We start from the raw sequence: 112,385 nt of genomic DNA, 5'->3' as shown, positions 1-112,385 counted from the left end.
TCCCGATCGGCGGTACCGATCTCGGATTCTGGTTTGCTCAGCAGGGTTCCATCCTGACCTTCATCGGCTTGATCTTCTTCTACGCCTGGAAGATGAACAAGCTCGACCAGAAGTTCGGCCTCGGGGAGTAAGCCAGCATGAGTCAGTTTGCCATCAACCTTCTCTTCGTGGGCGGCTCGTTTGCCCTCTATATCGGCATCGCCATCTGGGCACGTGCCGGCTCGACCAAGGACTTCTATGTCGCCGGCGGCGGTGTCCATCCGGTCACCAACGGCATGGCCACGGCGGCCGACTGGATGTCCGCGGCATCCTTCATCTCCATGGCAGGCCTGCTGGCCTCCGGCGGCTATGCCAACTCGACCTTCCTGATGGGCTGGACCGGCGGCTACGTGATCCTGGCCATGCTGCTGGCCCCTTACCTGCGTAAGTTCGGCAAGTTCACCGTACCCGACTTCATCGGTGACCGCTTCTACAGCAAGACGGCTCGCATCGTTGCCGTCGTGTGTCTGATCGTGGCTTCGGTGACCTACGTCATCGGTCAGATGACCGGCGCCGGCGTGGCCTTCTCGCGCTTCCTCGAGGTGCCCAGCAGTGTGGGTATCTGGATCGCCGCGGCCATCGTCTTCCTGTATGCGGTATTCGGCGGCATGAAGGGCATCACCTACACCCAGGTGGCGCAGTACATCGTGCTGATCATCGCCTATACGATCCCCGCCGTATTCATCGCCATGCAGCTGACCGGCAACCCGATCCCGATGTTCGGCATGTTCAGCACCCACACCGAATCCGGCGTACCGCTGCTGGCCAAGCTCGATGAAGTGGTCAATGCGCTGGGCTTCCGCGACTACACCGCCGACGTCGACAACAAGCTCAACATGGTGCTGTTCACCCTGTCGCTGATGATCGGTACCGCTGGCCTGCCCCACGTCATCATTCGCTTCTTCACCGTGCCGAAAGTGGCCGATGCTCGCTGGTCCGCCGGCTGGGCGCTGGTGTTCATCGCCCTGCTCTACCTGACCGCTCCGGCCGTAGGCTCCATGGCCCGCCTCAACCTCGCAACCACCATCTTCCCGGAAATGGCCGGCCAGGTGGAGGATTACGAGGCGGCAGCGGAAGAAGCGCTGGTCTATGAAGATCGGCCGCAGTGGGTGCGCACCTGGGAGGAAACCGGGCTGATCACCTTCACCGATCGCAACAACGACGGCCGCATCCAGATGTACAACGACGCCAACCCGGCCTTCCAGCCGATTGCCGAGCAGCGCGGCTGGGAAGGCAACGAGCTGACCGTCAACAACGACATCCTGGTATTGGCCAACCCGGAAATCGCCAACCTGCCGGGCTGGGTCGTGGGTCTGATCGCGGCCGGTGGTATCGCGGCGGCACTCTCCACCGCGGCAGGCCTGCTGCTGGCAATCTCCTCGGCCATCAGTCATGACCTGATCAAGAACACCATCAACCCCAACATCACCGAGAAGGGTGAAATGCTGGCGGCGCGTATCTCCATGGCCGGCGCCATCCTGCTGGCGACCTATCTGGGGCTCAATCCGCCCGGATTCGCCGCCCAGACCGTGGCACTGGCCTTCGGTATCGCCGCCGCCTCGCTGTTCCCAGCACTGATGATGGGCATCTTCTCCACCCGGATGAACAGCAAGGGCGCCGTCTGCGGCATGCTCGCCGGCCTGATCGCCACCCTGCTGTACATCTTCACTTACCTGGGCTGGTTCTTCATCCCCGGCACCAACATGCTGCCGAATACTCAGGACAACTGGCTCCTGGGCATCTCGCCGCTCTCCTTCGGTGCCGTGGGTGCGATGATCAACTTCGCCGTGGCCTACGCGGTCTCCGCCGCCACTGAAGAGCCCCCGCAGGAGATCCAGGACCTGGTGCAGAGCGTGCGTTATCCGAAAGGCGCTGGCGCTGCGATCGATCACTAAGCCATAATGGCTGCCCGGTCCACTGCGGGCCGGGTATCGAACCAGATCGGGCTTCCCTCCGGGAAGCCCGATTGCTTTGAGAAGGTGGCGTTATGATTTGGCACTTGATTGCGGCGATTTTCGCCGGCCTGGGAGCAGCCGGCATCGGCCTGATGCTGCGCCTGGCCAGCGGCAAGCGCTTGCCGAAATGGATCATCCCGGTATTTGCCGGCCTGGGCATGCTGGGCTACCAGATCCACTACGAGTATTCGTGGTTCGACCACAAGCGTAGCCAACTGCCTGCCACCACCCAGGTGGTAGACACGCGCCAGGACAGCATGGTGTGGCGCCCCTGGACTTACTTCTTTCCGATGACGGTGTCCTTCAGCGTCGTCGATCAGAGCAGCATGGTACCAGCTCAGGGAGACGACGACGCTCAGCTGGTCGAATTCATCCTCTACCGCTTCGAGAAAGAGTACGTGGATCAGCTTCATCACCAGCCCTACTTGATGAACTGCGACTCCGCCGAAATGGTGCCGCTGACCAGTGGCAGCCGCCAGCCACGCCTCGAAGGTCTGCGCCCGGTGGAAGAGGATTCGCGTCTCTTCCAGGCAGTCTGCTCCCCCTGGTGAGTCGCGGCATGATCGGCGCCTCTCTCGGTTCGAGTGTTCTCGGGCCGATATCCCTTTAGAATGATCGGTACTTGCCGGGGGAGAAAGCATGTTTGCCGGTTGGCTGCTGATCGCCGTATCACTACTCTACATCGCCATACTGTTCGGTATCGCCTGGCTGGGCGACCGTAATGCGCGTCGCCGTGGTGCCAGTCGCAAACGCCCCGTCATCTACATCCTGGCGCTGGCCATCTACTGTACCTCCTGGAGTTTCTACGGTGCGGTCGGTCAGGCCGCCACCGCCGGCTGGTCTTTCGCCAGCATCTATGTCGGCCCGATTCTCACCTTCCTGCTGTTCTGGCCGATACTCGCCAAGATGATCCGCGTGGCCAAGCGGCAGAACATCACTTCGATCGCCGACTTCATCGCCTCGCGCTACGGCAAGGCGCAGTCCCTGGCGGCCTTCGCCAGCCTGGTCGCGCTGATCGGCACGCTGCCCTACATCGCCCTGCAGTTGAAGGCCGTGTCGACCTCGTTCGCGGTGTTGACGGATGCCGCCGACATCACCCATACCCCGCTGTTTGCCGATACGGCCTTCTTCGTTGCCATCGTGATGGCGGCATTCGCCATCCTGTTCGGTACGCGCCACACTGATGCCACCGAGCACCACGAGGGGCTGATTCACGCCGTCGCCTTCGAGTCGATGGTCAAGCTGCTGGCCTTCCTGCTGCTCGGGGCCTACGTCACCTGGGGCATGTTCGATGGCCTCGGCGAGCTGATGGCACTCGCCGACACCCAACTGGAGTTGCAGCGCCAGCTGGCCGACCAGGACTTCGGTCGCGGCTTCTGGGCCCAGACGCTGCTGGCGATGCTGGCGATCTTTTGTTTGCCGCGCCAATTCCATGTCGCTGTGGTGGAAAACACCCATCCCAACGACGCCGCCAAGGCACGCTGGCTGTTTCCGCTCTACCTGGTGGCCTTCGCCTTCTTCATCCTGCCGATCGCCGCCGCCGGCCTGACCTTGTTCCCCGACGGTACGGTGGAACCCGACACCTTCGTGCTGGCGCTGCCGATGGCCGCCGGCCAGCAGTGGCTGACCCTGCTCACCTATATCGGCGGCTTCTCGGCGGCGACCGGCATGGTCATCGTGGCCACGGTGGCAGTCTCGATCATGATCTCCAACGAGATCGTGATTCCCCTGCTGTTCCGGCTGCGCTGGCTGGACACCCGGCCGCGCGATTACGGTCGGCTGGTGCTGCAGGCCCGGCGCATCACCATCGGGGTGATCCTGGCGCTGGCCTACGGCTTCTACCAGCTGATCGGAGAGTTCACCTCGCTGGCCTCGATCGGCATGCTCTCCTTCGCCGCGGCAGCCCAGTTCGCCCCCGCCCTGCTCGGTGGGCTCTACTGGAAACGCGGTAACCGCCTCGGGGTGGTCGTCGGCATGAATGCCGGCTTTGCCATCTGGGCCTACAGCCTGCTGATGCCAGGGATGATCCAGGCCGGCGTGCTGCCGGACACCTGGCTCTCCGGAGGCCCCTTCGGTCACCCCTGGCTGACTCCCACTGCGCTGTTCGGGCTCAACTTCGGCGACAGCTTCACGCATGGCGTAATGCTGTCGCTCGGCGTCAACCTGTTCTGCTACATCTTCGTCTCCCAGATCACCTCGCAGCGGGTGGTTGAGCGCATCCAGGCTTCGCTGTTCGTCGACAGCGTCGAGACCCGCCAGACTTCCGTCAACCGCCCTTGGACCGGCGCCACCACGGTGGGCGACCTGAAGGTGCTGTGCGAACGCTTCCTCGGTGCCGGCCAGGTGGCGCGCGCCTTCGATGACTACGCGCGGCGCACCGGCAAGCCGCTGGAGGACGGCAACCGAGCCTCCATCGACGTGATCCAGTTCACCGAACGTTTCCTCGCTTCGGTGCTCGGGGCTTCCTCGGCGCGCATCGTGGTCAACTCGGCGCTACAGGGGCGCGGCATCGGCATCTCCGACGTGATCTCCATCGTCGATGAGGCCTCCCAGGTGCTGGAGTTCAACCGCGCCCTGCTGCAGGCCACCATCGAGAACATCAACCAGGGCATCAGCGTGGTCGACCAGAACATGCGCCTGGTGGTGTGGAACCAGCGCTACCTGGAACTGTTCCGCTTCCCCGATCACCTGATCCGGGTCGGCGCGCCGATCGACAAGATCTTCCGCTACAACGCCCACAACGGCGAGTACGGCCCCGGCGATCCGGAAGAGCACGTGCAGCTGCTGATAGACAATATTCGCGACGGCCAGCCCCACCGCTACGTGCGCTACCGCCAGGACGGCAGCGTACTCGAGGTGCAGGGCAATCCCATGCCGGGCGGCGGTTTCGTCTACACCTACCAGGACATTACCCAGCAGAAGCGTATCGAGGAGGCGCTGATACGCTCGGAGAACAACATCCGCATCTACACCGACAACGTGCCGGCGCTGATCGCCTATTTCGACAAGGAGTGCCGCTACCTCTTCACCAACCGCGCCTACGAGCAGGCCTTCGGCATCGATCGCAACGAGGTCATCGGCAAGCACGTCGATAGCGTCATCAACGAGGAGATGGCACGCGAACGCAAGCCGTGGATTCACCGTGCGCTGGCCGGCGAGCGGGTCAGCTTCGAGGTGTCGATGTGGATCGGCGACGCCCTGCGCTACATGCTGGTGACCTATACCCCGCATTTCGGCGACAGCGGCGCGATCCTGGGCTTCTTCTCGCTCTACCAGGACATCACCGAACGGCGCCTGGCCGAGATCGCCCTCAAGGAGACCAACGAGAATCTGGAGGAGCGGGTACGCGAACGTACACAGGCGCTGTCCGAGGCCAATACCGCGCTGCGCCAGGAGAACCGGGTGCGGGCCGAGGCCGAACAGGCCCTGCGCCAGGCCAAACAGGTCGCCGAGGATGCCAACGCCTCCAAGACCCGGTTCCTGGCCGCTGCCAGCCACGACCTGCTACAGCCGTTGAACGCCGCGCGCCTGTTCACTTCGGCACTGTCCCAGGAAATGGACGCCGACGACATGAAGCGTACCATCGGCCATATCGACAACTCGCTGCAAGCCGCCGAGGAGCTGCTCGGCACCCTGCTCGACATCTCCAAGCTCGACGCCGGCGCCCTCACCCCGCGCCGCAGCCACTTCGCCCTGGCCGACATCTTCCGCCCGCTGCGAGCCGAGTTCGAGGTCATGGCCGAGGAGCGCGGGCTGGACCTGGTAGTGGTACCGACCCGCGCCTGGGTCGACAGCGACCCGCAGATGCTGCGCCGGATCATCCAGAACTTCCTCTCCAACGCGCTGCGCTACACCCAGGAGGGCCGGGTGTTGCTGGGCTGTCGTCGCCGCGGCACACGACTGACCATCGAGGTATGGGACTCGGGGCCGGGCATTCCCGAATCCAAGCAGGCGGAGATCTTCCAGGAGTTCCGCCGCCTGGACCAGGCCTCGCGACACAAGGAGAGCGAAAAGGGGCTGGGGCTGGGCCTTTCCATTGCCGACCGCATGAGCCGGGTGCTGGACCATCCGATCAAGGTCCTCTCGCGGGAGGGCGTTGGCACCATGTTCTCGGTGAGCGTACCGGTGGTCGCACCGCGCAGCGCCGCCGAGCGTGCCGAAGAAGCGGCCTCCCCGCGGCGGGTAGGCAACAAGCTGGTCGGCACCCGGGTGCTGTGCATCGACAACGAGACGCTCATTCTTGAAGGCATGAAAGCGATGCTCTCGGGCTGGGGCTGCGAGGTCTATACCGCCACCAGTATCGGTGGCGCCAAGTCGATCCTGCGCAACCTGGACGGCGAGCCGGATGCCATACTCGCCGACTACCACCTCGATAACGAAGTGACCGGGCTGATGGCCCTGGAGGCCCTGAGCGAACGGTTGCAGGGCGCGGTACCAGGCATCGTGATCACCGCCGATCGCACCGAGGAGGTAGCGGAGGAGATCCGCCGCAGCGGCTACCACCTGCTGCAGAAACCGGTGCGCCCGCCGCCCTGCGCGCCCTGTTGACCCGCACGCTGCAGGCCAGCCGGGCGCCTAGTGCTTAGGAGGAAGAGGGAAGAGGGAAGAGGGAAGAGGGAAGACAGGCTATGCCTTTTTCCTTCTTCAAGGCGCTAAGCGCCGCACTTCCCTCTTCGAGCGGCGAAGCCGCGTCTTATGTCTCCTGACCGAAGGTCAGGATTCAACTTTGGGCGGCTCCACCTCGAGCTTCTGCGCCGCGATGACCGCCTGGGTACGCGAGTGCACGCCCAGCTTGCGCAAGATAGCGGTGACGTGGGCCTTGATGGTGGCCTCGGAGACGTTCAGCTCATAGGCGATCTGCTTGTTGAGCAGCCCCTCGGTGAGCATGTTGAGCACCCGGAACTGCTGCGGCGTCAGCGAGGCGATGGCCTCGGCGAAGCGGGTCTCCTCTTCGTTGGCGTCGCCCAGGGCATCGGCCAGCTCCTGAGGCAGCCACACCTCGCCATCGAGGATCTCGCTGACCGCCTCGGCGATCAGCTGCAAGGATGAGGATTTGGGAATGAAGCCCGAAGCACCGTAGTCGATCGCGCGCCGTACCACATGCGGCTCGTCGCTGCCGGATACCACCGCTACCGGAATGTCCGGGGTCTGGCCGCGCAGCTGAATCAGGCCGGAAAAGCCATGGGCTCCCGGCATGTGCAGGTCGAGCAGAATCAGGTCGGCATCGGGGTGGCGAGTCACCACCTCGCAGGTGGCCTCCATGGTATCGGATTCGACGATCTCGGCCTGGGGCGCCAGCTGGCGCAGCGCCTGCGTCAGCGCTGCACGGAACAGCGGATGGTCATCGGCAACGATGAATTTCTGGGCAAAGGCCATGGATTCTCCTCCGGTTCCTCGAGCACGGCCTAAGGCCGCCACTTCGGGCTCTTTGATTGTTCATCGCATGTTACCCCATGCTTGAGCGCTTCCCAAGCACATGGGGCCTGTTGTCGACAATATCGTTGCCATTGGATCGTTTGAAGGGAAACCGCCCGAGGACTTGCGACAACCTTTCTTTTCACATGGAAACAGCAACCGCCTTGATGAGAGGGAAACGCGGCTTCTATCTTCAAAGACGATGGCAAACGCCAGCAGTGCCGGATCCCCGGTAAATGGAAGTACACGGTGCACGCCGGAGTGCGTGCGGAAAGGAAAGTCAAGGAGACTACCATGGCACAGCGCAACCAGAACCCCGGCAATTTTGCCAACGACCCCAAGAAGGCCTCGGAAGCCGGCCAGAAAGGCGGTCAGCGCAGCAGCGGCAATTTCGCCAACGACCCGCAGAAGGCCTCAGAAGCCGGCCAGAAAGGCGGCCAGCACAGCGGCGGCAACTTTGCCAACGACCCGCAGAAGGCCTCTCAGGCCGGCCAGAAAGGCGGCCAGCACAGCGGCGGCAACTTCGCCAACGACCGCCAGAAGGCTTCCGAGGCGGGCCGCAAGGGCGGCAAGAACAGCTGAGCGCCGCGCTCCCTCATCAGTTTTGACCAACCCAAGCTGCCGGAGCCCTTCCTCCGGCAGCTTCTTCTCACACGCCGGACGGCTACTGACAGGTCATCCGCTTCGAATTTGTGCGGTCGGATGCGCGCTGTCTGAAGCCGATGCGGACCTCAGAGACGAAGGAGACGTCATGTTTCATCATTCGTCCAAGCTTCAATATCCGGTCAAGGTCGACAAGCCGGACCCAGAGTTCGCCATGCTGCTGCAACAAGCCATTGGCGGCATCGAAGGCGAGATTCGTGTCGCCATGCAGTACTTCTTTCAGGCCATGGGCGCCCGTGGCGACGATCGCATCCGCGACATGCTGATGTCGACGGCAACCGAGGAACTCTCGCACATCGAGATGCTGGGTCATGCCGTGGCGCTCAATCTGGAGGGTGCGCCAGTCTCCTATCAGGAGGAATCAGCCAAGGACCCGGTGGTCCGCGCCATTCTCGGCGGTGCCAATCCCAGGCACCTACTCTCGTCCGGCCTCTCCGCCATGCCGGTCAACGCCAACGGCGTGCCGTTCGACATGAGCCACGTTTACGCGACCGGCAACGTGGCGGCCGATATGCTGGCCAACGTCACCGCCGAGGCAGGTGGCCGTGTACTGGCGTCGCGTCTCTACAACTGGACCGACGATCATGGCATGAAGGACTTCCTGTCCTTCCTGATTGCTCGTGACACCTACCACCAGCAGCAGTGGTTGGCCGTGATCGAGGAGTTGGGCGGTATCGAAGCCCAGTTGCCGGTGCCCAACGCCACACCGGAAGCCCACGAGGCCATGCAACACTCTTACTACTATCTCAACACCCTGCTGGACAAAGAGGCGCCCAAGGGGCGCTGGGCCGAAGGCCCCTCTCTCGACGGCCGCAGCGAATACTCGGTCAGGAACCAGCCGGCTCCCGAAGGCCAGGAGCCCAAGCTGGGACCGGCCAAGCCCCATTCCGGCGCTCAGGAAGAGCAGATCAATCCGCCGAAGTGAGCGGCGGATTCCCATCGATCGCAACCGCAAGGAGATAGCACATGGGCACTGAACCGCAAACCCCCAAGCATCTGGAAGACTGGCTACGCGATGCCCACGCCATGGAGAAACAAGCGGAGAAGATGCTGGAAGCCCAGGCCAGCCGCCTGGAGCATTATCCGCAGCTCAAGGCACGCATCGAAGAACACCTGACCGAGACCCGCGGCCAGACGGAGAAGATCGAACAGTGCATCTCGCTGCTCGGTACCGACCTCTCGGCGATGAAGGACATGGGCGGCAAACTGGCAGCCTTCGGTCAAGCCATGGGCGGCATGATGTCAGGCGACGAGGTGGTCAAGGGCGGCCTCGCCAGCTATGCCTTCGAACACTTCGAGATCGCCAGCTACAAGGCCTTGATCCAGGCTGCGGAGAAAGTCGGAAAACCCGAGATTGCTCGCATCTGCGAAGAGATCCTGCGCGAAGAGGAAGCCATGGCCGCGTGGCTCGGTGAACATCTCGACGACACCACGCGCCAGTTCCTGGAGCGCTCGGAGAACAGCGACCTGCGCGCCAAGACCTGAAGGTTCTCCATGGCACGTGGCGAAATGGTTCGTTGCGAACGCCTTGCATAGGCCCCTCGCTTCCCCCGGCTCCCCGCCGGGGGCTTTTTCGCCAGACCACCTCACTCCCTGCTCACCATGGAAAAGCGCCACCCAATGCAGGGTGGCGCCACGTTGCGGATAGCAGCTAGATAGCAACTACCTGGCTACATGTGGTCGCGCGGTATGACCTTCTCCCAGTTCTTGGAAAAGACCCGGTAGTCGTCCTCATAGGCATCGAGCTGAGCGTGAATGAAGAAATTGCTCTCGTCGCAGCTCAGGATGCTGCGTGTGTAGATCTCCACGTTCCAGTCGTCGCGCTTGAAGGAGCGCTCGGTATAGGTTTCGCCGCGTGCCGAGGTGAAATCGTCATTGACGGTGCTGTACCACTCCCGGGTACTGCGGCGCACCTCGGTACCGATATCCTCGATGCGGAAGTGGCCCTGGTCGTTGATGACTTCCAGGGTCGACTCCTTGGTCGCCAGATCGCGATGCAGCAGCCAGTTGTGCTCGCTGGCCTCGAACGTATGCAGTTCCAGCGGCGGGGCTTCCTCGGGCTCGTCGAACTCGGGCAGGCGCACATCCTCCTCACCCGGCGTTCGCTCCGGCAGCACCAGTGCACTGCTCTCGGGGTAGATGTCGACCTGGGCCGGCTCCGGCGGCAACCAGGCCAGCGGCCAGTAGGAGGTCGAGACGGACAGGCGCAGTTGATGGCCCACCGGGAAGCGCTGGGCAATCCCGTTCATCGGGATACGCACCCGGTAGCGCCGGTGCGGCACCAGCGGTTCGGGGTCGGCGTCGCTGTCACGATGCGACAGGTTGAGCAGGCCATAAGTGACACGGGTCGACTTGCCGTCGGGGGCCACATCCGAGAGTCGCACCGCGAGCATGGCCTGGGGCTTGTTGCACGAGAGTTCGAATTCCACCACGGGCATGCCGAAGATATCGAGCGGCTCGGCCAGTTGACGGCTGCTGAAGATCAGCGAGCCGCCATCCTCCTCGCGCTGGTCGCCCGGTAGGTCCGGCGTGGCTGCATAGGAGCACCACTTGCCGGCCTCCAGCCCAACGCTGAGCGGGGACTGCAACGCCAAGGCGCTCTCCCACCCTTCGTGCTGATGGGGCCACCGTGTCCTTCCCCCATGTGGATGGTATAGGGGCCCAGTTCGTAGCGCCGCTCCTTGACGTTCTTCGACGGCCAGCCGACTTCTCCGATCCAGCGCCCCGGACGCTCCTTATAGGAAGTGTCGGGCGGCACGCTGTCCTGCTCCCAGGCACGCAGCATGGGCTCGTCCATGATGCCGGTATCCTTGCCCTTGAGCCAATAGTCCCACCAGCGCAGCGCTTCCTGGAGAAAGCCGATGGCTGGCCCAGGGATCCCCTGGTGCGGATACTTGTGGCCCCAAGGGCCAATCAGCCCCTTGCGCGGCACCTCCAGGTGTTCCATCAAGCGCAGCACGGTGTTGGTGAAACCGTCGGCCCAGCCACCAATGGCATATACCGGGCACTGGATCGCCGAATAGTTTTCGTTGATCGAACTGGTCGACCAGTAGGCGCTGCGACGCTGGTGCTCGACCCACTGTTCGAGCCATAGACCGCTGTTCTCCATGCGGTCGAACCACATGTCGCGCCAGCGGTTGCCGACGATCTGCGGGTCCGGCGGCAGGGTATTGAAGGCGAACATGACGGTGGCTTCGGAAAGATTGTCGCCGAGCAGGCAGCCGCCCATGTAATGCATGTTATCGGCGTAGAGGTCGTCGCTCGAGCAGATGCTGATGATCGCCTTCAGCGCCGGTGGCTGCTTGGCCGCCACCTGCAAGCTGTTGAAGCCGCCCCAGGAGATGCCCATCATGCCGACATTGCCGTCGCACCAGGGCTGTTCGGCAAGCCAGGCGATGGCATCCACGCCATCCTCCTGCTCCTGCTGGGTGTATTCGTCGGTGAGCACGCCATCCGAATCACCACTGCCGCGCATGTCGACCCGGACACAGACATAGCCGTGTCCGGCCAGGTAGGCATGGTTGGTGGCATCCCGTCCACGGGTGATATCGCGCTTGCGATAAGGGATGTATTCCATGATCGCTGGTAGCGGCGTGCGCTCGGCCTCTTCCGGCAGCCAGACCCTGGCTGCCAGCTGGGCTCCGTCGCGCATCGGGATGAAGACGTTCTCTATCTCACGAACCTTGTACGGAAACGAATCTGCGACACTCACGATTCCTCCTTTTCGGGTTCATTCGGTGGGTTCGATCTCGAACTGAAGTGCCTCCAGGCAAGCCTTGTAGCGTTCCTCTATCTGATCGTGATCCTCACCCGCAACATAGAGGGTTCCCAGGCGATAGCTAAAGCTGTCCTGGTGCATCAGGTCACCTAGCCGATCACCCGGCTGGACATCGAGGCGCACCTTGGTGCCGGGGAAGCGCTCGGCAAGCGCCGCGATCTCCTCTTCACTCGGCACACGCCTGACAATGCCGTCGCGATGCTCGTAAGGGATGTAGCACTTGGCCGCCACGGCCGCCTCACCCTGACGATTGGCCAGCGACGGTCGCTCACCGAAGGCGATATCGACGGCCACCTCGTGGTTGGACATGCCATCGACCATGATGAAGATCTCGCTGTGAGACTGGGAGATACGTGTGTTGAATTCGATCAGCCACAGCTTGTCGCTCTCCTCGTCCCACATGAACTCGGCGTTGAAACAGCCGTTGTCATAGCCGATGTGCTCGAGGAAGCGGTGCGACATATCGATCATTTCACGATGGATACGCTCGGGCAGGTTGCTGGGATACTCCAGGCGATCGAAGGGGATCTCCTTGTTGACCGAATTGGGCTGGGCGATGATGCCGTGAACATTGAACTCGCCACGGTAAACCGTGCCTTCGGGCGCCCCCTGCACACCGGAGACGATCTGCTCGGCAATACAGGAATTGCCGTCCATGCGCTGGATTTCCGACGGCAGCTCCACATGGTTCAGCGCCTCATTGAACGGATCGCCAAGCTGGCGAATACCCTGGCGGATCTCCTCGATCGCAGCGTGAAACTGCTCATCGTTCTCGATCTTGAAGCCCAGGTGCGAAGAAAACGCCTTGACCGGCTTAATCCAGAACGGGTACTTCAGCGTCACCTGCGAGAGCGGATCCTCCGCGAAGGGGTCGACGCCACAGAATTCCGGCACTACCTCGGGAATGACTTTCTGCTGCTCGAGCCGGCTCCAGTACTTGTGCTCGCACTTGAGCACGCTCTCCACCGAAGGCGAGGGGATGTCGTATTCCCGGCACAGAATGGGAACCATCACACTGGTCGGAAAGTCCCACTGCGCCACGATGGCATCGATGGAACCGTCGAAGGCTTCGAGTTTGCGGCGGGCCTCGTTGAGCAGGGCATCGAAGGAAAAGTTGGGTGACTCGACGGCTGTCTTGACGGACAGCAGGCTGTGCACGTTGAACTTATCGGAGTGGCGTAGGGTTTCCAGTTCCTGACGCTGCTGATCCTCGAGCGCCACGACAAAAATGTTCCGCTTCATCCGTCTATCTCCATGACAGTTTCGTGGAAAGCCAAGTTCGTGGAAAACCAAGCTTGGGTGGCGTTCCTGCCATCCATACACTCATCAAGATAAGTAGGCTTCGCCCAAGGTTCCATGGGGAAGACGATTCTTTACCCTTTCAAACCGCGGGAAACAATACGGCACGCAAAGACCAATGACTTACACCGATATGAGCTGACGAAACCGTTCAGACCATTGTGGTGCGCCATGGATTTGGCCCTTGCGCCAAGCAGGGCTAGGCTGAGAAGCGAAGGCCATTTGCCTGGGAGTCAGCGGCCAAGGATGGAGCCGATGGAACGACTCGAGGAGTACCGTCGCAAGCGCGACTTCACGCGAACGCGCGAGCCCGCCGGAGAAAAGCAGGGTAAGACCACACCGGGTCATCTCTACGTGATGCACAAGCATGCGGCGAGCCATGACCATTTCGACCTGCGCCTGGAGCAGGATGGCGTGCTCAGGAGCTGGGCGCTACCCAAAGGACCGAGCCTCGAGCCCGGCGAGAAGCGTCTGGCCGTAGAGGTGGAAGACCATCCGCTGGAGTATGGTGAGTTCGAGGGCGTGATTCCCGAGAAAGCCTATGGCGGCGGCACCGTCATGCTGTGGGATCGCGGCACCTGGAAACTCAAGGGTAAACCCAAGCCGGATCGAATCGACATCGAACTCGACGGCGAACGGCTAAAGGGCAGTTGGACCCTGACCCGCATGAGCGGCAAGCGCCAGGACAAGCACGGGCGCAACTGGCTGCTGATCAAGCGCCACGACGACAAGTCGCGCATGGAGGATTCGCTCACGGTCGAACTCGACGCGAGCATTGCCAGCGGCCGCAGCATGCAGGAGATCGCCGAGGATCGCGATGCCACCTGGACCTCCAGTGCCAATGGCGAGGCCCCTCCCTCCCCACCCGACCCCAGCGTTCTGACAGGCGCCCGACGTGCGAAGCTGCCGCGCGAAGCGACGCCGCAGCTTGCCACCCTGGCACGCGAGGTGCCGGCCCAAGGCAAATGGGTCCACGAGATCAAGCTCGACGGCTATCGCCTGTTGGCCCGCATCGAAAAGGGCGATGTGCGCCTGATCACCCGCAACGGCAAGGACTGGACCCACCGCTTTCCCGAGATCGTCCGGGCGCTCGAGCCGCTGCCGGTGGACTCGGCACTGCTCGACGGCGAGGTGGTGGCCATGGGCAGCGACGGCATCACTCGCTTCGGCCAGTTGCAAGAGGCGCTCTCCAGCGGCCGCACCGCCGCTCTCGTCTACCAGATCTTCGACCTGCCCTACCTGGCCGGGTATGCCCTGGCCAGCGTGCCGCTACTCCAGCGCAAGCGCACCCTCGAGGCACTGCTCGGCGCTGCCGACATGCGAACCGGCACGATTCGCTACTCCGACCATATCGAGACTCACGGCAGCGCCTTCCATGAGCGCGCCTGCCAGATGGGACTGGAAGGCATCATCAGCAAGCGTGCCGACAGTCGCTACCAGCAGAAGCGCAGCCGTGATTGGCTCAAGGTCAAGTGCGTCAGCCACGAGGAGTTCGTGATCGGCGGCTATACCGACCCCAGCGGCTCACGTAGCGGTTTCGGTTCGCTGCTGATGGGCGCCTACGGCAAGCAGGGGCTGGTCTATGCCGGGCGCGTAGGCACCGGCTTCAGCAACCGTCTACTGGAGCGACTCAGCGCTACCCTGCAGGAACTCGAGATTTCCCGCTCCCCCTTCCATGGCAGCGTGCCGGATAGCCGCTCGGTGCACTGGGTACGTCCCGAACTGGTGATCGAAGTGGAGTTCACCGAACGCACCCGCGACGGCCGCCTGCGCCACCCGGCCTTTCGCGGCCTGCGCGAGGATCGCAACCCGGAGGAGATCCGCATGACCCCGACCAAAGAGATGGCCGCCGAAGGCACGCCGGAACAGGAAGCCAAGCCGGGCAAGTCAGCCGCACGCAAGCGCAAGGACGAAACCTCGCTGCTTGGCGTGCGCCTCACCCACCCCGACCGCGTGCTATTTCCCGAGCAGGGCCTGACCAAGCTCGACCTGGCGCGCTTCTACGAGCAAATTCAGGAGTGGGTGCTGCCTCACCTGGCCCGCCGGCCACTGTCGCTGGTGCGCTGCCCCCAGGGACGCAACGACGAATGTTTCTTCCAGAAGCACCCGCGCAGCGCCATTCCCGACAGCGTGCCGCGCATCGACGTGCCGGAGAAGAAAGGCAGCGCCGAGTACGTCTACGTCGAAACGGCCGCCGACCTGATCGGCCTGGTGCAGGCAGGTGCGCTGGAGATCCACCCCTGGGGCAGCCGCATTGATCATCTCGAACAGCCTGACAGCCTGGTGTTCGACCTCGACCCCGACCAAGGCATCGCCTGGAAGGAGATTCTGCGTGTTGCCGGCACCTTGCGCGAGCGCCTCGAGTCACTGGGACTCACGCCGTTCCTGCGCACCACCGGCGGCAAGGGGTTGCACCTGGTGGTGCCGCTCGAGCCCAGCGCCGAGTGGGAGCAGGCCAAGGCCTTCGCCAAGGGAGTGGCCGAAGCGCATGCCAAGGACGACCCGAAGCGCCTGACCACCAACATGTCCAAGGCCAAGCGCGAAGGGCGAATCTTCCTCGACTACCTGCGTAACGGACGTGGCGCCACGGCGGTGGCCTCCTACACGGTACGCGCGCGCGAGAACGCCCCGGTGGCGGTGCCGATTCGCTGGGACGAGCTCAACGCCGCACTGCGCGCCGACCGCTACAACGTGCAGAACCTGCGCCGCCGTCTCTCCGCCCTGCGCGAGGATCCCTGGGCGGGTTTCGACGAGGCGGCACGCCCGCTGGATGCCCAGTTGCTCAAGATCATGGGCGTGAAATGACAGCGGCCTGAATCATGATCTCGGAGGGAATGACATGAGCGAAGCGCCCTGGTGGATGGAGTCCGGTCCCGAGACCTGTCAGTTCTGCCTGCGCACCTTTCACTACGAGGCGGGCTACCACTGCATCTACTGCGACCGGCCGATCTGTCCGATCTGCGTCGAGACACGCTTCGAGAACCGCGAGACGCTATGCCCGAATGTCATGAAGAAGGCGCAGGCCACGAGGAGGAACGCTGATGCCAGCACGAGCGATGTGGAAAGGCGTGATCCGCTTCGGCGAGGTGGAGGTACCGGTAAAGCTCTACTCCGCGGTGCAGGATCGCAGCGTGCACTTCCGCCTGCTGCACGAAAAGGATCGCTCGCCGGTCAAGCAGGCCATGGTCAACCCCGACACCGACGAGATCGTGCCTCACGCCGAGACCCGCCGCGCCTATCGCACCGACGAGGGCAGCCTGGTGGTGTTCGACAAGCAGGAACTCGAAGCGCTGGAGCCAGACTCGGGTCGCGACATCGAAGTGATCCGCTTCATGCCGCCACAGGTAGTCGATCATCGCTGGTACGACCGGCCCTACTACCTGGGCCCGGATGGCAGCGAGTCGCTCTACTTCGCCCTGGCCGAAGCCCTGGCAAATAGCGGCAAGGAGGGCCTGGCGCGCTGGGTCATGCGCAAGAAGAGCTACGTCGGCGCCCTGCGCTTGCATCGTGGCGTGCCCATGCTGATGTCGTTGCGTCACGAGGAGCAGGTGGTACCGGTAGATGCCCTGGAGCCGCCCAAGGGCAAGGCGCTTGACGCCAGGGAGCTCGACATGGCGCGCCAGCTGATCGGCATGCTGGAGGCGGATTTCGACCCCGAGGAATATCACGACGAATATCGCGAGCGGGTGCTGGAGCTGATCGAGGCCAAGCGGCGCGGCAAGAGCGTCAAGGTCACGCCTATTCGTCGCCGCGAGGCTTCCGATGACCTCTCCAAGGCACTCGAGGCCAGCCTGAAGAAGGAGCGCAAGCGTGCCTAGCCCAAGATCGAAAGCCATGCCCAAGCCCAAGCCGAAGGACAAGCGCAAGACGAAGGAGAAAAAGGCATCGGCCCAGGGCGAGGAGAAGAAGCGCTTCCACACCAGCGGCCCGCGCCCGCTATGGTCGGGCACCATCACCTTCGGCCTGGTCAGCCTGCCGGTCAACCTCTACCCGGCCAACCGCCCCAAGCCGGTGTCGCTGCGCATGGTCGACAACGACGGCACGCCGCTGGCACGGCGCTACTTCTGCGAGAAGGAGGAACGCGTGCTCGACTACGACGAGCTGATCCGCGGCTACGAGGTCGAGAAGAATGAGTTCGTCGTGGTGGAGGACCGTGAACTCGAGTCGCTGGCGCCGGAGAAGTCCCAGGAGATCGACCTCAAGCGCTTCGTCGGCCTCGACGAGATCGACCCGATGTACTTCGAGCGCGCCTACTTCATGACCCCCGACAAGGGCGTGACCAAGGCCTACCGCCTGCTGGCCGAGAGCATGGAGGCCACCGGGCGAGCCGGTATCGCTACCTTCGTCATGCGCGGCAAGGAGTACCTGGTGGCGATCATCGCCGAGAAAGGCATCCTGCGTGCCGAGACACTGCGCTTCGCCGAAGAGCTGCGTACTCCCGATGACATTCCCCTGCCCGAGCCTTCCAAGGCCGACAAGAACAGGGTGAAGGCGATGCAGCAGGCCATCGATGCACTGGTCGAGGAGGACCTCGAACGCGAGGCGCTGCAGGACCAGCAGAGTCAGCGCATCATCGCCCGCGCCCAGGAGAAACTGGCTCACGGCGAGGATGTGATCGCTCTGGGCGAGGAAGACGAACCCGAGGTCGAGCCGGAACAGGGCGGTGAAGTGATCGACCTGATGCAGGTACTCAAGCAGAGCTTGGCCGAAGGCCGCCCGCCCGGCCAGGAGGCGCGCGACGACGCCGGCAAGAGCCAACCGGATAAGCGCGGCAAGCCGGCGGCCAAGCGTAGCGAGACAAAGAAGCGCCCATCAGGCCAGCGCGGCACGGGCAAGAAGGCAGCCGGTCAGGGCGACGGCAAGGCCGCACCACGTGGCAAGCGCAGCGCTAAGCTGGCCGAATTGGAAAATCTCTCCCGCGACGAGCTCTACGAACGCGCCCAGCAGCTCGACCTACCCGGCCGCAGCCGCATGAGCAAGGCCGAGCTGGCCAAGGCCATCGCCAGCGTACGCTGAGACGAAAAAGCCGGCCCGAAGGCCGGCGAGGTTCGATCTTTCGGTTGGCTGTTCCTGCCAACCAGGAGGTGCTGGACAAATCAGCGGTTGGCGCGATTCTCGATGAGATCATCCACCACGCTCGGATCGGCCAGGGTGCTGGTGTCGCCCAGACCATCGGTCTCGTTGGCGGCGATCTTGCGCAGGATGCGGCGCATGATCTTGCCCGAGCGTGTCTTGGGCAGACCCGGCGCCCACTGGATGACGTCCGGCGAGGCGATCGGACCGATGTCCTTGCGCACCCACAGGGTCAGCTCCTTCTTGAGTTCGTCGCTGGGCTCGTACCCTTCGGTCAGGGTCACGTAGATGTAGATGCCTTGGCCCTTGATGTCATGCGGGAAGCCCACCACGGCGGCCTCGGCGACGGCCTCGTGGGCCACCAGCGAGGACTCGATCTCGGCGGTGCCCATACGGTGGCCGGAGACGTTGAGCACATCGTCGACGCGACCGGTGATCCAGTAGTAGCCGTCCTCGTCGCGGCGGCAGCCGTCGCCGGTGAAGTAATATCCCTTGTAGGTGGAGAAGTAGGTCTGCACGAAGCGGTCGTGATCGCCCCAGATCGAACGCGCCTGGCCGGGCCAGGAGTCGCTGATCACCAGGTTGCCTTCTACGGCACCCTTCAGCTCATTGCCCTCGCTGTCGAGCAGCGCCGGCTGTACACCGAAGAATGGCAGCGTGGCCGAGCCCGGCTTGAGGTCGATGGCGCCCGGCAGCGGCGCGATCATGATGCCGCCGGTTTCGGTCTGCCACCAGGTATCGACGATCGGACACTTGGAGTTGCCGATTACGCGGTAATACCACTCCCACGCCTCGGGGTTGATCGGCTCTCCGACCGAGCCCATCACGCGCAGCGTGTCGCGCTTGCTCGAATCCATCACGCCGTCGCCATGCGCCATCAGCGCACGAATGGCAGTCGGTGCGGTGTAGAGGATGTTGACCTTGTGCTTGTCGACGATCTCGCCCATGCGGCCGTGGGTTGGATAACTCGGCACGCCCTCGAACATCAGGGTAATGGCGCCGTTGGCCAGCGGGCCGTAGACGATGTAGCTATGGCCGGTGACCCAGCCCACATCGGCGGTACACCAATAGACCTCCCCATCCTGGTAGTCGAAGATGTACTGGTGGGTCAGGCTGGCATAGACCAGGTAGCCGCCGGTAGTGTGCTTGAGCCCCTTGGGAGCACCGGTAGAGCCGGAGGTGTAGAGGATGAACAGCGGATCCTCGGCGTTCATCTCCTCGGCCGGGCAGTCGGTCGCCTGCTTGTCGACCAGATCGTGGTACCAGAGGTCGCGGCCTTCCTTCCACTCGATCTCGCCACCGGTGCGCTTGACCACCAGCACGTTCTCGCAAACCTCGGTACCCTTGCGGGTCAGGGCGGCGTCGACGTTGTCCTTGAGCGGCACTTGCTTGCCACCGCGCACCGACTCGTCGGCGGTGATCACCAACTTCGAGTCGGCGCCGATGATGCGCTGGGCCAGAGCATCGGGAGAGAAGCCACCGAAGACCACCGAGTGCACGGCACCGATGCGGGCGCAGGCCAGCATGGCCACGGCCGCTTCGGGAATCATCGGCATGTAGAGAGTGACCACGTCGCCCTTGCGAACGCCAAGTTCCTTGAGCGCGTTGGCCAACTGGCAGGTCTTGGCATGCAGCTCGCGGTAGCTGACGTGCTTGGAGTCCTTGGGATCGTCGCCTTCCCAGATGATCGCTGTCTGGTCGCCACGTGTCTCCAGGTGCCTGTCGAGGCAGCTCACGCTGGCGTTCAGGGTGCCGTCCTCGAACCAGCGAATGTCGACGTCGTGCGGGTCGTAGGAGGTATGCTTGATCTTCGTCGGCGCCTTGAACCATTCGATGCGCTTGGCCTGTTCGGCCCAGAAGCCCTCAGGGTCGTCGACGGACTGCTTGTACAGGGCCTGATACTTCTCACGATCGATCCAGGCGTTGGCGGCGATGTCGTCGCGTACCGGATAGACTTTCTGATCGGTCATTGGCTAGCCTCTTCCAGGAGATGCACCCTCTCGGTGGATGTTACCGGCTGCCTTGTTATGGATTGCGCCGGCATCAGATTCGCCCTTCAGCATATACCGTCGAAGCGGGCCTAACTCTTAGACCTTGGTATCACGATTTTTTCTTTATGAATCATACATTTGTAGTAACTTTTCCATGCTCTACAAAGGGCTGATAGACCAAGGTCTGAGCACACGACAAACAGCGGTAGCGGCGTCCATTGCGCGCCAGCGAGTGACGACGTGAAGTGAAGAAGTGCTCCTGGCAGCCACAATGATAGCGATAAGGCGTGGGGCTCGCGCGTTCGACATCGAAGCGATGGGTCACTCGCGGCTCGAGCCCAAACAGCCGTTCCATCACGGTGCGCCACTCGCGCCCGTGGGGCCTAGCCCGGTGTCCGTCGCTCAAGTGCCGCACCAGCCAGTGGGCCATTTCGTGCGGTACCACCTCGGTGAGAAAGGCCTGGCGATTCTCGCGATACAGCACTCGGTTGAAGCGCAGCCCACCACGGCCGTAGTGGGCCTGGCCGGCGCATTTGCCGCGCAGGTCGCACCAGACCTTGGGCCGGGGTAGCTCGGGATGGTAATGGCGGCACAGCTGCCAGGCAGCCTCCACCCTGTCCAACAGGGCTTGGTGAAGCGCAGCCTCGTCGAGGCTTGCCAGCCACTCAGGGCAAGGTTCGGGGAGCACGGGTCGTTTCATGGGTGCTAAAATGACGTCCCGCCACGCCGCTGTCCAGCCCAGCGCGGCCACGATTCGCCTTCACGATGCCATGCGAGAGGCCCGATGTCCGATACGCCCCTGCCCCACCCTCTGCTCGAGGACGAAGAACTCGAGCGCCTCGACGATTTCCTCGACTCCGAACGCGTCGATCCCGATGCCCTGGACCTGATCTCGGCCCATGGCTTCCTCGTCGCCCTGGCCGTGGCGCCGCGTGAAGTGGAGCCCGCCGCCTGGGTGGCCGAACTGTTCCACGGCGAGCCGGCCTTTGCCGACGATAGCGAACGCAGCGAGATCCTCGGATTGCTGGAGAAGCTGCGCGGCAACGCCATCGACACCCTGGAACAGGGCGGCCTGCCCGAATTGCCCTTCGAACTCACCCTGGACGGCACGGCCCCGGAGGAGACGCCCATCGGCGACTGGTGCGCCGGCTTCATGGAAGGCGTCTTCCTCGATGAAGCCGCCTGGTTCGAGCAGGATGAAGAGACGGTCGCCACCCTACTGCTACCGTTCATGGCGCTTTCCGGCCTGTTCGACGACGAGCCGGACATGGCCGACATGACCGCGGACACTGCACGCCTGGAGTCGCTGGCCGGTCAGTTGCCCGACCTGGTACTGGATCTCTACCTGCACTACCGCGTACCGCCGGAGACGCCCAAGCCCATGCCGCGCAAGAAGAAGCCCGCCGGGCGCGGCAAGGGCAAGCGGTAAGCGCTTCGGGCTGCAGCTTAGCTTGTACTTGTGACTTGTGGCTCGTGGCTAGCGCAGCCGCGTCAACCAGGCGTCGAAGCTGCCGAATAACCATTCCTTGAAGCGCTGCCAGCGCGGCCGCTGCACCCAGGCCTGGTGGGTGATCTCGCGGCTGGCGGCGAAATTGCGCTCGAACAGAGCCGCTACCTCATTGGCGAAGCGGGCATCGTCCACTTCCTGGTTGGCCTCCAGGTTCCAATGCAGGCTCCAATGATCGAAATTGCACGACCCCAGGCTCGACCACTGGTCGACCAATGAGAACTTGGCGTGGATGAAGGCCGGCTGGAACTCGAAGATCCGCACGCCGGCACGCAGCAGGCGCCGGTAGAAGCGTTGACCGGCATAGCGTACCCAGGGGTGGTCATGGTCGTGGCCGGGCAGCAGCAGGCGCACGTCGACCCCACGGCGGGCGGCCCGCGCCAGCCGCATGCGCAGGCTGAAGGTGGGCACGAAATAAGGCGTGCACAGCCAGATGCGGCGCTGGGCTGACGACACCCGCCCATAAAGCGAGTGACGAATTGCCTGGTAGCGATAGCCTTGGCCCCATACCACCCGGCCACGCATGCCGCGGCCATTCTCCTGCGGGTTGAGTTCGAGCTGCAGGTGTCGAACCAGAGCCGCCGACCCCGAGCCACGCGTCAGCGTCGAATCCCACAATCGCGAGAACAGCCGTACCCAGTCGGCAACCACCGGCCCTTCGATGCGCACCGCGACCTCGTACCAGGCGTCGAGGAATTCGTCGACCACGCCGAAACCGCCAGTGAAGGCAATACGGCCGTCGATCACCATCAGTTTGCGGTGATCCCTGGTCAGGTTGCGGGTCAGTGAACGCCACCCCAGCGGATTGAACAGCCTCAGCGCCACGCCAGCCTCCTCCAGGCGTCGACGGTCCTCACTGCCAAGCCCCATGGCCCCGTAGGCATCCAGCATCAAGGCAACCGTGACGCCTCGCCCCGCCGCACGGCACAGCGCATCGATCAATGCCGTCGCCAGCCGGCCCGACTGCATCAGGTAGAGTTCGATAAGGATCGAGTGGCGTGCTTCCTTGATGGCAGCGGACATCACCGGCAGAAAGCACGAAGCCTCCGCCAGCAGTTCGAACCGATTGCCGTCTCGCCACACGCCATGCATGGCATGCTCCCGTTCGCTAATCCATGTGGTTGATGCACATTTTCTCAATCAGGAAAGCACCTGACCCAGCTAGACGCCATCGCTATACTGGCCCCTGGTTCGACCTCGAGGCAATCGGATGGCCCTGGCCCAGACACTGCTCACACTACTTCATGCCCCGCTAAAAGGGATAATCAAGGCTTGGGTCGAGACCCGGCTCATCGAGCCCGATCCCAGCGACCTGGGTATCGATCCTGGGTTGCCCACGCTCTACGTGCTACCTCACCCAGCACTCTCCGACGCCCTGCTGCTCGATGTGCTGTGCAAACGCCATGGGCTGCCCCCAGCGCGTGGAAGCATCGACCTCGATGGTATCGAACTGCCGGCCAGCGTCGCACTCCCTACCAGGCAGCGCCGGCTATGGCGGCGGACGCGTGCGCTCGAGGCTCCCTTTCGCCAGGCGCTGGAACACCTGGCCACCCATCCCCAGGCCGATATCCAACTCATCCCGGTAAGCGTGTTCTGGGGACGCGCTCCCGGCAAGCGCTTCGGCTTCTGGCGCCTGTTGGCCGCCGACAGTTGGCAATTGACCGGGCGGTTGCGCCGGGCGCTATCGGTGCTGGTCAACGGCAAGAGTGTCGAAGTCCACTTCGGCGCCCCGCTACGCCTGCGCGACCTGCTCGACAAGCGTGGCCCCGCCGTGGCCAACCGCAAGAGTGCCCGACTGCTGCGTATCCACTTCCGGCGTATGCGTACGCGCGTGCTCGGCCCCGATCTTTCCCACCGCCGCACCCTGATCGAGGGCGTGGCGGCCAGCCCCGAAGTGCGCCGGGTGATCGGCGAGCTGGCGCCAGCCGAAAAGCGCTCGCCAGAGCGTTTGCAGCGGCGTGCATTGCGCTACGGGCGCGAAATCGCCTCGAACATGACCTACCCGGTGCTGCGCTTCATGGACGGCCTGCTGCGCCGGCTGTGGAACCGGTTGTACGACGGCGTCGAGGTGCGTGGCCTCGAACGAGTCAAGGCACTGGCCGGCGACCATACGCTGGTCTACGTACCCTGCCATCGCAGCCATATCGACTACCTGCTGCTCTCCTACGTGCTTTATCGCGACGGCCTGATGCCGCCGCACATTGCCGCCGGACGCAACCTCGACATGCCGCTGATCGGTCCGTTGCTGCGCCGCGGCGGTGCGTTCTTCATGCGCCGTAGCTTCCGCGACAAGCCGCTCTATGCGGCAGTCTTCAACGAGTACCTGCACCGGCTACTGGAGCGCGGCCATCCGCTGGAGTATTTCATCGAAGGCGGACGCTCACGCAGCGGACGCATGCTCGCCCCCGCCCCGGCATGCTGTCGATGACGCTACGTTCGTTTTACCGCAGCGCCGGCAGCGGTAACCCGACCCGGCTGGCTTTCATCCCGGTCTACATCGGTTACGAACGTATCATCGAGAACGCCAGCTATCAGCGCGAAATGCGCGGCGGCAAGAAACGCAAGGAGACGCCTTGGGCGCTGCTGCGGGTCGTCGGTCAGTTGCGTCAGCCCTTCGGCAAGGTCGCCGTCAACGTTGGCGAGCCGCTGCTTCTGGGCCCTTATCTCGATGCCGGCACGCCAGGCTGGCGCGACGACATCTCCCAGGCGAAACCGGCCTGGCTTAGCCAGGCCGTGCCCCGAATCGGCGACGAGCTGTCCCGGCGAATCAATGCTGCCGCAGCGCTCAACCCGGTCAACCTGGTGGCACTGGTCCTGCTGGCCACGCCCCACCACGCGATCGAGGCCAGCCTGATGTCGCGCCAGTTGGCGCTGCTGGCGGCACTGCAACGCCACTGTCCGGGAGGCGAGCACACCAGCCTGCCCCAGGGCGAACCCGAGCAATGGATCGATCATGTCGTCGCCCTGGGCATGATCGAGCGCCGGCCGCATCCGCTCGGCGACATTCTCACGGCGACGGCGGAGCAAGCCAGCCTGCTGGTGTGGTATCGCAACAACGTACTGCACCTCTTCGCCCTGGCCGGCCTCGCCGCCTTCGCCTTTCGCCATGCTCCGCGTCACGATCTCGATACGTTGCTGGCCCGACTCGCCCCGCCCTGGCCAATCCTGGCGCGTGAACTGTTCCTCGAACCGAGCGCCCTGTCCCAAGCCCTGCCCAAGATGCTTGACGCGCTATGCGCGGAAGGGTTGCTCGAGCGCCGGGGGAGCGGCTGGCAGCGCGCCGAGGCGCTGGAAGCCGGCGAGCAGCTGCACCTGTTGGGACGCCTGATGCAACCTTCGCTGGAGCGCGGCTACCTGCTGCTGGCCATCCTGCTCGACCAGGCGCCCGGCAAGCTGGGACGCGAAGCCCTGGCCGAGCGCAGCCAGCAACTGGCCGAGCGCCTGGCGCTGCTCTCCGGACGCGACGCACCGGAGTTCTTCGATCGCAAGCTGTTCGCCAGCCTGATCGAGAGCCTGGAAACCGAAGGCTGGATCTGGGAGGAGGACGGGCTGCTGTGGTACGACGAACGGCTGCGCCGCGCCGCGCAGCAGACCGGCGAGTTGTTCGATCCGGCGCTGCGGCATCGATTGCAGCTCGTCAGCCACGGGTAGGTCACATACCCGAGGCTGACCCGGGGGCAAGGCCGATGCACAGATCGAACCAGCACCACGTCAAGTCTTGAGCGAGCGGTGAACGTAGAGGTCGTAGCGGCTGGTCTTGCCTTCGATGACGTGCTGCGGCGCCGGGCCGGCGATGGGCGGCGCCTTGCGCGGACGCTTGACCACCACGCGGTGGGTGGCCACGTCCAGCGCCGCCTCGAGCAGGCGCGGCGCGTCGGCATCGTCGCCAGCGAGTTCGCGGAACAGGCGCATCTCCTTCTTCACCAGCGCCGACTTCTCACGGTGAGGGAACATGGGGTCGAGGTGAATCACCTGGGGCGCCACCGTGCTGGCGGCAACCAGCGCGGCGAGATCGCGGGTGGCATCGCCATGCGCCAAGTGCATGCGGGCGACGATCTCGGCCGTATCGGCATCGCTGGCGGCGCGCGCCAGGCCATCCTCCAATAGGGCATGGATCGCCGCCACGCGTTCGATCAGCAGCACCTCGGCGCCGAGGCTCGCCAGCACGAAGGCATCGCGCCCCAGGCCAGCGGTGGCATCTATCACGCTGGGCGTGATGCCTGAAGCAAGGCCGCAGGCCCGGGCGATGAGCTGGCCGCGGCCACCGCCGAAGCGGCGCCGATGTGCCGCCCGCCCTTCGGCGAAGTCCACCCTTAGCGGTTTGCCGTAGAGGGCCGGATCACCGGCCAGCACCAGGGAGTCACCTTCGCGGCACAACGTCAGCTCGCCGCTTTCTGGCTCAGTGTCTCGCAGCCGGTCGCGACGGTTCATTTGCCCTTCTGCCACGCCACTTGATCGCGCAGATAGATCGGCTGGCTCTCATGGGCGGCAGGGCGAGCACCCTGTGCATAGTCTCGGGCGGCCAGCAAGACCATCTCCTCGGCCGCCGGTTCCGACTCGGCGTCGCGCTGGCCGATGCTCGCCTGCACCTCAGCCGGTATCGCCTCCCACAGCGACCAGCCGGAGCCGATGGCATACCAGCCATCGCCCTCGTCCAGCGGCGGCAGCCGCAGGTGCTCGGGCGGCATCACGGCCTCCGCGAGCAGCGCCTCTGTCGCACCGTCACGACAGCGCCAGGCGGCGACGTAGATCTCGCCCATGCGCGCATCCATGGCGGTGACCACATTCGCGACACCGTGACGACGATGGGCCGCGAGGGCCAGCGCCTCGAGCGTCGATACGCCGAGTAGCGGAAGACCCAAACCATAAGCCAACCCTTGAGCCGTACCGGCAGCGATACGCAACCCGGTGAAGGAGCCGGGGCCGCGCCCGTAGGCGATGCCATCCAGCTCGGCGGCAGTCACGCCAGCCTCGGCCAGGACCTCGTCGATCATCGGCAGCAGCCGGCGAGTATGCTCACGGGGCGTCAGGGCAAAGCGGGAAACGAGTCGCTCCCGGCATCGTCACGCTGGAGCAGGGCGGCGGAACAGGCGCTGGAGGAGGCATCGAGGGCCAGCAGGATCGGCATAGGGAATATCGCGTCAGAGCATGGGCGAACCATTATACGCCGCCGCGCAGCGTGGGACGATGGCCCGTAACGACGATGGCTCATAACGACAGTGGCCCGCCGAGGCGGGCCACTGCAGAAGAGAGCCGTTGGCAAACGTTAGCCGTCCAGCGCCTCGGTTACCTTGCGCGTGATCTCGTCGACGCTGCCGATGCCTTCCACACGATGATAGGCAGGCGCAGCGTCAGGCTCCTCTTGGGCCCACTGCTGGTAGTAGTCGACCAGCGGAGCGGTCTGCTCGTGGTAGACCGCCAGGCGGTTGCGCACGGTGGATTCGCGGTCGTCGTCACGCTGGATCAGCGCCTCGCCGGTGACGTCGTCCTTGCCTTCTTCCTTGGGCGGATTGTATTCGACGTGGTAGACACGACCGGAGCTTGGATGCACCCGGCGTCCCGCCAATCGCTTGACGATTTCCTCATCCGCCACGGCGATCTCGAGTACGTGGTCGATCTTGACCCCGGCCTCCTTCATGGCATCGGCCTGGGGGATGGTGCGCGGGAAACCATCGAACAGGAAGCCGTTCTCGCAGTCGGGTTGTGCGATGCGCTCCTTGACCAGTGAGATGATCAGATCGTCGGACACCAAACCACCGCTGGTCATGATCTCCTTGACCTTCAGGCCCAGCTCGCTGCCCTCCTTGACGGCAGCACGCAGCATGTCGCCGGTGGAAATCTGCGGGATGTTATAGCGTTCGCAGATGAACTGGGCCTGGGTGCCCTTGCCGGCACCCGGGGCGCCCAACAGGATCAAACGCATCTAGCTGCTCCTTGAGAGAGTGGAAATTCTTGTGAGTAAACGGAATGTCATGAACGATAACCGCGGCGGAGGCACCAGACAACCGCACGCTGCCGGACGAGCTCTGCTTGCCTGACCAAAGCCGCTGCATTATCAGCCAATTAAGGCGGGGTTGCACTTTGGTATCCCCACCCGAAAGTGGAGGCCCCAGACACCGACGGCGCCCCGCAGGGCGCCGTCGGTACAGCTTTCGACAATGATTACATCAGCAGGCGTCGGATGTCACTCAGCGCCGCCGCCAGGAAGGCGGTGAAGCGTGCCGCATCGGCACCATTGACGGCCCGGTGATCGTAGGAGAGCGACAGCGGCATCATCAGCCTCGGCTCGAAGTCGGCGCCGTTCCACACCGGTTTCATCTGCGCCTTGGAAACGCCGAGGATGGCGACCTCCGGGGCGTTGACGATCGGCGTGAAGGCGGTGCCGCCGATGGAGCCCAGGCTCGAGATGGTGAAGCAGCCGCCGGTCATCTCCTCGCGCTTGAGCTTCTTCGACTGCGCCTTGCCGGCCAGCTCCACGCTCTCCTTGGCCAAATCGATCAGCGACTTCTTGTCGGCGTCGCGGATCACCGGCACCATCAGCCCGTCGGGCGTATCGACCGCGATACCGATGTGGACGTACTTCTTCCACACGATGGTCTCGCCGTCGCTCTTCAAGCTGACGTTGAACTGCGGGAACTTGCGCAGGGCAAAGGCACACGCCTTGATCAGGAACGGCAGCGGCGTGAGCTTGGCACCCTGGGCTTCGGCTTCGGCCTTCATCGACTTGCGGAAGGCTTCCAGCTCGGTGATGTCGGCCTCGTCGAACTGGGTCACGTGGGGCACGTTGAGCCAGCTGCGGTGCAGGTTGGTGGCGCCCATCTTGAGCAGGCGGCCCATCGGCTTCTCTTCCACTTCACCGAACTGGCTGAAGTCCTGATCCGGCACCGGCGGAATGCCAGCGCCACCAGTCGCCGCCGCCGGTGCGGCGGCCGGCGCCTTGGCCTGCCCCGCCATCACCTGCTTGACGTAGGCGTGCACGTCCTCCTTGAGCACGCGCTCCTTGGGGCCACTCGGCTTGACCAGCCCCAGGTCGACGCCCAGCTCGCGGGCCAGCATGCGCACGGCGGGGCCGGCGTGGACCAGCTTGCCGTCGCGCGGCTTGTGGGCCGCCATCTGGGCCTCGGGGCTCGGCGTGCCGGATGGAGTCGGCTTGGCCTGGGTGGGCGATGCCGGCTTCTCGCTCGGCTCGCTCGGCGCCTTGCTGGCCTTGGGCGTCGCCGCCCGCGGCTTGGCGCCCGCCACCTCGATATAGCCGATCAGGTCGCCTTCGGAGACGGTGTCGCCCTCCTTGACGGTGAGTTCGATCAGCTTGCCCTTGTAGGGGCTCGGCACGTCCATGGAGGCCTTGTCGGACTCCAGGGTAATCAGCGGGTCTTCCTCGTCGACTTCGTCGCCGGCGCTAACGGCGATCTCGATGATCGGCACGTCACTCGAGCCGGAGAGATCGGGAACGCGAATCTCCTTGCGCTCGGGCTCGCCGCTGACCGCCTCTTCCTCGGCCGGGGCCTCGGCCTGTTCGGCGGGCTCGGCCGTGGTCTCGACGGCTTCCGGCTCGGCCACTTCGCCGCCTTCGCCGGCAATTTCCATGGTACCGATCACGTCGCCCTCGGAGACGGTGTCGCCCTCCTTGACGGTGAGGGAAACCAGCTTTCCGGAGTAGGGGCTGGGCACGTCCATGGAGGCCTTGTCCGACTCCAGGGTGATGAGCGTGTCTTCCTCACTGATCTCATCGCCCTCGGCGACCGCCACTTCGATGATCTCGACGTTCTCGGAGCCGCCCAGGTCGGGCACCTTGATCTCGACGGTACGCTTGCCGCCACCAGATGGCTTGGCTGCCGGCTTTTCTTCGGCGGCCTGTGCCTGCTGCCTGGGAGCCTCGGCCTCGGACTTCTCCTCCTTGCCCTGAGAGCCGGCATCGTCTGTGCCGCCGCCTTCCACCTCGAGTTCGACGATGTCGTCACCCTCGGAGACGGTGTCGCCCTCCTTCACCAGCACGCGCACCACCTTGCCGCCCTTGGGTGACGGCACGTCCATGCTGGCCTTGTCCGATTCCAGTGTGATCAGGGTGTCCTCGGGCTGGATGACATCCCCTTCGGATACCGCGATTTCGATGATCTCGACGTCTTCGCTGCCGCCGATATCGGGAACTTTTATGATTTCGCTACTCAAGGTCGCGCTCCTTCCAAATCGTGCCTGGAACAGGCGGGCCCGGGCCCGCCTGGCCACCGGATCAGCTCGTCAGCGGGTTGGGCTTGTTGGGATCGATGCCATACTTCTTGATCGCCTCGGCAACGACCTTGCGATCCAGCTCACCGCGGTCGGCCAACGCCTTGAGCGCCGCCACGGTCACGAAGTAGCGATCGACCTCGAAGAAGTGGCGCAGCTTCTCGCGGGTATCGGAGCGGCCGTAGCCGTCGGTTCCCAATACATGGTAGTCGGTCGGCACCCAGGCACGTACCTGGTCGGCGAACAGACGCATGTAATCGGTGGAGGCGATGACCGGCCCCTTGCGCCCTTCCAGGCAGCGGGTGACATGCGGCTTGACCGGCTCGTCGGCGGCATTGAGGAATGCTTCGCGCTCGAGCAGCAGCGCCTCGCGGCGCAGCTCGTTGAAGCTGGTCACGCTCCACACCTCGGAGCCCACACCCCATTCGTCGGCCAGCATCTTGGCGGCGGCTTCCACCTCACGCAGGATGGTGCCGGAGCCGAGCAGCTGCACGTGGCCCTTGTCGCCCTGTTGCTCGCGCAGCAGGTACATGCCCTTGATGATGTCATCGGCCGGGACGTTCTCGAGCTCGGGGTGCTCGTAGTTCTCGTTCATTACCGTCAGGTAGTAGAAGCAGTTCTCCTTGTCGGCGAACATGCGCTTCAGGCCATCCTGGACGATTACCGCGACCTCATGAGCGTAGGTGGGGTCGTAGCTGCGGCAGTTGGGGATCATCGCCGCCTGCAGGTGGCTGTGGCCATCCTGGTGCTGCAGGCCCTCGCCGTTGAGCGTGGTGCGCCCGGCGGTACCGCCGACCAGGAAGCCGCGTGCCTGCAGGTCGCCGGCGGCCCAGGCCAGGTCGCCGATACGCTGGAAGCCGAACATCGAGTAGTAGATGTAGAACGGCAGCAGCGGCAAGTTGTGGTTGCTGTAGGAGGTGGCCGCGGCGATCCACGCCGACATCGCCCCCGCCTCGGTGATGCCCTCCTCGAGGATCTGGCCCTTCTTGTCCTCGCGGTAGAACATGATCTGGCCCTTGTCGACGGGCTCGTACTTCTGGCCTTCGGAGGTATAGATACCGAGCTGGCGGAACATGCCCTCCATGCCGAAGGTACGCGCCTCGTCGGGCACGATCGGTACGACCTGCTGGCCGATCTTCTTGTCCTTCACCAGGCCGTTGAGGATGCGCACGAAGGCCATGGTAGTGGAGATCTCGCGCCCCTTGGAACCGGCCAGTTGGGTGGCGAAGGTCTTGTCCTCGAGGCTAGGGATCGTCAACGCCTGGAAGTCGCTGCGGCGCTGTGGCAGGTAGCCGCCCAGGCGCTCGCGCTGCAGGTGCATGTACTTGAGCTCGGGCGAGTCGTCGTCCGGCTTGTAGTACGGCACTTCCTTGAGCTGCTCGTCGGTCAGCGGAATGCCGAAGCGGTCACGGAATTTCTTCAGCGCCTCGTATTCCATGGTCTTGACCTGGTGGGCTTCCATGGAAGCCTCGCCCTCGCCGCTACCCATGCCGTAGCCCTTGACGGTGTGCGCCAGGATCACGGTGGGACGGCCGTTGGCGTTGTTCACCGCCTCGTGATAGGCCGCGTAGACCTTGAACGGGTCATGGCCGCCGCGGTTCAGACGCCAGATGTCCTCGTCGGACATGTCCTTGACCATCTCGGCGGTTTCCGGGTACTTGCCGAAGAAGTGCTCGCGGGTGTAGCCGCCGTCGATGGCCTTGTAGTTCTGGTATTCGCCGTCGACCGCCTCGTCCATGCGCTTCTGCAGGATGCCCTTCTTGTCCTTTTCGAACAGCGGATCCCACAGCCGGCCCCAGACCACCTTGAGCACGTTCCAGCCGGCACCGCGGAAGACGCCCTCGAGTTCGTCGATGATGCGGCCGTTGCCGCGCACCGGACCATCCAGGCGCTGCAGGTTGCAGTTGATGACGAAGATCAGGTTGTCGAGCTTCTCGCGGCTGGCCAGGTGAATGGCACCCAGCGATTCCGGCTCGTCGCACTCGCCGTCGCCCATGAAGCACCAGATCTTGCGATCGTGCATGTTCTTCAGCTCACGCGAATCGAGGTACTTCATCACGTGGGCCTGGTAGATCGCCTGGATCGGCCCCAACCCCATGGAAACGGTGGGGAACTGCCAGAAGTCCGGCATCAGCCAGGGGTGCGGATAAGACGAGAGGCCATCGCCGTCGACTTCCTGGCGATACTTGTCCATCTGCGCCTCGGTGAGGCGCCCTTCCAGGTAGGCGCGGGCATACACGCCAGGCGCCACGTGGCCCTGGATGTAGACCAGGTCGCCCTCGAAGTCGCCGTTGGGCGCGCGGAAGAAGTGGTTGAAGCCAACGTCGTAGAGCGTGGCGGCAGACATGAAACTGGCGATGTGTCCGCCCAGGCCCGGGTTGGCGCGGTTGTTGCGGATTACCTGGGCGATGGCGTTGTAGCGGATCAGCGAGCGGATGCGACGCTCCATGAACAGGTCGCCCGGCATCGGCGCTTCACGGTGCACCGGGATGGTGTTGCGATGCGGCGTCGTCACCGAGAAGGGTGCCTGCATGCCGTCGCGGCGCAGCCGATCGGCCAAGCGTGACAGCAGGAACCGGGCGCGTTCCTCGCCCTCACGATCCAGGACCGACTCCAGGGAATCCAGCCATTCCGTGGTTTCGACCGGATCGAAATCTTCTCTTGCCTCCAGACTCATAGACGTCTCTCCGAGTGACAATGTGATGTCAGGTGGCCCCATGCGGCCAGGCGCCGGGGCGGGGTTACACGACTGACGATCAGGGGAATGTCAGGCCGCGACGCGGCTGTTGTAGTCATTTTACAGAAGCGCATACAACGAATGGCGTAGAACATACCGTAAAGTGGCCTTCCTGCCAATCAAACAGGAGTGGAATTTTTTTCCACATTCACAGTATTGCATTGCAACACAAGCTGTTACGCAGCCCTGCCAATAGTTTCACTCGAAAATATCCCGAATGTAATAAAACTACCGTATGATCACTTTTAGCCCTACCCCGACCACCTCCGCATCGATCAACCCAACGTCTTGAGACACTGGCGAAAATAGGCCCAATCGAAGGCCGCGCCGGGATCGGTCTTGCGCAGCGGCGCCACACGCGCGTGGCTGGTGATGCGCGCGAAGTTCATGTCAGGGTAGTTTACCTTGAGAGCCTTGGTGACCATGGCAAGAGCGCGGTACTGGGCGTCGCGATAGGCATGAACCTCGTCACCTTCCAGTTCTATACCCACGGTGAAGTCGTTCAGCGCCCGCCGCGCCCGTCCCCCATCGATCCAACAGGAACGACCGGCATGCCAGGCACGCCGGTCGAAAGACACGAACTGCACGCATTCGCCGTCGCGCCGAATCAACAGGTGAGCGGAAACGCGCAGCTGCGCGATACCGGAAAAGAATGGGTGGGCATCGGCATCGAGTGTATTGGTGAACAGCCGCTCGATGTGCTCGCCGCCGAATTCGCCGGGTGGCAGGCTGATCGAATGCAGCACCACTGCCGAGACCTCACCTTGCGGACGCGCATCCTGATTGGGCGACGGCACGCGTCGGACGCCCTCAAGCCAGCCTTCCTCGATTCTCATCTCGCTCCCCTGACGTCACGGACCTGGATTCCCTATAATGACGGTCCCGACGCTCCATGAACATGAAAAGGCACGCCATGCATTATCAGGACGCCCTTGTCGAAGCGATCCGCGAAGCCGCCGCCCATCTGCTGTCCGAGGATGTCGGCCCAGGTGACATCACTGCGCAGCTGATTCCGGAAACGCAGTGGGCCACGGCCCGGGTCATCACTCGCGAGCCGGCGGTCCTGTGCGGCGTGGCCTGGGTCGAGGAGATCTATCGACGCCTCGACCCCAGCGTGCGTCTGCGCTGGAGCGCCGCCGACGGCGACCACCTGGAAGCCGACCAGTGCTTCCTTGAGCTCGAGGGGCCCGCCAGGATCCTGCTCACTGGCGAACGCGCCGCCCTCAACCTGCTGCAGACGCTCTCCGCCACCGCCACCCGCACTCGGCGCTACGTCGACCTGCTCGACGGTACCGGGGTGCGCCTGCTCGACACCCGCAAGACCCTGCCCGGCCTGCGCCTGGCGCAGAAGTACGCCGTCACCTGCGGCGGCGGTCACAACCACCGCATCGGGCTCTACGACGCTTTCCTGATCAAGGAAAACCACATCGCTGCTTGCGGCAGCATTGCAGCCGCCGTCAAGGAGGCGCGCAGCATCGCCCGCGACCTGCCGGTGGAGGTGGAAGTGGAGAGCTTCGAGGAACTCGATCAGGCGCTGACAGCGGGAGCCGACATCGTCATGCTGGACAACTTCAGCCTCGATGACATGCGTGAAGCGGTGAAGCGCAACGCCGGCCGGGCCACGCTGGAGGCCTCCGGCAACGTCGACGAGACCACCCTGCGCCAGATTGCCGAGACCGGCGTCGACTGCATCTCCAGCGGCGCCCTGACCAAGGACGTCAAGGCGATCGACCTGTCGATGCGTATCACTGAGCTACGCAACACCTGAACGAGCCCCACGCAGGTAGCGTTACGTCTCTATTGCCGAGAGGCGCTTTTCCAGGCGCCTTCGCTCGAGCTTCACTCCGCCACGTGTGACCCACTCGACGCCGAGATCCTGCCAGCCGTGGCGCAGCAGGCTCTCGGCCAGCATGCGGCTGGCATCGAGGGTGGCACGGCCATGACCGTGCTCGAGCAGCAGCCGCTCGGCATGCAGCAGTAGCGTACTGCCGATTCCGCGCCGCGCCAGCGAAGGCCAGACGTAGAGGGTATGGACGTGGGCGCCGGGCACGTCGAGTTCCAGGAAGCCGACGCAACGCCCATCGCAGGTGGCCACCAGCGTCGTGTAGAGCGTTTGGCGCGCCGCCCATACGCTGGCTTCCCGAGGCATCGTGGCGGCCCATGCTTCACGTTCCTCCACGCTGTAGTGAGCGGCCGCGCCCTGCATCACGGCGTGATGGAAGACCTCGGCCTGATCGGCGCCATCGCGGGCTCTGGCCTGGCGGTAGAGAATCCGTGGCGAGCGCGCCGCCGAGTTCGGCGAATCGTTCGTCGTCATCGTTTCCATCGTCTCTGCTCATCTCTCACGTGAACCGTCACGGCAAGCAGAGTACACAAGCTCGCCGCTGCGGCCAATGGCAGGCATAATCCCCGGCATGAGCAACCCGCCTCCCCCCATGGAACGCTATTCGGTGCAGCCCATCGGCTACATCGAGAGCGATTTCCCCGACAAGTTCGGCGTACCGCGCCAGCCCGGACTGGCAAACGCAGCATGCGCCAGCCTTGTCCTCGTCCCGCCCTATGACGACCCACTTGCCGTGCGCGGCCTCGAGGCCTTCAGCCATCTGTGGCTGACCTTCGTCTTTCATCAGAGCCCAGCACGGTGGACGCCCCTGGTGCGCCCACCGCGGCTCGGCGGCAATGCCAAGGTCGGCGTCTTCGCCAGCCGCAGCACCCATCGACCCAACCGCCTGGGACAGTCGCTGGTGCGACTAAGTGCGGTCGATAGCCGCGCGGGGGTACGCCTGGTACTGGCAGGCTGCGATCTGATCAGCGGCACTCCGGTGCTCGACATCAAACCCTACCTGCCCTGGGCAGAAGCGCACCCCGAGGCCCGCGCCGGTTATGCGCCCGAACCGCCTCCGCAGCTGGCGGTGCGCTTCAGCGACGAGGCCGAAGCGGCGCTGGCCGTACGCGAGGACGCCGCCTCGCTGCGCGAACTGATCCGCCAGGTGCTGGCCCAGGATCCGCGCCCGGCCTATCGCAAAGGAGCGGAAGAGAGAATATATGGCGTGCGCCTGCGCGACGTCGACGTGCGCTTTCGCAGCGCTGACGATGACGGCACGCCGGTGATGGAAGTGGTGGAAATCGTTACCGCCTGAAACGACGAAGGGCCCCGCAGGGCCCTCCAGAAGCGACAAGAGCGTTTGTCACGATCAGGCGAACTCGACGCCGATACGACGTCCCACCTCTTCGTAGGCCTCGATCACACCGCCGAGCCCCTGACGGAAGCGATCCTTGTCCATCTTGTTGCGGGTCTTGGCGTCCCACAGGCGACAGCCGTCCGGCGAGAACTCATCGCCCAGCACGATGCGGCCCTTGAACAGGCCGAATTCCAGCTTGTAGTCCACCAGCAGCAGGTCGCCGTCGGCGAACAGCTGCTTGAGCACCTCATTGACCTTGAAGGTCAGCGACTTCATTTCGGCGAGCTGTTCGGGCGTTGCCCAGCCGAAGGTTTCGGCCAGCGACTCGTTGATCATCGGGTCGTGCAGCGCATCGTTCTTGAGGAACAGCTCAAAGGTGGGCGGAGTGAGTTCGCGCCCCTCCTCCACGCCCAGACGCTTGACCAGGCCACCGGCGGCGATGTTGCGCACCACGCACTCCACCGGGATCATCTCGAGTTTCTTGACCAGGCTCTCGGTATCGGAGAGACGCTTCTCGAAGTGGGTGGGAATGCCCGCCGCAGCCAGCTTCTCCATGATGAAAGCATTGAAGCGGTTGTTGACCATGCCTTTGCGAGCCAGCGACTCCATGCGCTCGCCGTCGAAGGCACTGGTGTCGTCACGGAAATGCAGGACGAGCAGATCGGGATCGTCGGTGGCATACACCGATTTGGCCTTGCCGGCGTAGAGTTCTTGGCGCTTTTCCATGGGAGTCTCCAGAAATATGACGCGTGACGATAAGGATGGCCGTTCAGTGGATCGCCTGCCAATGCAGCCCGCTGTCTTGGGCGGCGATCGTCAGGCGAGACGCATCGCCGTCGAGCAGCGGCGTCAGAGCCTCGAGGGCGAGCTCGGGGCGGTTGTTGTGTTCCGAAAGATGGGAGCAGACGATGCGCTGCAGGCGATCAAGCCCCAGGCACTGAAGCAGTGCCGCCGCCTGTACGTTGGCCAGATGCCCCCAGTTGCCCCCCACCCGGCGCTTGAGTCGCGGCGGATAGGGCCCGACCTCGAGCATGTGACGATCGTGATTGCATTCGAGGATCAACGCATCGCAGCCACGAAAGGCAGCCGCGACATGATCGGTGGGGTGCCCCAGGTCGGTCAGTACCCCCAACCGACAGTCGCGAGATTCGAAGCGAAACTGCACCGGCTCGCGGGCATCGTGGGGCACCGTGATGGGGTCTATGGTGAGGCTCTTCACGGCAAAACGCGACTGCGGCGTGATCCAGTGGCGTTGGGGCACCTCGCCCAGCCGCCCGGATAGCCAGGTCCCCGGCGTGATGTAGACCGGCACGGCATGGCGCCGGGCCAGGGGGCCCACACCACGCAGATGATCGCCGTGCTCGTGGGTCACCAGCACGGCATCGAGCTGGCGAGGATGGACACCGAAGCGTGCCAGGCGACGTTCGGCATCGCGCAGGCCGAAGCCGCAGTCGACCAGCACCATGGTCTCGCCATCGCTGACCAGAGTGGCGTTGCCCTTGCTACCGCTACCGAGCGAGGCGAAGCAAAGCTTGCCCGCGACCGGCAGCGGCTCGATGCCCCCCTCGAGTGGCATCAGCGCAGCAGACCCGACACCCGGTCGAGCAGCTCGCGAGCGTCCCCTTCGGTAAAGCGCCGCTCGCTCTCGTTGACCGCCCTCAGCGTGGTGCGCTCGGGACCGCTGGATTCGAGAACCAGGCGGATCTCCTGGGGCATTTGGCGGACATCGGGACTGAGGATGATCTGCAGCATGCCACGCTCACGCTCGGAGGCGGTCATGTAGTTGACCAGGAAGTCGTGCTGCTGCGGATTCTGCTCGAGCAGCTCGCGCCGCCCCTCCACGCTGAAATCGGCTTCCAGCTGGTGGCTCAGCTCGGCCCAGACGCGGTCGATGTCGAGCGGGATGCGCACCACCCACTCGCCGCTGTCGAGCTGCTCGAATCTCAAGCGATCCTCGCGGGAGATCTGCTGGCCGGCCAGCGACGCGGCGCTGGCGGTGGCACTACGCGCACTGAAGTGTTGCTCCAGGGCATCGAGGCAGGCCGCCACCGGGCGACCGTTCTGGTCGCAACGCACCTCGCTGTCGCCGGCGCGCAGTCCCTGGCGCACGCTCAACCGTCCCTGGGCCGTTTCCAGCATGCCGCGCGCGTCGTCGCTGGCCTGTACCTGCAGGCCGCGAGCGCGAGCGAAATCCTGCAGCTGCGGCCACACCATGCCCGGGTCGGCACCCACCACCAGCCAGCGGTCATTGCCGACCTCGCGCCGTTCGACGAAATCACGCTCCACCTCGCGGCCCGCCGGCAGGCGCTCCGGCGTCGGTGCACGGAAGCGCTCGCCACCGGTGCGCAGGCTACCCTGAGCCTCCGGTACCGGCATGGCGTCCCGATAACGCTGCTCATTGCGTCCCTCCGGCAATACCAGGGGCGCACTGCGCTGAGCCTTCACATAATCGATGTTGCGATCGTCGTAGAAGCCTTCGCGGGCGCAGCCAGCGGTAGCCAGGGCAGCGAGGGCCACCAGCGGCATCCATTTCAGCGCAGAATTCATGCATTCACCTTGCAGTCAGAGTATCGGGGCGGCGGGAGCATTCCACGCCGCCTCAATCGTCGATTACGCCAGCCAGTTGCAGGGCCTCGTCCACCGTCGCATGGTACTTGCTGGACAGCCAGGTGAGCGGCAGGCGAATGCCCTGTTCGATCATGCCCATGCGATGCAGGGCCCATTTGACCGGAATCGGGTTGGACTCGATGCCCAGGTTGGTGTGCAGCGGCATCAGTCGGGTGTTGATCTGGTGGGCACGATCGGTGTCCCCCGCCACCGCAGCGACGCACAGCTCGTGCATGGCCTTGGGCGCAACGTTGGCGGTGACCGAGATATCGCCATTGCCGCCCATCAGCATGAACTCGCAGGCGGTGGAATCGTCACCGGAGTAGAGCATGAAACCGCTGCCCTTGAGCCGCGCGATGAGGTCTTCGGCGCGCTCCAGGTTGCCGGTGGCATCCTTGAGGCCAATGATGTTGTCGACCTCGGCGAGACGCATCACGGTCTCGTTGTAGAGATCGGAGCAGGTCCGGCCGGGCACGTTGTAGAGGATCACCGGCAGGCGGCTGCCCTCGGCCACCGCCTTGAAGTGACGATAGAGCCCTTCCTGGGTGGGCTTGTTGTAGTAGGGACACACCGACAGGCAGTAGTCGGCCCCCACTTCGCTGGCATAGCGTGCCAGTTCCACGGCCTCGGAGGTGGCGTTGGCTCCCGTGCCGGCGATGACCGGAATGCGGCCATCGACCTCCTCCACCACCGCACGAATCACATCGAAGTGCTCGGCGAAGGACATGGTGGTCGGCTCGCCGGTGGTGCCGGCCGCCACGATACCGTCGGTACCGTTGTCCAGGTGGAAGTTCACCAAGCGGCGCAACGCCTCCCAGTCGATATCGCCATTGGCCTTCATCGGCGTCGCCAGGGCGACGATACTGCCAGTGATCATCCTCTTGTCCTCTACGCCATATCCGCTCATGCCGCGCTCGGGCGTTGCACATCGACATCGTTCATCGAAAGAGCCACGAGCAAAGGGTAAATGGTACTCAGGCCACACAAGCCTGTACAGCACGGCCGACGCGCTCTTGCCACTCGCTTTGACAGCGTGCCCCGGCATGCGTGTAATGAAACGCCTTTCACTACAGCCAAGGAGCCTCGCATGACGCTTGCCATCGGCCAACCCATACCGGATTTCACCGCCGCCGCCACCGGCGATACCACCGTCTCGCTCTCCGCGCTCAAGGGACGCCAGGTAGTGGTCTACTTCTACCCCAAGGCCAGCACTCCCGGCTGCACCACCGAGGGTGGTGACTTCCGCGACCGCAAGGCCGATTTCGAGGCGGCCAACACGGTCATTCTCGGGGTCTCCCGGGACGGCATTCGCGCCCAGGAGAACTTCAAAGCCAAGCAGGCCTTCAACTTCGAACTGATTTCCGACAAGGACGAGGAAGTCTGCAAGCTGTTCGACGTCATCAAGCTGAAGAAGTTGTATGGCAAGGAGCATCTTGGCATCGAACGCAGCACTTTCCTGATCGATGCCGAAGGCAAGCTCGCCCGTGAATGGCGCGGCGTCAAGGTCAAGGGGCATGCCCAGGAGGTACTGGAAGCCGCCCAGGCGCTTCACGCCGCCGGTTGAGCCCCCAAGGCGCTTCGTCAGGCGCGCTGACGAAGCGCTCCCTCACTCCTCTACCTGGTGCTCCAGCTCATCGGGCTGTTGCTCGTCATGGTATTGCCGGATGCCTCGTGGCCAGGCATAGACCAGCGCCTTGAGCAGCGTTGCCAGGGGGATGGCGAAGAAGATGCCCCAGAACCCCCAGACGCCGCCGAAGAACAGCACGGCCACGATGATCGATACCGGGTGCAGGTTGACCGCCTCGGAGAACAGGATCGGCACCAGGACGTTGCCATCTAGCGCCTGGATCACACCATAGGCGATCAGTACGTAGAGGAACTGCTCGCTCATGCCGAAATGGAAACCGGCCACGGCGGCCACCGGCAGGGTCGCCACGGCGGCTCCGATGTAGGGGACCAGCACCGAGAACCCCACCAGCACGGCGAGAAGCGCCGAATAGGGCAGCCCGAAGAAGGCGAAGGTGAAGAAAGATACCGTGCCGACGATGATGATCTCGACGAACTTGCCGCGTACGTAATTGGCGATCTGGGTATCCATCTCCTGCCAGATCCGCGTCATCAGCGAACGCTGCTGGGGCAATAGCGACAGCGTGAAATTCACTAGTTGCTCGCGATCCTTGAGCAGGAAGAAGACCAGGATCGGCACCAGCACCAGGTAAATGATCAGCGCCAGGATGTTGCCCAGCGAGGCCAGAGAAAGGGTCAGGGCGCGCTGACCGAACTGGGTCAGCTCGCGTCCCGCCACGGCGATCCACTCCTGGACCTGGTCCGGTGTGACCAGGTTGGGGTAGCGCTCCTGCACGTCGTCCAGCCAGCGCTGGCCGCTGGCGACGATTCGCGGCGTCTCCTGCACCAGCCCCACGAGCTGATTCCATATCAGTGGCATCAGGATGAAAGCCAGCGCCAGGAACACGCCGATAAAGGCAAGAAAGACCAGTGTCACCGCCATCAGGTGCGGCACACCGCGCCGCGTCAGGGCGTTGACGCCGCCTTGCAGCAGGAAGGCGATGACCAGGGCGGTGAGGAACGGCGCCAGCATGCGGCCGAAGAGAATCACCACGGCGAAGCCGAGCACCAGCAGCACCAGCAGGATGACCGCTTCCTCGTCGGAGAAGTAGTGCTCGATCCAGCCCTTGAAAACCTCGCGCAAGGTCATGCGATGGGCTCCTCGCCCTTGCGCAGCCAGTAATGGTAGATCTCGCCGCGCTCCTCTCGCCCCACCAGAACATGAATGCTGTTCTCGGCGAAGGTTTCGAAGTCGCGCCAGGAGCCAGCATCGGTCGCCATGATCTCGAGTACCTGGCCAGCCTTGAGCCGGGCCAGCGCCTGCTTCGCCTTCAGCAATGGCAGCGGGCAGGGCAGGCCGCAGGCATCGAGTACATCATCTGGTTGCACAGCCATGTCGTCTCCCGGGAAAATACCGAACGTTCCTGCAAGTTAGGCAGCGGCCCTTGCAGGAAAGTGCAAAACCCTTGAGATTTAAAGGCACTTTGCGGGCCGAATCAATGTCGGATGGTTTACCGTCCGCCGCTTCGAACGAGATAGGCACATGCTGCGCAAGTCCCGACTCTGCCTGACCACCGCTACCACGGCCCTGACCCTGGCGCTGGCCGCCCCCGCCCCGACGGTCGCCACGGAGGACTATAGGCTACCCAGCCTGACCGGCAGCAGCCAGGCCATGCACGGCGAGGAGTTCCGCCTGGGCCGTGCCTGGCTGCGCCAGTTTCGCGCCCGGGCTCCGCTCTGGCAGGACCCTATCGCACAGGAGTACATGGAATCGCTGGTATCGCGCCTGATTCCTCACAGCGGACTCTCCGACACTCGCACCGTGGTCACGCTGGTGGACAACCGCGCCCTCAACGCCTTTGCCGTGCCGGGCGGGGTGATAGGTGTCAATGCCGGTCTGTTCGCCTTCGCCAACGAAGAGGATGCCGTCGCCTCGGTGCTGGCCCACGAACTGGGCCACCTTTCCCAGCGCCACTTTGCCCGGGGACAGGCGCGGGCCGAGCAGACCCAGCTACCCGCCATGGCCGCGATGCTGGCCGGCATGTTGATTGCTGCCAGCGGCGGAGGCGACGCCGGCATCGCCGCCGCCATGGGCTCCCAGGCGGCCTTCATCCAGGATCAGCTCTCCTACTCGCGGCGCTTCGAGCAGGAAGCCGACCGCCTGGGGATGCAGACCATGGCCCAGGCCGGCTTCGATCCCGACGCCATGGTCAGGATGTTCCGCGCCATGCAGCGCCAGGTGAGCCTACAGGGGGGCAACCCACCGGAGTTCCTGCTCACTCACCCGCTCACCGAGTCGCGTATCAGCGATGCCGAATCCCGTGCCTCTCAGCTCACTGCCGTGCGCCCCCGCGAGGGTGACCCGAGCTATCACCTGGTGCGCGCCCGGGCATTGCTGACGGTTCACCAGCGCGATCCGCAGCAGGCGGCAACGCGCCTGGCCCAAGACAACGCCCCGGAAGTTGCCAGGCGTTATCTGGACGCCCTGATCGCTGCCCATCAGGGTCAGACCGATACCGCGCTGAACCAGCTCGACACCCTGGCCCAGGAACTGCCCGACCTGGCCATCATGCCGGTGAGTGCCGCCGAAGTGGCTTTCGATGCTGGCCGCTACGACGACGCCATCGAACGCAGCCGACGCATCCTGCGGCTGATGCCTGGCCACATGCCGGCCACCCGCATCCTGGGCGAGGCCCTGCTGCAACGCGATCCCAACGAGGCTTACCGCATCCTGCGCGAGCTGTCCGACCGCCGCCCCGAGGACCCACAGGTCTTCACCCTGCTCGCCGAAGCCGCGGGCCGCAGCGGCCGCGAGGCTTGGGGCCACCTGGCCCGGGCCGAGCAGATGCAGCTCACCGGCGAGATCGATCGCGCCATCCGCCAGCTCGACGTGGCCCGCCGAGTGGCGGAACAGAGTGGCGACAGCAATGCCCTGGCGCGCATCGAGCAGCGGCGCGAGGACTTCGTCGGTTATCGCGAGACGATGGAGAAGTTCTAAAGAGGAAAGACAGAAGAACGAAGAAATAAGAACAGATAAGAAGAGGCAAGCTTGCATTGCCCTCATCTCGGCCAGTCATCAGTGTTTTTCTTCAATCTTCTATCTTTTACCTTCGAGCTGCGAAGCAGCGTTCTTTTTCACTCAGGAATTGAAGTTGAGCATCCGCTCCAGCGGCTTGAGCGCGGCCCGACGCAGCTCGGCGTCGACGAAGATCTCGCCGCTGCCCTCGCGCAGGGCGCCAGCCAGGTTGTCCAGTGCATTCATCGCCATCCACGGGCAGTGAGCGCAGCTCTTGCAGGTCGCGCCATTGCCGGCGGTGGGCGCCTCGAACAGAGTCTTCTCGGGCACCATCTGCTGCATCTTGAAGAAGATGCCGCGGTCGGTGGCGACGATCAGTTTGTCGTGGGGCAGCTCCTTGGCCGCCTTGATCAGCTGCGAGGTGGAGCCGGCCACATCGGCCAGCGCCACCACCGAGGCCGGCGACTCCGGGTGCACCAACACGGCTGCCTCGGGATAGAGCCCTTTCAGGTCCTCGATCCCCTTGGCCTTGAACTCCTCGTGGACGATACAGGCACCGTCCCACAGCAGCATGTCGGCACCGGTCTTTTGCTGGATGTAGCTGCCCAGATGCTTGTCTGGCGCCCACAGGATCTTCTCGCCGCGCGCTTGCAGGTGCTCGATGACGTCCACCGCGATGGAGGAGGTCACCACCCAGTCGGCGCGCGCCTTGACCGCCGCCGAGGTGTTGGCATAGACCACCACGGTGCGGTCGGGATGCTGGTCGCAGAAGGCGCTGAACTCGTCGGCCGGGCAGCCGATGTCGAGCGAGCAGGTCGCTTCCAGGGTGGGCATCAGCACACGCTTCTCTGGCGACAGGATCTTGGCCGTCTCGCCCATGAAGCGCACGCCGGCCACTACCAGGGTATCGGCATCGTGGCGTGCACCGAAGCGGGCCATTTCCAGCGAATCGGCCACGCAGCCACCGGTCTCCTCGGCCAACTGCTGGATGGCATCGTCGGTGTAGTAATGAGCGACGAGCACCGCATTGTGCTGAACGAGCAGACGCTTGATCTCCTCGATGCGAGCCTCGTCCTCGGCGGGAATGCGGGTGGGGCAGTAGGCGCGGGCGAGATGCTCACGCACCTCGACGCGGGAAGTCATGATCGTCATCGTGTCTACCACTGTGACTGGCAGGGGCTCCCCCTGCGTGTACCGGGTATATCGCTAGTCGTACGCTCCGTACGGGCGATACGCCTGGGCTGGCTGCGGCGTCTCTCGCCACGTCAACCCGTCACGCGAGTTTAACCCACTTCGCCGTTCGCGGCACCTGTCGGCCATCGGCGGGCGCAGATCACCTCACGCAAGGTACAAGATGCGGTCCGCGCCCTCGTTTTTCAAGCGACGAGAGTGGAAAACAGAACGCCCCCGTCTCTCTCGAGACGAGGGCGCGAAATCTGGTGGGTCGTGTAGGATTCGAACCTACGACCAATTGGTTAAAAGCCAACTGCTCTACCAACTGAGCTAACGACCCAGCACTTGCTAAACAAGCATCCAGGTCCGGAAGTGGTGGGTCGTGTAGGATTCGAACCTACGACCAATTGGTTAAAAGCCAACTGCTCTACCAACTGAGCTAACGACCCTTCCGAACGGGTGCAGATATTACTGATCACACCCTTGGCTGGCAAGGACTTTTTTGACTTTCGTCCTGCCTGCGTTCGCTATCTGCCCTTGGGGCTCCTGGGCTTACGCATCGCCTGCACCGGGCGACGCTTGTGCTTGTCGCGGCTCCAGCGGTTCTTCTCGTCCGGCGTCAGCTCGGGCACCTTGCGTGGCGCCAGGCCTGCCGCCAGGGCCAGATCGTCGATTTCGTCCTGGGAGAGTTCCACCCACTCCCCCGCCTTGGCCCGCTTGTCGAGGAAGATATTGCCGTAGCGCACCCGCTTGAGCCGGCTCACCGTCAGCCCCTGGGATTCCCACAGCCGGCGCACCTCGCGGTTGCGTCCCTCCATGATCACCACATGGAACCAGGTGTTGATGCCCTCGCCGCCAAATTCCTGGACGTCGGTAAAGCGCGCCGGGCCATCCTCGAGCATGACGCCCTCGACCATGGCCACCACGTGCTCCTTGCGCACTTCGCCCATCACCCGCACGGCGTACTCGCGCTCGATCTGGGTGGAAGGATGCATCAGCCGGTTGGCCAGCTCGCCGTCGGTAGTAAAGAGCAGCAGGCCGCTGGTATTGATGTCCAGGCGGCCAATGGCGATCCAACGCTCGCCCTTCAGGCGCGGCAGGCGTTCAAATACGGTGCGCCGGCCTTCCGGATCCTTGCGTGTGCACAGCTCGCCTTCCGGCTTGTTGTACATGATCACCCGGCGCGGCGTTTCCTCGGCCCCGCGCAGGGTCACCGGACGGTCGTCGAAGGCGACCCGGTCGCGCATCTCGATACGGTCGCCGAGGGAGGCAACCTTGCCGTTGACCTTGACGCGCCCGGCCTCGATGGCCGCTTCCATCTCGCGGCGCGAGCCCAGCCCGGCGCGGGCCAGGACCTTCTGCAGTTTTTCGGTGTTGCTGGTCATGTGTCGTCTGACTTCTCGTCTACGGTGGATTCCGCCCCCGCTCCGCCGTCATCGTCGACGCTGGTGCGGGCACGTTCGGCCAGGCGTGCCTCGAGATCGGCGAAACTCAGCCCTGGCCTGTCGGACGCCTTCCCGGCGTGTGCTACGTCGGCCGTCCCGGCCGTCGCTTCAGCAAGCGTATCCTCTGTGGCGATACGCTCGTCATCATCTTCACTATCTTTGCTATCTTCGCCGTCTTCGTCATCGAGGTCGTAACCGTCGTCGTCGCCGACGTCTTCCTCATCGCCACTCGCCGCCTCGTCGGCCTGCGCCAGCAGAGTGCTGGGCGGCGGCGGCGCCTCATCCTCGAAAATCGGCTCCGCCATCCCCTTCAGCTCATGCATGGGCGGCAGTTCGTCCAGCGTCTTGAGTCCGAAGTCGTCGAGGAACTGGCGGGTAGTGGCATAGACCGCCGGGCGGCCCGGCACGTCACGATGTCCGACCACCCGAATCCAGCCGCGTTCGGCCAATGTACGCATGATCGAACTGCTCACCGCCACCCCGCGCACTTCCTCGATGTCGCCGCGCGTCACCGGCTGGCGATAGGCGATCAACGCCAGGGTTTCCAGCAGGGCGCGGGAGTAGCGCTGCGGACGCTCGTCCCACAAGCGCGACACCCAGGGCGAAAGACGTGGACGAATACGCAGTTGGTAGCCCGAAGCCGTCTCGATCAGCTCCATGGCACCACGGTCGTGGCGCGCCGCAACGCGCTCCAGCGCCTCACGCAGACTGCGCCGTTGCGGCCTCTCGTGGTCGTCGAACAACCCTTCGAGGCGCTCCAGCGACAGCGGCTCGGCGGCTGCCAGCAGCGCCGCCTCGAGAATCTCGTCGAGGCTGTCGGGCAGCTCCATGGCCGTCATGCGGTATCGTCCTCCCCGGACATCCTCTCCTCTGCTTCGATCAAGGATTCTACGGCAAAAGGCTCTTTGACGAATGACTCTTCGGCAAAGGACTCATCGGCAAAGGGGCTCTCGACATCGGTGCCGTCGTCGTAGACCTCCTCCTCGACTTGCTCTCGCGGCGCCCGGGCACGCACATGGATCGGCGATAGCGGGGCGTTCTGCACGATTTCGATCATCGCTTCCTTGGCCAGTTCGAGAATGGCCATGAAGGTGACGATAACACCGGCGCGTCCCTCCTCCAGGGTGAACAGCGCCTCGAACGGCGTGTAGTGCTCGCGATTGAGCCGGTCCATGATCGCCAGCATGCGCTCGCGGGTCGAGAGTACCTCGCGCCCCACCTGGTGGGCCTGGTTGAGTTCGGCCCGGCGCAGGATGCCGGCCAGCGCCCCGAGCAGCTCGTCGAGTTCCACGTCGGGGTGGATCACCCTTGCCTGCAATGGTGGCAGCGCCGCCCGCGCCGGGAACCAGTCGCGGCCCACCCGCGGCAGCTCGGCCAGCGCCTCGGCAGCGCTCTTGAGCTGCTCGTACTCCTGCAGGCGGCGGATCAACTCGGCACGCGGATCCTCCTCCTCGTCATCGCCCGCCTCCTTGGGCGGACGCGGTAGCAGCGTACGCGACTTGATCTCGGCCAGCATCGCTGCCATCAGCAGATACTCGCCGGCCAGTTCGATCTCCATGGCCTTCATCAGCTCCACGTATTCGATGTACTGGCGAGTGATGGCGGCCACGTCGATGGCCAGGATATCCAGATTCTGGCGACGAATCAGATAGAGCAGCAGGTCGAGCGGCCCCTCGAAGGCTTCGAGAAAGATTCGCAGCGCTTCCGGCGGAATGTAGAGATCCTCGGGCAGCTCGGTGATCGGCTCGTCGAACAGACGCGCCAATGCCTCCGTCTGCACCGCGGCATCGGACGTCTCGTGCCGTTCCGGCGTGTCCGTCTGGGGCATCTCGCTCACGCGGGGCCTGGCCTCCCGGCAGGGCTCGTCTGAAGGTCAATCACGCAGTCTAGCAAGAGCGCAGGGGTCAGGGTAAGCCCGGTTCAGTCTTCGTACCAGCGACCATCGGGATCCCGCCGAGCGGCTCCACCGATGCCACCTTCCCGCGAATGCGGGCGCCAGCGATGCATTCCAGGCGCCTGGAATGCAGGCTACCCTCGACGCGCGCCCGCGACAGCAGCGTGATCTTGTCGCCGGCCTTGACCATGCCTGCCACTTGCCCATCGACACTGACCTTACGGCCTTCCAGATACGACGACACCCTACCGCTCATCGTCACCATGACAGAGTGATCCTGGGCGATGACGGCTCCCTCGATGCTGCCCTTGACTACAACCGGTTCACGCGCAACCAGATTGCCCGACACGTGCGTCGCCAAGCCGATACGGCTGCCTTCGGGGACATTGGGCAAACGGGCGGCGGGCGGCGTGTCGACACTTGCCGTCTCGACAATCGGCTCGACCGGAAGCGGATGCGCTCGGGCAGCCACCGCTTCCGGCGCTGCGCTCGGCGGCAGGCCCGTCGCCAGGCGTTGTCTCTTGCGCCGTCCGCCATCCCAGACGATCAGCGTCATGGCGGCCACGCCAAGAAAGATAAGCCATGTCTGAATGCCCACGTTCCTACTCCATGTCCACGTATCACTTCTTATAGGTGTCAGGCCTCGCGCGCGGTGTCGAGAAAAGACCGCTGGATGCTGCATAGCTCAACGCTTTGACATCACCACAAGCGAGCTAGGCTGCATGGCTACTCGTCGATCTTGGAGGGCTGCATGTTCCACAAGGCAAAGCATCGTCAAGCGGAGGCAGAGGCAACGACGACACGCGTCGTCACCACCGATGCCGACCGGACTCCGACCCACCAGGAGATGTCCGCGACACGGTCCAGCGTTTCGGTAATCGGCAGCCACACCAGCGTACACGGGGACATCGATGCCGGTGAGGACCTGACCGTCGAAGGGCACGTCGAGGGAACGATCACCTGCAAGCAGAATACCGTCACCCTGGGGAATGGTAGCCGTATTCTCGGTGACGTCTACGCCCATACCCTGCATGTCTCTGGCGAGGTCGAGGGCAATCTGGTGGCATCGCATCGAGCCACGATCCACAAGGACGCCAATGTCAGGGGAACGATCGTGACACCGTGCCTGATGCTAGAGGATGGCAGCACTTTCCATGGCACTATCGACATGGACCCCGAGAACGCCCTTCTCAAGGAGGCTTTCGGGGAGCTTGCCGCCAGCAGACAGGCCCCCTCCTTCTCGCCGTTCGAGGATAGCGACACCGGGGAGGACGACTCCGGCGAGCCCTTCACCGAACCTACGCAAGATAGCGAGCCCCGGCAGGCTGAAGGTTCGACCTGAGCCGACTCGCCTACTCCGCCGTCTCGGCCTTGCGATAGCGCCCGGTATAATCGAACAGCTTTTCGCGCACTTGCCAGTGGCGTCCCACCTTGCGCCCCACGACGAAGTCGGGGTGGCGCAGACGCCGACGCTCGGCGATGACTTCCTCCGCGCTCATCGGCTGCCAGCGCGCTCCCGGTGCGCGCAGATGGTCACGCAGGAACACGGCACCGAAGGCGGCACGCTGGGCGGGGGTTTCCAGGGCAAACCACTCGCTCAGGCTCACCCCGTCCTCGTCATGGTAGGTGACCTTGAGCCGCGGCAGCCCACGCCCATTGACGGTGGCTTCGAGCTGCATGCCGGCCACCCGCAGCACGCGGGCATCCCTGAGGCGTAGCGCCTCCTTGAGCTTGTCGTCGGCATCCACCAGCAGGGTTTGGCAGCCGTGGCAGCGCCGCGCGGCAATGTCGTTCTCGGCGCCGCACTCGCCGCACACCTTGAAGCGAAAGCGAAAGTCGCACTGGCCGCGCTTGACCGACTCGTCCTCGACCAGCCCCTGACAGCGGCGGCCGAAGTGTTCGATGACGATCTCGCCCTCCTTGCGGCCCCAGAACAGGTTGGCGTGACCGCAGGCGGGGCACTCGACCTGCACCGGCTCGGTGTCCGAGGCCGGGCGCGGGCTACCCACTTCCGGCGCGTAGAGATCCCAGGGGTTACCGGCGTAGTCGAGGATCAGGCAGTCGCTCTTGCCCGGCGCGAGACGCAGGCCGCGACCGACGATCTGCTGGTAGAGGCTCACCGACTCGGTGGGCCGCAGAATGGCGATCAGGTCGACGTGAGGCGCGTCGAAGCCGGTGGTGAGCACCGCCACGTTGACCAGGTACTTGAGTTCGCAGGCCTTGAAGGCGGCAATGATGTGCTCACGCTCGCGCGACGGCGTCTCGCCGGTGATCAGCGCCGCCTCGGCGGCCGGCAGGTAGCCGAGCACCTCCTCGGCATGAGCCACGGTGGCGGCGAACAGCATCACGCCACGACGCTTGGCGGCGCGCTCGACGATCTCGGCGACGATGCCCGGCGTGGCGCGGTTGCCCGCCGCCACCCGGTTGAGCTCCTCTTCCCGGAACAGGCCGTTCGCTCCCGGCACCAGCGCCGAGAAATCGTAGCGTTCGACCGCCGCATCGATACGTCTCGGCGGCGCAAGATAGCCCTGCTTGACCATCAGCCGCAGCGGCTGCTCGAACACGCAGTCGCGAAAGAAGCAGTCGTCGTCACCGCGCACCATGCCGTGGTGATGGCGGTGGTAGATGAAGCCCTGTCCCAGGCGATAGGGCGTGGCGGTAAGCCCCAGCACCTTCAGCCGGGGATTGGCCCGGCGCAGGCGTTCGATCACGCGACGGTAGCTGGCGTCCTTGTCCGGCGAGACCCGGTGGCATTCATCGATCACCAATAAGGTGAATTGGCCCTGTTGTTGAGCGGACGCGTCGAAGCGCTCTATGTTGCGCACCACCGATTGCACCGAGCCGAACACCACCTGGCGTGCACTCTCCTTGCGCCCCAGTCCGGCGCTGAAGATATCCGCCTCGAGCCCGTAGGCCAGGTACTTGGCATGGTTCTGCTCCACCAGCTCGCGCACATGAGCCAGCACCAGTACCCGTCCGCGAGCGAGTCGCGCCAGCTCGGCGATCACCAGCGACTTGCCGCTGCCGGTGGGCAACACCACCACCGCCGGCTCGTCGGAGTTGCGGAAGTGCGTTACGACGCGGCGCACGGCCTCGTGCTGGTAGGGCCGCAGCGATGGCGAGGTCACTACGAACCCTTGAAGCGCGGCTCGCGGCCGGCCATCCGGGCCGCCACCGCTTCCAGTTGTTCCTCGCCGCCGAGCAGGCCGCGCTGCAGGCTGGCCTCCAGCGCCAGGCGCTCGCGCTCGGACATGCCGGCCGAGCGGGAGAAAAGTTCACGCGCCGCGGCCACTGCCTTGGGCGAGCGGGCCGCCACCGACGTGGCGATATCGCGTGCGATACGACGGGGGTCGTCGGCCAGACGCGTGGCCAAGCCGAGCAAAACGGCTTCGCGACCGTCCACCTTGCGCCCGGTCCAGGCCAGCTCGCGCAGCACGTCGCTGCGAATACTCTCGCCTGTCACGCTGATGCCCATGTCGGGAATGATGCCCCAGACGATCTCCAGCAGCGCCAGCCGGGCCTCGGGATGTACGACACGCACATCGGCGCCCAGGGCGATCTGCAACCCACCGCCATAGACATGCCCATGCAAGGCGGCAATCACCGGTACGCCGGCATCGCGCCAGCCCAGTGCCAGGCGCTGCACCGGATTGATGCCCTGCTCGTCGGGAGCCAGCAGCGAGGGCAGCCGCTCCGGGCGGGACATGATCGCGGCCATGTCGAGTCCGGCACAGAAACTCTCTCCCTCACCTTCGAGCACCACGGCACGCAGCCCTTCGAGTTCGCGCAGGTGCTGCTGTGCCGCCAGCAGCGCGTCGATCATCGCCCAGTCGAGGCCATTGTGCTCGCGTGGACGTGCCAGGGTGACCTCGGCGACGTGGTCTTGAAACGCCAGTGTCACCCGCTCATGGAAAACTTGTCGTGTCATGCCTGCTGTCTCGTGTCGTCCACCCAGGCAGTCTGGCGCGACGGCTACAGTTGTCAAACATTCGTTTCAATTTCCTTCAATGGTTTTTCGCCGGTTCGTCTATAGTGAAGATTCAGTGCTGTGTCGGACGAGGCCACGAAAGGGCATAGGGGATGCGTGTGGCTTACGTCATACCAGTGGATGGAATCACTGCTTCATCAGACCTAAACGTCGCGAAACTTGATGAAGGTCATGCAAACCGGGGGTATTTCTAGAGCACCATGTCAACCGCAGGATTTGCGGGGGAAGTGACTGTTGCTCGGCCTTCGACAAGAGGACACCGCCATGCCAGAAAGACCAACAACGAACGCCAGGCTCGCCCTGGTGCTGGATGAACTCTTGACACTCGCAGAGGCACACGAGCGAGCCGAAGTGGCACGCTACCGACGCCTCGCCTTCAGCTTCCTGCCCTTCGATACCGCCGTGAGCCGCTTGATGGCCTCGCTCGGCATCCAGTGCGAAATGCGCGTAGAGGAACTGCGCCGTCTCTCGCGCCAATTGGGCCTATCGGAACCCCATGCGATTCAGCCTTCTCAGGCTACCGTGCCTCCTCCCTTCTTCATCAATACGCCTTTTCTGGCCTTCGAGACCCTGACCCAGGCGGTGAACGATGCCGAAACCTCGCTGCGCTTCTATAAGCATCTGCGTGAAGCCAGTACCGTTCCGGCTCTCTATCCCGCCCTGACCTCGGTGATCAAGCAGAAACAGGCGGAACAGGCCGTGCTGGAGGGGTTTCTCGCCTCCCGCGACGAGTTTGCCCAGATGGAGCAGCGCGCCTGAGGCTAGGCAGAGCGCCTGTCGGATTCGCAGCATCACGGCAGGGACGAGCCAGAACAGCGTGGAACGAAGAGGCGGCCCGGGGCCGCCTCTTTCATTTCGCCGGGAGCGAACTCAGCCCAGCCATACGCGAGCGTTGCGGAACAGACGCATCCAGGCCCCGTCGCGGGTCCATTCCGCGGGGCGCCAGGAGTTGGTGACCGCCCGCACCACGCGCTCGGGGTGCGGCATCATGATGGTGACACGACCGTCCGGGGTGGTCAGGCCGGTGATGCCAGAAGGCGAACCGTTGGGGTTGGCCGGGTAGTGGGTGGTCACCTGGCCGTAATTGTCGATATAGCGCAGGGCAACCTGCGCACTACCCTGCATGCTGCGCAGATGGGCGCTGTCGCGAAACTCGGCGCGTCCCTCACCGTGGGCCACGGCGATCGGCAGCCTCGAGCCCTCCATGCCAGCCAGCAGAATCGACGGACTCTGCTCTACCTGCACCATGGCCACCCGCGCCTCGAACTGCTCGGACTCGTTGCGCACGAAGCGCGGCCAGTTCTCGGCACCGGGGATCAACTCCTTGAGCTGGGCGAACATCTGGCAGCCGTTGCACACGCCGAGGCCGAAGCTGTCGTCGCGCTCGAAGAACGCCGCGAACTGCTCCCGGGCTCGCGGGTTGAACAACACCGACTTGGCCCAGCCGCCGCCGGCGCCAAGCACGTCGCCATAGGAGAAGCCGCCACAGGCCACCAGGCCCTTGAAGCTCTCGAGGTCGACCCGCCCGGCGAGAATGTCGCTCATGTGCACGTCCACCGATTCGAAGCCGGCGTGATCGAAGGCCCAGGCCATCTCCAGGTGGCCATTGACCCCTTGCTCGCGCAGGATCGCCACCGCCGGCCGCGCGGTGTTGACGAAAGGCGCGGCGACGTTTTCGTCCACATCGAAGGAGGGGGTTGCGGAGAGCCCCGGGTCACGGCCGTCGAGCAGACCGTCGAACTCGCTCTTGGCGCAGTCGGGGTTGTCGCGTAGCGCCTGCATGCGATAGCTGGTCTCGGCCCAGGTACGCTGGGCCAGCAGCCGGGTGGTCTCGAGCAGCGGTTCCTCGAACAGGGTCACGCGTACCTGGTCGTCGTAGCGCGGCCGGGCGATGACGCCGCAAGTCTCGATGCCGGCGGCGGCAAACTGGGCCAGCACTTCCTCGGTATACTGCCGATTGACCTGGATCACCGCGCCAAGCTCCTCGGCAAACAGCGCATCCACCGCCTGGGTCGGCTCATCGATCAGCCAGTCGAGCTTGATCTCGAGGCCGGCATGGGCAGCGAAGGCCATCTCCAGCAGCGTGACCAGCAGGCCGCCGTCGCTGCGGTCGTGATAGGCCAGTAGCTTGCCGTCGGCGTTGAGGCCCTGGATCACGGCGAAGAAGGCCTTGAGGTCATCGGGGTCGTCGAGGTCGGGGCACTCGTCGCCGAGCTGGCCGTAGACCTGCGCCAGCGCCGAGCCGCCCAGGCGGTTCTTGCCACCGCCCAGGTCGATCAGGATCAGGTCGGACTCGTCCTGGTCGAGGTTGATCTGCGGCGTGAGGGTCTTCAGCGCATCGGTGACCGGGGCGAAGCCGGTGACCACCAGCGACAGCGGCGCGGTGATGCTCTTTTCCTCGGCCTCGTCACCCTCCCCGGCCTGCCAGGCGGTGCGCATGGACATGGAGTCCTTGCCCACCGGAATGGCGATGCCGAGCTGCGGGCAGAGTTCCATGCCCACGGCGTGAACGGCATCGTACAGCGCCTGGTTCTCGCCAACATGATCCGCGGCGCTCATCCAGTTGGCGGAAAGCTTGATATCGCCGAGCTTGGCGATGGGGGCAGCCGCCAGGTTGGTGATGGTCTCGGCCACCGCCAGGCGGGCACTGGCCGCGGGGTCGATCAATGCCACCGGCGGGCGCTCGCCCATGGCCATCGCCTCGCCGGCATGGGTATCGTAGCTCGCCGTGGTCACGGCAACGTCGGCCACTGGCACCTGCCACGGACCGACCATCTGGTCGCGTGCCACCATGCCGGTGATGGAGCGGTCGCCGATGGTGATCAGGAAGCTCTTCGAGGCCACCGTGGGCAGGCGCAGCACACGTTCCATCGCCTCGCGCAGATCGAGGTTGTCGAGCATCACGCCGGGCAGCTCCAGCGACTCGCGCTGGAATTCACGCTGCATCTTGGGCGGCTTGCCGAACAGCACGCTCATCGGCAGGTCGACCGGTTTCGTCGTGAAATGACCGTCGCGCACCTCGAGATGATGCGCCTCGACGGCCTCGCCCACCACCGCGTAGGGGCAGCGTTCACGCTCGCACAGCGCATCGAAGGTATCGAGATCCTCCGGCGCCACCGCCAGCACGTAGCGCTCCTGGGCCTCGTTGCACCAGATCTCCAGCGGGCTCATGCCGGGCTCGGCGTTGGGCACCGCGCGCAGCTCGAAGCGGCCACCGCGCTCGCCGTCCTTGACCAGCTCAGGCAGGGCGTTGGAGAGACCGCCGGCGCCGACATCGTGAATGAAGCGGATGGGGTTGGCCTCGCCCAACGCCCAGCAGCGGTCGATGACTTCCTGGGCACGGCGCTCGATCTCGGCGTTCTCACGCTGCACCGAGGCGAAGTCGAGGTCGGCGCTGGAGGCTCCGGAGGCCATCGACGAGGCCGCGCCGCCGCCCAGGCCGATCAGCATGGCGGGCCCGCCCATCACGATCAGCTTGCCACCTACCGGGATCTCGCCCTTCTGGACGTGGCCCTCGCGGATGTTGCCGTAGCCGCCGGCGATCATGATCGGCTTGTGGTAGCCGCGACGCTCGATGCCGCCGGCCCCCAGGGTGTCCTGTTCGTAGGTACGGAAGTAGCCGGTCAGGTTGGGACGACCGAACTCATTGTTGAACGAGGCCCCGCCGATCGGTCCTTCGAGCATGATCGAAAGCGCCGACTGCATGCGCTCGGGCTTGCCGTAGTCGAACGCCTCCCAGGGCTGAACGAACTCGGGAATGCGCAGGTTGGAAACGGTAAAGCCGGTCAGGCCCGCCTTGGGCTTGCCACCGATACCCGTCGCTCCTTCGTCGCGGATCTCGCCGCCGGCGCCCGTGGCCGCGCCCGGGTAGGGGGCGATGGCGGTGGGATGGTTGTGGGTCTCCACCTTCATCAGGATATGGATCGGCTCGCGATGCGCGGCGTAGACGGCACGCTCCGCGGCCTTGCCGGTCAGTGGCGCGGCGAAGAAGCGCCCTGCCTCGGCGCCCTTGATCACGGCGGCGTTGTCGCTGTAGGCCGAGAGGATGTCCGCGGGCGAGGCCTGGTAGGTGTTCTTGATCATCTTGAACAGCGAGTGACTCTGCGCCTCGCCGTCGATCACCCAGTCGGCGTTGAAGATCTTGTGCCGGCAGTGCTCGGAGTTGGCCTGGGCGAACATCATCAGCTCGACGTCGGTGGGGTTGCGCTGAAGTTCGCGGAACGCCCCGACCAGGTAGTCGATCTCGTCCTCGGCCAGCGCCAGGCCCAGCGCGACGTTGGCTTCCTCCAGCGCTGCGCGGCCGCCTTCCAGGATATCCACCCGCCCCAGCGGGGCCGGCTCGTGATGGGCAAACAGCCGAGCAGCGTCGGAGGCGTCGGTCAGTACGCTCTCGGTCATGCGGTCGTGGAGGATCTCGACCATTGCGGTGAAAGCCGCCTCGGACATCGGCGCCTTGAGCGCCACCCGATAGGCGATGCCGCGCTCGAGGCGGCGTATCCGGGCCAGGCCACAGTTGTGGGCGATGTCAGTGGCCTTGGAGGACCATGGCGACTGGGTGCCGATTCGCGGCACCACCAGGAACAGCTGGCCTTCGGCATGGTCCGCCCCCTGGGAGTCGTCACTCTCGCTCCTGCTGCCGTAGTCGAGCAGTCGGCCGAGGAGAGCCCGTTCATCGTCGGACAGTTGATCGTCGTGATCCACGAAATGCACGTAGTTGGCGTGCAGGGACTCGACCTCGGGAACCCGTGCGCGCAGGGCAGCCAGCAGCTTGTCGTGACGGAAAGCGGAAAGGGCAGGCGCGCCTCGAAGTTCGAGCATGTCTTGAAGCCTCTGAAGCAAGCGGAGGAAGGGGCCGCAAGGCGGCGCAGAAAGGCGCTATGATACTGGAAAGCGGCGGGCATACGAAATGCAGCGGGTGACAGCCGCGGCTCGTGCCGTTATGGTGAAGCTCTCATCGCTGATCGTCACCTGAATGCCCGAGCTTGATAGCCGTATCCTGCTGAGCCGCTTGCGCCTGGCCGCCCTGTTGCTGCTGGGGGTCGTGCTGTGCCTGGCACCCTACCGCCACTACAAGCCCGCCAGCGGCTTGCTGGAAGCGGTACGCGAGCGCGACTTCATCAGCATCCACACGCGCAACACGCCGACTACCTATTACGAGGGACGTCACGGCCCGACGGGGTTCGAGTATGAGCTGATGCGCCGTTTCGCCGACTTCCTCGGCGTCAGCCTGACGCTGGATGCCCGCCACCACATCCAGAGCGCGCTGGACACGGTGCGCGAGGAAGGCGACCTGGCCGCTGCCTCCCTACCTCTCGATTTGACCCAGCAGGATCTCATCTATAGCCGTCCGATCCTCGACCTGCAACCGCTATTGGTCTATCGCCGCGGCCTGCCGCCGGTCAACTCCCCCGAAGGCCTCGCGGGCCTGACCATCGGCACCATTCGCGGCTCGGGTACCGACCGCGTACTGCGCGAGCTGCAGGCCGAGCATCCGGAGCTGGGCTGGCAGGAATCATCGGACCTGGAAGTGGCCGAACTGCTCGGCCGTGTGGAGAACGGCAGCCTGGATGCCGCCGTGCTTTTCGAGCATCAGTTCCGTATCAACCGCATCTTCTTTCCCGGGGTGGAGCGCGGTTTCCCGCTGGGCAAACCGCTGACCATGGCCTGGGCCTTTCCCGCCCAGGGCGGTCTAGGACTCCAGCAGGAGGCCAACCGTTTCCTCGCCGGGCTGCAGCGCGACGGGTGGCTCGACGAACTGGTCGCCCGCCACTTCGGCCATGACGATTATCTGGAGTACGTCGGCGCCCGGGTCTTCATCGACCACCTCAACGAGCGCCTGCCCACCTATGCCGAGCTATTCCGCGAGGCGGCCCGCAACACCGGCTTCGACTGGAAGCTGCTGGCGGCGCTGGGCTACCAGGAGTCGCACTGGAATCCCGAGGCCACCTCACCCACCGGCGTGCGGGGGCTGATGATGCTGACCCTGCCCACCGCCGGAGAGATGGGGGTGGAGGATCGTCTCGACCCGGCCCAGAGCGTCAATGGGGGCGCGCGCTACCTGCGCCAGCTCAAGGAGCGCCTGCCCGAGTCGATCCAGGGCGACGATCGCCTCTACATGGCCATGGCAGCCTACAACGTAGGGCTCGGCCATTTGTACGACGCTCGCACGATCACCGAGGAAATGGGGGGCAACCCCGACAGCTGGGAAGACGTCCGCGAGGCCCTGCCCTTGCTGCAGAAGCACGAATGGCACAGCAAGACCCGTCACGGCTATGCCCGTGGCGGCGAGCCGGTCATCTACGTGCGCAACATTCGGCGCTACTACGAGATCCTGACCTACGTCGATCGCAGCCAGCAGCAGTACCTGCAGCTCAACGAACTGGCGAACGGTGAGGACGATGGCGCTCCTCTGTTCGACATCATTTCCCCTCTGCTCTAGAAGAACGTGACCATGTATCGTCATGCCGTCTTCTTCACTTGCCTGGCCTTCGTGCCGCTCACCCTCGGGCTCGCTTCCGTGGAGGGCAAGCATACGCAGCACGAGCTCGTCACGCTCGGCCTGACGGCCATGCTGACACTGGCCCAGTTGACGATGCTGCTCGGCGGACGCACGTTGGCGAGAGCGTTAGTGAGCGTGGCCCTGCTGCCGCTGCTCCTGGCCCTGGCCAGCTATGCCCTGCCGGAATATTGGATACCCCTGTCGAGCTGGGATGCCATGAGCCGCAGCCTGATCGACGGGCTGACGCTGGAGGCATGGCGCCCGGCCCTGCTGGCGACCCTTGGCCTGACCCTGCTCGCCGTCCTGATCATGACGCGTACCCGGTCTTCACTGGGAGGTCCGTTGCTGTTGGCCATGGTCGTGTTGCTGCTGGGCGTACAGGTATCGTTGGCCCGCATCAGTCTCGGGGCTCAGCTGCTGCGTTCAGCGGGCGACATCTGGATCACGCTTGCCATGGCGGCATTACTGGCCGGGGTGAGCGTGACGGCCCTGCCGGGCTGGCGGGCCCATGCCGCGCCTCTCAGGCGAGCGCTGGTGCCATCGCTGGCACTCGTCTTCGTCGTGCTGTTGCTATGGCACCATCAAAAGTCCGTCACCGAGCGGGAGCTGCGTGCAGCAACCGAGGCGGAAGCCTACCAGCTCGGCGACCGCCTGACGCGCGAGATTCAGGACCACCTTGCCGCCGTGGAGCGCTTCGCCAATATCTGGACCCTGCTCGACACTCCGCCCAGCCAGGCGGAATGGGCCCGCCAGGCAGCGCTTTATCATCGCGACTTCCGCTATTTGCTCAACATCGCCTTCGTCGACCCCGACAGTCGCCTCACTCGGGTCTACCCGGCCAGTGATCTCAATCTTCAGGTCCTGGGTGCGCGCCTCTTCGACGCCCAGCCAGCCGGGCGCCAAGCGGTCAGCCGCGCGCTCTTCGAACAGCGCATCGGGCGCACCGACGTGATCATGTTGCTGCAGGGCGTTCCCGGCATCATCCACTATCTGCCGATTCCGCTGGACGAGCGCCGCACCCTGGGCGCCGTGGCCATGGTCATCAGCCTGCCGATGCTGGCCGAAACGCTGTTCAACGAGGTGGATCGCCAGCACACCGGCCTTGCCCTAGCCCAAGGCGACCAGGTCCTGGCCAGCCAGGAATCCCAGGCACTCCCCGGCCCTTGGCGGCACGTCGTGCAGCTCGATGTCACCGGCGCACCGCTGACCCTCAGTGTCCAACCCAGCCATGCCAGCCTGCTGCAACGTCTGCCGCGGCACCCCGTGGTGACGCTGGTCACGGGCCTTACCCTGGCTTACCTTCTCTACCTGGTGCTGCATGGCTACACGCGGCTGGCCCACCAGCATCGCCGGGTGCACTCGACCAATACGGAGCTTCGCCGCGAGATCCGTACCCGCAGCCAGCTACAGGAGGAAGTCGAATGGCTGGCCCGGCACGACGAGCTGACCCACCTGCCCAACCGGCGGCTGTTCATGGAAACACTCGAGGCCAACACCCAACGGCGCCCGCTGAGCGTATTGATCTGCGATGTCGACCATTTCAAGCGTATCAATGATCATCAGGGCCACCTGATCGGCGATCGCTATCTGAATCGGCTGGGGCGGATCGGGCGAGAGGTGATCGAGCCCCACGGTGGGCTGTTCGCCCGCTATGGCGGGGAGGAGTTCGTCGCCTGCCTGCCGCAGACCGACAGCACCCAAGCTCTGGCGATCGCCGAGGCGCTGCGCCAGCGCCTGGAGGATGCCCAACTGCAGCATCACGACGGCAAGGTACTCACGGCCAGCATCGGCGTGGTCACGCTGGTCGAAGGGCCATTGGACGTAGCGGCCATCATGCAGGCCGCCGACGATGCGCTCTACCGCGCCAAGGCCGAAGGACGCAATCGGGTCAGGGTCGCTCCGTCGTTAACCACCATCGAGCGGGCCTGATGCCGCTTCGCCACTCTCGCGCCTGGCCTCGAAGAAGGTCTTGAGCAGACGGGAAGCGCGTGCCGCCAGCACGCCCCCTTCCACCGCAACCCGGTGGTTATGCCAAGGCTGGGCAAAGAGGTTGGCCTTGGATTCCACCATGCCGGTACGCGGTTCGGCGGCGCCATACACCACACGGGCGATGCGTGCGTGAATGATCGCCCCGGTGCACATCAGGCAGGGCTCCAGGGTGACATATAGAGTGCAGCCGTCGAGACGGTAGTTGCCCAACCGCTCGGCCGCCGCGCGCAGCGCACGAATCTCGGCATGAGCACTGGGGTCGCGGCCCGAGATCGGCGCATTGTAGCCGGCACCGACGATCTCTCCCGCAGGATCCACCACCACGGCTCCCACCGGCACCTCGCCGACGGCCAACCCCTCGCGGGCCTGGTCCAGCGCCCGGTGCATGTAGAATTCGTCACTGCGCATCGGCGTCGACTCCGTTATGCTGATGCCTGAAACAACCGTATGAGTCGCCCTGAGGATGCCCCATGACCGACGCCCTGAATGAGCTCGTCGACCTGCTCGGCCTGGAAGAGATCGAGGAGAACCTGTTTCGCGGCCGCAGCCAGGACCTTGGCCTGCCGCAGCTGTTCGGCGGGCAGGTACTCGGCCAGGCGCTCTCGGCCGCCACCCGGACCGTAGATGCCTCACGCCAGGCGCACTCGCTGCATGGCTATTTTCTGCGCCCCGGCGACCCTCATCGCCCGGTAGTCTATCAGGTCGACGCCGTGCGCGACGGCGGCAGCTTCACCACCCGGCGCGTCACCGCCATCCAGAAGGGGCGCCCCATCTTCTTCTGCAGCGCTTCCTTTCACGGTCGCGAAGAGAGTATGACCCATCAGATGGCGCCCGGCGTCACACCACCCGATGCGCTGGAAGGGGAGTCGCCTGCGCGCCTGGAGCGCTTCCCCGGCCACCCCATCGAGTTCCTGCACCTGGGCGACGAAGCCGAACCGGGCCAGCCCTCGCGCAAGCGGCTGTGGTTCCGCCTCACCGGCGAGCTGCCTGACGACCCGGCCTTGCACCGCTACCTGCTCGCCTACAGCTCCGACTTCAACCTGCTGACCACCTCGTTGGTGCCGCATGGCATCACCTTCCGCGACCCCAGGTTGCAGATCGCCAGCCTCGATCATGCGCTGTGGTTCCACCACGATCCCAAGGTCAACGACTGGCTGCTCTACGACATGGACAGCCCCTGGGCCGGCGGTGCCCGCGGCTTCGCCCGCGGCAGCATTTACGACCGCAGCGGGCGGCTGGTGGCCTCGACGGCACAAGAGGGGCTGACGCGACTGCGCGAGGCTCGCCCCTAGTTCCCCTTCAGGCGTCACCGGAGCAAACCTGCATCAGGGGCCGGCCACCCGGCCCCTTCGCTCTCCAGAATGGAGCAAGAGCGAAACTTCCGCTCAAGTTCCAGCGCTAGTGGCCGACATTGGGTGCGCTACTCTCCTAACCCCAATGAGGTTTTGCCGATGAAAGCTCCCTCCGCTGGTGCGCTACGTGCCTCCAGCCTACAGGCTCGTCTACTGGCCTTGGTGTTGCTGCCGCTGCTGGTGACTGCTGCCGCCCTGGTGGCTATCGACGCACAAGGACGAATCCAGGATAGCCGTGAGGTCCTCGAACGGCAGCGTCAATTGCTCCTCGAGACCCGCCAGGCCGGCGTTCGCGATGTGGTGGAGAGTGCCCGGAGCGCCATCCAGCCCATTCTGCAGGATCGTAGCCTCAGCGAGGCCGAAAAGCGCGACAGGGCCGCCGAGATACTGCGCGCCATTCGCTTCGAGGACGACAATTACATCTTCGTCTACGAATACGATGGCACCAATGTCGTGCTGCCATACAGCCGCGAACGCGAGGGCACCGACATGAGCGGCGTGCAGACGCCCAGCGGTGCTTATCTGGTACGCGACATGATCGAGGTGGCCCGCCAAGGCGGCGGTTACTACGAGTATCCCTGGCCCTACCCCGGCACCGACGATATCGTGCCCAAATACTCCTTTGCGGACTCCGTTCCCGAGCTGGATTGGATGCTTGGCGCCGGGGTCTACGTGACCGACATCGACGCCGCCATGGCCGAGGCCAAAGAACAGGCGGCCGGTGCACTGCGCCGCGCCATCCTGAGTTCGGCGCTGACTGGCCTTGCGCTGTTCATAGTCGTAGCAGCCATCTCGGTGTGGCTCGTGCGCCGCACCGTACGCCCGATTCGCCGTACCGCGGAGGCCATGCGCGACATCGCCAAGGGCCAGGGCGACCTGACCCGCCGCCTGACGGTGGAGAGCCGCGACGAGATCGGCGAACTGGCCAGCCAGTTCAATGCCTTCGTCTCACGCATGCAGGAGACACTGCTCGACGTCCGGCGCAGTACCGCCAGCGTCAACCAGGCCGCCGAGGAAATCGCCCAAGGCAGCGACGAACTGGCCACCCGCACCGAGCAGGCCGCCGCCAACCTGCAAGAGACCTCGGCCTCGATGGAGGAGATCACCTCCACGGTGAATCACAGCGCCGAATCGGCAGAGCAGGCCAACCAGTTGGTCGTTGCCACCTCCCAGGTAGCGCGCGAGGGAGAAGCCGCGATGCAGCGGGTCGAGCGCACCATGGCCGACATCGATGCCTCCTCCAGCCGCATTGCCGAGATCGTCGGCCTGATCGATGGCATTGCCTTCCAGACCAATATCCTGGCGCTCAACGCCTCGGTCGAAGCAGCCAGGGCCGGCGAGCACGGTCGCGGCTTCGCCGTGGTGGCCCAGGAGGTTCGCACCCTGGCCAGCCGCTCCGGCGAAGCCGCCAAGGAGATCCGCGCCCTGATCGACACCTCCGTCGCCCATGCCCGCGACGGCAGCGAAATCGTTCAGCGTGCCGGCGCCACCATGCAGGAGATCGTCACCAGCGTGGCGCGGGTCAGCGACGTCATCGCCGAGATCAGCGCCGGGGCTCGCGAGCAGAATGCCGGCATCGGCCAGATCAATGTCGCCGTGGCGGAGATGGACACCATGACCCAACAGAATGCCGCCATGGTTCAGCAGACCAGTACCACAGCCGCCGAGATGCGACGTCACGCCCAGCATCTCAGCGAACTGGTGGGTACCTTCGTGCTTGGCCAGGAAGTCAACGCACCGCCGAGGGCACACCAGCGTGCCGCTCCCGCCGCCAGGCGCGCCTCGCTGCCGAGCCCCGCGGTGGATCCCAAGCCGCGCCAGGTTCGCGCCGCCGAGGAGGAGTGGGAAACCTTCTGAAGTGCAGCGCCCCGCTCGACGCCGTCGAGCGGGGCGCTCTGCTCAGGTGCGAATGCCGGGTACGTCCTGCCGTGGCCTCGGAACGGGCTGGCGCGGAGGCACGTCGGTGGTGACCTCCATCTCGTTCTCCTCGCCATCCTGCCAGTAGCGCAGCCGGGCATCCTCGTCCACGGCGGTATCGCGCACCAGCTCAAGATAGCGTAGGGGCGTGTCAGGCACCTCGCCATTCACCTCGAGCACCAGCGCACCGGGCTCGAGGCCGGCCTCGGCGGCCGGGCCATGCACATCGCTGACCAGCACGCCAGGCCGATCGGGCAGGCCCAATGCTTCACGCAGGTCATCGGTGACCGGCGCAACGGTAATGCCCAGTGCCACGACCACTTGGTCGTCCAGCCCTTCGTATTGGATGTTCCGGGCCGCCTCGAGCACCTGCGGTGCCACGTGGATACTCGCCCCGGCATGAATGGCCAGGGCAATGGCATCGCTGGGCCGGCTGTCGATGAGCAGCGTCTCCTCGCGCCCCTGCAGGCGCAACTCCAGCATACCGAAGAACGTGTGGTCGATGATGGCATCGACGAATACTCGCTCCAGAGTGGCCTCGAACTCGCCGAACACACTGCCCAGCAGATCGTGGGTCATGGGGCGCGGCGAGCGCTCACCGGACAGTCCGCGCAGGATGGCACCGGCCTCGTTGATGCCAATGAAGATCGGGATCACCTCACGTGCGCCCGGCTCGCGCAGCAGCACCACCGGCGGTCCACCAAAGCCGGCCAAGCCTACCGTGGCGACTTCCACCTCGACCATTTCGTCGATATCGGCGGCCAGCTCGCGCGCACCGACTCCCATCGAGCCTGTCAACAGCATGGCAGCGCACAACAGCGACAGCAGGCGATGCCAGCGAAACGGCAGTGACATGAGTCTCTCCCAGCATGCAGGCGGTATGCTTTCAGCATGGCACCCGTGGCGCCCCCCTGCCATGTCGAAACCGGCAAAGTGCTGACAATTCCCCGCCAGAAGCCACCGAGCTCCGAAGCGATCGCACCAGTTGAAGGAAATCGCAGCGCCTTCCACGCTAGGAAGACTGCTTTCCAGGGATAAGGAAATGACATGGACGACCTCGCCAGCGATTTTCTCGCCGACAACACCGTGCTCATACGCCTTGCCGTAGCGCTGCTACTGGGCGCACTGATCGGCATCGAGCGCGGCTGGGTCGCCCGCGAGCGGGAGTGGGGCGAGCGGGTGGCCGGGGTGCGTACCCATGCGCTGGTGGGACTGTTCGGCGGTGTTTCGGCCCTACTGGCGGATGCCTTCACACGCTGGGCCTTCCCGTTGATCTTCGTCGCCGTGGCGATCATCGCGCTGGTCGGTTATCGCGCCCGCATGGAGCAAAGCGGCGACTACAGCATCACCGGCCTGATCGGGCTATTGCTGACGTTCTGCTTCGGCGCCCTGGCCGTGGCGGTGGATATTGCCCTTGCCACGGCCTGCGCCGTGGTCACGGCGCTGATACTCGACAACAAGCGCGAGATCCACGGCCTGCTCAACAAGCTACAGGCCAACGAACTCGATGCCGGCCTCAAGCTGCTGTTGATTAGCGTGGTGATGCTGCCATTGCTGCCCAACGAGGACATGGGTCCCGGCGGCGTGCTCAACCCCTACGAGATTTGGTGGCTGGTGGTACTGATCGCCTCGATCTCGTTCGTCGGCTACTTTGCCGTACGCCTCGGCGGCACCGAGAAGGGCATTCTGTTCACCGGACTGTTCGCCGGTCTCACTTCCTCCACCGCGCTGACCCTGCAGTACGCCCGCCAGGCGCGTCGCGAACCGCAGCTGGCGCCGATGCTCGCCGCCGGCATCCTGCTGGCCTGCGGCACCATGTTGCCGCGCCTGCTGCTGTATGCCGCCCTGCTCGGCCCCGCGCTGCTGCCGCGCCTGGCGGCGCCGGTTGCGGCCATGGGCGTGACGCTCTACCTGCCGGCGCTGTGGCTATGGCGCCGGCATCGCCGTACCCTCCGGGCCGACCGCCCGATGACCCAGAACCCCCTGGAGCTGCGCGCCGCACTACTGCTCGGCGCCCTGCTGGCGGTGGTCATGGTGCTGGGCGAGTGGCTGCGAGCCTGGCTCGGCGATGCCGGGGTCTACCTATTGGCCGCCGTCTCGGGCATGGCCGACGTACATGCGGTTGCCCTGTCGCTGAGCCGCATGGCCACGACCACCATCGAACTCTCCACCGCCGTGCTGGGCATCGTGCTGGCGGCTTCGATGAACAACCTGTTCAAGGTGGTACTGACCCTGACCGCGGGCACCGGCCGCCTCACTCGCAGTCTCGTCGGCCCCATGCTGGCGTCGGCAGTGGTGGGGCTGGGCGTGGCGTGGCTGGCCTAGACCCTAGGGAAGCCTCAGCGCCTCGCGAAAACCGCCCCAGAACATGCGCTTGCTGTCGAAGGGGTGATTGGCCGGGTCCATCATGTTCGCCAGACGCGGGTCCTCCATTACCTTGGCGTTGATGCGGTCGCGCTCCTCCCGCGAGGCGTAGCGGATCCAGGCGAAGATCACCGTTTCCCCCGGCTCGAGCTTGACGCTCTGGGGGAAAGAGGTATGCTCTCCCGGCTGGACGTCATCGGCCACGCACTCCACGTACTCCAGCGCGCCGTGATCGCGCCAGACTTCCCCAGCCTTCCGGGCCATCTCCAGATAGGCGTCGAGATTGCCTTCGGGGACCGGCACAACGAATCCATCGACATAGCTCATGGTCTTGTCTCCTGTGAGTTGGGGCTGAGCCGAAGGGCTCATGCCTCCTTCGAACCGGCAGCGGCAAAATCGACAGCGTGCCGTCGTGCCGTCACTTCCTCCAGGCGACGTTCGAGAAAACGCCGCTCGGCCCCCTGGGTCACCAGCTCCAGCGCCTGACGATAATGCCCGGCCGCCTCTTCGTGCCGCCCCAGCCGGCGCAGCAGATCGGCGCGAGTGGCGGGCAGCAGGTGGTAACCGGGCAGATGGATCTTGTCGAGCAGCTCGAGGCCCATTTCCAGCCCATCGGCCATGGCCACCGCCACGGCCCGGTTGAGCGCTACCACCGGCGTGGGCTGGATGGCATACAGCAGGCTGTAGAGCGCGGCGATGCGGCGCCAGTCGGTCTCTTCCGGGATCGATGCCCGGACGTGCAGCGAGGCAATCGCGGCCTGCACCGCGTAGCCACCGGGCATGCCACCACGCAGCGCTATCTCGACGTGAGCGCTGCCCTCCTCGATTTCATCGGCATGCCAGAGCGAGCGATCCTGCGACTCCAGCAGCACGATGTCGCCGGCCGCGTCGGTACGCGCCTCGCGCCGGGCATGATGCAGCAACATCAGCGCCAGCAGGCCCCGCGCTTCACGCTCGGCCGGCAGCAGCCGTACCAGCATCCGCCCCAGTCGAATCGCCTCACGGCAAAGGTCGGCGCGTACCCAGTCATCGCCGAAGCTGGCCGCGTAGCCCTCGTTGAAGATCAGGTAGATCACCGCCAGTACCGCTTCCAGGCGCTCGCCCAGGGCCGTGTCATCGGGCACCTCGAACGGGATTCCGGCATCGCGAATCTTGGCCTTGGCCCGCACCAGGCGCTGGGCCAAGGTCGGCACCGGCACCATGAAGGCACGGGCGATCTCCTCGGTGCGCAGCCCGCCCAGGGTGTGCAGCGTCAGCGCCACCTGGGCGGGCCGGGCCAGGGCTGGGTGACAGCAAGCAAAGATCAGACGCAGGCTGTCGAGAGGCTCGGCCTCGAGGTCGTTGTCGAGCAGCAGCTCCAGGTGCTGGCGCAGCTCATCGCCCTTGCGCTCGCGCATCTGCTGGTGGCGCAACTGGTCGACCACCTTGTGGCGCGCGGTGGCAATCAGCCACGAGGTCGGGTTCGGCGGCCAGCCCTGGGCCGGCCACTGCACCATCGCCGCCTCGAAAGCCGCCTGCACGGCATCCTCGGCCAGCTCGAAGTGGCCGAAGCGGCGAATCAGACTGGCCAGCACGCGGCCATATTCGCGGCGGTAGATCTCGTCAAGCGACACGTCGCTCCCTCATAGGCGATAGGCAGGGTCCACTGGTCGAACCTCGACCGAGCCGCCGACCCGCAACGGCGGGATGCGCCGGGCCAGCCCCAAGGCTTCGTCCAGATCACGGCACTCCACTACGTGGAAACCACCCAGTTGCTCGCGGCTCTCGGCAAAGGGGCCGTCCAGCATCACCGTCTTGCCATTCTGCTCGCGCAGCGTGGTGGCGGACGCCACCGACTGCAGCCGAGCACCGCCACGGTAGTGTCCGCTGGTGACCATCTCCTGGATCAAGGCATGGTAGTCACTCATGACCGCATCGCGCTCGGCATCCGGCAGGCCGTTCCACAGCGCCTCGTCGATACAGCACATCAACATGTATTGCATGGTGGTCTCTCCTGGGTGATTCCTTAGATTAGCTCACTGGCCAGTACTCATGTTTCGTACGAGCGCCGTCGAAATCGACATCGCGTCACCTTGCGAATAACGGGCCCGAACTAGATGATCCCGGCTGCCACCAATTCATCGGCTACCGCCTGGAACGTTTCCTGGGGAATCGGTCCGCCTTTGGGCGTCCGCTTGGCAATGCGGGCCGCCAGGTCCGGCTGCCTGGCCAAGGGGATTCCCTCGGATGTCGCCGCCTCGAGCAATGCCGTGGACTGCTCGGGAGACGCCTTGCACACCACCACCGGCACCGGTGTCTCGCCCTTGACGTAGCGCAGCCCCACCAGCCAGCCACCGGCCGCACCCAACATCAGCGAGGCATGCTGCAATCCGATGCGGGACGTATGGGCATACATGTCGCGCCGCTCGCGCTGGCGGGCGCGGCGGATCTCGGGATCGCCCTCGAGATCCTTGCGTTCACGCTTCTGCTCGGTTTTCGTCATACGCTGGTCGCGGCGAAACAGCCAGCGCTGCACCTGCACGTCGATCAACCCGACGACGAGAAACGCGACCAGCGCGGTGATGGCCAGCGGCTTGAGCAGCGCCATGAAGACACCCTCCAGGCAGCCGAATCCGCAGCGCGGTGCATCCATCAAGGCCTGCAGCCCCAGCCGGAAGACAATCACGAACGCCGTGGTCAGAGCCGCCATCTTGATCAGCGCCTTGGCGAACTCCGTCATGCCACGAGCCGAAAAGATGCGCTTGAACCCTTCGGCGGGATTGATGCGCTCGAACCTCGGCTTGATGGGATCCACCGAGAACACCGGCCCGCGCATGATCAGGAGGTTGGTCAGTACGGCCGCCACGACGGCAATGACGATGATCGGCAGGACCGCCCGCACCACGATTTCCACCCCCAGCGCCAGCAGGCGTGGCCACAGGGTATCGAAGGGTTCGTGGTAGAGACGCGTCACGGTACTGAGCAGGTTGCGCACCCGCTGTTCGATGCCATTGGCGGCCATGACCAGATAGAGCGTGCCGCCCAGCATCACCATGGCGGTCACCATGTCGGAGCTCTTGCTCACCTGGCCTTTCTTGCGCGCATCGCGCAGTTTCTTCTCGGAAGGCGGTAGCGACTGCTCTTCACTTGGCTTCTCGCTCATGCGCCCTCCCGTGCCCCTGGCAGTTCGAATGTTCCTCCCAGCAACATTTCGAGACGCCGATACCCTTCCCCCAGCGACCCGAGTTCCTCCACCAACAGCGGTATCAGGTAGACGATGTAGAGCAACATCATGAAGGTGAACAGCAGGTTCTTGATCGGCAACGACAGCGAGAACACGTGCAGGCTGGGCGCCATGCGTGCCAGGTAGGCGAGCATCAGGTCGGCAATCAGAATGGCCACCACCAGCGGCGCGACCATCAGCACGCCCACCCGCATGACCTGGTCCAGCAGGTCCAGCATCAGCAGGGCGGCGCGAGTCTCCAGCACCGGAACGAAGCGCTCCACCGGCCACAGGTCGTAACTGGCATAGAAGCCCTCGAGCATGACCATGAAGCCGCCCGAGACGAAGAACAGCGCGACCAGTGTTACCACCAACAGCGTGCTGGTGACCCCGGACTCGGTGCTGGCCATCGGGTCGAGCAGTTGCCCCATGGTCGAGGCACGCTGCAGGTCGACCAGCTCCCCGGCCACTTCCGCCGCCCAGAAGGGGATGCCGAACACCACGCCGATGACCATGCCGATCAGCAGCTCCTTGACCAGCAGGGCGGCCAGACCGAAGGTCGACAAGGCCTCCAGGGCAGGCAGGGTCGTGAAGATGAACGGTATCATCGGCAGCGCGATGGTCACGGCCACGGCGGAGCGAATGAGGCCGGTCAGGCCGAGACGATTGAACACCGGGGTGATAACGATCACCCCCAGGGCCCGGGCCATGCCCACGGACGCGGCCATGAGCATTGGATAGACCAGCTCGGTGAGGAAGGGGATGAAGTCGTCGAACGTCATGGGATCTCAGCGCGACCAGACGGCGAAGTTGTCCAGCACCTGATCGGTCAGGTTGACCAGCTGGCCTACCAATAGCGGCCCTCCCACGATCAGCACCAGCATGATCACGATGACTTTCACCGCCTGGGGCAGCGATTGATCCTGGATCTGGGTCAGCGCTTGCAGCAGGCCGATGCCGAAGCCGATCACGATGGCGGCCAGCAGCGCCGGTGCCGACAGCAGCAACACGGTCCACAAGGCATTGCTCATCAGCGAGAGGAAGATGTCGCCGGTCATGTCGGTTAGCCCCCGTAGCTGAGGATCAGGCCGTGCATCAGGCGCGACCAGCCGTCCACGGCAACGAACAGGAAGATCTTCAGCGGTACCGAGATCAGCGGCGGCGCGACCATGACCATGCCCATGGCCATCAGTACGTTGGCCACCACCAGGTCGATGACCAGGAACGGGATGTAGATCAAAAAACCGATCTGGAAGGCGCGCACCAGCTCGGAGGTGACGAAGGCCGGAATCAGCACTACCAGATCGTCCTCCTGCAGGTTCTCGCGGGCCTGCTCCGACCAGATGTTACGAGTGGCATCGAGAAAGAAGGCGCGCTCTCTCTCGTTGGCATAGAGCGACAGGTACTCCTGCAGCGGCTCGCGCAGCAGCGCACCGCTCGCGCGAATTTCCTCGATGCTGTCGAACGAACCGCCCTGGGTCTCGAGCCGATAGGTGATTTCTCCGACCAGCGGCGTGGTGATGTAGACCGTCAGGACCAGGGCGATGCCGTAGAGCACCAGATTGGGCGGCGTCTGCTGGATGCCGAGGGCGTTGCGGATCAGGAATAGCACCACGGCGATCTTGAGAAACGAGGTCATGGTCACCACCGCCAGGGGCAGCAGCCCCAGGCCGGCGATGACGATGATCATGCCTACCAGGTTGGGCTGCACCTCATCCATCGATCTGCAGCCTCACGATCTGCACACCCAGGCTGTCGCCGATCTCCACCAGCCGCCCCCGTCCCATGCGCCGGCCGTTGACCAGGATGTCGACGGCCTCCTGTGCCGGTTTCTTCAACGGCAGCACGCTCCCTGCATCCAGGGTGCGCAGTTCGCCCAGGGTCAGCTCCAGGCGGCCGAACTCGCAGGCAAGTTGCACCGGCAGCTCGTCCAGGGCCGCCTCCGGGCGTGCGGCCTGTGGGTCTTGCGTATTCTCTGCCATGTCGTCATGCCTCCTTTGCTTCCAGCGGGAATCGTCATCGAGCGGGGCAGGCTCCGGAGCGCTGCGCGCCCCGGTCGGGGACACCGGGGCCAGCAGGTGCAGGCCATCGTCCTTCTCCTCTGCCTCGGCCAGCGGTTGACCCGCGATCATGAGCGTCTTGGCCGGCGGCTCTAGCAACACCACGTCTCCCGGCACCAGGCTGCGCAGTTCGCCCAATCGCAGCTGCTGGCGACCGGCGATCCATTGCACGGTCATCGGCAGCGCCGAGCAGGGTTTCGCCAGCGGGGGAGGCAGAGACTCCAGCAACGGCGCCAAGCTGCGCAGGGCAGCAGCACTCAACGACAGCGCCAAGTCGCCTGCCGGCGCTTCATCCTCCACACGCAGCACGATGCGCAGCGCTGTCGCATCGACAGGCTCGAGGGTCGCCGCGTGGAGCTGAATGGCACAGCCGAGGCGCGCCTCCAGCGGCTCGATCCACCCCAGCAGGGCGTATTCCAGCCACAGCGCCAGGAGGTCGCCCGCGCATTGCTCCAGCGGTATTCGCAGCGCCAGATGGCGCGTCAGGGCCGCCAGGCCCTGTTGCGAGAGATGCAGGGTCGCCGCCGCCTCACCCACGCTGATGCCTACCTCCATGGGTAGGGCGGGTTCGCTTCCCTGAACGACGCTCAGGCGTAGCGAACTCTTCCCCAACGCAAGGGTGAATGGCGGGCGTGACCGGTGCAGCGCATTGAGCACGACGACATGCTCGGGTTCGAGGCGCGGCAAGCGTGCGGGCTCGCTTCCCACGCCCGCCTCCATGGCCCGCCTGACACGTTCGGGTGCAGCACAGCGCTGCGGATCCAATTCAAGCTTCACCCGGCGGCCCTCCCTGCGCCGGACCATCCTCGAGATCGGCCTCGAGGCGGCCCTCCTCCTTGATCCGGTCCGCCTCCTGGCGACGCGCTAGCAGCTTTTCGAGCGCCTCCCTGGCATGGGCGCGCCGCTTCCAGATCTCGGCTTGCCGCTCGCACTCATCGAGCAAGCGGCTGCGCTCCCGCTCGACTGCCGAGCGCACCCTGGCCAGCTCGGCCTGACGGTGATAATGATCGTCGAGCGCTTGGCGGGCCTGCTCCAGCTCCGCTGGCGACAAGGTCTCCCCCTCCGCCGCCTCGAACCATGCCTGCTCGAGGCGATCGAATTCACTGCGCTCGCGCTCGAGCGTCTGGTCGAGTTCATCGAGACGGCCCGCCTCGTGCCGATAGCGCCTCCGCTGCTCCAACAGAGCGGACGCCGCCTGGCGTTCGCGTCGTTCGCGCAGCGTCATGAGACGTTCGAGGCGTTGCCGGTCGTTCATGCCAGCACCTCGCCCATGCGCCTCAAGGTGTCCTCGAAGCCGCTGTGCTCTGTCTCGCTCTGACGCAGGAAGGCCTCGATGGCGGCATGCCGGGCAACCGCCTCATCGGTAAGGGGATCGCTGCCCTCACGGTACTCGCCGACCTGCAGCAGCAGCTCGACGTCGTGGTAGCGCGCCAGCAGATCGCGCAGCCGGCTGGCGTTGCGGCGCTGCTCGCCCGAGGTGACGGCATCCATCAGGCGGCTGCGGCTGGCCAGGACATCGATCGCCGGGAAGTGGTCGCGTTTGGCCAGGTCGGCGCTGAGCACGATATGACCGTCGAGGATGGCCCGCGTCTCCTCGGCGACCGGATCGAGGCTGCTGTCGCCTTCGGTCAGCACGGTATAGAGCGCGGTGATGCTACCGCTGGCTCCCGGCCCCGCCCGCTCCAGCAGGCGCGGCAAGGCGGCAAAGAACGAGGGTGGATAGCCCCGCCGCGTAGGCGGCTCCCCGGCGGCCAGGCCGATCTCGCGCTGGGCCCGGGCGAAGCGGGTGATGCTGTCGATCAGCAGCAGGACGTCGCGGCCCTGGTCGCGAAAGTACTCCGCCACCGTGGTGGCCACCATGGCGGCACGTGCCCGCTCGATGGCCGGGCGATCGGAGGTGGCCACCACGCAGACGGTGCGTCGCCGCGCCTCGGCATTCAAGCGCATCTCGAGCAGCTCGCGCACCTCACGGCCGCGCTCGCCGATCAGCCCCAGCACGATGACCTCCGCCTCGCTGCCCCCGACAATGGCCGACAGCAGGGAGGACTTGCCCACGCCGGGCTCGCCGAAGATGCCAACGCGCTGGCCGCGTGCCACGGTCAACAGGCCATCGATGGCGCGGATGCCCAGCGCCAGCGGATGCTGGATCAATTGGCGCGTCAGCGGTGGTGGCGGCTCGGCGTGGACGGGATACAGCGACAGGCGCTCATCGCCATGCTCGGGCCTGCTATCGAGAAAGGTGCCCAGCGGGCTGATCACCCGCCCCAGCAACGCCTCTCCCACCGGTACCCCCTGCGGCCCCCCGGTCGTGATCACTTCGGCTCGGGTCGACATGCCCTGCAGATCGCCGATCGGCGAGAGAATGGCATGCTCCTCCTCGAAGCCGATCACCTCGGCGGCGACATGGCGACCGCTCAGCGGATCACGCAAGTAACACAGCTCACCGATTCCGGTACCATCGACGCTGGCATGCACCAGCAGGCCACGAATGCGGCGTACCCGCCCATGCACCGGGCGCAGCTCGGCTTCCTCCAGGCGTTCGCCCAGCCGTGGCAGCAGCGCTTCGAGTTCGGCTTGCGGCAGGTTCATCACCGCGTCTCCTTGTCGTTCGTCAGCGCACGCCGCAGGGCACTCAGTTGGGCATCGAGGCCGACATCGACAATGGCCACCGGACTGACCAGCAGGCATTGCCCCGCACCCAGTTGCTCATCGCCCTCGACACGCCATGCGGGGCCATCGGCCATGGACCCAGCGGACAGCAGCGCCTCGACATTCGCTACGTTCTCGGGAGCGACGCGCACGCTGACCCGCATGTCGTGACGAAATTCACGCAGGGCCTGACGCGCGCAGCGGCCCACCAGCTCACCGTCGTCGAACTCGCCCAGGATGCGCCGCAACATGCGCAGGCAAAGCTCCGTCAGCGACTGGTCGAGCCCTGACAGGTAACGCTCCACCCGCTGGGTAGTTTGCGCCAGGAGCTCGGCCGCCTGGGCTTCGCCTTCCCGACGCCCTTCCTCGAACCCGTCGGCATAGGCGCTGGCGGCGACATGACGCGTTCTGGCTTCCATCTCCCTGGCCCGCGCCTGGGCCCGTTCGAGAAAGGCGTAGCCGTCGATCCAGGCCTTGGCCTCGGCGCTACGCAGGATGATCTTGCCCGGTCCCGTCGGTAGTTCGTGCATGCTCTGCCTCCCTGATCTCGGCAGCGATGATGGCGGCGGCACGCCGCACGATGCCCGGCCCCTTTCGCTGTACTTCCGGAACGGCATCCGCTTCCGCCGCTTGCGGCAAGTCATCGGCCAGCCCCAACCTCAGCCAAGCGACCCACTCCGGTGTCAGCAGTGCCAGCCAGGCCAGCACGCAAGCCTCGCCATCGCGCCGAACCTCCCGCTCAAGGGCCTCGATGTCATCGCTGGACGCATTCGCCACGGCCAGCTCACGGTTGGCCACGGCAGCGGCATAGGCGGACTCACCGAAATGCTGCTGGAGTGCCACTACCCGAGGAGCACGAATCTCCCGCACGAAAGCCATGGCGTGGCAGATCGAGCCGCAGTACCGGACCAGCGTCGCGCCCGCATGAGGCGGCAGCGTCAGCAGCGGCGCATCCTCTTGCGTGGGAGGCGGCAGCGCTTCGGGTGGCACCAGGCCATGGCGGTCGATCAAGCGGTGGACCAGGCGACGCTGGAAGCGGGGATGGCTGATGAAATCCTCCAGAGTCGCTTCATCGGCCACGCCGCCCAGGCAGTCGTCCAGCCAGGAGCGGGCGATGTAATGCGTTGGTGCCTCGACGAAGGCACGCCATGCGGTGGCCTGCGACCCGCTCATGTCGGCGGCTCCAGATCATAGGGATCGCGCCGGCGCCGCTGCCAGGCCATCCAGCCCAGCACCCCGGCAAGGCTCAGCAGCAGGACGACGAAGCCACCGAACAGCCAACTGATGCGACCGACGCTACTCGCCGGCATGGCAATGCCGAGGAAGGCGCTCGTCGGGGGAGCTATGTCTCCCCTGGGCTCCAGCCTCACCGCCGCGACCGGCACCACCGACACCTTGTCGTAGGAGAGCCCTGCAATGCCGTTGGCCACCAGCGTCTTGATGCGCGGGATCAGCGGTCCCACGTCGAGGTCGGGCGCATGACGAATGAAGACCGAGGCCGACGAGGGTGTACTGTTCTGCCGCATCAGGTCGTTTTCCGGCAGCACCACATGCACCCGCGCCGTGAGCACGCCGTCGATCTGCGATACCGTGTGCGACAGTTCCTCGCTGAGCGCATAGAGCATCTGTGCGCGCTCCTGGAGTGGCGAAGAGACCAGGCTGTTGCTCTGGAACACCTCGCCGAGGTTGGAGTAGCGCTCCTGCGGCAACCCGAGGCGGTCCAGTATCTCGACCGCCTCGGCGAAACGATCCTTGTCGACGGTCACCGTCATGCGGCCATCATCCGCCGCGACCCGCTTGGCGGAGATGCCATGCCGTGCCAGCGTCGCCACCATGACGTTGGCCTCGCGCTCGCTGAGGTCGGTGTAAAGCTCGGCATCACAGGCCTGTAGGCCAAGCGCCACGATCAGGATCGCGAGCACCCGCAGCAGGCCCCGGCTTCGTTGGGCAACTCGCAAGCCGCTATCCTCGCAGTACTGTCGAGCACGTGCCCGACACTTGGCCCGCGCCAGTCGCCAGCAGCTTGGCATTGCACGCATGGTCGAACACCTCGCGCAGTCCCTCCAGCATGCGCTCGAACTGCACATCGCCCAGCGCCTCCGCTCCCTCGCCCTGCGCGCTGCTCTCGCCCTGAGCGGCCTCACGGCTCGCCACGGTGCGCGAGGCATCGCCCTCACCCGCCCCCTGCAGGGGGCGGAGCAACTGCTCGATGGAACCCGACATGCGGTCGAACAGACTCTCGCCCAGCTCGGCCGGTGTCACCGCGCCATGATTCGAGCCGGACGTGCGTGCCATATGCTCGAAGAGGTTCTGGTCAGCCAGGGCTGTGGAGCCGGAAGCCCCTTCCAGCCCGGGCATCTGTGTCGCTCCCGTGGTCGTCGCTATCATCACGTTCACCTCGCAACAGTACGTTCACCTCGCCACCGTACATTCACCTCACAACCGGGCCTGCGCGTTCGGCACCGGCCGTCCGCGCCCTGCCTTGGCCAGGATCAGCCTTCGTCCTTGAGCGTTTCACCGACGTAATCCATCACATGCATCGTCGCCAGGGAGCCCACGGCCTGGCCGACCATGGCGTTGACCTGGGCGGTTTCGACGGCTTCGTCGAAGGTTTGCTGATCCGTACCGGCTACGTCGTTGCCGCCCGTTGCACCTGTGGGTTCGATACCGTTCATCTGGTCATTCTCCTCTCGTGTCGCCGTCATTCATTGACGGTCGTTTCAGTCGTACCACCGCGAAACACCCTGACCCTGGAAGGGCCGTGACGAGTCGGCTCACGCATGCGCTCGACCTTCCTGGCCACGCTCTCTATCCAGGCCGGAGGTCCCCAGACCTGCAGCACTGACCCTCCATTTACCAGCCTCATTCTCAAGGGCGAGCCGATGCGAGTTCGCTCGATCTCGCCCAACAAGCGCTGCTGATCGAGGCCGTCGAGCTCGAAGCGACGCTGGGTCATTTCCCCACGCGTGACGACGTGCAGCACACCGCCATCGAAATACCAGGCCAAGCCATTGGCCATGCTGATCTTCTCCAGGAACTCCTCAGCGGTTTCGGCCCTCACGTCGCCCCTGATACGCCCTCTCACTTCGCGCGACACCTCCACAGGCAAGGAAAGGTTGTGTCCCATTTCACGCAGCACGTCGCGCACGTCCTGATCGATGATGACGTAGCGATACTCCCTCTCCTTCCAGGCATCCGCCGGCCATTCGGCCTCACCTTCCTGGGCCAGGGACGCAGAGCAAAGGATCGCCACAAGCCCACATATCGACGCATGATGCATGACTACAAAAACGTGTTTCCCATGGCGCCGGCTCGTCATTCTCAATACGCTTCCTCTTGCTGTCGGGATAAAACATGCCGCTTCTCCAACCGCTCATCCCGGATAAATTCCTGCACGAAACTTCTTTTCACTAACTGACGATTGCGTATACCAAGCGAGAAAACGGTGCAGTAACATCCTCAAGACGTCGCCATTCCGGGTCACACGAAAGGAGGCTTGATCCTTGATGACTGCCAGCCTGAGAACGACCGCCCTGTTGCTTGCCTGCATGGCACTCGGTGCCTGCACGACTACCGCCGTCGGTCCAAGCGGCGAGCAGGCCCGCCTGCTCAGCCTGGCGGACGACATCAACCAGCGCGGCGACCATGCCACCGCCGCGGCCATGTACGAGCGGGCAGCAGAGTTGACGCCCGATGATCCGCGCCTGCATGTCCGGCTCGGCAATGCGCGGCTCGCGGCCGGTAACACGGAAGCGGCCAAGGCCTCCTTCCGTACCGCCCTCCGACTCGATATCGAAAACGCCGAAGCGCTGTTGGGACTGGGTACGGCCCAATTGCAGCTCGGCGAGGCGGAAAGCGCGGTACGCAACCTGCACAAGGCGGCGCCGGAAATCGACACGCCCGTGGCCTGGAGCCGCCTGGGTGCCGCCCACGCGCTGGTCGGCCAGGGAGAATCGGCTACCCATGCGTTTTCGCGGGCGGCCGCCCTCAGGCCGCATGACCCGGACGCCCTCACCAACCTGGCCTTGGCATACTCGCTGGCCGGCGAGAGTGCCGAAGCGGTCGAACTGATGCACCAGGTGAGCGACTCGCCGCTGGCTGAAGCGCGCCACTTCCGTAACCTGATCCTGGTGCTGGTGCTGGCCCGGGAAACGGAACTCGCCCGCAGCATTGCCATTCCGGAAATGCCAGCCAACGAGCGCCAGTCGCTGATCGAACAGGCTGCGCGCATCGGCGAGATCGCCGACCCGGCCAGCCGAGCCCGCGCCATGGGGCTGGCCATGACACGGTAAGACCCGCCGCCTGGGCGCCATGCGCCCAGGCCAAGCAATGCTGGCAAGCGCACGCTCATAGGTCCCCCGTGGTGGCACTGCGGCTGGCGGAGCTGCGCGCTTCCGCCTCGAGCACGACGCGGCGGCTGTTGGCGCGCTCGCGGTCCTCCAAGCGCTCGCGAGCCGCCGCCGCCACGGGGGCTCCCCGCGCAGGCCCCATTTCGCGCCCGTGCAGCAGGTCGCCGGGACGCTCGACCATGGCCTGCAGGTTGAGATCGTTGGCGCAGCCAGGCGGCAGCGGCACGATGCCGGCCTGTCCCGGCGCCGCCCGGCAGGTGTTGGGCGCGATGGCGCGCCGCAGCGCCTCGGGATCCTGCCCCTCGGGATCGCCCACCTGCCGATAGCCGGTGTCCCACGAGATCGGCCCCATCGACGAGACACAGCCGCTCAGCAGCAGTGCCAAGGGGAGCAGGCGCCAGGGACAGCATGAGTGATGTCGCATACCCTTTTCTCCTTCACTGCAGGTGGAAGCCGAAGGGATCGTTGCTCGCGACCCGATAGGCGCTGCCCGTGTCGACCGTCCCGTCGTCGCCCACGACCCGGGCATGATCCATTGGCATGCGCACCGAGGCCGGAGAAGAGACGGGTTCGACGATGTAGGGAGTGATCAGGATCACCAACTCGGTTTCGTTGCGCTGGAAGCGCCGCGAGCGGAACAGGTTGCCGAGGATCGGAAGATCGCCGAGCACGGGAATGCGTTCGACGTTGTTGAAGGTGTCGCGCTGGAACAGCCCGGCGATGGCGAAGGTTTGCCCACTGCCGACCTCCACCAGGGTGTCGGCGCGGCGGACCTGCAGCCCCGGCACGCTGATGCCCCCGACTTGCACACTGCTGTCGGTCAGGCTGCTCACCTCCGGGCGCACCTGCAGCGAAATGCGATCGTTGGGCAGCAATACCGGGGTGAACAGCAGCGAGACGCCGAACTGCTTGTACTCGATGCCGACCAGGTCGCGATTGACCGGCACCGGGATCGGGATCTCGCCACCGGCCAGGAAGCTTGCCGTCTCTCCGGTCACCGCGGTGATGTTGGGTTCCGCCAGGATCTGCAGCAGCCCATTCTCCTGCAAAGCCTGCAACAGCCCGTCGACGCTGTCGCCACCGGCGCCCAGGGTGCCGAAGGTCATGCCGGCCTGGGAGCCGGGCAGTATACCCAGCGACAGGGAGCCGTTGTTGATCAGCGCGCTCCAACTGACGCCGTACTGCAGCAGTTCCTCGCGCGATACCTCGGCGAAACGGACGCGTAGATTGATCTGGGTGCCGCCTTGATAGGTGGTGGCATCCAGCGTTCGTCCCTCTTCCGGTGCGTGGCTCTGCAGCGTGGACTGGATGGCGATGGCCCCATCGACATCCACACTCTCGCCTTGCGCCACCAGCTGGTTGCCAGCCATGCGCAGCGTGATCGGCGCTCCGCCTCCCGCGCCCTGCAACGCCTGGTTGGCCGCCTGGGCGCCGTCGCGCACCTGGATGCGCATCGAGGCCTGAGTGCGCTCGTCCGAGCCCAGCACGATCAGGTTGGTGTCCCCCTGGGCCTTGCCGAAGAGGTAAAGCACGCCAGGTGAGACGACTTGCACGTCGGCAATCTCGGGATCGGCCACGAACACCGAAGCGGCCGGCTCACCGAAGCGCAGGATACGTCCCTGGCCGGTTTCCAGCGTGAGCCCCTGTCCCTCTCCGCCGTCGACGCTCTGGGCAAGTGAAGGTATCGCCAGCACGAGCCATGACAGCAAGAAGAACGCCAGGCCATGAATCGGCACCGCGCCAAGGACGAAGGAAAAGATCGAGGGTCTGGCTGCCATTGCGGTCATTGCTCCATGTCCAGGGGAAGAGAAGTTGTCGTTGGAGATGCTCATTCCGTTGCGCCCTTGGGCGTGCCGGTCGCAGCAGCGCCGTCGCCCCGCGAGTGCTCTTGCGACAGCCTGACCTGGGCCAGCGACTGGAGACTGAACTCCGGCGCGATCTCGGTCCAGGCGATGACAGGCAGATCCAGCTCATGCCGCCTCACCCACTGTTGCAGTACCGAACGCACGTCGGCGGAAACCACCACCACCGGTGATACGTCGCTGTCCAACGCCTCGAGACGCTGCTGGAACCAACGGTTCAGGGAGCGCGACAACGTAGCCGGCACGCTGCCGCTTCTGGGAGCGCCATCGCTGTTGCGCTGGGTCGCGCGGATGGCTTCCTCGACCTGGCGCGACACTACCCAAGCCGGCAGCACCCGGTCGGCTCGAGCGAAGCGATGACAGATCTGACGTGACAGCGCCGCCCGAATCCGCTCTGCCAGCCGTGTCACGCTCGCCTCCTGAGGTCCCCAGGTCACTGTCGCCTCGAGGATGGTGCGCAGGGCGCGAAGTGGAATGCCCTCGTCCACCAGGCGGCGCAGGATATCTGCGATCTTCTGCAGCGACACCACGCGCACCGCCTCGCCCACCAACTCGGCATAGTCCTGTTCCATGCGCGACAGCAGGGCACGGGTTTCCTGGATACCGACGAACTCACCGGCATAGCGCGTCAGGGTGCGCTCCAGGCAGCGGCACAGCACTTGGTCGGCCTTGAGGTAACCAATTCCGGCCTCATCCAGGCGCTCACACTCCCCCACGGCCACCCACTGCCCCGGTTGCCGACTCAGCGGCGACGGATGCTCTGTAGCCTCCACCTCCAGTAGCTCCAGATGCACGGGATCGTCGTCGAGCAGTACCCGCCCGGCGGAAATCTCTCCCTGCATGATCGGGACTTCGTCGAGTTCGATGGCAAAGTGCTGGGCCTCCAATGCCGCATCGACACGCAAACCGACGCCGGGCATATCGACCCCCAGGGTTTCGCCGGCCCGGCGGCGCGCCTCGTCGAGATCCCAGCGCAGGGCATCCACGGACAGCTCGTCGGCCAGAGGGGCCGCCAGGCTGAGCCTCACCCGGTGCACGCCATCCGCTCCCGATGCCGGCGCAGAGGCTTCAGGCTCGTGAGGAGCCGATGGCGGCGACACTTCGGGCGGTGGAGCGGTACTACCACTAGCCGGCGTGGCACCAGCCGACATGGCCAAGGCGGGCGACGCGTTGCCGGCCTGAGCCACGAGCTGGCGTTCCCGTCGCCGGATCACGAAGGCCGCAAAGCCCAAACCGGCGGCCAAGGCGAGAAACACGCCGGAGGCAAACCCCGGGATGAAGGCGACGAAGAACAAGATGACGGCTGTCAGCCCCAGTGCCCGGGAGTTCCTGCCGAGTTGAGCAACGATCTCGCTGCCCAGGTCACCGTTGTGTCCGGTATTCGAACTGACCCGCGTCACCACGGTGCCGGCTCCCACGGCGATCAGCAGCGCCGGGATCTGGGCCACGAGGCCATCACCGACCGTCAGCAGCGAATAGGTGTTCACCGCCTCACCGAACGACATGCCCCGCTTGACCATGCCCAACGACAGCCCACCGATCAGGTTCACGCACAGGATCACCAGGCCGGCGATGGCATCGCCCTTGACGAACTTCATCGCACCATCCATCGCCCCATAGAGCTGGCTCTCCTGCTCCAGGCGCCGGCGCCTGCCACGCGCCTCCTCCTGATCGATGTCGCCATTGCGCAGGTCGTTGTCGATGCTCATCTGCTTGCCCGGCATGGCATCGAGGATGAAACGGGCCGCAACCTCCGCGACCCGCTCGGCCCCCTTGGTGATCACCAGGAACTGCGCCACGGTGATGATCAAGAACACCACCAGGCCGATCACCACTTCACCGGCAATGACGAAGTGGCCGAATGCCGAGACGATCTGTCCGGCATCGCCCTCGAGCAGAATCAAGCGGGTGGTGGTGATCGACAGCGCCAGGCGAAACAGGGTGGCCAGCAGGATGATCGGCGGCAGCGACGAATACTCGACCGGGTGAGAGATATAGAACGCCACGACGAGGATCAGCAGGCTGAAACCGATGTTGATACCGATCAAGGCATCCACGAGGGTCGTCGGCAGCGGGATGATCATCATGATCACCGCCAGCACGGTGAACAGCGCAATGACGATGTCGCTGCGCTGGGCCGCCCGCTGGGCAACGAGATTGAGCTTCGCCAGGACCGCGCTCATGCACTCCCCCGCAGCTGCAGGTAATCGTGAAAGCGGCGCCGGGCCTCGTCCCTTTGACCGTCCGCCCACAGCGCACGGCTTTGCAGCAATACCAGCGCCGGAGAGGCTCCCTGCAGCTGCTCGATACGATCGAGCGCCTCGAGCGCACGCGGCGCATCGCCCACCGCAATGAAGGCCCGGGATAGGGAATGCAGGATCCCGACATGTGCCGGCGCCGCATGCGCTGCGATCAGCAGCAGCACCAGGCCACGCTTCTTTTCGCCACTCTTGAGGTAGAGGTGCCCCATCATGTGCAGCAGCTCCGCCGCTCCCTGGTCGCCATCCCTCATGGCTCGTACTCCTCGGCCTCGGTACGGCGCGCTGCCCACTCCAGGCGCTGCGTGACCTCTTCATTGATCATCTGCACGGCCAGATCGGCGATCTCGGGCGATACGTCCATCCCGGGCAGCACCACCTCGGCCACGTGCTGGAGCAGCTCGATGCTGCGCTCGTTGCCGTACAGCGATGGATCGCTCGGCGACGGCTGCGCCAAGCGTTCGACCCGCTCGCGCAACGTGCCTTCTTGTTGACGCCTGGCCTGGCTATCCTCCACCGCCCTGGCAAAATCGGCCTGGCGCTCCGGGTCGACGGGCTTGCCACTCTCTATCTCACCGACATGCCCACCACCGCGCTCGCCAGAGTGGCTCACCGTGCCCGTGCGAAGCCGGGTGTCGTCATGGGGGCGCTCGGAAATGACTCTCATGGGCAGCCCCCTCAGAGCGTCAGGGAGAATTCGGTGCCATCACGGCGTACCGTGACACGGCCCTCGGCGATCTCGGCCAGCACCCACCCCTCCTGCAAGGGAGCGCCGGGGTAGAGACGCTCGCCCCGGGCATCGACGACGTAGGGATTGTCCCCAAACCACACCGCCTGGAACTGGAGCGCCGGCGAGTCGACCGATAGCCGCGGCCGAGCCTCGCTGATCAACAGCTGACGACTACCGTAGTGCTGGTCGAACCAGTGCTGTACGTCGCGCCATTCCTCATATCGCTCGGGGGGAATTCACCGGCCACGATCAGATGATTGCCGGCATCGCGTACTTGCAGCCCCTCCAGTCCGGCCTCGGTGAGACGCTGCGCCAGAGCCTCCTCGGGTGGCGTCTCGCTATCCATCAGCGCACGAGCCGCCTCGGCCGCCTGTGGATGCAACATGCCCGTGGAGTAGAGTGCGCTGGCGGAAATGTCGGCTCCTGCCTTGCCGACGCCAATCATCTGATAAGCCCCCACGAGCGCGAGGGAGGAGCAGAAGGCCATCACGGCGGCACCGCGCCCGGCCAATACATGAGGCGCGGCCCGGCCCACCAGGGCCAGCCGTTGGCGCCAGGGCGCGGGTATCGGTGCCCGCTGCCACTGGCGGACCATGAAATCTCCCAGCGGCGCCAGCCAGCGACCCAGGCGTCGGTTCACCGGCGCCATGAACCGCTCAATGCGCAGCCAGAACCTCACCAGCCAGCCTTGCAGGACCGACCCGATGGGTAGCGCGACGCGACGCAAGCCCGCTTCCAGCGGAGCCAGGCGACGTCCCAAGGCCACCGATAGAGCCGGAATGCCGGCTTGCACACGTTCCTTGAGCGTACCAGCGGCCTGGCGGGCGCTCTGCAAGGCAGGCGGCAACGAAAGCTCAGGCCGGGAAAGGGTGAGTGTCGCCTCACCGATGGTGAGAGTAACCGGCAGAGGAGTTCGCCAACCGGTACCTTGCGCCAACGGTTTGCCATTGGCTTCGGCGGTACCGCCGACCGCCTCGATGGCTACCATACGTCCGTGGAAGCGCAAGATGACATGTTCAGCGGCAATGCCATCGTCGCTCAACATGACATCGCTGCTGGCGGCGGAGCCGAGGCGACAGACGGACCTCTCGAGGGGAACCGCCACGCCGCAGTGGAAACCGCTTCTGACCTCGAGCGTGGAGAACGTCTCGGTCGTCGGCAACAATAACGAAGACACGGAAGCCATGAACGCCACCCGTCATGAAAGGCCATCGCGCACGAGCCCCACCCCGTACGTGAAAGCGGCAATGCACAGCCAAAACTTCAAGCACGAACGGACGCTGGTGCCCCGCCAGCGTCCATCGTGACCGCGTCAATTGTTCGGGCGTGCCGCCCTGGCGGTATCGACGTCGGTGTTACCCTCGGTCTTGGTCTTGCTGACCTCCATCGACTTCTCGGCAGCCTCATCAAAGACTTTTTTCAGTTCCTGAACATTGATGCCGCCGCCAGAACCGCCGGCGCCTGAAACACCCTCATTCTCTTTCTTTTCCTTGAGCTTGAAGATCGCCATGCCATGTCTCCTTCTAGGTCTATGGACTGCAATAACCAGCCAGAAAAATCCGGGTACAACATTTCTATTTCTTTTCAGTCTGCATCATGCACGAGATTCAACGTTACCGGAGCGGAACCCCGCCCCATAAAATCATAGCCAAACAAACAGCCAGCGCAATGCAATGGCGGAGAAAAAACACTGAAAAAAGTTATTTATCATACTCACTTATAAAACCCATAACGAACCACCACACCCACCAAAAATGAGAAAAAATAAATACCCATCAAAATGGCTTCCCAAGACAAAATTATTACAACTCAATTACCTCAACGATACACAAACCAGGGTAGCCAAGCCCTCGCAGTCTCTTCAATCTCATCGCCCAAGGGACTTCCCACGAGGCGAAGCACTAAAAAACAACCCCGAAACAAGAAAAATCACCAACTTCTTTTGGACACGCCTGCCCCCTCGCGATTCGAACCGAATGTAAAGAAGATTGCACTGGGAAATTTTCCTTCATCGTCTATGCCAGTTCCCTCTTCGGTAGATAAATCCGGTCTCCGGGTCTCAGCGTGCCGGGGTCATCGATATGACTCAGGTTAAGCTCTACCAACTCCGTAATATCGTGACCTTGCTTAATGGCGATGCTGCCCAGAGACCTCGAAGAATCGGCCTCAACCCAATCATGCCCCTGTTCCTCAAGAGTGGGGTTAGCTCTCCCTTGACTTTGACTCCCTAAGGGTTGAAAGCCTGGCTTCCAGCGCCAGGAAGAGAATTGTCCCCGGCCTTCTTCAAAACCCCCTTCTCTCCCATCTGGTTGCGGTGTAGGCGCCGGGCTTGGCGGGGTATCTTCCTGTTCCGTCTGACCCGGCACACCTCCAGTTCCAGAAGGTTCAGAGATAGGGGGTTCATCGGACTCATCCTCGCTTTCCAGGTCAGCGATGAGCCACTCCCAATCCGGCAATAGCTCCTTATCTTCCAAGTAGTTACGTAAATCCAGCAAAGCACCCGGAATGAGCATTCCTCCAGCGAGTGTCAAGCCTACTCCGGCCCAGATACGGTTGCCATCCGAGGCGAGGCGGTCATCACCGGTCAAACGGCGGAATGGTCCATGTCGTACGTCTGCATCCATCCAGTTGAGCCGTCTGCTCGCAAGATCGATAAAGTACATCTGCATGAGAGTACCACCCGCCAGGGCCGTGCCAGCGAGATGATTGCCTTGAGCGAATTGGTTGTAGGCTTCGGTACCGGTCAATGCCGCCATGGGGATCGTTGTCGCGGGATAAAGCACCCGAATCGGCCAGGTCCTGCTGGGATCCTGGCCCTCTTTCCATGATTTCACCATGGAAATGGCATCATCACGCAGCCCCCTGATGCCGTAATAGGACAAGCCGACCTGGAAGGGCAGCGCAGCTAGATGGACCCCGGCGGTGTACCAGTGCCCATTGGCCATGGCTTCTCCCGCAGCATACATTGTGTATGCCGCCCATGGAGGCGTCATAATTCCATAAAAATAAGAACCAATGGCCGTGCCGGTGCCTGCTAACTTATTGACCCAAGGCAAGGATTTGAGATCGACGCGAGCCAGGCCCGTACCTACCTTGGTCGCCGCACTGCCGGCGAGCACTACGTTGGCAACAAGGAAGCCAGCCAACCCCAGGTTACTGGTGATATCCAGCAGATTAGTACTTGCAAGCTCGCCGTTACTCCATTGGTTTTGAAGATACTGCCACGACACCACATCATTGACCAAATGTGTCATTAATATACTGCTATTGAACAGCACTCCCTTCCAGGTACGAGGATCCAGTGGGTTGACCGTCAGGGCCTCTTCCCCGGCCACTTTTTTAAGTTGCGCTCGATAAAGATTGGTCGCCTGCTTGAGCGCCTGCGTCTTGGCATCCTCCGTCCAGCCTCGTTGCACGCTCTCTTGGGTGACAGGTAACTCTTTCAGAATTTGATAACGTGCCCAAAACTCCTCCGTTACGTTACCGATTCTCGCCACCTGCTCCTTGCTGAGGTTCAGTGCTCTGCGAGAAGTAATTATACGGCTCGCTTCCCAGTTGAGCCGTTCAGCCGTGACCTCGCCCCGTTCTAGCGCCTCGCGGTTTATTCTGATTTTTTCATCGAAACGAGACTTGAAGAAGATAAGCCCTCCCCTCATCCCGAACCCCAACCCATTAATAACCAGTGCAGGGGATTCTGGGGAAACCGCTCGATTGAGCACGTCGCCGGTCCAGCCATGCGCAGAGGCACTATGCACTCCAAATAGAGAACCTCCCACCAATGCAGCAGCCAGGCCCTTGGCCGTGCGACGGCGTGCTGGTGAGCTATCGTTACTCGTAGCGTGCACTGGTGTGGTATAGCCCTGCCCACCCCTCTGAGAACTGGCCACCAAAGAGACTCGCACATAAGGTTCATGCGGTAGCTTGGCTACTTCCTCCGGCGCCAATGCCTGCTCAAGAACGCTGCGACGTACCATAGTTGTCTCGGGAAGCGCTTCATTACCCGCCTTCCTGTCATAGGGTGAGCGCCAGACCTTACGGGATGATTGGCCTATGACAGACGACCAGCTCCCCCCAAGTCATGAATTCGCACGATCGGGCCACGGGCATCCGTGGTGACAGAGACCCTACCACCCGCTGTCGATGAGGGTGGCGCTACATTTTGCTGAGTTACGGGTGTCGCTTGGGGTGGTGTCGTACTTTGCTGCTGTGCTGTAGGCGCCGCTTTAGTTGTTGCCGTTGACGGCTGGCCCGTCGGCACGGTAGACGACACACTCCAGAGCCCATTGCCACTGTAGACGGCGAAAGGCAGACCGCCTCCCTGAATCTGCGCCCTGATCTCGGTGACACGGTCACTGCTTACGACGATGAAGATATCGCCACTCTTGGCGGTCACCTCACGAGAAGAGGCTCCACTACCCGTAGCATCCTCGATTCGTACCGTCTGCTGCCCATTCCCTTGGTCATGCAAGGAAAGAGTGACGGGGCGTCCCTTCTGACTGGAAGGCCAGCGGAGATGTCCATTCTCATCTATGCGACCACTCTTGGGCACGGTGCCGCCATCGATGAAGAAGGTGGCATTATCGAGCCCAGTATTGGATGAACGAACGATATGGACGTAGTGACCCGCAGGTAGAGTGCCATCCGTCGATGCCTGATTTAGCGCATCCAGATCGCCGAGTCGATAAAGCCTCGCGAGACCCTGCGGTGGCGTTGCGGTCTGCTGCGCACTCGGCACGTGGTTTTGGGACGCTCCCCGCATCCATGGCATGACAAAAGCTTCGCCAGTTTCCGGATCTCGGTAGAAGACATGGGTCTTGCCCGCAACTCCCGGCTCATCGCCACGCGGCTTGGGCCCGATGGCGGGCTGGACATACACATTGTCAGCACTGGCGGGAGCACGCGGGCCCAAGACACGCGCATCCACAATCTGCCCCTGGTCATCCTGCAATCGGAAAGTGATCACTTCACGAGCAGGCTGGGCAACAAACTGCGACATCGAACCTGGTTCGGAAGCCGCCTGCGAAGCGATGGAAGCGGCCGCCTCAGAGTTGAAGTTGGGGTTTCTTACGAACTCTCCCGTATAGAGTGGGGCCCAGGTCGGTTCGTTCTCCCCCTCATTCTTGCTACGAGGTCGCAATGCACGCTCTTCTCCCAATCTCCTCGCGCCTACGATTCGCTCACTTGGGACAAAGTCGAAAAGCACCTCGGAGGCTCCCTTCCATTCGTGGGAGCCAAGATAGCCATCGACATCGAGCCCTTTTCCAGGCTCCGCGATGACATATACCCACTCGTTACCTTCCCCCGCCCCTTTTGGCACACTCAAGTCACTGGAAGTAGAGACAAAAACAGAATCATCTGCCCATAGATGTGATTCCACGGCCTCTTTCAGATCCGTATATTTTTTATTCCAAGTACCAAACCTGGGAGAGAAACCCTCCGCAAATACAGTACTTGGATCTCTTGAGTCGAGGCGGTAAACGATTCGAGGAGTCGCCAGCCCTGCGCTTCCTTCCCCAAGCTGGCTTAACGTCACATCAAGCAGCGTCTCCCTTCGCCCCTCAGGGCGCGCTTCGGAAGTGTCGGTGCTGGTGTCGAATAAGGCCGCCTGCTCCGCTCGTCCTTTAATGGAAGCCACGACTGTTTGGGAGCCCTCATTCTCCCTTGCCCCATGTTCTGAAAAAGCTGGACTATCGTGGGTACTCTCCGTCGGAGAGATGCCATTGCCTGTCTCACCTGTCGCTGGGGTGTCCTGGCTACCTTGAGTCTCGTCAGTTACGGGCCGGTGGATCGTACCGCCTGGTACACCTGAAGCATCCGCCTCGGGCGTAGGTGGCAGCGTATCGCCTCCTCTTCCCGCAGGAGGTTGCCCGCCGGACTCTGAAGGAGAGTCTGCCCGGTTACCACGTGGAGGGCGCGTCGTACTGAGCCCATGGATGCCTAGCCCAGTTCCTGCGAAACCGGTGGTCAGACCTACGACGGCATCGATTTGCTGCAACCCGGTCATCTGGTCGCCATTTACCGCCAGTTGATAACCGGACATGCCCATGAGTGGAGTACCGGTACCGATGGCCCCCAATCCATTTTTCGAGCCCAGCGGTTGAAGCCATCGACACTACGCATATAGGTGTTGGCGCTATCCGCCAGTGCAGAACTCGGCTTGACGGCGCCAATGCTGGCGAGAAAGGCCTCCCCTTTCGTCACATTCATACTTCTTGTCATGCCGATCGTCCGCAAGCCACTGGCACCAGCCGGCAAGACAGTCGTGGCAATGGAGAGGTAATTCATAAACGACTCCAAGTCGTTCCAATCGCCGCCACGCTGCATATGATTGCGCTGGTGTTCGAAAGCTCGATAGCCGAGATAGGCTCCGCCCAAGTATGCTAATGGCGCTGCCACGGGAGCCGCTGGTGTAAAGGCCAGCACGGTGGCTACCCCTGTACCGATGCCGACCAGAGGATCAACTATCTTTTCCTGTACCGACACGTTGCGGGCAGTAACAACCTCAAGAGGAATAACACCATCCTCGCTGGGTCGCATTTCCATATTCTCGGGAACTACCAGCCGCCCATCTTCTCCGAATAAGCGATTATGATCCTGGAAGTCCGCCAAATCGGCATAATGCTTTCCCGTGCCATCGACATAGCGAACCTCACCATCATCTCCACGAACGGCAAGCAAAACCACCTCTGACATTCCGCCCTCACGGTCAAGGTGGAGGAGCGGAACAGCCCGCAACGTGGGCCACTCGCCCCCAACATCATGAATCGCACCGAGCACATCATCGTATCCTTCGCGACCTTCCGTCAGGCCAAGATTTTCTTCGATAAAATTGCCCACCCCATCCTCATCGAACGTACGGAATGTCGTATCGAATCCCTGGGCATGAAGCTCCTGGAAGCGCGACTGGTAAAGAATATCCAATGCTTCATCGCCCTGCTCCTCAATGGCATCGTATTGCATACGCGCTTGGTAATCGGCGTCCGATTCGCCCAACAATTTCATGGAGCTATCGGCAGCCAGCTCATAATGATCCGCCTTGTTGCTGACGTCATCGCGTGCAGCCTCTAATATTTCGCGCTGTGTCTCGTCACGAGCGACTTCTAGTGCTATATGGGTAATCGCAACTTCCGCGTGAACCCATTGTCTCTCCCCATCGATCATGATCCCCACTGGCTGATCGCTGGCTTTCAAGGCTTCCAACCCATGTTCCTCAAAGGCGGATGCCATGTCCGGTGTCACCAACAGCTCCTGACCACCGAGTTCGATCTCCTGCGGTTCGACATCATCCGGGAAGAGTTCCTCAGGTGCCTCCTGAGTTCCCTGCCCATGCGTCTTGAAGAGAGACTCGAGTTCTTCTTCGAGATCGGCGATCTGCTCGTCTAGGCTCTCAAGGGTAAAGTCGTAACTACTCTCGAGTGCATGGTGAAGATCGGCTCCCGCCTCGGCTTCCCGTTCATGTGCTGCCTGTCGGTTTTCTACGTGTTCGAGCCACGTCTCGGTGAGTTCAGGATCGCGATTCCTCTCCCACCATTCACTCATCTCTTCGGGAGCCAATCGCTCTTCGGTGGTACCTTTCTCGAAATGAGTGACGACCCACAGACCATCCTCCCGCTCTTCAATGACCTGCTGGCCAGTAAACTCACCAAGATACTTGCCATTAAGCCGCTTGAAGGTCTTACCTTCTTCAAGAAGCCCCTTGTCCTCATTGAAGGCCTCGAGCAATTGCTCTCTCATGTCGTAGGTTTCGGCGGTCAACTGAAGGTTGTCACGACGCGCCGAATGAAAATCGTGATAGGCCTGGGCCGTATCCACCTGGATGCCAGCTCCCTCCTGGCTGGCCCTGGCCTCCTCAAGTTTCTCCTCGATTTCCTCATAGGTATCGCTGTCGGGATCGACCTCCTCCAGCAGGCTCTCGAGCTGAGAAACTTGATAGTCCATCAAGTGCTCATCGCCCTTGGCATTGTGCAGACCGGCTTCGAAGAAAAGCACATCGACATCGGCTTGGGCAGCTTCATAAGCGCTCTGCTCCTGCTCGTACTGATCAGCGTTTTGCTGCAAGTCGGCAGGTGTGTCCTCACTGGTGCAAACGTAACCATTGGGCGGGTCGGGCATTTCCGCTTGAGCCGAGATAGCCTCATTCAGCAGACGCTCGACCTCCTGATATTCCTCCATGGCTTCACCAGCAGCTTCCTGCCGGGTCTCCGCTCCCTTCAGCCGTTCGCGGGCATCCTCCAACGCCCCCTCCGCCTTGGGCGGAACCCACACCAAGCCTTGCGGAGCCAAGGCCTCATCGAACATGTTGCCGGCTCGCCGAAGCGCTTCCTCATAGGCCGGATCGAGTGCAAAGACATCCAACTGCGCCTGGCTTCGCTCGAATTCAGCAAAGGCCCTGAGCTGCTCAGCTTCCAAGGCGTATAGCGCTGCCGTAGCCTTGGCTACCTCCGGATCCATCCACAGGCCGTACATGGGCACCCAGTCGCCTCCCGAGGGCGGCGGCTCTAGCGGTGGGTCTCCGTAGGGGTTCTCGTAGGTGACATTCCTGTCCGGCTGCTGGCCGGGACCATATTCATCGATTGCGTCGTCCAGGGCTCTCTGTTGCTCGCCCACGGCTCCATCGGTGCCATCGCTTCCGTAAAGCTCCTGGAAGGTTTCACCAGCCAGCGCGCGCTCCACCGCGGCGAGCACAACCTCTGCCGCCCGGGCCTCATCGGCATCTGAACTGTCAAGGTCAACGGCCATCAATGTCTCGACCATCGCCTCGAGAGGCGTCCCTCGCTCGACTTCTACCTTGGCACCATCCTCCTCACGACGCACTGTGATGTCCCCATCCGGCGGCGTGGTTACGGTATAGCCGTTGTGGGTCACCCGGACCGTCGTTTCTCCATCGGCACTCTCGCTGGTGACGGTCTTTCTGTCATTGGTCTCAATTCGAGTCTCAACGCTGCGGCCATCCTGGTATTCGGTGCGGCGCACCTCATTGCCTGCTGCATCGATATATAATGAGCTGCGGGTGAAGGCGTTCATCGAGAACCGATAGCTGGCAATTTCCTCACCGGTTTCCGCATCCACGATGCGCCGAGAGACGCTGTCGTCCGGCTCCGTATGTTCCGAGACCTCGAATCCTGCGGCCGCCAGTTGAGCCTCGACCTGTTCACGGGTCAGCCCCATTTCCTCGGCGATCGTATCGATGCTCTTGCCTTCGGAGACCGCTTCGGCGATCTCATCGATGCCTTCGCGGCTAGTATCCTGCTCGGGCGCTAGTTCCGTGCGATTACCGTCTTCATCGATGATCGTCGTCGTGGTCTCACCGTCATCGACCGTAACCTCTTCGACCGACACGCCATTTTGCTCGTACTTGACCGTCGTGGTCGTTGTGCCATCGGCATCCACGGCAGTCTCGGTCACGCGACCATTCGACTCGGTCACCTCTTCGGTGGTGCTGCCGTCGGTGTGCTCGGTCCGGCGAGTCTCGTTTCCATCGTCATCGATTATCAGGGTGGTCTGTGTGCCATCAGGCCCAGTCTCGTGACTGACGATGAGGTCACCACTTTCTGCATCGATGATTCTGGTCGTATTGGTGTAGCTCGGTCCCTCGCCTTCCCTTCCTGATTCGAACTCGAAACCAGCCGCTCGGAGCTGGGCAACCACCTGTTCGGGGGTCAGCCCCTGTGCTTCGGCAATTTCGTCGATACTCTGGCCATCGGCGACCCCATCGACGATCTCCTCGACACCTTCGCGAGTCGTCTCTTGCTTGGGATCCAGCGTCGTTTGCGACCCATCCTCCGCCACTACCACCGTCTCGCTGTTGCCATCACTGTCGGTGATAGCGAATATCACCACGTCACTATTCGGCAGCTCGGTGATCTCGACCTCGTAACCCGCCGCTTCGAGTTGATCGACCACCTCCTCGTTGCTGACAAGCCCTGGCTCGGTACTGTTATCGACAGGCTGGAACAGGTCGTCTCGCTGCAAGGGATCATGGCTCTGCGGATCGAATACTGGAGTCTCGAAATTGTCCGGCACAGAGGGGCCGTAAACGGGCGATTCGGCGTTGAGCTGCAACTGCTGTTGCAGATATTCCATCGAATAGACGCCATAGCCTGGGAAAGGCGCGCTGTTCGTGGCCTGTGCCGGATGGAAGGTCGTGCCAGCGTTCCATTGCGGTGTCGTAACACTCTGCTGTGGGGTGAACTGTGGCTGGCTGGCCGGGCGCGGCTTGGCCGCTGCCCTGACAAGAGCCTTGGCAAAGATCGAGTCGCTCCCGGTCGAGGCCCTGGCGGCCAATCGCATGACACTGCTCAGTCGCATTCTTGTTCTCCTCCCTGACGACGGCTTGGCCGTCCTTCATGCCAATGACATGTCCGGGCTCCTAGGCCGGCTCCGCTACCGGGGTGGGGCAAAGATGTTCGACGATCCGGTCGGCCAAGGCCGAGAGCACGGTCTGGTCTCCCGTCGGGCTGGTCATCAGCATGAACTCGGCCTCAGGCAGCAGAGGCAGGCCGTGCTCTTCCGACAGGGCAACCAGCCCGGGGCCGAGCTGACTCTCCGGCATCGGTGCCAGCGCAAATCCGCCCTCCACTGCCGCTCGCAGGCTGGCTCCGCTGGTGCACAGCATGGCCATGCGCTGCGGAATGCCGGCCAGCGCCAGTTGGGTCAAGGCGGCTTCGCGGTAGGGACAAGCCTCCGGAAACAGGGCCAGGGGTAGTGGAGAGGGCAAGCGTACAGGGCAGCGGTCGGTCCAGGCCCAAACCAGCGGTTCATGCCATAGCAGGCGCCCCGGCTCCTGCGAGCCGCACTGAGCCCCCAGTATCAGGTCCACATCGCCTCGCTTCATGGCCACGATCATGTCGCCGGGTATGCCCACCCGCACGCCGAGTTCGACTTGTGGGTTGTCTTCCACGAACTCCCTGAGCGCGCGCATCAGCGGGACGGTGACGCAATCCTCGGCAACTCCCAAGCGCACATTGCCTTGGTAGGAGGAGCGAGAAAGCTGGGTCATGGCATCGCGGTTGAGCGCCAAGATGGCCCTGGCATACGCTGCCAGGCACTCTCCGTCCGGTGTCACTTCGAAGGCCCGTGTCGTACGACGAAGCAAAGGCTTGCCAACCTGCGTCTCCAGACGACGCAGGTGTCCACTGATAGCCGGCTGGGTCAGGTGCAGGCGACTGGCAGCCCGAGTGAAGCTACCTTCATCGATGACGGCAACGAAACTCCTCAAGAGAAGCAGATCGAGCATATGCATATCTGTCCATGATAAATATGGCTTGCAGTTTTTATGTATCACTCGGCAGCTCGTCATAGCGACGCCGCCTGATGATTTCTCTGCCCTACCGTGCTGCCTTACCCCCTCAAACAGCGTAGCAGAGTTACGAAAAAAACATCATCTCGGTTCATTATAAATACCATCACATGATTTAATTTATATTTCCGATCCAAAAGTGCTGGCATATAAGAATGAACAATCACCGAGATTTGTGCCATGACAATTATCCTGCATGTCTCGTCTTCTCCCCGCCGGCAGCGCTCCGCGTCGTTGGAAGCCGCTCACAGCTTCACCACGAACTTCCGTGGACATATACCGGACACCCAAGTGAAGCATTTGGATCTATGGGACATCGAGCTCCCCGAGTTCGACGAGAGCGCCATGGCCGCGAAATACGCCGGGCTAGCCGGCACACCGCTGACGCCAGCTCAGCAACAGGCCTGGGATCGCCTGCGTCAGCTCGCTTCCCACCTGCACGAGGCCGACCTTCTGCTGTTTTCGATGCCGCTGTGGAATTTCAGCATTCCCTATAAACTCAAGCACTTCATCGACCTGGTCTCGCAGAAGGACATCCTGTTTTCCTTCGACCCTGAGTCTGGATTCAGCGGCCTGCTCACTGGCAAGAAAGCCATCGTGGTTTATGCCAGGGGACTGAGCTACGCCAACGATTCGTTTACGCCCTCGCAAGAATACGACTACCAAAAAGTATACTTCGAGATGTGGTTGAAGTTTGTCGGCATTATCGATATCGAATCGGTGATCGTGGAAAAGACTCTCTTTGGCAGCGAGATCGACGGCGAAGCGCGCCGACACGCCTGCTTGCAGGCGGAGCAACTCGCAGAACGTCTGGCACTCTCCCACCAGGCGGCCCGAATCCCATCCTGAACGCCGGCAGCGGCAAGGATGGCGCAACGACCGATTCGCCGAGCATAATGGCTTCGAGCGCAAACCTGGAGAGGCACTCAGGCTTGCGCTCGAAGCTTCGGGTGTTCACCCGGAAAACGTATCGTAGCGCGAAGGATACAGCCTCATGGAAATCACCCGCAGCCGGGACTTCACCGCCGAGCGCGCCTGGGGCGCCAAGGACATCGCCAACATGAACGGCATCACCACCCGCCTGCATTGGACCGACCAGCCCTACCGCTGGCACGTCAACGACGGTGAGGAAGTCTTCGTGGTGCTCGATGGCCAGGTGGAGATGCGCTATCGCAGCCCAGAAGGCGAGCGCTCGCAGCTGCTGGAAGTAGGCGATATCTTCTTCGCCTCGGTGGGTACCGAGCATATCGCTTGCCCGATCGGTGAAGCCCGGGTGCTGGTCGTCGAGAAGGAAGGCAGCGTCTAGGCCCCGCTCCACTCCACCACGAAGCGCTCCCTGGGCCAGCGCACCTTGGCCTGCCCGGCCAGGCGATCTTGTTGCGTATCGCGATAGCCAAGCGCGAGCAGCACCACACTGCGCAAGCCCTGCTCTTCGAGCCCCAGCAGAGCGTCCATTGCCGGCGGGTCGAACCCCTCCATCGGCGAGGCGTCGACCCGCTCCGCTGCCGCAGCGGTCAGGGCCGTGCCCAAGGCGATATAGGCCTGCCGAGCCGCCCACTGCTGCCGTGCCTCCGGCGTGGTGAAGCCGGCAACGGCAGCATGGAGCGACTGCCGATACCCTTCCAGTTCCTCTGGGTCGATACCGCGCGCTGCAGCAGTCAGTGCGATCAGCTCGTCCACATGCCGGCCATCCACTTCGGTCCAGATGGCAAAGATCAGCAGGTGGGAGCATTCGCTGACCTGAGGCTGGTTGCAGGCAGCGTGTCGGATTCGCTCACGCAGCGTTGGGTCTTGCACCACCAGCACACTGTAGGGTTGAAGGCCATAGGACGACGGCGCCAAACTCGCTGCCTCGAGGATGGTATCGAGCGTGGCCTGCGGCACTTCTGCTCCATTCATGCGCTTGGCGGCGTAACGCCAATGCAGGGCTTCCATGAGAGACATGGGCTTCTCCTGGGTCAGGGTTCCGCCGTGGCAAGCGGAGTCGTTTCGCGGCGCGAGGCGCCACGGTGGAAAAGGACCGCGCCGAGGACCACCAATGCCCCCGCCAGGCCCAGGTAGGGTGGTACCGCCTCACCCAGCAACGAGACGGCAATCAGCGTGCCCACCAGGGCAGCTACCATGCCGATCTGGCTGAGATAGACGGGACCGGCAATTTTCTGCAGCACGAAATAGAAGACATAGAGCACCGTGAAGACCATCACTTCGGCCAGCAACAGGCTAATCACTTCCGGGCCGAACAGCTGCGGCACTTGGCGCATTTCGAAGATCAGCACGAAGGGGGCAAGCGCCAGCGCGCCCCCAGCAGCATCAGCGCGGCGAGATAGACCGGCCCTGCCTCGCCCGGCCAACGCAGGGTGCGATAGACATTGCCCAACGCAATGATCAATGGAATCGCCAGCACCAGCGCGGCCCAGCCCTGGGCGCCTTGCATGCCACCCGCCTTGGCCGAGGCCAGCAGCACGCCGCCACCCAGCCCCAGCAGTACACCGAGCAGGCGCAGCGCATTCATGCGCTCCATTCCCAACCCCACCGCCATAACCCAGGTGACGAGTATCGGGAAGGCGAAGCTGAGCGAAACGAACCCGGCCCCCACATGACGTACCGCCAGGAAACCCAGCGCATTGGGCAGCGCGAACAGCGCGCCCGAGACCAGCGCGTACTCGACGATACGCCGGTCGAGTCGCATCGACTGACGTTGCCCAGCCGCAAGCACCAGCAGCAGTCCGCCGGCAACGGTCACCGCCACCATCAGGAAGCTCAGGCGCGGGGCGCCGGCTCCATCGGCGAGCTTGGCCACGACCAGAGATAGCGCCAGCAGGCTACCGACCAGCAGCAGGCAAGCCAGGGCATACCAGCCGGCACGGTTGCGCGCCTTGGTTGAGTTGGCCATGATCGCCTCCTAGTTATAAGCACGTCGGGAAGTACGCCGGGAAGATTCTCGATGAAAAGTATCTTGATGGAAAGATAAATGCACCTATGAACCGTGTCAAGCAAGCCATTGCCCAATGGCAACGAGAAATGCCCGAGCTCGACCTGCTGCCGATGGAGGTAGTGGGATATATGAAGACCACTCAGCTGCTTACCCAGGAGCGGCTACAGGCCTTCTTCAAGGAGTATGGCCTGCAATTGGGAGAGTTCGACGTGCTGGCCACGCTGCGGCGGTCGGGGGCGCCTTATCGCCTGGGACCGACACAGCTGTTCGAGACGCTGATGGTCTCGTCGGGCGGCATGACCAGTCGGCTGGATCGCCTGGAGAAGGCGGGCCTGATCGTGCGCTCGCCGAATCCCGAAGATCGGCGCGGAACGCTGGTCTCGCTGACCGAGGAGGGCCTGGCCCTGATGAACCGAATCGTACCTCGCCACGTGGAAAACGAAGCCAGGATGCTCGCCGCTCTCAGCCGTGAAGAGCAGCAGGCATTGGGCGAACTGTTGAGCAAATTGCTGGATGGATTGACCGATCAGGCCTGAGATGGCGATGCCTCTATGACTATGCCTCTATGACTATGCCTCTATGACTATGCCTCTATGACTATGCCTCGCCTCCTGACTGTTGCGCTGACGACGAGGTCGCTAAGCGAGGCTGAACAGCTCGCCCTGCACGTGCCCTCGTTCATGCTCCACTAACCAGCGCTTGCGCGCCAACCCGCCGCCATAACCGGTCAGGGTTCCGTTGGCACCGATCACCCGATGGCACGGCACCACGATCGACACCGGGTTGGCGCCATTGGCCAGGCCTACGGCGCGGCTGGCACCGGGCCGCCCTATTCTTGCGGCAAGCTCGCCGTAGCTGATCGTGGTGCCCGCCGGTATCCGCCGCAGCGCCTGCCACACCAGGCGCTGGAACTCGGTCCCTCCGGTCGCCACCGGCACCGCATCGAGATGGGACGGATCGCCGGCGAAGTAGGCCTCCAAGGCCTCGCGGACCAGCGCAGACGCTCGGCCCTTGGCAAGGCGGTACTCGCGGTAGTGGCGCCCCAGCAGGCGATGCAGGCGCTCGTCGTTGCTGTCGAACTCCAGGGCCCGCAACGCTCCCTGCTCGTCGCTGACCAGGCTCAGCTCGCCCACCGGGGATGGCAATAGATCAAGCCAGAGTTGCATCGCCTCTCTCCTGTTCCGGTTTTGCCGCCATTGTCGCCGCATCGGCATGCCACAGGTGCAGCACGGCATAGGCGCGCCAGGGCCGCCAGGCTTCGGCACGTGCGAGCAGCTCACGCGGCGTGGGGCGCCGGCCCTGCTCCGCCAGCGCGCGTTGCAGCGCCACGTCGCGGGGCAGGAAGGCATCGCTCTCGCGTAGCCCGCGCATGGCGATGTAGTGCGCCGTCCACTCGCCGATGCCGGGCAGAGCGCACAGATGGGCCACGCTCTCCTCGAGACTCGCACGGCGCTCGAACAAGCGGGGCTGCTCGAGATAGGCCGACGCCAGTCGCACCAGAGCGGTGGCGCGCGCTCCGGGCATGCCGAGCGCTCTGATCTCGTCGAAGGTAAAGCGCTCAGGGGCGGGAAACAACCGGTCCAGGCCGGCGTCCTCCTGGCCTGCCACGTGCTCGCCCAGCCGTTCGACCAGCCTGCCGGCCAGCCGCGTGGCCGCATCGACGCTGACCTGCTGGCCGAGGATGGCCCGCACGGCGACCTCGAACGGATCCCATCCTCCCGGTACGCGCAGCCCCGGGCGGTGCGCGACCAGCGGCGCCAGCGTGGTGTCGCGACTGAGCTTACGGCCTATCGCCACAGGATCGGCCTCGAGATCGAAAAGCCGCCGCAGTCGAGCGTCTACCTCCGGGAGGGCCTCACGCGAGGAGAGCCGGATCGACGCCCACAGCGCATTCTCGTCAGGTGCGTGGCGCACCGTGACGCGACCTAGCGCTCCGCCCAGACGGAAGATTCGGTGATACCCCTCGCCGTCGATGCGTTCGAGCCCCGGAATCGTCCGCCGGGACAGGAAGGCCAGTATCGCCTGCCAGTCATAGGGCGGGCGGTAGGGCAAGCGCAACATCGACTCGGGGTGGGGTCCGTTCACGTTCATGGCTCCATTCTAGCGCGTGCGCCGCTCCTGTCCGGCGTTTTTGGCATCGATCCTCAACGCCACGAAGTGGCTCTACGAAAAATCGCAAGAATGGCTCTTAGCAAGGGACCAGTCAGACATCAGACTGGACCAACCACCGTCAGGGAACAACGAGGAGAGCCACAATGCCCATTCGCCATGCCACTCTTGCCGATCTTGCTCCGCTCAGTGAGCTGCTCGATGGCTACCGCCGCTTCTACCGCCAGGCACCCGACCTCGAAGGCGCCCGGCGCTTCCTGCAGGCACGCCTGGAAAGCGGTGACTCGCACATTCTGGTTCATGCAGGCAGCGAAGGAGAGCTGCAGGGCTTCGTCCAGCTCTATCCGCTGCTCTCCACCGTGCGCCTGGCGCCGCTGTGGCTGCTCAACGATCTGTTCGTCGCCCCCCAAGCACGGCGCAAGGGTGTCGGACGCGAGCTGATGCTAGCCGCCAGGGAGCTGGCCGCAAGCCATGGCGTGGGGCACCTCAAGCTCGCCACCCAGATCGAGAACCACGCGGCCCAGGCGCTCTACGAGTCGCTCGGCTGGCAGCGCGACACCACCTTCTATCATTACGGGCTGCTGTTCGATACCACAACGGACCAGGGCTGACCGGAGGCGCCATGTACGTTCCCCCATCGATGCGGCTGTCACGCGAGCAGGCCTGGGAGCTGGTCGAACGACACGGCTTTGGTGTGCTGATCGGTCCCGACCTCGAGGCTACCCACCTGCCCCTCCTTCTGGAGCGCAGCGAAGGCGAGTGCGGCACCCTGTACGGTCACTTCGCCCGGGCCAATCCACAATGGCGCACGCTGAACGGCAACCGGGCGCTGGCCATATTCAGTGGTCCGCACGCCTACATCTCGCCAACCTGGTACGCCAGCCGACCCGCCGTGCCCACCTGGAACTATCTGGCCGTGCATGCCACGGGCCGCGTCGAACTATTGGATGACGAGGGTACGCGAAGACTGCTCGAGCGCAGCCTGGCCCACTTTGAGCCCGCTCTGCTCGATTCGCTGTCCCGCGAGCCTGGCTATCTGGAAAAGATGCAGGCCGGCGTGGTCGGATTTCGCCTGCACATCGAAGCGCTCGAGGGCAAGGCCAAGCTTGGCCGTCAGCGCTCCCTGGCCGATCAGGAAGGCGTCGAGGCAGCGCTGGCCGAGAGCCGCGACCCACAGGCGCGCCAGCTTTGGCACGAGATGCAGCAGTTGACCAACGAGGAGAGCGGCTCATGACCCTTGCCGACGACATGCACCGCAACGACTTCGGCCAGCCGGTCGGCGCTCCCCAGCCCGCCTGGCAGCCGGCACGCCGACCGCAGCGGACTCCCCTGCTGGGAGACCGGGTTCGCCTCGAACCACTCGCGGCCGAGCGCCATGCCGGTTCGCTGCATGCCGCCTTCATGAGGCCGGGCGAGGGCTTGCACGACGCCCCGGCGGCACGCTGGACCTACTCCGGCGGCATGCCGTTCACCGATGCCGGGCAGTGCCGTATATGGCTGGCCGACCGGGCGCGCAGCGAGGATCCTCTCTTCTACGCCATCGTCGAGGCGGCTTCCGGTCGTGCCCTGGGGCTGGCCAGCTATCTCAACATCGTGCCGGAACATGGCAGCATCGAGGTCGGCCACATCCATTTCACGCCCGCACTCCGCCGCACACCGGCCGCCACCGAAGCCATGCTGCTGATGATGCGCCACGCCTTCGCGCTGGGCTATCGGCGCTACGAGTGGAAGTGCAATGCGCTCAATGCCGCATCACGGCGTGCCGCCGAGCGCCTGGGCTTTCGCTTCGAGGGCATTTTCCGTCAGCACCGGGTGGAAGGCGGACATAACCGCGATACCGCCTGGTTTTCGCTGCTCGACGGTGAATGGCCAACCGTCGAGGCTCGCCTTGGGCGCTGGCTCGCGCCAGAGAACTTCGACGCGAAGGGAAAGCAGCTGAGTTCGCTATCGGCGCTGACGTACGAGGCCTGCCAGGCCGGTTAGCCCTTCACCAGATCACACCACGCCTGGGCCAGCCACTGCCCGGCGCGACCGATCTCGGCCTCCACGGTGCCGGCGTAGCCCAGTACCAGGCCAGGTTGGCCGGGGGAAGAGAGGTAATAGCTCGACAGCGGCGACAGCGAGATACCCTCGCTTCTGGCCCGCTCGACGAGAATTCGCTCATGCTCGGGCGCGTCGAGCCAGGCCACCAGGTGCATGCCGGCCTGACCTTCGGAGAGCCTCAGGCCCCGCGCGACGGCCGGCGCCAGCGCCTTGCGCAGCAATGCCTGACGCCGTGAATAGCAATCGCGCATGCGGCGAACATGGCGCGAGAAATGGCCACGGGCGATGAACTCGGCGAGTGCCGCCTGCACCGCGTATTGCCCTTCGCGATGAAGCCGGGCGTTGGCCCGGCGGAACGGCTCGACCAACACCTCTGGCAACACCAGGTAGCCCAGCCGCATGCCGGGATACATGACCTTGCTGAAAGTGCCGACGTAGATCACCCGGATTCCTCGACCAATCCCTGCAGGGCGGCGATAGGCCGTTGGGCATAGCGGAATTCGCTGTCGTAGTCGTCTTCCACGACCCAGGCGTCATGCCGCTCGGCGGCTTCCAGCAGCGCCAGGCGCCGGGCCAGACTCATGGTCACGCCACTGGGGTATTGGTGTGAAGGCGTTACGTAGATCAGCCGAGGGGAGCCCGGGCGCGCGAGCGCCCCGACGTTCATGCCCTCGCCGTCCACCGCAACCGATGTCATCTCGAGCCCGGCCGCCGCGAAGCAGGCCTGGGCACCATGATAGCCCGGCTCTTCGAGCCAGACTTCATCGCCATTGTCGGTCAACAGCCGCACGATCAGCTCGAAACCCTGCTGGGCGCCTTGCACGATGAGAATCTGCTCGGGGCGACAGCGCACCGAGCGCGAGAGTTGCAGGTAATCGGCCAGTGCCTCGCGCAGCATCGGCACACCGCCCTGGGCCTGATAGCTCAACCAGGCAGCCGGCATGCGCTGCTGATGTCGGCGCAACAGCCGCTGCCACTGGCCGTGGGGAAAGCGGTCCAGCGCGGGCACACCGGGAACGAAGGCGGAAAAGGGCTCCTGCCGGGCGTGGCAAAAAGCCAGCAGCGCGTTGCCACGCGAGGACAGCGGCGGTGCGGCGGCCTGCACTGACTGCAGCGCGGCGACGTCGCTTGAAGCGTTCACCTGGGCCTGCTGGAACGGCAGGTCGGCAACGAAGGTACCCGCACCATGGCGGGTCGTGAGAAAGCCTTCGGCCAACAGTTGGTCGAAGGCTGCGAGTACCGTATTGCGCCCCAGCCCCAACTCCTGGGCCAGTTGCCGGGTAGAGGGCAAGCGCTGGCCGCTAGCCAGCCGACCGGCCTGGATCCACTCACGCAGGGAGTGATAGAGGCGCGTGCTCAAGGGCTGGCTCGACGCCTCGTCCAGCGCCAGACTCAATGCATCGGCCAGCCCATCGGCGTGTTCCAGAAGGGCCGGGCCACGCGACGTCACGCCGCCTTCAATTCCGTTCATCCACCATGACCCGATTGCGGCCGGCTCGTTTGCCTTGGTAAAGATTCTGGTCGGCACGATGGAGAATGCCTTCGACCGTTTCCTCGATACCGTGGAACGCCGATACACCACAGGTAATCGAGACCTCGAAGCGATGCCCCTCCTCCGAGGTGAAGACCTGGTCGAGCACCAGTTGACGCACCTTTTCCGCCACCTCGCCCGCCTCTTCGAGTTCGGTTTCCGGCAGCAGCAGAGCGAATTCCTCACCGCCGAGCCGCGCCGGAATGTCGTTCGTGCGCAGCCGCTCACGCAGCAACTTGCTCACCTTCACCAGCACCTGGTCACCGGCCGGGTGACCATGAGTATCGTTGATTCGCTTGAAGTGATCGAAGTCGAACAGCACCACCGACGTCGGTCTGAGGTAACGGCGATAGCGCGCCAGCTCCTGGAGCAGACGCCGCATGAAGTAGCGCCGGTTGTAGAGCCCGGTGAGTTCATCGGTGCGCGAAAGCTGACGCAGCCGCAGTTCGAGTTTCTTCTGCTCGGTGATATCGCGTACCGTGCCAATCAGAATCTGCTCATCTCCCTCGGGAAAGTAGTCGGCCAATTCATGCACCCAGCGCACCTCGCCATTGGGGCGCACGATACGATGCTCCACATCATGGCTGCCGGTTTCCTGGGCACGCCGCATGCTGGCTTCGACGCTTTCCAGATCCTCGGGATGCACCATGGCCTTGAACGCGTGAATGCTGGGTGTAAAGGTGTTCGGCTTGACGCCGAAGATGTCGTAGATCGCCTCGGACCAGAACAGCTCGTTCGCCTTCAGGCTGGCTCGCCAGTAGCCCATTCGGCGACTTGCTGAATGCGATGCAGGGTGCGCTTGAGATGCGCGATCTCCTCGCGCGCCTCATCGAGTTCACGGCGGACATGATGGCAAGGATCACCGCAAGAGCCGCTGCCATGCGTCTCTTTGGTTGAGCTCCCGTCATCGCTACTGTTGTGCGAGCCCTTCATGGCATCTCTGCGGCGTTTTCGAAACAACTTAAGAAAAGAATACCGCTTGCCCCATGAGACTACCAACGTTACTTGAACGGTGGCGGCTCATACTCATTGCACGGCTCGCTCGGCGGGTTTCGGTACATGCTTCAGGTAGTGCGACAAGCCCGCCGCGCCTGCCCGCATCATAGCGTGATGATTCCAGGTCACCAGTGGCCGTGCCACCCGCGAGAACAGGTTCAGCCATGGCCGCATCGTACGCACATGCCAAGTATAGCGAACCCGGGTACCCTGGCGCTCCTCATCCAGCAACCAACGGCCAACCCCGGCCACGTCTCCTCTTGCCTCTCCTTCGATCAGGTGGGGCTCACGAACCTGGGTGATGCGGATGTCGAAGCACAAGCGGTAGCCCAATCGGCTCTTCCAGACGAAACGCTGGGTGCGTCCGATGCCCCGGTCGTTGCCGCTCACGAGTGGCTGCACGTCCACCAGTCCGGGCCACCAGTCGGGCCAGTGCAGCGAATCGGTCAAGGCATCGAAGACCGCCTCGACTGGCGCCTCGATGTGCCAGGTGGTATCGAAGTCGAAGCAAGCCATGGGCACTCTTCACCAAGAACGTCAGGGAGCGAAATGATCGGGCGGGAAATCGGGGTCGAGGTCGATGTTCTCGAGGCGCACGCTTTCGAGGCGTTCACCTCGCCGGTCGTAACTCACCACCCTGAGCGGGAACAGTGTCTCGTCATCGAGCCAGAGATCGTAGCGTACTACCTCGCGCACGGCCCGCCCGGGCTCGGCCTCCACCACAACGTGCTGTGCCGGGCGCCCATCGAGCTCGGTCGGTTCGAGCACACGCGCCGTGCCATGCCGTTGCACTTGCTGCACGTTGCGCAGCAATGTGCCCACATCCGACTGATCCACACGATGACCGCGCGAGCTGCGCACCAGGCGATTGGTAGGACGCAACGACAGACCCGCACGCCGGCCCGGCGCACCGAAAGGCCAGAGCTGGACCCTGCCCGTATCGGGGCGGTAGATCAGCACCGCGCCGCGATAGGGCGTCTCCATGTCCATGCGCACATAACCGGGCCGCTGGTAGCTGTAGCGAATGACTTCCTCACCACCATTGCCCTGGCTGCGCAGCGTCAGACGATACCCCTGCAACGCGTCGATACGTGCCAGCGACGCGGCAATCGGATCCTCTGCGAGGGGAGCGCTCATCGCAACCAGTACGAGCAGCAGCATACGGTTCTCCTTGGCCTCCTTCCTTGAGCCTAGCAGGGCAGCGGCGGGTGGCGAGATGCCGCGCGTGCTATCGTTGTGGCATTGCCAACCATGGAGAGGCCAGATGAAATACCTCGGAGCCCATGTCAGTGCCGCCGGCGGACCCGATCAGGCCGTACTGCGTGCCGTCGAGATCGGTGCCGACGCCTTCGCCCTGTTCACCAAGAACCAGCGCCAATGGCGGGCCAAGCCCCTCGACGATGCCACCATCGAGGCCTTCCACGCCGCCTGCGAAGAGCACGGCTTCGGCCCCGGGCAGATCCTTCCCCATGACAGCTACCTGATCAACCTGGGCCATCCGGACAAGGCGGGGCTCGAGAAGTCACGCGCTGCCTTTCTCGACGAGATGCAACGCTGCGAGCAGCTAGGCCTCACCCTGCTCAACTTCCATCCCGGCAGTCATCTCAAGAAGATCAGCGAGAGCGAATGCCTGACCCGCATCGCCGACTCGATCAACCATGCCTTGGCCGAGACCCGCGGCGTCGTCGCGGTGATCGAGAACACCGCTGGCCAGGGCACCAACCTGGGCTGGCGCTTCGAGCACCTGGCAGAGATCATCGAGCAGGTCGAAGACAAGTCGCGGGTCGGCGTCTGCATCGATACCTGCCACGCCTTCGCCGCCGGCTACGACCTGCGCACGCCCGAGGCCTGCACAGCCACCCTCGACGAGTTCGGCAAGGTGGTGGGCTTCGAGTACCTGCGCGGCATGCACCTCAACGACGCCAAGAGCGAATACGCCAGCCGTGTCGACCGCCACCACAGCCTGGGCCAGGGCAACATCGGCCTCGACGCCTTCACTACCATCATGCGCGACCCGCGCATCGACGAGATCCCGCTGGTGCTGGAAACCATCGAGCCCGAGATCTGGGCCGAGGAAATCGCCTGGCTACGCGCCCAGGTGGCAAACGGCTGAGGCACTGCTCCTGGCTAGGCGGGCTCCCGGCCGGCTGCCACGGCGCGCTCGAGAATGGCGCGCCAGCTCTCCTCGCGCCGCTCAATCCAGCATGACTGCCTGGGCATAGTCGCGTTCCGCCCGGCCCTGACGCAGGGTCTCGGCCCACCAGGCGAGCCGTGCCAGTACGGTCTGCATGCCGCGCTCATAGCGCTGGGCTTGCAACGGCTGCCCCTGTTCGTCGAACTGCTCCCAGGCGTTGGGAAACATCACGCCATCGCGAATGCCCACCGCATGCAGCTCGGCGAAGACATGGCGCAGGTGCTCCACCGCACGCAGCCCTCCCGAAGCACCGCCGTAGGAAACGAAGGCCACGGGCTTGGCCTGCCACTCCGCCTTGTAGGCGTCGATCAGCACCTTGAGCGCGGCGGGGTAGGAGTGGTTGTATTCAGGCGTGACCACGATGAAGGCATCCGCCTCGTCGAGACGCTTGGCGAAGGCCTCTGTCGGCTCGGCAGCGGGGTCGACCACCACCGGCGAGAAAGCCTCCCGGCGTTGGATCTGGTTCACGACCCACTGCCCCACGGTGTCGCCGAAGCGCCCTTCCCTCACGCTGCCATAGATCACGGCCACCTTGATCGCATCGTTCATTGCTGGTTCTCCTGGCTGGATGAAGATGCGATGAACGATACGACCTCAAGCAAAGTTGAGGTCAAAGACCAACGTATCAATGGTTTCGATAGGGTTTGGCTATTCCAATTCGATCAGCCCATGCCGCATCGCGTAGCGAAACAGGCCCGCCAACGAGTTGGTGTTGAGCTTGCGATAGATGTTGCTGCGATGCGACTCCACCGTGCGGGTACTGATGGCCAGCGCCTCGCCGATGTCGCGACTGCTCATGCCTTCGAACATCAGCTTGAGGATGTCGGTCTCGCGCTGGGTCAGCCTTCCCTCCTTCTCCTCGAGCAGCACCCGGGAAACGCTGGAACCGAAGTGACTGCGCCCGCTCGCCACCTCGCGCAGGGCAAACACCATCTGCTCGGCGGAAGCGTCCTTCAGCACATAGCCGGCGGCCCCGCAGGCCACCGCGCGCCGGATGTACTCTTCGTTGTCGTGCATGGTCAGCACCAGCACGCGGATGTCCGGGTAGGTCTCGTGCAGGATCTTGCACGCTTCGAGGCCGGACAGGCCGGGCATGGTGATGTCGGTGACCACCACGTCCGGCTGCAGCTCCTGGGCGAGTGCCAGCAGCTCCTGGCCTGAATTGGCCACCCCGACCAGATCAACGCCCTGCTGCGCCTCCAATCGGTAGCGCAGCCCCTCCAGTACCAGCGGATGGTCGTCCGCCAAAAGTACGCGTATAGACCTTCCCATCGATTCTCTCTCCGCTTGTCTTGCCGGCAACACGCTGGAACGGCACCTTGAGCCTGATACGCACGCCCTTGCCGGGTGCCGCCTCGATGGTCAGGCGTCCCCCAGCAGATCGACCCGATCCTGAATGTTGCGCAGCCCCATGCCGGTGCCATCCTGCTCGCGGCGTCGTTCCGGATGCCAGGCGAAACCTTCACCATCGTCCGCGATCTCCAGATATACCCAGCCGCGACGCCGCAAAACCTTCACCCTGACCAGGCGAACCTCGCCGGCGTGCTTCTCGATGTTGTGCAGGCTCTCCTGCGTGATGCGATACAGCGCCGTTGCCAGCACCGGCTGGCACTCGCGGCTGTCGATGTTCGACTCGAAATGAAGCTGGAGCGGCTTGCGTTCCACCAGGCCCGAACAGAGGCTCTCCAGCGCTGCGACCAATCCCAGGTCGTCGAGCACGCTCGGACGCAGGTCATAGGCCAGCCGGCGGAGGTCCTGGATGCCCGTTTCGAGGATGCGATCGGCCGCGGCCAGGGAAGAAGAGGCATCCAGGTGGTCGCCACGGCCCAGGGCGTCATCGATGCGCTCCAGCTTGAAACGTGCCGACACCAGCAACTGGTTGATCCCGTCGTGCAGCTCGCGGGAGATCCGCCGCCGCTCCTTCTCCAGGAAGCTGAAGGTCTTCTGGGCCATCCGGACCAGCTTGCGATTGGCCACCCGTGCTTCGCTCAGGTTGACCGCAAGCCCGATCACGGCGATGACCAGCAGGCAGGACACGGTGAAGAAGGCCATCAGCAGTATGGTCTGGCGGGCGTTCTCCAACATGTGCCGTTCCATCTGGCTGACGACCTGCTCGATGTCATCCAGGTAGAGACCGGTGCCGACCATCCAGCCCCACTCGTCCAGGCCGATGGAATAGCCCAGCTTGAGCACCGACTCGCCGCCGGAAGGCTTGTCCCAGCGGTATTCGGTATACCCCCCACCTTCCTGGGCGCGCTGGACGAGACTCTGGATCAGTAACTTGCCGTCCTCATCGTGAAAGTTCCACAGATTCTGCCCCACCAAGTGGCTCAACCGCGGATGGACGATGCTCAGGCCGTCGTAGTCATAGACGAAGAAGTAGCCATCGGAGCCATACTCCATCCGATGGAAAGCCTCCGCTACGCGGCGTTGCGCCACGTCTCGGGGTAAAGAAGGATCTTCGTAGATATCACGGATCGCCGTATAGGCGAGTTCCATGTAGTTCTTCAGTTCCGCCTTCTTGGCTTCTAGCAACCCCTCCTTGAGTATTTCCGACTGCACCCCACTCAATCGTGCACTCTGATGGATGGCAAAGACAGTCACACCGGCGATGAGAACCAACAGAGGGAGCAAGGTAAGCAGTGTCAACTTGGTTCTGAACGTGAACACTGGCGTCTACCTGTTTAATTATTATTTTTGAGCCGAAAGCCCCGCCAAACTCTAATACCGAGGTTTAGCAGGGCCTAATTCAAACTCGGATATCACTCTTGTTTCGATTTACCATCCTACCACCGCCGGTAACCACAGCACCACATCGGGGAAGACGATGATCAGCGCCAGGGTAAGAATCTGGATCAGCACGAAAGGCACGGCGCCCTTGTAGATATCACCCGTGGTAATCCCCGGCGGAGCCACGCCCTTCATGAACAGCAACGACCAGCCGAAGGGCGGCGTCAGGAACGACGTTTGCAGGTTCATGGCGATCAGGATCGCGACCCAGACCATGGACATGTCGCCCTGGCTCGCCAGGAAAGGCAGGAACAGCGGCACGGCAATGTAGGAGATCTGGATCCACTCGAGGAAGAAGCCCAGGAAGAAGATCAGCAGCAGCATGAAGATGAGCGTGCCATACATGCCGCCCGGCACCCATTCGAACATCGCCTCGATCAGGAACTCCCCGTCCAGCCCGCGGAACGCCAGGGCGAAGACCTGCGAAGCGATCAGCACGAAGAAGATCATGCAGCTGATGCGCAGGGAGGTCTTCACGGTCTCGGAGAGTATCGGCAGCGTCATGCGACCGGAAACGATCGTCAGCAGCAAGGCACCCACGGCCCCCACCGAGGCCGCTTCCGTGGGCGCGGCCACACCGCCGATGATCGAGCCCAGCACGGCGAAGATCAGCAGCAGCGGCGGTACCACGACCTTGACGAAATCCATGCCCAGCTCCCGCCGGCTGACCGCGGCACGCTCCTGCTCGTCGATGGCAGGCACGTCGGCGGAGAAGAAGAAGGCCAGCAGCAACAGGTAGGCCAGGTACATGCCGGCCAGCAGCAGGCCGGGCACCAGTGCCGCGGCGAACAGGCTGCCGACGGAAAGGTTCATGATGTCGGCCAGCACCAGCAGCACCAGGCTGGGCGGGATGATTTGCCCCAGGGTGCCGGCGGCGCAGATGGTGCCGCACGCCACCGTCTTCTTGTAGCCGCGGCGCACCAGGGTGGGCAGCGCCATCAGCGTCAGGGTGACGATGGCCGCGCCGACGATCCCCGTCGCCGCGCCCAGCAGCACACCCACAATGATTACTGCCAGGGCCATGCCGCCCGGCAGGCCGCCGCATAAGTGACCGATCACGTCGAGCATGCGCTCGGCGATCTTCGAGCGCTCCAGCATCACGCCCATGAACACGAACAGCGGTATGGCCAACAGGGTGTAGTTGGAAACGACACCATAGATCCGCGAAGGCAGCAGCTCGAACAGCCAGCCGTCGAAGCCGATGAAGCCGAATACGAAGCCTACGAACGCGACCACGAAGCCCACCGGGATGCCGGTCATCACCAGCACGAAGAAGGCCACGATCATGGCCAGCGCGTAATATTCCAAGGGCATGGGTCAGGCTCTCCCGGTGTAGTGTTGGACGAGGCGCCTGCCGTTCTCCAGCGCCTGGCGAACCGACTCGGTCGCCACGAAGACGAAGCCGACGATCACTAGCGCCTTGGGTATCCAGCGCCAGGGAAGACCGGACGAATTGGGCGAGCGCTCACCGCGGATGAACGAGGTCTCGGCGAAGGGAAAGCTGTAATGGATGATCAGCAGCGCGCACGGCAGCGCCACCAGGAGTGCGGTGATGACATTCAGCCACATCATGCCGACGGGGCTGAAGCGGCTCGACAAGATGTCCACGCGCACGTGATCGTCGAATTTCATGGCGTAGGCGATGCCCATCATCGCCATGACCGACAGCAGGTACCATTCCAGTTCCTGGGCCCACACCGCGCCCAGGCCCAGGGCATAACGACTCAGCATGTTGCCGAAGATCAGGGCAACCATGACGACCATGGCCGCACAGCCGATGAAACCGGCAAGAGCAGTGAGACGCTCGAGCAGCCGCTCGAGCGAAATACAGAAACGCAGCATGTCTACTCCCCCTCCGGGCTGGCCCCCGGTGGACGTCTGAAGCGAGGTAGAGGTCGCCTTTGAAAGGCAGGTCAGGAAAGCCCCTCGGCTACGAGAACCGGAGCCGAGGGTCTGGCCGGGTCAGATCATGCCCTGACCGTAACGACTGATGGTGTTGGCGAACACGGCCTCGCTGTTGATCTGCCAGCCGTCGTGCTTCTTCTTGAATTCCCAGAAGCTGTCGTTGATCCGCTTGACCAGCGGGTCCTTGTCGGCCTCGGTCGCCAGAATGTCTCGGGTGGCCTCGAACAGGGCCCGGATGACGTCGTCGGGAAGCGTCTCGAACGTGACCCCGTGGTTGTTTACCAGGTCGTCCAGGGCCTCGCCGTTCTGTGCCTCTAGCCAAGTGTGGGAGGTGATGTTGCAGGCCGCTGCCGCGTTGTGAAGCACGGCCTGCAGGTCGCTGGGCAAGGACTCGTAGGCATCCTTGTTGACGATGACCTCGGTGGTGGTGGAGGGCTCGTGCCAACCCGAGGAATAGTAGTGCTTGGCCGCGTTGTGCAGCCCCAACGCACGGTCCAGGTAGGGGCCCACCCATTCCGCGGCATCAATGGCGCCACGCTCGAGCGCCGAGAAGATTTCTCCACCGGGCAGCAGGCGGGCATTGGCGCCGATAGCGTTGTAGACGTCCCCGGCCAACCCCGGCATGCGGATGTTCAGGCCACGGAAATCCGCTACGCTGGTGACCGGCTCGCGGAACCAGCCCACCGGCTGTGCCCCGGTACAACCCACGGCCAGCGGGATCAGGTTGTAGGGCTCGTAGGTTTCCTTCCACAGCTCATAGCCGCCGCCATGCGCCAGCCAGGCATTGAAGCCCTGGAAGGTCATGCCGAAGGGCACGGTGGTGAAGTACTGGGCGGCAAACGACTCTCCGGCCCAGTAGTAGGAGCAGGCATGGTTCAGCTGCACCTGCTGCCCGCGCGATACCGCATCGAAACCGTCGAAGGCAGGGATGAGTTCACCGGCGCCGTAGACCCGGATGCGGATACGCCCGCCGGACATCTCTTCGACCCGCTTGGCGAAATCCGTGGCGGAACCCGGTCCCGATTGAAAGAACGGAAAACCGGAGGGCCAACTGGTGGTCATGCGCCAGTTGAAGGTTTCCTGGGACTTGACGATGCTCGGCGCCATCACGGTACCCACCGCGGCAGCACCTCCGTACTTGAGGAAATTACGCCTGTTGACGCTCATGGAAATACGTTCTCCCGGCGGGCTCGATGACGTTCAAGGAGCGATCGATCCACGCCCTTGTTTATTTTAATGAGTGAAACTTGAGCTGGTCAGCGAACTGACCTGGGGAGAATAAAACGGAGGGAAATAAAATAAATCCGGAGGCTTGCGTAAATTTTCCTGCAGTTATCCCTTAGTTGTCCATACGGATATCGCATCCGTAGAATTACGTAAAGCCGCCCAGGATATTAGCCAGAAGTATATACTTGGAAATATATTTCACTAAAGCCGCCAAAAAAGCAATAGCGATACGGCTCCAGGCCAGGGGCCGAACGAAGCGCCGAGCGAGCGGAGGCGCACGGAGCGCCAGAATGCAAGGGTTCGGCGACCAGCCAGCGAAGCGTTAAAACTTAGTCCACTCCTTCGGGTCAAAGCATTTGTCGGCCGGCGAGAAAACTGCCACCCTCAATTCAAGGCACGCCTCTCGTAGGGACAGTGAGGTCCCGAGGGTCGCCCCATTCACCCGCAGGAGGACATGCACATGGGTATCATCGAAATGCTGACCGTGAGCGTGGCCGCAGTGGCGCTTTCGGCTCTGGCCTACACCATGAGCGAGAAGCAGAGGCAACCCATCCGCAAGGAAGTGCGTATC

General features: G+C 63.9%; 103 protein-coding genes, 2 tRNA genes and 4 pseudogenes (2 of these 109 cut by a window edge). 33 read left to right on the top strand and 76 right to left on the bottom strand.

The annotated features are described in order from the left end of the window. The 4 genes and pseudogenes from EKK97_RS05320 to EKK97_RS05305 form a co-directional block, all read left to right on the top strand. On the top strand, positions 1-131 hold the 3' portion of the coding sequence (locus EKK97_RS05320; RefSeq protein WP_159549967.1) for a DUF4212 domain-containing protein. 130 nt of this gene lie to the left of the window's left edge; the window shows 131 of its 261 coding nt (coding positions 131-261); its start codon lies off the left edge, out of view; it ends in the stop codon at positions 129-131. 6 nt (positions 132-137) lie between these two features. Beyond that, positions 138-1,934, top strand: a complete 1,797-nt coding sequence (locus tag EKK97_RS05315; RefSeq protein WP_159549964.1) for a sodium:solute symporter family protein — start codon at positions 138-140, stop codon at positions 1,932-1,934. Between the two features lie 92 nt (positions 1,935-2,026). Continuing rightward, entirely contained in the window at positions 2,027-2,545 is a 519-nt protein-coding gene (locus tag EKK97_RS05310; protein WP_159549961.1) for a hypothetical protein, read from the top strand. Between the two features lie 88 nt (positions 2,546-2,633). Beyond that, positions 2,634-6,580 (top strand): annotated as a pseudogene (locus tag EKK97_RS05305) (hybrid sensor histidine kinase/response regulator). 127 nt (positions 6,581-6,707) lie between these two features. Here EKK97_RS05305 and EKK97_RS05300 read toward each other — a convergent pair. Next, a complete protein-coding gene (locus EKK97_RS05300) occupies positions 6,708-7,370 on the bottom strand; it encodes a LuxR C-terminal-related transcriptional regulator (protein WP_159549958.1) in 663 nt (220 codons plus the stop codon). Between the two features lie 333 nt (positions 7,371-7,703). On the opposite strand from EKK97_RS05300, the gene EKK97_RS24295 reads away from it, so the two are divergent. The 3 genes from EKK97_RS24295 (at position 7,704) to EKK97_RS05285 (ending at position 9,557) form a co-directional block, all read left to right on the top strand. Then, on the top strand, positions 7,704-7,991 hold the full coding sequence (locus tag EKK97_RS24295; protein WP_159549955.1) for a con-10 family general stress protein: 288 nt from the start codon (positions 7,704-7,706) through the stop codon (positions 7,989-7,991). A gap of 169 nt (positions 7,992-8,160) precedes the next feature. Then, positions 8,161-8,997 (top strand): manganese catalase family protein, encoded by an 837-nt coding sequence (locus tag EKK97_RS05290; protein WP_159549952.1) that lies wholly within the window; start codon positions 8,161-8,163, stop codon positions 8,995-8,997. Positions 8,998-9,038: 41 nt separating this feature from the next. Next, positions 9,039-9,557 (top strand): ferritin-like domain-containing protein, encoded by a 519-nt coding sequence (locus EKK97_RS05285; RefSeq protein WP_159549949.1) that lies wholly within the window; start codon positions 9,039-9,041, stop codon positions 9,555-9,557. A gap of 185 nt (positions 9,558-9,742) precedes the next feature. Here the strand turns inward: EKK97_RS05285 and EKK97_RS24290 are convergent, their stop codons facing one another. From EKK97_RS24290 to EKK97_RS05275, 3 genes are read right to left on the bottom strand one after another with little or no spacing between them, the layout of a single operon-like run. After that, a complete protein-coding gene (locus EKK97_RS24290) occupies positions 9,743-10,666 on the bottom strand; it encodes a CocE/NonD family hydrolase C-terminal non-catalytic domain-containing protein (RefSeq protein ID WP_236551381.1) in 924 nt (307 codons plus the stop codon). Next, the gene (locus tag EKK97_RS24285) at positions 10,555-11,784 is read right to left on the bottom strand and encodes a CocE/NonD family hydrolase (protein ID WP_236551380.1); all 1,230 of its coding nucleotides are present in this window, start codon (positions 11,782-11,784) and stop codon (positions 10,555-10,557) included. Before EKK97_RS24285 ends, EKK97_RS24290 begins: the two co-directional genes overlap by 112 nt. Before the next feature lie 18 nt (positions 11,785-11,802). Then, entirely contained in the window at positions 11,803-13,092 is a 1,290-nt protein-coding gene (locus tag EKK97_RS05275) for an ATP-grasp domain-containing protein (RefSeq protein WP_159549946.1), read from the bottom strand. A gap of 312 nt (positions 13,093-13,404) precedes the next feature. Between EKK97_RS05275 and ligD the strand changes: the two genes are divergently transcribed. The 3 genes from ligD (at position 13,405) to ku (EKK97_RS05260) (ending at position 18,165) form a co-directional block, all read left to right on the top strand. After that, positions 13,405-15,954, top strand: a complete 2,550-nt coding sequence (ligD, locus tag EKK97_RS05270) for a DNA ligase D (RefSeq protein ID WP_159549943.1) — start codon at positions 13,405-13,407, stop codon at positions 15,952-15,954. Positions 15,955-16,190: 236 nt separating this feature from the next. Then, a complete protein-coding gene (gene ku / locus EKK97_RS05265) occupies positions 16,191-16,967 on the top strand; it encodes a non-homologous end joining protein Ku (protein ID WP_159549940.1) in 777 nt (258 codons plus the stop codon). A 16-nt stretch (positions 16,968-16,983) separates the two neighbouring features. Then, a complete protein-coding gene (ku, locus tag EKK97_RS05260; RefSeq protein WP_234286626.1) occupies positions 16,984-18,165 on the top strand; it encodes a non-homologous end joining protein Ku in 1,182 nt (393 codons plus the stop codon). A gap of 80 nt (positions 18,166-18,245) precedes the next feature. Here the strand turns inward: ku (EKK97_RS05260) and acs are convergent, their stop codons facing one another. Both acs and EKK97_RS05250 read right to left on the bottom strand, forming a co-directional pair. Beyond that, on the bottom strand, positions 18,246-20,192 hold the full coding sequence (gene acs / locus EKK97_RS05255) for an acetate--CoA ligase (protein WP_159549934.1): 1,947 nt from the start codon (positions 20,190-20,192) through the stop codon (positions 18,246-18,248). A 151-nt stretch (positions 20,193-20,343) separates the two neighbouring features. Continuing rightward, entirely contained in the window at positions 20,344-20,913 is a 570-nt protein-coding gene (locus EKK97_RS05250) for a SprT family zinc-dependent metalloprotease (RefSeq protein ID WP_159549931.1), read from the bottom strand. An 84-nt stretch (positions 20,914-20,997) separates the two neighbouring features. Between EKK97_RS05250 and EKK97_RS05245 the strand changes: the two genes are divergently transcribed. After that, on the top strand, positions 20,998-21,642 hold the full coding sequence (locus tag EKK97_RS05245; RefSeq protein WP_159549928.1) for a YecA/YgfB family protein: 645 nt from the start codon (positions 20,998-21,000) through the stop codon (positions 21,640-21,642). Positions 21,643-21,690: 48 nt separating this feature from the next. On the opposite strand, the gene EKK97_RS05240 is transcribed toward EKK97_RS05245, so the two are convergent. Further along, positions 21,691-22,812: a phospholipase D-like domain-containing protein gene (locus EKK97_RS05240; protein ID WP_159549925.1), complete on the bottom strand. Its 1,122-nt coding sequence runs from the start codon at positions 22,810-22,812 to the stop codon at positions 21,691-21,693. A 118-nt stretch (positions 22,813-22,930) separates the two neighbouring features. Between EKK97_RS05240 and EKK97_RS24280 the strand changes: the two genes are divergently transcribed. Next, the gene (locus EKK97_RS24280; protein WP_236551379.1) at positions 22,931-24,148 is read left to right on the top strand and encodes a 1-acyl-sn-glycerol-3-phosphate acyltransferase; all 1,218 of its coding nucleotides are present in this window, start codon (positions 22,931-22,933) and stop codon (positions 24,146-24,148) included. Further along, positions 24,145-25,371, top strand: a complete 1,227-nt coding sequence (locus EKK97_RS24275; protein ID WP_236551378.1) for a lysophospholipid acyltransferase family protein — start codon at positions 24,145-24,147, stop codon at positions 25,369-25,371. The genes EKK97_RS24280 and EKK97_RS24275 overlap by 4 nt, the downstream gene beginning before the upstream one ends. A 60-nt stretch (positions 25,372-25,431) precedes the next feature. Here the strand turns inward: EKK97_RS24275 and EKK97_RS05230 are convergent, their stop codons facing one another. The 6 genes and pseudogenes from EKK97_RS05230 to ampD all read right to left on the bottom strand — a co-directional run bounded on the left by EKK97_RS05230 (position 25,432) and on the right by ampD (position 33,519). Beyond that, complete coding sequence (locus tag EKK97_RS05230; protein ID WP_159549922.1) at positions 25,432-26,151, bottom strand: class I SAM-dependent methyltransferase; 720 nt, start codon at positions 26,149-26,151, stop codon at positions 25,432-25,434. Further along, positions 26,148-26,848 (bottom strand): annotated as a pseudogene (gene tsaB, locus EKK97_RS05225) (tRNA (adenosine(37)-N6)-threonylcarbamoyltransferase complex dimerization subunit type 1 TsaB). The gene EKK97_RS05230 and the pseudogene tsaB overlap by 4 nt, the downstream one beginning before the upstream one ends. Before the next feature lie 138 nt (positions 26,849-26,986). After that, complete coding sequence (gene adk / locus EKK97_RS05220) at positions 26,987-27,643, bottom strand: adenylate kinase (protein ID WP_159549919.1); 657 nt, start codon at positions 27,641-27,643, stop codon at positions 26,987-26,989. Positions 27,644-27,882: 239 nt separating this feature from the next. After that, positions 27,883-29,889, bottom strand: coding sequence for a pyruvate dehydrogenase complex dihydrolipoyllysine-residue acetyltransferase (aceF, locus tag EKK97_RS05215; protein ID WP_159549916.1), 2,007 nt, complete (start codon positions 29,887-29,889; stop codon positions 27,883-27,885). Positions 29,890-29,950: 61 nt separating this feature from the next. Then, complete coding sequence (aceE, locus tag EKK97_RS05210; protein WP_159549913.1) at positions 29,951-32,623, bottom strand: pyruvate dehydrogenase (acetyl-transferring), homodimeric type; 2,673 nt, start codon at positions 32,621-32,623, stop codon at positions 29,951-29,953. A 335-nt stretch (positions 32,624-32,958) separates the two neighbouring features. After that, positions 32,959-33,519, bottom strand: a complete 561-nt coding sequence (gene ampD, locus EKK97_RS05205; RefSeq protein WP_159549910.1) for a 1,6-anhydro-N-acetylmuramyl-L-alanine amidase AmpD — start codon at positions 33,517-33,519, stop codon at positions 32,959-32,961. Positions 33,520-33,596: 77 nt separating this feature from the next. Between ampD and nadC the strand changes: the two genes are divergently transcribed. Continuing rightward, on the top strand, positions 33,597-34,451 hold the full coding sequence (gene nadC / locus EKK97_RS05200; protein WP_234286659.1) for a carboxylating nicotinate-nucleotide diphosphorylase: 855 nt from the start codon (positions 33,597-33,599) through the stop codon (positions 34,449-34,451). A 21-nt stretch (positions 34,452-34,472) separates the two neighbouring features. Here nadC and EKK97_RS05195 read toward each other — a convergent pair whose 3' ends face one another. Then, the gene (locus EKK97_RS05195) at positions 34,473-35,009 is read right to left on the bottom strand and encodes a GNAT family N-acetyltransferase (RefSeq protein ID WP_159549907.1); all 537 of its coding nucleotides are present in this window, start codon (positions 35,007-35,009) and stop codon (positions 34,473-34,475) included. Positions 35,010-35,097: 88 nt separating this feature from the next. Here EKK97_RS05195 and tsaA point away from each other — a divergent pair, with 88 nt between their 5' ends. Further along, on the top strand, positions 35,098-35,823 hold the full coding sequence (gene tsaA / locus EKK97_RS05190; RefSeq protein ID WP_159549904.1) for a tRNA (N6-threonylcarbamoyladenosine(37)-N6)-methyltransferase TrmO: 726 nt from the start codon (positions 35,098-35,100) through the stop codon (positions 35,821-35,823). A 54-nt stretch (positions 35,824-35,877) separates the two neighbouring features. Here the strand turns inward: tsaA and purC are convergent, their stop codons facing one another. Genes purC through dapA form a run of 4 tightly spaced genes read right to left on the bottom strand, consistent with a single transcriptional unit; the run spans position 35,878 to position 39,349 of the window. After that, on the bottom strand, positions 35,878-36,591 hold the full coding sequence (purC, locus tag EKK97_RS05185) for a phosphoribosylaminoimidazolesuccinocarboxamide synthase (RefSeq protein ID WP_159549901.1): 714 nt from the start codon (positions 36,589-36,591) through the stop codon (positions 35,878-35,880). Positions 36,592-36,634: 43 nt separating this feature from the next. After that, positions 36,635-37,441: an MBL fold metallo-hydrolase gene (locus EKK97_RS05180; RefSeq protein ID WP_159549898.1), complete on the bottom strand. Its 807-nt coding sequence runs from the start codon at positions 37,439-37,441 to the stop codon at positions 36,635-36,637. Further along, on the bottom strand, positions 37,441-38,412 hold the full coding sequence (locus EKK97_RS05175; protein ID WP_234286623.1) for a lipoprotein, NlpB: 972 nt from the start codon (positions 38,410-38,412) through the stop codon (positions 37,441-37,443). The genes EKK97_RS05180 and EKK97_RS05175 overlap by 1 nt, the downstream gene beginning before the upstream one ends. Positions 38,413-38,464: 52 nt before the next feature. Beyond that, positions 38,465-39,349: a 4-hydroxy-tetrahydrodipicolinate synthase gene (gene dapA, locus EKK97_RS05170; protein WP_159549896.1), complete on the bottom strand. Its 885-nt coding sequence runs from the start codon at positions 39,347-39,349 to the stop codon at positions 38,465-38,467. 210 nt (positions 39,350-39,559) lie between these two features. Between dapA and EKK97_RS05165 the strand changes: the two genes are divergently transcribed. Continuing rightward, positions 39,560-40,036 carry a peroxiredoxin gene (locus EKK97_RS05165; RefSeq protein ID WP_159549893.1) on the top strand — a complete coding sequence of 159 codons (477 nt, stop codon included), beginning with the start codon at positions 39,560-39,562 and terminating at the stop codon, positions 40,034-40,036. A 42-nt stretch (positions 40,037-40,078) separates the two neighbouring features. On the opposite strand, the gene EKK97_RS05160 is transcribed toward EKK97_RS05165, so the two are convergent. Both EKK97_RS05160 and EKK97_RS05155 read right to left on the bottom strand, forming a co-directional pair. Next, positions 40,079-41,188 carry an AI-2E family transporter gene (locus EKK97_RS05160; RefSeq protein ID WP_159549890.1) on the bottom strand — a complete coding sequence of 370 codons (1,110 nt, stop codon included), beginning with the start codon at positions 41,186-41,188 and terminating at the stop codon, positions 40,079-40,081. Then, entirely contained in the window at positions 41,185-41,433 is a 249-nt protein-coding gene (locus EKK97_RS05155; protein ID WP_159549887.1) for a sulfurtransferase TusA family protein, read from the bottom strand. The genes EKK97_RS05160 and EKK97_RS05155 overlap by 4 nt, the downstream gene beginning before the upstream one ends. A 148-nt stretch (positions 41,434-41,581) precedes the next feature. Here EKK97_RS05155 and EKK97_RS05150 point away from each other — a divergent pair, with 148 nt between their 5' ends. Further along, positions 41,582-43,036, top strand: coding sequence for a M48 family metalloprotease (locus EKK97_RS05150; protein ID WP_159549884.1), 1,455 nt, complete (start codon positions 41,582-41,584; stop codon positions 43,034-43,036). Between the two features lie 141 nt (positions 43,037-43,177). Here EKK97_RS05150 and nadA read toward each other — a convergent pair whose 3' ends face one another. The 7 genes from nadA to EKK97_RS05115 form a co-directional block, all read right to left on the bottom strand. Continuing rightward, positions 43,178-44,206: a quinolinate synthase NadA gene (gene nadA / locus EKK97_RS05145; RefSeq protein ID WP_159549881.1), complete on the bottom strand. Its 1,029-nt coding sequence runs from the start codon at positions 44,204-44,206 to the stop codon at positions 43,178-43,180. Positions 44,207-44,491: 285 nt separating this feature from the next. Further along, positions 44,492-44,567, bottom strand: a tRNA-Lys gene (locus tag EKK97_RS05140). Between the two features lie 33 nt (positions 44,568-44,600). Continuing rightward, positions 44,601-44,676: transfer RNA gene (locus tag EKK97_RS05135), tRNA-Lys, on the bottom strand. Between the two features lie 78 nt (positions 44,677-44,754). Further along, positions 44,755-45,612, bottom strand: coding sequence for a 23S rRNA pseudouridine(2605) synthase RluB (gene rluB, locus EKK97_RS05130; RefSeq protein WP_159549878.1), 858 nt, complete (start codon positions 45,610-45,612; stop codon positions 44,755-44,757). Continuing rightward, a complete protein-coding gene (scpB, locus tag EKK97_RS05125) occupies positions 45,609-46,511 on the bottom strand; it encodes an SMC-Scp complex subunit ScpB (protein WP_159549875.1) in 903 nt (300 codons plus the stop codon). The genes rluB and scpB overlap by 4 nt, the downstream gene beginning before the upstream one ends. Beyond that, complete coding sequence (locus tag EKK97_RS05120) at positions 46,508-47,500, bottom strand: segregation and condensation protein A (RefSeq protein WP_159555693.1); 993 nt, start codon at positions 47,498-47,500, stop codon at positions 46,508-46,510. The genes scpB and EKK97_RS05120 overlap by 4 nt, the downstream gene beginning before the upstream one ends. A gap of 76 nt (positions 47,501-47,576) precedes the next feature. Next, positions 47,577-48,164 (bottom strand): bactofilin family protein, encoded by a 588-nt coding sequence (locus EKK97_RS05115; RefSeq protein ID WP_159549872.1) that lies wholly within the window; start codon positions 48,162-48,164, stop codon positions 47,577-47,579. A 153-nt stretch (positions 48,165-48,317) separates the two neighbouring features. On the opposite strand from EKK97_RS05115, the gene EKK97_RS05110 reads away from it, so the two are divergent. Continuing rightward, entirely contained in the window at positions 48,318-48,908 is a 591-nt protein-coding gene (locus EKK97_RS05110; protein ID WP_159549869.1) for a bactofilin family protein, read from the top strand. A gap of 10 nt (positions 48,909-48,918) precedes the next feature. Here EKK97_RS05110 and radD read toward each other — a convergent pair whose 3' ends face one another. After that, positions 48,919-50,694: a DNA repair helicase RadD gene (gene radD, locus EKK97_RS05105; RefSeq protein ID WP_159549866.1), complete on the bottom strand. Its 1,776-nt coding sequence runs from the start codon at positions 50,692-50,694 to the stop codon at positions 48,919-48,921. Beyond that, a complete protein-coding gene (locus EKK97_RS05100) occupies positions 50,694-51,494 on the bottom strand; it encodes a crotonase/enoyl-CoA hydratase family protein (RefSeq protein WP_159549863.1) in 801 nt (266 codons plus the stop codon). Before EKK97_RS05100 ends, radD begins: the two co-directional genes overlap by 1 nt. Positions 51,495-51,818: 324 nt before the next feature. On the opposite strand from EKK97_RS05100, the gene EKK97_RS05095 reads away from it, so the two are divergent. After that, entirely contained in the window at positions 51,819-52,313 is a 495-nt protein-coding gene (locus tag EKK97_RS05095; RefSeq protein WP_159549860.1) for a hypothetical protein, read from the top strand. Positions 52,314-52,424: 111 nt separating this feature from the next. Here the strand turns inward: EKK97_RS05095 and purL are convergent, their stop codons facing one another. Further along, the gene (gene purL / locus EKK97_RS05090) at positions 52,425-56,372 is read right to left on the bottom strand and encodes a phosphoribosylformylglycinamidine synthase (protein WP_159549857.1); all 3,948 of its coding nucleotides are present in this window, start codon (positions 56,370-56,372) and stop codon (positions 52,425-52,427) included. A gap of 154 nt (positions 56,373-56,526) precedes the next feature. Here purL and mltF point away from each other — a divergent pair, with 154 nt between their 5' ends. Together mltF and EKK97_RS05080 are read left to right on the top strand one after the other, a co-directional pair. Continuing rightward, positions 56,527-57,993, top strand: coding sequence for a membrane-bound lytic murein transglycosylase MltF (mltF, locus tag EKK97_RS05085; protein ID WP_159549854.1), 1,467 nt, complete (start codon positions 56,527-56,529; stop codon positions 57,991-57,993). 12 nt (positions 57,994-58,005) lie between these two features. After that, a complete protein-coding gene (locus EKK97_RS05080) occupies positions 58,006-59,982 on the top strand; it encodes a GGDEF domain-containing protein (RefSeq protein WP_159549851.1) in 1,977 nt (658 codons plus the stop codon). Here the strand turns inward: EKK97_RS05080 and tadA are convergent. Then, positions 59,959-60,450: a tRNA adenosine(34) deaminase TadA gene (tadA, locus tag EKK97_RS05075; protein WP_159549848.1), complete on the bottom strand. Its 492-nt coding sequence runs from the start codon at positions 60,448-60,450 to the stop codon at positions 59,959-59,961. The two genes, EKK97_RS05080 and tadA, sit on opposite strands and share 24 nt — an antisense overlap. A 62-nt stretch (positions 60,451-60,512) precedes the next feature. Here tadA and EKK97_RS05070 point away from each other — a divergent pair, with 62 nt between their 5' ends. Together EKK97_RS05070 and EKK97_RS05065 are read left to right on the top strand one after the other, a co-directional pair. Further along, positions 60,513-61,334 carry an acyl-CoA thioesterase gene (locus tag EKK97_RS05070; RefSeq protein ID WP_159549845.1) on the top strand — a complete coding sequence of 274 codons (822 nt, stop codon included), beginning with the start codon at positions 60,513-60,515 and terminating at the stop codon, positions 61,332-61,334. A 159-nt stretch (positions 61,335-61,493) separates the two neighbouring features. Further along, positions 61,494-63,251 (top strand): methyl-accepting chemotaxis protein, encoded by a 1,758-nt coding sequence (locus EKK97_RS05065; protein WP_159549842.1) that lies wholly within the window; start codon positions 61,494-61,496, stop codon positions 63,249-63,251. A gap of 42 nt (positions 63,252-63,293) precedes the next feature. Here the strand turns inward: EKK97_RS05065 and EKK97_RS05060 are convergent, their stop codons facing one another. Beyond that, the gene (locus tag EKK97_RS05060; RefSeq protein WP_234286622.1) at positions 63,294-64,166 is read right to left on the bottom strand and encodes a bifunctional nuclease family protein; all 873 of its coding nucleotides are present in this window, start codon (positions 64,164-64,166) and stop codon (positions 63,294-63,296) included. A gap of 192 nt (positions 64,167-64,358) precedes the next feature. Here EKK97_RS05060 and EKK97_RS05055 point away from each other — a divergent pair, with 192 nt between their 5' ends. Continuing rightward, positions 64,359-65,636, top strand: a complete 1,278-nt coding sequence (locus tag EKK97_RS05055; RefSeq protein ID WP_159549839.1) for an MgtC/SapB family protein — start codon at positions 64,359-64,361, stop codon at positions 65,634-65,636. Between the two features lie 3 nt (positions 65,637-65,639). On the opposite strand, the gene EKK97_RS05050 is transcribed toward EKK97_RS05055, so the two are convergent. The 16 genes from EKK97_RS05050 to EKK97_RS04975 all read right to left on the bottom strand — a co-directional run bounded on the left by EKK97_RS05050 (position 65,640) and on the right by EKK97_RS04975 (position 76,839). Next, positions 65,640-66,002, bottom strand: a complete 363-nt coding sequence (locus tag EKK97_RS05050; protein ID WP_159549836.1) for a DUF1428 domain-containing protein — start codon at positions 66,000-66,002, stop codon at positions 65,640-65,642. A 38-nt stretch (positions 66,003-66,040) separates the two neighbouring features. Then, positions 66,041-67,288, bottom strand: coding sequence for an RNA polymerase sigma factor (locus tag EKK97_RS05045; RefSeq protein WP_159549834.1), 1,248 nt, complete (start codon positions 67,286-67,288; stop codon positions 66,041-66,043). A gap of 9 nt (positions 67,289-67,297) precedes the next feature. Further along, positions 67,298-67,657 carry a YciI family protein gene (locus EKK97_RS05040; RefSeq protein WP_159549832.1) on the bottom strand — a complete coding sequence of 120 codons (360 nt, stop codon included), beginning with the start codon at positions 67,655-67,657 and terminating at the stop codon, positions 67,298-67,300. A 110-nt stretch (positions 67,658-67,767) separates the two neighbouring features. Continuing rightward, a complete protein-coding gene (locus tag EKK97_RS05035; RefSeq protein WP_159549830.1) occupies positions 67,768-68,817 on the bottom strand; it encodes an EscU/YscU/HrcU family type III secretion system export apparatus switch protein in 1,050 nt (349 codons plus the stop codon). Continuing rightward, entirely contained in the window at positions 68,814-69,659 is an 846-nt protein-coding gene (gene sctT, locus EKK97_RS05030; protein WP_159549828.1) for a type III secretion system export apparatus subunit SctT, read from the bottom strand. Before sctT ends, EKK97_RS05035 begins: the two co-directional genes overlap by 4 nt. A 6-nt stretch (positions 69,660-69,665) precedes the next feature. Continuing rightward, positions 69,666-69,935 carry an EscS/YscS/HrcS family type III secretion system export apparatus protein gene (locus tag EKK97_RS05025; protein WP_159549826.1) on the bottom strand — a complete coding sequence of 90 codons (270 nt, stop codon included), beginning with the start codon at positions 69,933-69,935 and terminating at the stop codon, positions 69,666-69,668. Between the two features lie 5 nt (positions 69,936-69,940). Then, a complete protein-coding gene (gene sctR / locus EKK97_RS05020; protein ID WP_159549824.1) occupies positions 69,941-70,597 on the bottom strand; it encodes a type III secretion system export apparatus subunit SctR in 657 nt (218 codons plus the stop codon). Then, positions 70,590-71,714 carry a type III secretion system cytoplasmic ring protein SctQ gene (gene sctQ, locus EKK97_RS05015; RefSeq protein ID WP_159549822.1) on the bottom strand — a complete coding sequence of 375 codons (1,125 nt, stop codon included), beginning with the start codon at positions 71,712-71,714 and terminating at the stop codon, positions 70,590-70,592. The genes sctR and sctQ overlap by 8 nt, the downstream gene beginning before the upstream one ends. Further along, entirely contained in the window at positions 71,704-72,192 is a 489-nt protein-coding gene (locus tag EKK97_RS05010) for a hypothetical protein (protein WP_159549820.1), read from the bottom strand. Before EKK97_RS05010 ends, sctQ begins: the two co-directional genes overlap by 11 nt. Next, positions 72,189-73,526 carry a FliI/YscN family ATPase gene (locus EKK97_RS05005; RefSeq protein ID WP_159549818.1) on the bottom strand — a complete coding sequence of 446 codons (1,338 nt, stop codon included), beginning with the start codon at positions 73,524-73,526 and terminating at the stop codon, positions 72,189-72,191. Before EKK97_RS05005 ends, EKK97_RS05010 begins: the two co-directional genes overlap by 4 nt. After that, the gene (gene sctL / locus EKK97_RS05000; RefSeq protein WP_159549816.1) at positions 73,526-74,116 is read right to left on the bottom strand and encodes a type III secretion system stator protein SctL; all 591 of its coding nucleotides are present in this window, start codon (positions 74,114-74,116) and stop codon (positions 73,526-73,528) included. The genes EKK97_RS05005 and sctL overlap by 1 nt, the downstream gene beginning before the upstream one ends. Then, positions 74,073-74,759: a hypothetical protein gene (locus EKK97_RS04995; protein ID WP_159549814.1), complete on the bottom strand. Its 687-nt coding sequence runs from the start codon at positions 74,757-74,759 to the stop codon at positions 74,073-74,075. The genes sctL and EKK97_RS04995 overlap by 44 nt, the downstream gene beginning before the upstream one ends. After that, complete coding sequence (gene sctJ, locus EKK97_RS04990; protein WP_234286621.1) at positions 74,756-75,544, bottom strand: type III secretion system inner membrane ring lipoprotein SctJ; 789 nt, start codon at positions 75,542-75,544, stop codon at positions 74,756-74,758. The genes EKK97_RS04995 and sctJ overlap by 4 nt, the downstream gene beginning before the upstream one ends. Positions 75,545-75,548: 4 nt before the next feature. Next, positions 75,549-75,974, bottom strand: a complete 426-nt coding sequence (locus EKK97_RS04985) for a hypothetical protein (RefSeq protein ID WP_159549812.1) — start codon at positions 75,972-75,974, stop codon at positions 75,549-75,551. A gap of 104 nt (positions 75,975-76,078) precedes the next feature. Next, positions 76,079-76,261, bottom strand: coding sequence for a hypothetical protein (locus EKK97_RS04980; RefSeq protein WP_159549809.1), 183 nt, complete (start codon positions 76,259-76,261; stop codon positions 76,079-76,081). Between the two features lie 26 nt (positions 76,262-76,287). After that, positions 76,288-76,839 carry a type III secretion protein gene (locus tag EKK97_RS04975; protein ID WP_159549806.1) on the bottom strand — a complete coding sequence of 184 codons (552 nt, stop codon included), beginning with the start codon at positions 76,837-76,839 and terminating at the stop codon, positions 76,288-76,290. Positions 76,840-77,092: 253 nt separating this feature from the next. Here EKK97_RS04975 and EKK97_RS04970 point away from each other — a divergent pair, with 253 nt between their 5' ends. Continuing rightward, positions 77,093-77,878 (top strand): tetratricopeptide repeat protein, encoded by a 786-nt coding sequence (locus EKK97_RS04970; RefSeq protein ID WP_159549803.1) that lies wholly within the window; start codon positions 77,093-77,095, stop codon positions 77,876-77,878. A 55-nt stretch (positions 77,879-77,933) separates the two neighbouring features. Here the strand turns inward: EKK97_RS04970 and EKK97_RS04965 are convergent, their stop codons facing one another. The 12 genes and pseudogenes from EKK97_RS04965 to EKK97_RS04910 all read right to left on the bottom strand — a co-directional run bounded on the left by EKK97_RS04965 (position 77,934) and on the right by EKK97_RS04910 (position 94,021). Further along, a complete protein-coding gene (locus EKK97_RS04965; RefSeq protein WP_159549800.1) occupies positions 77,934-78,359 on the bottom strand; it encodes a hypothetical protein in 426 nt (141 codons plus the stop codon). A gap of 13 nt (positions 78,360-78,372) precedes the next feature. Beyond that, positions 78,373-79,713 carry a type II and III secretion system protein family protein gene (locus EKK97_RS04960; RefSeq protein ID WP_159549797.1) on the bottom strand — a complete coding sequence of 447 codons (1,341 nt, stop codon included), beginning with the start codon at positions 79,711-79,713 and terminating at the stop codon, positions 78,373-78,375. A gap of 50 nt (positions 79,714-79,763) precedes the next feature. Continuing rightward, entirely contained in the window at positions 79,764-81,980 is a 2,217-nt protein-coding gene (gene sctV / locus EKK97_RS04955) for a type III secretion system export apparatus subunit SctV (protein ID WP_159549794.1), read from the bottom strand. Further along, the gene (locus EKK97_RS04950) at positions 81,977-82,309 is read right to left on the bottom strand and encodes a tetratricopeptide repeat protein (protein WP_159549791.1); all 333 of its coding nucleotides are present in this window, start codon (positions 82,307-82,309) and stop codon (positions 81,977-81,979) included. The genes sctV and EKK97_RS04950 overlap by 4 nt, the downstream gene beginning before the upstream one ends. Continuing rightward, positions 82,306-82,722, bottom strand: coding sequence for a hypothetical protein (locus tag EKK97_RS04945; RefSeq protein ID WP_159549788.1), 417 nt, complete (start codon positions 82,720-82,722; stop codon positions 82,306-82,308). Before EKK97_RS04945 ends, EKK97_RS04950 begins: the two co-directional genes overlap by 4 nt. 11 nt (positions 82,723-82,733) lie before the next feature. Further along, positions 82,734-82,946, bottom strand: coding sequence for a SctD/MshK family protein (locus tag EKK97_RS04940; protein WP_236551377.1), 213 nt, complete (start codon positions 82,944-82,946; stop codon positions 82,734-82,736). A 45-nt stretch (positions 82,947-82,991) separates the two neighbouring features. After that, positions 82,992-83,971: pseudogene (locus EKK97_RS04935) on the bottom strand (FHA domain-containing protein); the annotation flags it as partial. A 126-nt stretch (positions 83,972-84,097) separates the two neighbouring features. Further along, complete coding sequence (locus EKK97_RS04930) at positions 84,098-84,295, bottom strand: hypothetical protein (protein WP_159549782.1); 198 nt, start codon at positions 84,293-84,295, stop codon at positions 84,098-84,100. Between the two features lie 505 nt (positions 84,296-84,800). Then, complete coding sequence (locus EKK97_RS04925; protein WP_159549779.1) at positions 84,801-86,759, bottom strand: LysM peptidoglycan-binding domain-containing protein; 1,959 nt, start codon at positions 86,757-86,759, stop codon at positions 84,801-84,803. Between the two features lie 74 nt (positions 86,760-86,833). After that, positions 86,834-88,318: a scabin-related ADP-ribosyltransferase gene (locus EKK97_RS04920; RefSeq protein WP_159549776.1), complete on the bottom strand. Its 1,485-nt coding sequence runs from the start codon at positions 88,316-88,318 to the stop codon at positions 86,834-86,836. A gap of 482 nt (positions 88,319-88,800) precedes the next feature. Next, entirely contained in the window at positions 88,801-93,093 is a 4,293-nt protein-coding gene (locus EKK97_RS04915) for a DUF4781 domain-containing protein (RefSeq protein ID WP_159549773.1), read from the bottom strand. A gap of 61 nt (positions 93,094-93,154) precedes the next feature. Further along, entirely contained in the window at positions 93,155-94,021 is an 867-nt protein-coding gene (locus EKK97_RS04910; RefSeq protein ID WP_159549770.1) for a LysR family transcriptional regulator, read from the bottom strand. Positions 94,022-94,264: 243 nt separating this feature from the next. Between EKK97_RS04910 and EKK97_RS04905 the strand changes: the two genes are divergently transcribed. Both EKK97_RS04905 and EKK97_RS04900 read left to right on the top strand, forming a co-directional pair. Next, complete coding sequence (locus EKK97_RS04905) at positions 94,265-94,933, top strand: FMN-dependent NADH-azoreductase (RefSeq protein WP_159549767.1); 669 nt, start codon at positions 94,265-94,267, stop codon at positions 94,931-94,933. A gap of 145 nt (positions 94,934-95,078) precedes the next feature. Beyond that, positions 95,079-95,390, top strand: a complete 312-nt coding sequence (locus tag EKK97_RS04900) for a cupin domain-containing protein (protein WP_159549764.1) — start codon at positions 95,079-95,081, stop codon at positions 95,388-95,390. Here the strand turns inward: EKK97_RS04900 and EKK97_RS04895 are convergent. Genes EKK97_RS04895 through EKK97_RS04890 form a run of 3 tightly spaced genes read right to left on the bottom strand, consistent with a single transcriptional unit; the run spans position 95,387 to position 96,977 of the window. Beyond that, positions 95,387-96,028, bottom strand: coding sequence for a nitroreductase family protein (locus EKK97_RS04895; RefSeq protein WP_159549761.1), 642 nt, complete (start codon positions 96,026-96,028; stop codon positions 95,387-95,389). The two genes, EKK97_RS04900 and EKK97_RS04895, sit on opposite strands and share 4 nt — an antisense overlap. 14 nt (positions 96,029-96,042) lie before the next feature. Further along, positions 96,043-96,360, bottom strand: coding sequence for a hypothetical protein (locus EKK97_RS24270; protein WP_236551376.1), 318 nt, complete (start codon positions 96,358-96,360; stop codon positions 96,043-96,045). Then, entirely contained in the window at positions 96,354-96,977 is a 624-nt protein-coding gene (locus EKK97_RS04890; RefSeq protein WP_236551375.1) for an EamA family transporter, read from the bottom strand. The genes EKK97_RS24270 and EKK97_RS04890 overlap by 7 nt, the downstream gene beginning before the upstream one ends. Positions 96,978-97,063: 86 nt before the next feature. Between EKK97_RS04890 and EKK97_RS04885 the strand changes: the two genes are divergently transcribed. Next, a complete protein-coding gene (locus EKK97_RS04885) occupies positions 97,064-97,555 on the top strand; it encodes a MarR family winged helix-turn-helix transcriptional regulator (protein ID WP_159549759.1) in 492 nt (163 codons plus the stop codon). Between the two features lie 102 nt (positions 97,556-97,657). Here EKK97_RS04885 and ogt read toward each other — a convergent pair whose 3' ends face one another. Together ogt and EKK97_RS04875 are read right to left on the bottom strand one after the other, a co-directional pair. Beyond that, positions 97,658-98,185, bottom strand: a complete 528-nt coding sequence (ogt, locus tag EKK97_RS04880) for a methylated-DNA--[protein]-cysteine S-methyltransferase (protein WP_159549757.1) — start codon at positions 98,183-98,185, stop codon at positions 97,658-97,660. Then, the gene (locus tag EKK97_RS04875; protein WP_201297015.1) at positions 98,169-99,104 is read right to left on the bottom strand and encodes a DNA-3-methyladenine glycosylase family protein; all 936 of its coding nucleotides are present in this window, start codon (positions 99,102-99,104) and stop codon (positions 98,169-98,171) included. The genes ogt and EKK97_RS04875 overlap by 17 nt, the downstream gene beginning before the upstream one ends. A gap of 170 nt (positions 99,105-99,274) precedes the next feature. On the opposite strand from EKK97_RS04875, the gene EKK97_RS04870 reads away from it, so the two are divergent. From EKK97_RS04870 to EKK97_RS04860, 3 genes are read left to right on the top strand one after another with little or no spacing between them, the layout of a single operon-like run. Next, the gene (locus EKK97_RS04870; RefSeq protein ID WP_159549755.1) at positions 99,275-99,739 is read left to right on the top strand and encodes a GNAT family N-acetyltransferase; all 465 of its coding nucleotides are present in this window, start codon (positions 99,275-99,277) and stop codon (positions 99,737-99,739) included. Between the two features lie 11 nt (positions 99,740-99,750). After that, positions 99,751-100,362 (top strand): FMN-binding negative transcriptional regulator, encoded by a 612-nt coding sequence (locus EKK97_RS04865; protein ID WP_159549753.1) that lies wholly within the window; start codon positions 99,751-99,753, stop codon positions 100,360-100,362. After that, a complete protein-coding gene (locus tag EKK97_RS04860) occupies positions 100,359-101,111 on the top strand; it encodes a GNAT family N-acetyltransferase (protein WP_234286617.1) in 753 nt (250 codons plus the stop codon). Before EKK97_RS04865 ends, EKK97_RS04860 begins: the two co-directional genes overlap by 4 nt. On the opposite strand, the pseudogene pdxR reads toward EKK97_RS04860, so the two are convergent. The 5 genes and pseudogenes from pdxR to EKK97_RS04835 form a co-directional block, all read right to left on the bottom strand. Then, a pseudogene (gene pdxR / locus EKK97_RS04855) lies at positions 101,108-102,642 on the bottom strand (MocR-like pyridoxine biosynthesis transcription factor PdxR). The gene EKK97_RS04860 and the pseudogene pdxR sit on opposite strands and share 4 nt — an antisense overlap. After that, positions 102,629-103,468 (bottom strand): GGDEF domain-containing protein, encoded by an 840-nt coding sequence (locus tag EKK97_RS04850; RefSeq protein WP_159549751.1) that lies wholly within the window; start codon positions 103,466-103,468, stop codon positions 102,629-102,631. Before EKK97_RS04850 ends, pdxR begins: the two are co-directional and overlap by 14 nt. Next, positions 103,444-103,635 (bottom strand): hypothetical protein, encoded by a 192-nt coding sequence (locus tag EKK97_RS04845; protein WP_159549749.1) that lies wholly within the window; start codon positions 103,633-103,635, stop codon positions 103,444-103,446. Before EKK97_RS04845 ends, EKK97_RS04850 begins: the two co-directional genes overlap by 25 nt. Positions 103,636-103,728: 93 nt before the next feature. Further along, positions 103,729-104,214, bottom strand: coding sequence for an SRPBCC family protein (locus EKK97_RS04840; RefSeq protein ID WP_159549747.1), 486 nt, complete (start codon positions 104,212-104,214; stop codon positions 103,729-103,731). 21 nt (positions 104,215-104,235) lie between these two features. Beyond that, complete coding sequence (locus EKK97_RS04835) at positions 104,236-104,859, bottom strand: LolA family protein (protein WP_159549745.1); 624 nt, start codon at positions 104,857-104,859, stop codon at positions 104,236-104,238. A 103-nt stretch (positions 104,860-104,962) separates the two neighbouring features. On the opposite strand from EKK97_RS04835, the gene nfo reads away from it, so the two are divergent. Then, positions 104,963-105,811, top strand: a complete 849-nt coding sequence (gene nfo / locus EKK97_RS04830) for a deoxyribonuclease IV (protein ID WP_159549743.1) — start codon at positions 104,963-104,965, stop codon at positions 105,809-105,811. Between the two features lie 81 nt (positions 105,812-105,892). Here nfo and EKK97_RS04825 read toward each other — a convergent pair whose 3' ends face one another. From EKK97_RS04825 to EKK97_RS04800, 6 genes are all read right to left on the bottom strand, one after another. After that, positions 105,893-106,441 carry an NADPH-dependent FMN reductase gene (locus tag EKK97_RS04825; RefSeq protein ID WP_159549740.1) on the bottom strand — a complete coding sequence of 183 codons (549 nt, stop codon included), beginning with the start codon at positions 106,439-106,441 and terminating at the stop codon, positions 105,893-105,895. A 99-nt stretch (positions 106,442-106,540) separates the two neighbouring features. After that, positions 106,541-107,164 (bottom strand): response regulator transcription factor, encoded by a 624-nt coding sequence (locus EKK97_RS04820; protein WP_234286614.1) that lies wholly within the window; start codon positions 107,162-107,164, stop codon positions 106,541-106,543. A gap of 90 nt (positions 107,165-107,254) precedes the next feature. Beyond that, a complete protein-coding gene (locus EKK97_RS04815) occupies positions 107,255-108,454 on the bottom strand; it encodes a cache domain-containing protein (protein WP_159549737.1) in 1,200 nt (399 codons plus the stop codon). Positions 108,455-108,670: 216 nt separating this feature from the next. Next, positions 108,671-109,996 carry a TRAP transporter large permease gene (locus EKK97_RS04810; RefSeq protein WP_159549734.1) on the bottom strand — a complete coding sequence of 442 codons (1,326 nt, stop codon included), beginning with the start codon at positions 109,994-109,996 and terminating at the stop codon, positions 108,671-108,673. A 3-nt stretch (positions 109,997-109,999) separates the two neighbouring features. Then, positions 110,000-110,524 (bottom strand): TRAP transporter small permease subunit, encoded by a 525-nt coding sequence (locus EKK97_RS04805; protein WP_159549731.1) that lies wholly within the window; start codon positions 110,522-110,524, stop codon positions 110,000-110,002. Between the two features lie 120 nt (positions 110,525-110,644). Beyond that, positions 110,645-111,754, bottom strand: a complete 1,110-nt coding sequence (locus EKK97_RS04800) for a TRAP transporter substrate-binding protein (RefSeq protein ID WP_159549728.1) — start codon at positions 111,752-111,754, stop codon at positions 110,645-110,647. Positions 111,755-112,274: 520 nt separating this feature from the next. Here EKK97_RS04800 and EKK97_RS04795 point away from each other — a divergent pair. Further along, positions 112,275-112,385, top strand: the 5' portion of a protein-coding gene (locus tag EKK97_RS04795; RefSeq protein ID WP_159549725.1) for a hypothetical protein. The gene runs 48 nt beyond the window's last position; 111 of the gene's 159 nt are visible here — the first part of the coding sequence; the start codon lies at positions 112,275-112,277; its stop codon lies off the right edge, out of view.

It is taken from the genome of Billgrantia tianxiuensis (assembly GCF_009834345.1).
Taxonomy (GTDB): Bacteria; Pseudomonadota; Gammaproteobacteria; order Pseudomonadales; family Halomonadaceae; genus Halomonas; species Halomonas tianxiuensis.
Note: the sequence above shows the minus strand (reverse complement) of the source record. Positions and strands in the feature narration are given on the sequence as shown.

Excerpts from the sequence above, each read along its gene's own strand:
- EKK97_RS05035 (WP_159549830.1), bottom strand. The coding sequence starts at position 68,817 with ATGAGCGAGAAGCCAAGTGAAGAGCAGTCGCTACCGCCTTCCGAGAAG.
- EKK97_RS04805 (WP_159549731.1), bottom strand. The coding sequence starts at position 110,524 with ATGCTGCGTTTCTGTATTTCGCTCGAGCGGCTGCTCGAGCGTCTCACT.
- purL (WP_159549857.1), bottom strand. The coding sequence starts at position 56,372 with ATGCTCGAACTTCGAGGCGCGCCTGCCCTTTCCGCTTTCCGTCACGAC.
- EKK97_RS24295 (WP_159549955.1), top strand. The coding sequence starts at position 7,704 with ATGGCACAGCGCAACCAGAACCCCGGCAATTTTGCCAACGACCCCAAG.
- ku (WP_234286626.1), top strand. The coding sequence starts at position 16,984 with ATGCCCAAGCCCAAGCCGAAGGACAAGCGCAAGACGAAGGAGAAAAAG.
- EKK97_RS05165 (WP_159549893.1), top strand. The coding sequence starts at position 39,560 with ATGACGCTTGCCATCGGCCAACCCATACCGGATTTCACCGCCGCCGCC.
- EKK97_RS04980 (WP_159549809.1), bottom strand. The coding sequence starts at position 76,261 with ATGAACGGTATCGAACCCACAGGTGCAACGGGCGGCAACGACGTAGCC.
- EKK97_RS05195 (WP_159549907.1), bottom strand. The coding sequence starts at position 35,009 with ATGGAAACGATGACGACGAACGATTCGCCGAACTCGGCGGCGCGCTCG.
- EKK97_RS04845 (WP_159549749.1), bottom strand. The coding sequence starts at position 103,635 with ATGAAGGGCTCGCACAACAGTAGCGATGACGGGAGCTCAACCAAAGAG.
- nadC (WP_234286659.1), top strand. The coding sequence starts at position 33,597 with ATGCATTATCAGGACGCCCTTGTCGAAGCGATCCGCGAAGCCGCCGCC.
- EKK97_RS05160 (WP_159549890.1), bottom strand. The coding sequence starts at position 41,188 with ATGACCTTGCGCGAGGTTTTCAAGGGCTGGATCGAGCACTACTTCTCC.
- EKK97_RS04970 (WP_159549803.1), top strand. The coding sequence starts at position 77,093 with ATGACTGCCAGCCTGAGAACGACCGCCCTGTTGCTTGCCTGCATGGCA.
- EKK97_RS04800 (WP_159549728.1), bottom strand. The coding sequence starts at position 111,754 with ATGAGCGTCAACAGGCGTAATTTCCTCAAGTACGGAGGTGCTGCCGCG.
- EKK97_RS05070 (WP_159549845.1), top strand. The coding sequence starts at position 60,513 with ATGACCGACGCCCTGAATGAGCTCGTCGACCTGCTCGGCCTGGAAGAG.
- EKK97_RS04995 (WP_159549814.1), bottom strand. The coding sequence starts at position 74,759 with ATGAGCGGGTCGCAGGCCACCGCATGGCGTGCCTTCGTCGAGGCACCA.
- EKK97_RS05310 (WP_159549961.1), top strand. The coding sequence starts at position 2,027 with ATGATTTGGCACTTGATTGCGGCGATTTTCGCCGGCCTGGGAGCAGCC.
- tadA (WP_159549848.1), bottom strand. The coding sequence starts at position 60,450 with ATGCGCAGTGACGAATTCTACATGCACCGGGCGCTGGACCAGGCCCGC.
- EKK97_RS04965 (WP_159549800.1), bottom strand. The coding sequence starts at position 78,359 with ATGCGACATCACTCATGCTGTCCCTGGCGCCTGCTCCCCTTGGCACTG.
- EKK97_RS04865 (WP_159549753.1), top strand. The coding sequence starts at position 99,751 with ATGTACGTTCCCCCATCGATGCGGCTGTCACGCGAGCAGGCCTGGGAG.
- EKK97_RS05010 (WP_159549820.1), bottom strand. The coding sequence starts at position 72,192 with ATGAACGACCGGCAACGCCTCGAACGTCTCATGACGCTGCGCGAACGA.
- EKK97_RS04860 (WP_234286617.1), top strand. The coding sequence starts at position 100,359 with ATGACCCTTGCCGACGACATGCACCGCAACGACTTCGGCCAGCCGGTC.
- EKK97_RS05290 (WP_159549952.1), top strand. The coding sequence starts at position 8,161 with ATGTTTCATCATTCGTCCAAGCTTCAATATCCGGTCAAGGTCGACAAG.
- EKK97_RS04960 (WP_159549797.1), bottom strand. The coding sequence starts at position 79,713 with ATGGCAGCCAGACCCTCGATCTTTTCCTTCGTCCTTGGCGCGGTGCCG.
- EKK97_RS05240 (WP_159549925.1), bottom strand. The coding sequence starts at position 22,812 with ATGCATGGCGTGTGGCGAGACGGCAATCGGTTCGAACTGCTGGCGGAG.
- EKK97_RS05245 (WP_159549928.1), top strand. The coding sequence starts at position 20,998 with ATGTCCGATACGCCCCTGCCCCACCCTCTGCTCGAGGACGAAGAACTC.
- EKK97_RS05055 (WP_159549839.1), top strand. The coding sequence starts at position 64,359 with ATGGACGACCTCGCCAGCGATTTTCTCGCCGACAACACCGTGCTCATA.
- dapA (WP_159549896.1), bottom strand. The coding sequence starts at position 39,349 with ATGATCACTGGCAGTATCGTCGCCCTGGCGACGCCGATGAAGGCCAAT.
- ligD (WP_159549943.1), top strand. The coding sequence starts at position 13,405 with ATGGAACGACTCGAGGAGTACCGTCGCAAGCGCGACTTCACGCGAACG.
- EKK97_RS24275 (WP_236551378.1), top strand. The coding sequence starts at position 24,145 with ATGACGCTACGTTCGTTTTACCGCAGCGCCGGCAGCGGTAACCCGACC.
- EKK97_RS05110 (WP_159549869.1), top strand. The coding sequence starts at position 48,318 with ATGTTCCACAAGGCAAAGCATCGTCAAGCGGAGGCAGAGGCAACGACG.
- acs (WP_159549934.1), bottom strand. The coding sequence starts at position 20,192 with ATGACCGATCAGAAAGTCTATCCGGTACGCGACGACATCGCCGCCAAC.
- sctT (WP_159549828.1), bottom strand. The coding sequence starts at position 69,659 with ATGACGTTCGACGACTTCATCCCCTTCCTCACCGAGCTGGTCTATCCA.
- EKK97_RS04850 (WP_159549751.1), bottom strand. The coding sequence starts at position 103,468 with ATGGGCTACTGGCGAGCCAGCCTGAAGGCGAACGAGCTGTTCTGGTCC.
- ampD (WP_159549910.1), bottom strand. The coding sequence starts at position 33,519 with ATGAGAATCGAGGAAGGCTGGCTTGAGGGCGTCCGACGCGTGCCGTCG.
- EKK97_RS05005 (WP_159549818.1), bottom strand. The coding sequence starts at position 73,526 with ATGAACCTGCCGCAAGCCGAACTCGAAGCGCTGCTGCCACGGCTGGGC.
- EKK97_RS05100 (WP_159549863.1), bottom strand. The coding sequence starts at position 51,494 with ATGACACGACAAGTTTTCCATGAGCGGGTGACACTGGCGTTTCAAGAC.
- EKK97_RS04910 (WP_159549770.1), bottom strand. The coding sequence starts at position 94,021 with ATGCTCGATCTGCTTCTCTTGAGGAGTTTCGTTGCCGTCATCGATGAA.
- EKK97_RS04825 (WP_159549740.1), bottom strand. The coding sequence starts at position 106,441 with ATGAACGATGCGATCAAGGTGGCCGTGATCTATGGCAGCGTGAGGGAA.
- aceE (WP_159549913.1), bottom strand. The coding sequence starts at position 32,623 with ATGAGTCTGGAGGCAAGAGAAGATTTCGATCCGGTCGAAACCACGGAA.
- EKK97_RS04810 (WP_159549734.1), bottom strand. The coding sequence starts at position 109,996 with ATGCCCTTGGAATATTACGCGCTGGCCATGATCGTGGCCTTCTTCGTG.
- mltF (WP_159549854.1), top strand. The coding sequence starts at position 56,527 with ATGCCCGAGCTTGATAGCCGTATCCTGCTGAGCCGCTTGCGCCTGGCC.
- EKK97_RS04890 (WP_236551375.1), bottom strand. The coding sequence starts at position 96,977 with ATGGCCAACTCAACCAAGGCGCGCAACCGTGCCGGCTGGTATGCCCTG.
- EKK97_RS04840 (WP_159549747.1), bottom strand. The coding sequence starts at position 104,214 with ATGGCTTGCTTCGACTTCGATACCACCTGGCACATCGAGGCGCCAGTC.
- EKK97_RS05025 (WP_159549826.1), bottom strand. The coding sequence starts at position 69,935 with ATGACCGGCGACATCTTCCTCTCGCTGATGAGCAATGCCTTGTGGACC.
- nadA (WP_159549881.1), bottom strand. The coding sequence starts at position 44,206 with ATGACGATCATGACTTCCCGCGTCGAGGTGCGTGAGCATCTCGCCCGC.
- EKK97_RS05155 (WP_159549887.1), bottom strand. The coding sequence starts at position 41,433 with ATGGCTGTGCAACCAGATGATGTACTCGATGCCTGCGGCCTGCCCTGC.
- EKK97_RS04945 (WP_159549788.1), bottom strand. The coding sequence starts at position 82,722 with ATGAGAGTCATTTCCGAGCGCCCCCATGACGACACCCGGCTTCGCACG.
- EKK97_RS04820 (WP_234286614.1), bottom strand. The coding sequence starts at position 107,164 with ATGGGAAGGTCTATACGCGTACTTTTGGCGGACGACCATCCGCTGGTA.
- ogt (WP_159549757.1), bottom strand. The coding sequence starts at position 98,185 with ATGCAACTCTGGCTTGATCTATTGCCATCCCCGGTGGGCGAGCTGAGC.
- EKK97_RS05050 (WP_159549836.1), bottom strand. The coding sequence starts at position 66,002 with ATGAGCTATGTCGATGGATTCGTTGTGCCGGTCCCCGAAGGCAATCTC.
- EKK97_RS04905 (WP_159549767.1), top strand. The coding sequence starts at position 94,265 with ATGACAATTATCCTGCATGTCTCGTCTTCTCCCCGCCGGCAGCGCTCC.
- EKK97_RS05120 (WP_159555693.1), bottom strand. The coding sequence starts at position 47,500 with ATGCCCCAGACGGACACGCCGGAACGGCACGAGACGTCCGATGCCGCG.
- EKK97_RS05180 (WP_159549898.1), bottom strand. The coding sequence starts at position 37,441 with ATGCCACTCGAGGGGGGCATCGAGCCGCTGCCGGTCGCGGGCAAGCTT.
- EKK97_RS04885 (WP_159549759.1), top strand. The coding sequence starts at position 97,064 with ATGAACCGTGTCAAGCAAGCCATTGCCCAATGGCAACGAGAAATGCCC.
- ku (WP_159549940.1), top strand. The coding sequence starts at position 16,191 with ATGCCAGCACGAGCGATGTGGAAAGGCGTGATCCGCTTCGGCGAGGTG.
- sctL (WP_159549816.1), bottom strand. The coding sequence starts at position 74,116 with ATGCACGAACTACCGACGGGACCGGGCAAGATCATCCTGCGTAGCGCC.
- EKK97_RS05080 (WP_159549851.1), top strand. The coding sequence starts at position 58,006 with ATGTATCGTCATGCCGTCTTCTTCACTTGCCTGGCCTTCGTGCCGCTC.
- EKK97_RS05065 (WP_159549842.1), top strand. The coding sequence starts at position 61,494 with ATGAAAGCTCCCTCCGCTGGTGCGCTACGTGCCTCCAGCCTACAGGCT.
- EKK97_RS24280 (WP_236551379.1), top strand. The coding sequence starts at position 22,931 with ATGGCCCTGGCCCAGACACTGCTCACACTACTTCATGCCCCGCTAAAA.
- nfo (WP_159549743.1), top strand. The coding sequence starts at position 104,963 with ATGAAATACCTCGGAGCCCATGTCAGTGCCGCCGGCGGACCCGATCAG.
- EKK97_RS04895 (WP_159549761.1), bottom strand. The coding sequence starts at position 96,028 with ATGTCTCTCATGGAAGCCCTGCATTGGCGTTACGCCGCCAAGCGCATG.
- scpB (WP_159549875.1), bottom strand. The coding sequence starts at position 46,511 with ATGACGGCCATGGAGCTGCCCGACAGCCTCGACGAGATTCTCGAGGCG.
- rluB (WP_159549878.1), bottom strand. The coding sequence starts at position 45,612 with ATGACCAGCAACACCGAAAAACTGCAGAAGGTCCTGGCCCGCGCCGGG.
- EKK97_RS05250 (WP_159549931.1), bottom strand. The coding sequence starts at position 20,913 with ATGAAACGACCCGTGCTCCCCGAACCTTGCCCTGAGTGGCTGGCAAGC.
- EKK97_RS05285 (WP_159549949.1), top strand. The coding sequence starts at position 9,039 with ATGGGCACTGAACCGCAAACCCCCAAGCATCTGGAAGACTGGCTACGC.
- EKK97_RS04915 (WP_159549773.1), bottom strand. The coding sequence starts at position 93,093 with ATGCGACTGAGCAGTGTCATGCGATTGGCCGCCAGGGCCTCGACCGGG.
- EKK97_RS05040 (WP_159549832.1), bottom strand. The coding sequence starts at position 67,657 with ATGCAATACATGTTGATGTGCTGTATCGACGAGGCGCTGTGGAACGGC.
- EKK97_RS04835 (WP_159549745.1), bottom strand. The coding sequence starts at position 104,859 with ATGCTGCTGCTCGTACTGGTTGCGATGAGCGCTCCCCTCGCAGAGGAT.
- sctR (WP_159549824.1), bottom strand. The coding sequence starts at position 70,597 with ATGGATGAGGTGCAGCCCAACCTGGTAGGCATGATCATCGTCATCGCC.
- tsaA (WP_159549904.1), top strand. The coding sequence starts at position 35,098 with ATGAGCAACCCGCCTCCCCCCATGGAACGCTATTCGGTGCAGCCCATC.
- EKK97_RS04950 (WP_159549791.1), bottom strand. The coding sequence starts at position 82,309 with ATGAGGGATGGCGACCAGGGAGCGGCGGAGCTGCTGCACATGATGGGG.
- EKK97_RS05300 (WP_159549958.1), bottom strand. The coding sequence starts at position 7,370 with ATGGCCTTTGCCCAGAAATTCATCGTTGCCGATGACCATCCGCTGTTC.
- EKK97_RS04925 (WP_159549779.1), bottom strand. The coding sequence starts at position 86,759 with ATGGTACGTCGCAGCGTTCTTGAGCAGGCATTGGCGCCGGAGGAAGTA.
- EKK97_RS05175 (WP_234286623.1), bottom strand. The coding sequence starts at position 38,412 with ATGAATTCTGCGCTGAAATGGATGCCGCTGGTGGCCCTCGCTGCCCTG.
- EKK97_RS04930 (WP_159549782.1), bottom strand. The coding sequence starts at position 84,295 with ATGGCGATCTTCAAGCTCAAGGAAAAGAAAGAGAATGAGGGTGTTTCA.
- adk (WP_159549919.1), bottom strand. The coding sequence starts at position 27,643 with ATGCGTTTGATCCTGTTGGGCGCCCCGGGTGCCGGCAAGGGCACCCAG.
- EKK97_RS04985 (WP_159549812.1), bottom strand. The coding sequence starts at position 75,974 with ATGATAGCGACGACCACGGGAGCGACACAGATGCCCGGGCTGGAAGGG.
- EKK97_RS05315 (WP_159549964.1), top strand. The coding sequence starts at position 138 with ATGAGTCAGTTTGCCATCAACCTTCTCTTCGTGGGCGGCTCGTTTGCC.
- EKK97_RS05150 (WP_159549884.1), top strand. The coding sequence starts at position 41,582 with ATGCTGCGCAAGTCCCGACTCTGCCTGACCACCGCTACCACGGCCCTG.
- EKK97_RS04900 (WP_159549764.1), top strand. The coding sequence starts at position 95,079 with ATGGAAATCACCCGCAGCCGGGACTTCACCGCCGAGCGCGCCTGGGGC.
- sctV (WP_159549794.1), bottom strand. The coding sequence starts at position 81,980 with ATGAGCGCGGTCCTGGCGAAGCTCAATCTCGTTGCCCAGCGGGCGGCC.
- EKK97_RS05275 (WP_159549946.1), bottom strand. The coding sequence starts at position 13,092 with ATGAAGCGGAACATTTTTGTCGTGGCGCTCGAGGATCAGCAGCGTCAG.
- purC (WP_159549901.1), bottom strand. The coding sequence starts at position 36,591 with ATGGAAAAGCGCCAAGAACTCTACGCCGGCAAGGCCAAATCGGTGTAT.
- EKK97_RS04870 (WP_159549755.1), top strand. The coding sequence starts at position 99,275 with ATGCCCATTCGCCATGCCACTCTTGCCGATCTTGCTCCGCTCAGTGAG.
- EKK97_RS05230 (WP_159549922.1), bottom strand. The coding sequence starts at position 26,151 with ATGAACCGTCGCGACCGGCTGCGAGACACTGAGCCAGAAAGCGGCGAG.
- EKK97_RS05095 (WP_159549860.1), top strand. The coding sequence starts at position 51,819 with ATGCCAGAAAGACCAACAACGAACGCCAGGCTCGCCCTGGTGCTGGAT.
- EKK97_RS05060 (WP_234286622.1), bottom strand. The coding sequence starts at position 64,166 with ATGTCACTGCCGTTTCGCTGGCATCGCCTGCTGTCGCTGTTGTGCGCT.